Annotated in this window: 86 protein-coding genes and 3 pseudogenes (1 of these 89 running past the window's edge); 49 read left to right on the top strand and 40 right to left on the bottom strand. The window is 71.3% G+C overall.

Going from position 1 to position 115,343, the window contains the following annotated elements:
• Nucleotides 1–368 precede the first annotated feature (368 nt).
• The 4 genes from CRP55_RS44680 to CRP55_RS44695 all read left to right on the top strand — a co-directional run bounded on the left by CRP55_RS44680 (nucleotide 369) and on the right by CRP55_RS44695 (nucleotide 5,677).
• On the top strand, nucleotides 369–1,829 hold the full coding sequence (locus CRP55_RS44680) for an ATP-dependent nuclease (RefSeq protein ID WP_097328174.1): 1,461 nt from the start codon (nucleotides 369–371) through the stop codon (nucleotides 1,827–1,829).
• Nucleotides 1,830–1,949: 120 nt separating this feature from the next.
• The gene (locus tag CRP55_RS44685; protein WP_097328175.1) at nucleotides 1,950–2,402 is read left to right on the top strand and encodes a GNAT family N-acetyltransferase; all 453 of its coding nucleotides are present in this window, start codon (nucleotides 1,950–1,952) and stop codon (nucleotides 2,400–2,402) included.
• A gap of 35 nt (nucleotides 2,403–2,437) precedes the next feature.
• Nucleotides 2,438–5,143, top strand: a complete 2,706-nt coding sequence (locus tag CRP55_RS44690; RefSeq protein WP_097328176.1) for a cation-translocating P-type ATPase — start codon at nucleotides 2,438–2,440, stop codon at nucleotides 5,141–5,143.
• Nucleotides 5,144–5,341: 198 nt separating this feature from the next.
• Nucleotides 5,342–5,677, top strand: a complete 336-nt coding sequence (locus CRP55_RS44695) for an immunity protein CdiI family protein (RefSeq protein ID WP_097328177.1) — start codon at nucleotides 5,342–5,344, stop codon at nucleotides 5,675–5,677.
• 24 nt (nucleotides 5,678–5,701) lie between these two features.
• On the opposite strand, the gene CRP55_RS44700 is transcribed toward CRP55_RS44695, so the two are convergent.
• Nucleotides 5,702–6,928, bottom strand: coding sequence for a cation:proton antiporter domain-containing protein (locus CRP55_RS44700; RefSeq protein ID WP_097328252.1), 1,227 nt, complete (start codon nucleotides 6,926–6,928; stop codon nucleotides 5,702–5,704).
• Between the two features lie 104 nt (nucleotides 6,929–7,032).
• On the opposite strand from CRP55_RS44700, the gene ppk2 reads away from it, so the two are divergent.
• The 4 genes from ppk2 (at nucleotide 7,033) to CRP55_RS44720 (ending at nucleotide 12,808) form a co-directional block, all read left to right on the top strand.
• A complete protein-coding gene (gene ppk2 / locus CRP55_RS44705; RefSeq protein WP_245923755.1) occupies nucleotides 7,033–7,809 on the top strand; it encodes a polyphosphate kinase 2 in 777 nt (258 codons plus the stop codon).
• Nucleotides 7,810–7,994: 185 nt separating this feature from the next.
• Nucleotides 7,995–8,855 (top strand): sulfotransferase domain-containing protein, encoded by an 861-nt coding sequence (locus CRP55_RS44710; RefSeq protein ID WP_097328179.1) that lies wholly within the window; start codon nucleotides 7,995–7,997, stop codon nucleotides 8,853–8,855.
• A gap of 28 nt (nucleotides 8,856–8,883) precedes the next feature.
• Nucleotides 8,884–10,017, top strand: coding sequence for a molybdopterin molybdotransferase MoeA (locus tag CRP55_RS44715; protein ID WP_097328180.1), 1,134 nt, complete (start codon nucleotides 8,884–8,886; stop codon nucleotides 10,015–10,017).
• A gap of 25 nt (nucleotides 10,018–10,042) precedes the next feature.
• The gene (locus tag CRP55_RS44720) at nucleotides 10,043–12,808 is read left to right on the top strand and encodes a helix-turn-helix transcriptional regulator (RefSeq protein WP_097328181.1); all 2,766 of its coding nucleotides are present in this window, start codon (nucleotides 10,043–10,045) and stop codon (nucleotides 12,806–12,808) included.
• Here CRP55_RS44720 and CRP55_RS44725 read toward each other — a convergent pair.
• Entirely contained in the window at nucleotides 12,798–13,397 is a 600-nt protein-coding gene (locus CRP55_RS44725) for a sigma factor (protein ID WP_218855007.1), read from the bottom strand. The two genes, CRP55_RS44720 and CRP55_RS44725, sit on opposite strands and share 11 nt — an antisense overlap.
• Nucleotides 13,398–13,461: 64 nt before the next feature.
• On the opposite strand from CRP55_RS44725, the gene CRP55_RS52535 reads away from it, so the two are divergent.
• Both CRP55_RS52535 and CRP55_RS44730 read left to right on the top strand, forming a co-directional pair.
• Nucleotides 13,462–13,791 carry a hypothetical protein gene (locus tag CRP55_RS52535; RefSeq protein ID WP_143235378.1) on the top strand — a complete coding sequence of 110 codons (330 nt, stop codon included), beginning with the start codon at nucleotides 13,462–13,464 and terminating at the stop codon, nucleotides 13,789–13,791.
• Complete coding sequence (locus CRP55_RS44730) at nucleotides 13,754–14,290, top strand: sigma-70 family RNA polymerase sigma factor (RefSeq protein ID WP_245923756.1); 537 nt, start codon at nucleotides 13,754–13,756, stop codon at nucleotides 14,288–14,290. The genes CRP55_RS52535 and CRP55_RS44730 overlap by 38 nt, the downstream gene beginning before the upstream one ends.
• Before the next feature lie 6 nt (nucleotides 14,291–14,296).
• Here the strand turns inward: CRP55_RS44730 and CRP55_RS44735 are convergent, their stop codons facing one another.
• The 10 genes from CRP55_RS44735 to CRP55_RS44780 form a co-directional block, all read right to left on the bottom strand.
• Nucleotides 14,297–15,355 carry an ABC transporter substrate-binding protein gene (locus tag CRP55_RS44735; RefSeq protein WP_097328183.1) on the bottom strand — a complete coding sequence of 353 codons (1,059 nt, stop codon included), beginning with the start codon at nucleotides 15,353–15,355 and terminating at the stop codon, nucleotides 14,297–14,299.
• A gap of 2 nt (nucleotides 15,356–15,357) precedes the next feature.
• The gene (locus tag CRP55_RS44740) at nucleotides 15,358–16,074 is read right to left on the bottom strand and encodes an ABC transporter ATP-binding protein (RefSeq protein ID WP_179855617.1); all 717 of its coding nucleotides are present in this window, start codon (nucleotides 16,072–16,074) and stop codon (nucleotides 15,358–15,360) included.
• Complete coding sequence (locus CRP55_RS44745; protein WP_097328184.1) at nucleotides 16,071–16,757, bottom strand: ABC transporter ATP-binding protein; 687 nt, start codon at nucleotides 16,755–16,757, stop codon at nucleotides 16,071–16,073. Before CRP55_RS44745 ends, CRP55_RS44740 begins: the two co-directional genes overlap by 4 nt.
• A complete protein-coding gene (locus CRP55_RS44750; RefSeq protein WP_245923757.1) occupies nucleotides 16,754–17,656 on the bottom strand; it encodes a branched-chain amino acid ABC transporter permease in 903 nt (300 codons plus the stop codon). Before CRP55_RS44750 ends, CRP55_RS44745 begins: the two co-directional genes overlap by 4 nt.
• Entirely contained in the window at nucleotides 17,653–18,552 is a 900-nt protein-coding gene (locus CRP55_RS44755; protein ID WP_097328185.1) for a branched-chain amino acid ABC transporter permease, read from the bottom strand. The genes CRP55_RS44750 and CRP55_RS44755 overlap by 4 nt, the downstream gene beginning before the upstream one ends.
• A 63-nt stretch (nucleotides 18,553–18,615) precedes the next feature.
• On the bottom strand, nucleotides 18,616–19,281 hold the full coding sequence (locus tag CRP55_RS44760; RefSeq protein WP_097328186.1) for a Bax inhibitor-1/YccA family protein: 666 nt from the start codon (nucleotides 19,279–19,281) through the stop codon (nucleotides 18,616–18,618).
• A gap of 73 nt (nucleotides 19,282–19,354) precedes the next feature.
• On the bottom strand, nucleotides 19,355–20,197 hold the full coding sequence (locus tag CRP55_RS44765) for a dioxygenase family protein (protein ID WP_097328187.1): 843 nt from the start codon (nucleotides 20,195–20,197) through the stop codon (nucleotides 19,355–19,357).
• A gap of 122 nt (nucleotides 20,198–20,319) precedes the next feature.
• Entirely contained in the window at nucleotides 20,320–20,742 is a 423-nt protein-coding gene (locus CRP55_RS44770; RefSeq protein WP_097328188.1) for an amidase domain-containing protein, read from the bottom strand.
• A gap of 56 nt (nucleotides 20,743–20,798) precedes the next feature.
• Nucleotides 20,799–21,167, bottom strand: coding sequence for an SgcJ/EcaC family oxidoreductase (locus CRP55_RS44775; RefSeq protein WP_097328189.1), 369 nt, complete (start codon nucleotides 21,165–21,167; stop codon nucleotides 20,799–20,801).
• Nucleotides 21,167–21,895, bottom strand: coding sequence for an SDR family NAD(P)-dependent oxidoreductase (locus CRP55_RS44780; RefSeq protein WP_218855010.1), 729 nt, complete (start codon nucleotides 21,893–21,895; stop codon nucleotides 21,167–21,169). The genes CRP55_RS44775 and CRP55_RS44780 overlap by 1 nt, the downstream gene beginning before the upstream one ends.
• A 72-nt stretch (nucleotides 21,896–21,967) precedes the next feature.
• Here CRP55_RS44780 and CRP55_RS55900 point away from each other — a divergent pair, with 72 nt between their 5' ends.
• Nucleotides 21,968–22,882 (top strand): LysR family transcriptional regulator, encoded by a 915-nt coding sequence (locus CRP55_RS55900; protein WP_097328190.1) that lies wholly within the window; start codon nucleotides 21,968–21,970, stop codon nucleotides 22,880–22,882.
• On the opposite strand, the gene CRP55_RS44790 is transcribed toward CRP55_RS55900, so the two are convergent.
• The gene (locus CRP55_RS44790; RefSeq protein ID WP_097328191.1) at nucleotides 22,879–23,829 is read right to left on the bottom strand and encodes a sensor histidine kinase; all 951 of its coding nucleotides are present in this window, start codon (nucleotides 23,827–23,829) and stop codon (nucleotides 22,879–22,881) included. The two genes, CRP55_RS55900 and CRP55_RS44790, sit on opposite strands and share 4 nt — an antisense overlap.
• On the bottom strand, nucleotides 23,826–24,611 hold the full coding sequence (locus tag CRP55_RS44795) for an MEDS domain-containing protein (protein WP_179855618.1): 786 nt from the start codon (nucleotides 24,609–24,611) through the stop codon (nucleotides 23,826–23,828). Before CRP55_RS44795 ends, CRP55_RS44790 begins: the two co-directional genes overlap by 4 nt.
• Nucleotides 24,612–24,741: 130 nt before the next feature.
• Here CRP55_RS44795 and CRP55_RS44800 point away from each other — a divergent pair, with 130 nt between their 5' ends.
• On the top strand, nucleotides 24,742–25,575 hold the full coding sequence (locus CRP55_RS44800) for an alpha/beta hydrolase fold domain-containing protein (protein ID WP_245923758.1): 834 nt from the start codon (nucleotides 24,742–24,744) through the stop codon (nucleotides 25,573–25,575).
• Nucleotides 25,576–25,648: 73 nt separating this feature from the next.
• Nucleotides 25,649–26,932: an HNH endonuclease signature motif containing protein gene (locus CRP55_RS44805; protein WP_097328194.1), complete on the top strand. Its 1,284-nt coding sequence runs from the start codon at nucleotides 25,649–25,651 to the stop codon at nucleotides 26,930–26,932.
• 2 nt (nucleotides 26,933–26,934) lie between these two features.
• On the opposite strand, the gene CRP55_RS44810 is transcribed toward CRP55_RS44805, so the two are convergent.
• Both CRP55_RS44810 and CRP55_RS44815 read right to left on the bottom strand, forming a co-directional pair.
• Nucleotides 26,935–27,312 carry a DUF6582 domain-containing protein gene (locus CRP55_RS44810; protein ID WP_097328195.1) on the bottom strand — a complete coding sequence of 126 codons (378 nt, stop codon included), beginning with the start codon at nucleotides 27,310–27,312 and terminating at the stop codon, nucleotides 26,935–26,937.
• Nucleotides 27,313–27,319: 7 nt separating this feature from the next.
• Nucleotides 27,320–29,542, bottom strand: coding sequence for a putative bifunctional diguanylate cyclase/phosphodiesterase (locus CRP55_RS44815; RefSeq protein ID WP_097328196.1), 2,223 nt, complete (start codon nucleotides 29,540–29,542; stop codon nucleotides 27,320–27,322).
• Between the two features lie 102 nt (nucleotides 29,543–29,644).
• Here CRP55_RS44815 and CRP55_RS44820 point away from each other — a divergent pair, with 102 nt between their 5' ends.
• Nucleotides 29,645–31,954: a rhamnogalacturonan lyase family protein gene (locus CRP55_RS44820; protein ID WP_179855619.1), complete on the top strand. Its 2,310-nt coding sequence runs from the start codon at nucleotides 29,645–29,647 to the stop codon at nucleotides 31,952–31,954.
• Between the two features lie 57 nt (nucleotides 31,955–32,011).
• Here the strand turns inward: CRP55_RS44820 and CRP55_RS54180 are convergent, their stop codons facing one another.
• Nucleotides 32,012–32,164 carry a hypothetical protein gene (locus tag CRP55_RS54180; RefSeq protein ID WP_218855012.1) on the bottom strand — a complete coding sequence of 51 codons (153 nt, stop codon included), beginning with the start codon at nucleotides 32,162–32,164 and terminating at the stop codon, nucleotides 32,012–32,014.
• Between the two features lie 83 nt (nucleotides 32,165–32,247).
• Nucleotides 32,248–32,958, bottom strand: coding sequence for an ATP-binding protein (locus CRP55_RS44830; RefSeq protein WP_097328197.1), 711 nt, complete (start codon nucleotides 32,956–32,958; stop codon nucleotides 32,248–32,250).
• Nucleotides 32,959–33,161: 203 nt separating this feature from the next.
• Between CRP55_RS44830 and CRP55_RS44835 the strand changes: the two genes are divergently transcribed.
• From CRP55_RS44835 to CRP55_RS44875, 9 genes and pseudogenes are all read left to right on the top strand, one after another.
• Nucleotides 33,162–34,106: a helix-turn-helix transcriptional regulator gene (locus CRP55_RS44835; protein ID WP_097328198.1), complete on the top strand. Its 945-nt coding sequence runs from the start codon at nucleotides 33,162–33,164 to the stop codon at nucleotides 34,104–34,106.
• A gap of 65 nt (nucleotides 34,107–34,171) precedes the next feature.
• Entirely contained in the window at nucleotides 34,172–34,996 is an 825-nt protein-coding gene (locus CRP55_RS44840; protein ID WP_097328199.1) for an FAD binding domain-containing protein, read from the top strand.
• Between the two features lie 12 nt (nucleotides 34,997–35,008).
• Complete coding sequence (locus tag CRP55_RS44845) at nucleotides 35,009–35,734, top strand: CPBP family intramembrane glutamic endopeptidase (protein ID WP_097328200.1); 726 nt, start codon at nucleotides 35,009–35,011, stop codon at nucleotides 35,732–35,734.
• A gap of 80 nt (nucleotides 35,735–35,814) precedes the next feature.
• Nucleotides 35,815–36,201 (top strand): YbaB/EbfC family nucleoid-associated protein, encoded by a 387-nt coding sequence (locus CRP55_RS44850; RefSeq protein ID WP_097328201.1) that lies wholly within the window; start codon nucleotides 35,815–35,817, stop codon nucleotides 36,199–36,201.
• Nucleotides 36,191–36,523 (top strand): type VII secretion target, encoded by a 333-nt coding sequence (locus tag CRP55_RS44855; protein ID WP_097328202.1) that lies wholly within the window; start codon nucleotides 36,191–36,193, stop codon nucleotides 36,521–36,523. The genes CRP55_RS44850 and CRP55_RS44855 overlap by 11 nt, the downstream gene beginning before the upstream one ends.
• On the top strand, nucleotides 36,520–37,905 hold the full coding sequence (locus CRP55_RS44860; RefSeq protein ID WP_097328203.1) for a WXG100 family type VII secretion target: 1,386 nt from the start codon (nucleotides 36,520–36,522) through the stop codon (nucleotides 37,903–37,905). Before CRP55_RS44855 ends, CRP55_RS44860 begins: the two co-directional genes overlap by 4 nt.
• The gene (locus CRP55_RS44865) at nucleotides 37,902–38,465 is read left to right on the top strand and encodes a hypothetical protein (RefSeq protein ID WP_097328204.1); all 564 of its coding nucleotides are present in this window, start codon (nucleotides 37,902–37,904) and stop codon (nucleotides 38,463–38,465) included. Before CRP55_RS44860 ends, CRP55_RS44865 begins: the two co-directional genes overlap by 4 nt.
• 137 nt (nucleotides 38,466–38,602) lie before the next feature.
• Nucleotides 38,603–39,628, top strand: coding sequence for a hypothetical protein (locus CRP55_RS44870; RefSeq protein WP_097328205.1), 1,026 nt, complete (start codon nucleotides 38,603–38,605; stop codon nucleotides 39,626–39,628).
• 113 nt (nucleotides 39,629–39,741) lie between these two features.
• Nucleotides 39,742–41,259: pseudogene (locus CRP55_RS44875) on the top strand (glycogen debranching protein).
• 31 nt (nucleotides 41,260–41,290) lie between these two features.
• On the opposite strand, the gene CRP55_RS44880 reads toward CRP55_RS44875, so the two are convergent.
• The gene (locus CRP55_RS44880; protein ID WP_097328206.1) at nucleotides 41,291–41,947 is read right to left on the bottom strand and encodes a hypothetical protein; all 657 of its coding nucleotides are present in this window, start codon (nucleotides 41,945–41,947) and stop codon (nucleotides 41,291–41,293) included.
• 73 nt (nucleotides 41,948–42,020) lie between these two features.
• Here CRP55_RS44880 and CRP55_RS44885 point away from each other — a divergent pair, with 73 nt between their 5' ends.
• Both CRP55_RS44885 and CRP55_RS44890 read left to right on the top strand, forming a co-directional pair.
• Complete coding sequence (locus tag CRP55_RS44885) at nucleotides 42,021–42,722, top strand: GAF domain-containing protein (RefSeq protein WP_097328207.1); 702 nt, start codon at nucleotides 42,021–42,023, stop codon at nucleotides 42,720–42,722.
• 141 nt (nucleotides 42,723–42,863) lie between these two features.
• Nucleotides 42,864–47,234, top strand: a complete 4,371-nt coding sequence (locus tag CRP55_RS44890; RefSeq protein WP_097328208.1) for a S8 family serine peptidase — start codon at nucleotides 42,864–42,866, stop codon at nucleotides 47,232–47,234.
• 51 nt (nucleotides 47,235–47,285) lie between these two features.
• On the opposite strand, the gene CRP55_RS44895 is transcribed toward CRP55_RS44890, so the two are convergent.
• The 6 genes and pseudogenes from CRP55_RS44895 to CRP55_RS44915 all read right to left on the bottom strand — a co-directional run bounded on the left by CRP55_RS44895 (nucleotide 47,286) and on the right by CRP55_RS44915 (nucleotide 55,337).
• Entirely contained in the window at nucleotides 47,286–47,720 is a 435-nt protein-coding gene (locus CRP55_RS44895; RefSeq protein WP_245923759.1) for a winged helix-turn-helix domain-containing protein, read from the bottom strand.
• A 249-nt stretch (nucleotides 47,721–47,969) separates the two neighbouring features.
• The gene (locus tag CRP55_RS44900) at nucleotides 47,970–48,929 is read right to left on the bottom strand and encodes a hypothetical protein (RefSeq protein ID WP_097328210.1); all 960 of its coding nucleotides are present in this window, start codon (nucleotides 48,927–48,929) and stop codon (nucleotides 47,970–47,972) included.
• Between the two features lie 11 nt (nucleotides 48,930–48,940).
• Nucleotides 48,941–49,384, bottom strand: a complete 444-nt coding sequence (locus tag CRP55_RS56650) for an OmpL47-type beta-barrel domain-containing protein (protein WP_498368175.1) — start codon at nucleotides 49,382–49,384, stop codon at nucleotides 48,941–48,943.
• Nucleotides 49,376–50,362, bottom strand: a pseudogene (locus CRP55_RS44905) (cupredoxin domain-containing protein); the annotation flags it as partial. The pseudogene CRP55_RS44905 and the gene CRP55_RS56650, both read right to left, overlap by 9 nt.
• Nucleotides 50,363–50,403: 41 nt before the next feature.
• Complete coding sequence (locus CRP55_RS44910) at nucleotides 50,404–54,309, bottom strand: ThuA domain-containing protein (protein WP_097328212.1); 3,906 nt, start codon at nucleotides 54,307–54,309, stop codon at nucleotides 50,404–50,406.
• Nucleotides 54,306–55,337: a multicopper oxidase domain-containing protein gene (locus CRP55_RS44915; protein WP_097328213.1), complete on the bottom strand. Its 1,032-nt coding sequence runs from the start codon at nucleotides 55,335–55,337 to the stop codon at nucleotides 54,306–54,308. The genes CRP55_RS44910 and CRP55_RS44915 overlap by 4 nt, the downstream gene beginning before the upstream one ends.
• A 172-nt stretch (nucleotides 55,338–55,509) precedes the next feature.
• On the opposite strand from CRP55_RS44915, the gene CRP55_RS44920 reads away from it, so the two are divergent.
• The gene (locus tag CRP55_RS44920; RefSeq protein ID WP_097328214.1) at nucleotides 55,510–56,232 is read left to right on the top strand and encodes a hypothetical protein; all 723 of its coding nucleotides are present in this window, start codon (nucleotides 55,510–55,512) and stop codon (nucleotides 56,230–56,232) included.
• A 404-nt stretch (nucleotides 56,233–56,636) separates the two neighbouring features.
• Here CRP55_RS44920 and CRP55_RS44925 read toward each other — a convergent pair whose 3' ends face one another.
• From CRP55_RS44925 to CRP55_RS44940, 4 genes are read right to left on the bottom strand one after another with little or no spacing between them, the layout of a single operon-like run.
• Nucleotides 56,637–59,285 carry an FtsX-like permease family protein gene (locus CRP55_RS44925; protein ID WP_097328215.1) on the bottom strand — a complete coding sequence of 883 codons (2,649 nt, stop codon included), beginning with the start codon at nucleotides 59,283–59,285 and terminating at the stop codon, nucleotides 56,637–56,639.
• The gene (locus tag CRP55_RS44930) at nucleotides 59,282–62,347 is read right to left on the bottom strand and encodes an FtsX-like permease family protein (protein WP_097328216.1); all 3,066 of its coding nucleotides are present in this window, start codon (nucleotides 62,345–62,347) and stop codon (nucleotides 59,282–59,284) included. Before CRP55_RS44930 ends, CRP55_RS44925 begins: the two co-directional genes overlap by 4 nt.
• Nucleotides 62,341–63,015: an ABC transporter ATP-binding protein gene (locus CRP55_RS44935; RefSeq protein WP_097328259.1), complete on the bottom strand. Its 675-nt coding sequence runs from the start codon at nucleotides 63,013–63,015 to the stop codon at nucleotides 62,341–62,343. Before CRP55_RS44935 ends, CRP55_RS44930 begins: the two co-directional genes overlap by 7 nt.
• An 8-nt stretch (nucleotides 63,016–63,023) precedes the next feature.
• On the bottom strand, nucleotides 63,024–63,893 hold the full coding sequence (locus CRP55_RS44940) for an ABC transporter ATP-binding protein (RefSeq protein ID WP_097328217.1): 870 nt from the start codon (nucleotides 63,891–63,893) through the stop codon (nucleotides 63,024–63,026).
• Nucleotides 63,894–64,439: 546 nt separating this feature from the next.
• Here CRP55_RS44940 and CRP55_RS44950 point away from each other — a divergent pair.
• Nucleotides 64,440–64,883, top strand: coding sequence for a Fic family protein (locus tag CRP55_RS44950; protein WP_097328219.1), 444 nt, complete (start codon nucleotides 64,440–64,442; stop codon nucleotides 64,881–64,883).
• Here the strand turns inward: CRP55_RS44950 and CRP55_RS44955 are convergent.
• On the bottom strand, nucleotides 64,858–66,684 hold the full coding sequence (locus CRP55_RS44955; protein WP_097328220.1) for a WD40 repeat domain-containing protein: 1,827 nt from the start codon (nucleotides 66,682–66,684) through the stop codon (nucleotides 64,858–64,860). The two genes, CRP55_RS44950 and CRP55_RS44955, sit on opposite strands and share 26 nt — an antisense overlap.
• Nucleotides 66,685–73,554, bottom strand: coding sequence for a non-ribosomal peptide synthetase/MFS transporter (locus tag CRP55_RS44960; protein ID WP_097328221.1), 6,870 nt, complete (start codon nucleotides 73,552–73,554; stop codon nucleotides 66,685–66,687). It abuts the gene before it with no gap.
• Nucleotides 73,555–73,779: 225 nt separating this feature from the next.
• Between CRP55_RS44960 and CRP55_RS44965 the strand changes: the two are divergent.
• The 16 genes and pseudogenes from CRP55_RS44965 to CRP55_RS45035 form a co-directional block, all read left to right on the top strand.
• A pseudogene (locus CRP55_RS44965) lies at nucleotides 73,780–74,721 on the top strand (pyridoxal-phosphate dependent enzyme); the annotation flags it as partial.
• A 58-nt stretch (nucleotides 74,722–74,779) separates the two neighbouring features.
• On the top strand, nucleotides 74,780–76,033 hold the full coding sequence (locus CRP55_RS44970) for a diaminopimelate decarboxylase family protein (RefSeq protein WP_245923760.1): 1,254 nt from the start codon (nucleotides 74,780–74,782) through the stop codon (nucleotides 76,031–76,033).
• Nucleotides 76,034–76,122: 89 nt separating this feature from the next.
• Nucleotides 76,123–76,515 carry a hypothetical protein gene (locus CRP55_RS44975; protein ID WP_097328223.1) on the top strand — a complete coding sequence of 131 codons (393 nt, stop codon included), beginning with the start codon at nucleotides 76,123–76,125 and terminating at the stop codon, nucleotides 76,513–76,515.
• Nucleotides 76,512–77,267, top strand: a complete 756-nt coding sequence (locus CRP55_RS44980; RefSeq protein ID WP_097328224.1) for a vWA domain-containing protein — start codon at nucleotides 76,512–76,514, stop codon at nucleotides 77,265–77,267. Before CRP55_RS44975 ends, CRP55_RS44980 begins: the two co-directional genes overlap by 4 nt.
• Complete coding sequence (locus CRP55_RS44985) at nucleotides 77,267–78,007, top strand: PP2C family serine/threonine-protein phosphatase (protein ID WP_097328225.1); 741 nt, start codon at nucleotides 77,267–77,269, stop codon at nucleotides 78,005–78,007. The genes CRP55_RS44980 and CRP55_RS44985 overlap by 1 nt, the downstream gene beginning before the upstream one ends.
• A complete protein-coding gene (locus tag CRP55_RS44990) occupies nucleotides 78,004–79,029 on the top strand; it encodes a protein kinase domain-containing protein (RefSeq protein ID WP_143235382.1) in 1,026 nt (341 codons plus the stop codon). Before CRP55_RS44985 ends, CRP55_RS44990 begins: the two co-directional genes overlap by 4 nt.
• Nucleotides 79,026–79,658: a 4Fe-4S single cluster domain-containing protein gene (locus CRP55_RS44995; protein ID WP_097328227.1), complete on the top strand. Its 633-nt coding sequence runs from the start codon at nucleotides 79,026–79,028 to the stop codon at nucleotides 79,656–79,658. The genes CRP55_RS44990 and CRP55_RS44995 overlap by 4 nt, the downstream gene beginning before the upstream one ends.
• The gene (locus CRP55_RS45000; protein ID WP_097328228.1) at nucleotides 79,655–80,908 is read left to right on the top strand and encodes a coiled-coil domain-containing protein; all 1,254 of its coding nucleotides are present in this window, start codon (nucleotides 79,655–79,657) and stop codon (nucleotides 80,906–80,908) included. The genes CRP55_RS44995 and CRP55_RS45000 overlap by 4 nt, the downstream gene beginning before the upstream one ends.
• Entirely contained in the window at nucleotides 80,905–82,845 is a 1,941-nt protein-coding gene (locus CRP55_RS45005; RefSeq protein ID WP_097328229.1) for an AAA family ATPase, read from the top strand. The genes CRP55_RS45000 and CRP55_RS45005 overlap by 4 nt, the downstream gene beginning before the upstream one ends.
• The gene (locus CRP55_RS45010; RefSeq protein ID WP_097328230.1) at nucleotides 82,842–84,386 is read left to right on the top strand and encodes a hypothetical protein; all 1,545 of its coding nucleotides are present in this window, start codon (nucleotides 82,842–82,844) and stop codon (nucleotides 84,384–84,386) included. Before CRP55_RS45005 ends, CRP55_RS45010 begins: the two co-directional genes overlap by 4 nt.
• A gap of 26 nt (nucleotides 84,387–84,412) precedes the next feature.
• Complete coding sequence (locus tag CRP55_RS45015) at nucleotides 84,413–85,720, top strand: hypothetical protein (RefSeq protein WP_097328231.1); 1,308 nt, start codon at nucleotides 84,413–84,415, stop codon at nucleotides 85,718–85,720.
• Between the two features lie 9 nt (nucleotides 85,721–85,729).
• Complete coding sequence (locus tag CRP55_RS51785; RefSeq protein WP_101536252.1) at nucleotides 85,730–88,222, top strand: hypothetical protein; 2,493 nt, start codon at nucleotides 85,730–85,732, stop codon at nucleotides 88,220–88,222.
• Between the two features lie 14 nt (nucleotides 88,223–88,236).
• Nucleotides 88,237–89,739 carry a VWA domain-containing protein gene (locus CRP55_RS51790; RefSeq protein ID WP_101536253.1) on the top strand — a complete coding sequence of 501 codons (1,503 nt, stop codon included), beginning with the start codon at nucleotides 88,237–88,239 and terminating at the stop codon, nucleotides 89,737–89,739.
• A 103-nt stretch (nucleotides 89,740–89,842) separates the two neighbouring features.
• A complete protein-coding gene (locus tag CRP55_RS45025) occupies nucleotides 89,843–90,115 on the top strand; it encodes a hypothetical protein (protein ID WP_097328232.1) in 273 nt (90 codons plus the stop codon).
• A gap of 10 nt (nucleotides 90,116–90,125) precedes the next feature.
• Complete coding sequence (locus CRP55_RS45030; protein WP_097328233.1) at nucleotides 90,126–91,517, top strand: DUF4331 domain-containing protein; 1,392 nt, start codon at nucleotides 90,126–90,128, stop codon at nucleotides 91,515–91,517.
• Complete coding sequence (locus CRP55_RS45035; RefSeq protein ID WP_097328234.1) at nucleotides 91,514–91,867, top strand: phospholipase; 354 nt, start codon at nucleotides 91,514–91,516, stop codon at nucleotides 91,865–91,867. The genes CRP55_RS45030 and CRP55_RS45035 overlap by 4 nt, the downstream gene beginning before the upstream one ends.
• 26 nt (nucleotides 91,868–91,893) lie before the next feature.
• Here the strand turns inward: CRP55_RS45035 and CRP55_RS45040 are convergent, their stop codons facing one another.
• From CRP55_RS45040 to CRP55_RS45060, 5 genes are all read right to left on the bottom strand, one after another.
• Nucleotides 91,894–92,571 carry a hypothetical protein gene (locus CRP55_RS45040; protein WP_143235384.1) on the bottom strand — a complete coding sequence of 226 codons (678 nt, stop codon included), beginning with the start codon at nucleotides 92,569–92,571 and terminating at the stop codon, nucleotides 91,894–91,896.
• A 29-nt stretch (nucleotides 92,572–92,600) separates the two neighbouring features.
• On the bottom strand, nucleotides 92,601–93,551 hold the full coding sequence (gene pip, locus CRP55_RS45045; protein ID WP_097328236.1) for a prolyl aminopeptidase: 951 nt from the start codon (nucleotides 93,549–93,551) through the stop codon (nucleotides 92,601–92,603).
• 14 nt (nucleotides 93,552–93,565) lie between these two features.
• Nucleotides 93,566–94,033 carry a hypothetical protein gene (locus tag CRP55_RS53665; protein WP_179855620.1) on the bottom strand — a complete coding sequence of 156 codons (468 nt, stop codon included), beginning with the start codon at nucleotides 94,031–94,033 and terminating at the stop codon, nucleotides 93,566–93,568.
• Nucleotides 94,034–94,716: 683 nt separating this feature from the next.
• A complete protein-coding gene (locus CRP55_RS45055) occupies nucleotides 94,717–95,715 on the bottom strand; it encodes a hypothetical protein (RefSeq protein WP_097328238.1) in 999 nt (332 codons plus the stop codon).
• Nucleotides 95,716–95,719: 4 nt separating this feature from the next.
• Nucleotides 95,720–97,276, bottom strand: a complete 1,557-nt coding sequence (locus CRP55_RS45060) for a hypothetical protein (RefSeq protein WP_097328239.1) — start codon at nucleotides 97,274–97,276, stop codon at nucleotides 95,720–95,722.
• 208 nt (nucleotides 97,277–97,484) lie between these two features.
• On the opposite strand from CRP55_RS45060, the gene CRP55_RS45065 reads away from it, so the two are divergent.
• Nucleotides 97,485–99,323 carry a zinc metalloprotease gene (locus tag CRP55_RS45065; protein ID WP_097328240.1) on the top strand — a complete coding sequence of 613 codons (1,839 nt, stop codon included), beginning with the start codon at nucleotides 97,485–97,487 and terminating at the stop codon, nucleotides 99,321–99,323.
• On the opposite strand, the gene CRP55_RS45070 is transcribed toward CRP55_RS45065, so the two are convergent.
• Nucleotides 99,320–100,009, bottom strand: a complete 690-nt coding sequence (locus tag CRP55_RS45070; protein WP_097328241.1) for a LuxR C-terminal-related transcriptional regulator — start codon at nucleotides 100,007–100,009, stop codon at nucleotides 99,320–99,322. The two genes, CRP55_RS45065 and CRP55_RS45070, sit on opposite strands and share 4 nt — an antisense overlap.
• 35 nt (nucleotides 100,010–100,044) lie before the next feature.
• Nucleotides 100,045–102,855 carry a helix-turn-helix transcriptional regulator gene (locus CRP55_RS45075; RefSeq protein ID WP_097328242.1) on the bottom strand — a complete coding sequence of 937 codons (2,811 nt, stop codon included), beginning with the start codon at nucleotides 102,853–102,855 and terminating at the stop codon, nucleotides 100,045–100,047.
• A 162-nt stretch (nucleotides 102,856–103,017) separates the two neighbouring features.
• Here CRP55_RS45075 and CRP55_RS45080 point away from each other — a divergent pair, with 162 nt between their 5' ends.
• The 3 genes from CRP55_RS45080 to CRP55_RS45090 all read left to right on the top strand — a co-directional run bounded on the left by CRP55_RS45080 (nucleotide 103,018) and on the right by CRP55_RS45090 (nucleotide 105,291).
• Nucleotides 103,018–103,359 (top strand): hypothetical protein, encoded by a 342-nt coding sequence (locus CRP55_RS45080; protein ID WP_097328243.1) that lies wholly within the window; start codon nucleotides 103,018–103,020, stop codon nucleotides 103,357–103,359.
• Entirely contained in the window at nucleotides 103,344–104,651 is a 1,308-nt protein-coding gene (locus CRP55_RS45085) for a radical SAM/SPASM domain-containing protein (protein ID WP_097328244.1), read from the top strand. Before CRP55_RS45080 ends, CRP55_RS45085 begins: the two co-directional genes overlap by 16 nt.
• 325 nt (nucleotides 104,652–104,976) lie before the next feature.
• Nucleotides 104,977–105,291, top strand: a complete 315-nt coding sequence (locus CRP55_RS45090; protein WP_097328245.1) for a hypothetical protein — start codon at nucleotides 104,977–104,979, stop codon at nucleotides 105,289–105,291.
• 54 nt (nucleotides 105,292–105,345) lie between these two features.
• Here the strand turns inward: CRP55_RS45090 and CRP55_RS45095 are convergent, their stop codons facing one another.
• On the bottom strand, nucleotides 105,346–105,762 hold the full coding sequence (locus CRP55_RS45095; protein WP_097328246.1) for a hypothetical protein: 417 nt from the start codon (nucleotides 105,760–105,762) through the stop codon (nucleotides 105,346–105,348).
• Nucleotides 105,759–111,866 carry a polymorphic toxin-type HINT domain-containing protein gene (locus CRP55_RS45100; protein ID WP_245923761.1) on the bottom strand — a complete coding sequence of 2,036 codons (6,108 nt, stop codon included), beginning with the start codon at nucleotides 111,864–111,866 and terminating at the stop codon, nucleotides 105,759–105,761. Before CRP55_RS45100 ends, CRP55_RS45095 begins: the two co-directional genes overlap by 4 nt.
• Nucleotides 111,867–112,013: 147 nt before the next feature.
• Between CRP55_RS45100 and CRP55_RS45105 the strand changes: the two genes are divergently transcribed.
• A complete protein-coding gene (locus CRP55_RS45105) occupies nucleotides 112,014–113,702 on the top strand; it encodes an ABC transporter ATP-binding protein (RefSeq protein ID WP_245923762.1) in 1,689 nt (562 codons plus the stop codon).
• Between the two features lie 8 nt (nucleotides 113,703–113,710).
• Nucleotides 113,711–115,343, top strand: the 5' portion of a protein-coding gene (locus CRP55_RS45110; RefSeq protein WP_245923763.1) for an ABC transporter ATP-binding protein. 77 nt of this gene lie beyond the right edge of the window; only the first 1,633 of its 1,710 coding nucleotides appear in the window; it begins with the start codon at nucleotides 113,711–113,713; its stop codon lies off the right edge, out of view.

Genomic DNA, 115,343 nt, shown 5'->3' on the forward strand with positions numbered 1-115,343 from the left:
GTCAGGCAACCTGTCCCGCGCCGCCTTGACCACCCTCGTCGCCCCAGCCACGACCAGAGATCATAGACAACATTGGACTAAAGAAGCGCCATTGGCCTCAAGCGCGGTTCATCCTCTGGACACGAACCCACCGAGAACCTGCCGCTCATCATTTTCCACGACCGCGCGACAGCCAGGGTCGCAGATGTATCATCGGTCGTCCTTCGCGATCTGACCGGCTCGATGACTCTCTACCGGATAGTCGGGCCACAGCTGAATTTTCTTCAACCCCTAGCGGAGGCATGGGACAACCTGGAAAAAGCCGCGGACACCGAGCGCGCATTGACCAACTTCGCAACAGATGCACACTGGGGTGAATCCGGGTGGCTATGAGACTTGCCGAGAGAGCGGCTCGCCTTCAGAAGCTTCGCCGACGAAACTACTCAACGACGCTGACCACCGCGAAGCTCGACGTCACCATGAACGATGGCTCCATTGCGAATCTGGAGCTCGACTTCTCCCCCGGCATGAGCATCGTCTCCGGCGGCAATGGAGCCGGCAAATCCACCCTTCTCGGCGCCATTTGGCGATGCCTGTCAGCGTCCGACCCAGAGCCTGGATCCCGTATTCCAGGGTCCCCGAAGTGGCTCCACGGCATACAAATCACCGGCCAGCACAACAGCAATGAGTGGGTCGCAACCTTTGACGCGGTCACCGGCACAAAGTCGTCGTCGCTCCTCTCGACTGTGACGTTCATAGATCCGGCCGCGGAAACCGAAGAGATTCTCCGACAGTTCCGCTTGGACCAGGCCTCCGATGTCCTGGAGGGCGTCGATCCAGCATCTTTCGATCGTGCCCAACTGGAGAGCTTGTCGTATGTACTCCGTCGCAGCTACTCCGAATTTCTCGTATACGAGGTAACGGCTTTCAGTAGCGACGACTCGGCTTTGCCCTTCTTCGAGGCCACCTCGATGGGAAAGCAGTACTCCCTACTTGAGATGGGTAGGGGTGAATTGGTCGCCGCATACCTACTGTGGCGGCTTCGAGAGCAACCAGCGGGCAGCGTGGTACTGATCGAGGAACCAGAAAGCCACCTGGCTGCCTTTTCCCAGGACAACTTGGTTGATGCCATCGTGGCGATGGCCGTAGAGCGCGACTTGTGTCTCATCGTGTCGAGCCACAGTCCCGGTTTCTTCCAAAAGTTGCCACCTGAGCACGTCATGCTGGTTTCATCACTACCCAATCCCGCTATCCGGACGAATCTGTCAGCATCCGAACTGGCCTCGCACCTGGGCGTTGCGCCTCATACAGCAGCCGTGGTCCTTGTTGAGGATCCCGTTGCAGCTGAACTCCTGCACGCCGTCCTTTCGTCCGTGGACAGGGAAGCTCTACGCCATCTCGATATTCGCCCCGTCCGCAGCGGCGAATCAGGTGTTCAGAGGATAATCAAGGATGTGAACGCCGGACTCGACGACTCCGTCGAACTACTCGGGGTGTTGGACGGTGACCAGCGTCAGCCTGGCGTAACCACCCTTCAGGGGCCCATCGGATTTTTGATCGGCAATGATCCGCCAGAAGTATTGCTCCGCGATCTGCTGACCGAGTGGCGATCGGGAAAGCACAGCGATTGGCAGCCGCGACTGCCTGGCGGCGAGGAAGCGCTGCGTATGTCGCTGGAGAGGCTCGACGGCCGCGATCTGCACGATTGGATTCAGGAATTGGCCATTGACTTTGGGGGTCTTCGCGCTGTGGTTCGAGCGGCGGTGGAGCTGGCACTTCGTATCGAGCCGTACCAGGCACAAGCACAGGACCTGGTTGCATGGATTCGACGGAGCGGCCGTCTCCGGTGACCAACCTCGTTTGGTCGTCGCGACACGGGGCGTGAGAAGCTGACACGGCAAGGCCCCGTCCCGACCCACCCTGTTTCCGAGCCGGTCGTCCTGAAACCCGTCGACCGTACGCACCGGGCCGTGCTCGGCAATCTCGGCCAACTGTTCCGGCACGATCTCTCGCAGTGGTACGGGCACCTGCCCAACGACGACGGCACCTTCAACGACCGGCAGCTCGACCGCTTCCTCACCGGCCTGGAGCCCGATCGCCACGCCTTCCTGATCACGGTCGGCGGCCGCACCGGCGGGTACGTCATGACGGCACCGGCCGAGGGTGGTGGCACCTCGATCGCCGCTTTCTTCGTGGTCAGGGCCCTCCGCCGTACGGGAGTCGGCCGATCCGCCGCAATTCAGGTCATATCCCGGTTTCCGGGCCGGTGGCGGATCGGCTTCCAGCGCTACAACCCGGGCGTCGAAGCCTTCTGGTCGGCCGTGGCCACCGAGGTCGCCGGCGACAAGTGGGAGATCACCGACGGGCCGGTCCCGGAGACCCGGCCGCCGGACACGTTCATCACCTTCATCCTCGCCGGATGAGGTAGGGGCGGTGGCCGGGCGCTCAACCTAGGGCGATGACGAGCACGATCGACCATTGGTACGACCAGCGCGCCGACGAGGTGGTCGCCGCCGTCCACAGCGACCAGGAACGCGGGCTCACCAAAGCGGAGGCCGCCGACCGGCTGGCCCGCAACGGGCCGAACACGATCGCCGCCGAGAAACCGCCCTCGATCTTCGCGGTGGCGCTGGAGCAGCTGCGCGACCCGATGAACCTCATGCTGGTCGCCGTCATCGTGGTGAGCCTGCTCATCGGCGAGGTGTCGACGGCCCTCATCGTCGGCTTCCTGATCGTGCTCAACATCGTGCTCGGGGCCCGGCAGGAGCTGGCCGCCCGGGCCAGCGTCGACGCGCTGTCGCGCATGCAGGTGCCGCAGGCCCGGGTGATCCGCGACGGCGAGGTGGCGCTGGTGCCCGCGCCCGAGGTCGTGGCCGGCGACATCGTGCAGCTGGAGGCCGGCGACCTGGTGCCCGCGGACGGGCGGATCCTGCGCTCGGCCACCTGCGAGACGCAGGAGGCGGCGCTGACCGGCGAGAGCGCGCCGGTCGCCAAGAGCGCCAGCGCGCTCGACTCGGACGACGTCGGGCTCGGCGACCAGGCGAACATGCTCTTCCAGAACACGTCGGTCACCCGCGGCACCGCGACCATGGTGGTCACCGCGACCGGCATGAACACTCAGATGGGCCAGATCGCGACGATGCTGACCGCGGTCACCCGCACCCGGTCGCCGCTGCGCAAGGAGCTCGACACGCTCACCCGGGTGCTGGGGATCATCGCGTGGACCGCCGTGGCGTTCATCGTGGTGGTCGGCTGGATCCGCGGCATGGAGATCGACGACCTGCTGCTGCTGGGCACGGCCATGGCCATCTCGGCCATCCCGACCGGCATGCCGGCCTTCGTCTCGGCGCTGCTGTCGCAGGGCGCCCAGCGCCTGGCCGCGGCCAAGGCCGTCGTGAAGAACCTGACCGACGTGGAGACGCTCGGCGCGACCAGCGCCATCAACACCGACAAGACCGGCACGCTGACGATGAACGAGATGATGGTCTCGACCGTCTACTCGGCCGGAAGCTGGTTCGGCGTCACCGGCGAGGGCTACGCCAAGACCGGCCGGCTCACCTCGGTCGCCGGGGCGCCGGTGCCCGACCTCACCCGGCTCGCGCTCGGCCTGGCCCTGGACAGCGACGCCACCGTCAGCGATCACGGCGACGTCGTCGGCGACCCGACCGAGGCGGCGCTGGTCGTTCTCGCGGCCAAGCTGGGCGTCGACGCCGAGCAGACCCGGCGCGCCTATCCGCGGCTGGCCGAGGTGCCGTTCGACTCCGACTACAAGTTCATGGCCACGTTCCACCGCGTCGAGCTCGACGGCGTCACGCAGACCATCGAGCTGGTCAAGGGCGCCCCCGACGTCGTGCTGGCCCGCTGCACCCGATCGGGCAAGGCGCTGGGACCGCAACAACCGATTGAGGAGGTACGGGCCGAGCTCGCGGCCGCCAACGAGAAGATGGCCTCGGACGGGTTGCGGGTGCTGGCCTTCGCGGCCCGGGTCGTCTCACCCTCGGAGTCGCTCGACGACCCCATGGCGCTGACCACCGACCTGGTCTTCGCCGGCATGGTCGGCATCATCGACCCGCTGCGCGCCGAGGCCCGCGACGCCGTCCAGGTCGCCCTGCACGCCGGCATCGACGTCCGCATGATCACCGGCGATCACGCGGTGACCGCCCAGGCGATCGGCCGCACCCTCGGGCTCGGCCCGGGCGCGGTCAGCGGAGCCGAGCTGGCCGCCATGCCCGAGGAGGAGCTGACCCGCCGCCTGCCCGAACTGCACGTCTTCGGCCGGGTGTCGCCCGAGGACAAGCTGCGCCTGGCCCGCTCCATGCAGGCGCAGGGCCTGATCGTGGCCATGACCGGCGACGCCGTCAACGACGCGGCCGCCCTCAAACAGGCCGACATCGGCGTCGCCATGGGCAGCGGCAGCGAGGTGACCAAACAGGCGGCCCGCATGATCCTCACCGACGACAACTTCGGCACCCTCGTACGGGCCATCGAGATCGGCCGCCGCGTCTACGACAAGATCGTGGCGTACGTCCGCTACCAGATGACCCAGCTGCTCTCGCTGGTGCTGCTCTTCGTCGCGGCCACCGCCTTCAACCTCAACGAGGGCGTCGCCCTGACCCCGTCGATGGTGCTCTACCTGCTCTTCACCTGCACCGTCCCCGGCGTGGTCATCATCGCCATGGACCCCGGCGACCCGGCGGTGATGAACCGCCCGCCGCGCGACCCCAAGATGCCGATCAGCAACCGCACGGCCGTGACGTTCTGGCTTGTGTACGCCGTGACGCTGTTCCTGGCCGCCCTGGTCCCCCTGGTCTTCGGCCCCAACGTGACGATGGCCTTCGCCGTGATGGGCTTCGGCACCGTCTTCAACGCCCTGGCCAACCGCCGCGACCCGGCCAGCGGCCTGCACCCGCCCCTGCTCAAGGCACTGGGGGTGGGTTTGATCCCGGTCGCCTTCATCGTCCTGGCCACCCGGGCCGACTTCCTGCGCAGCAGCCTGGGCTCCGAGCCCCTCGACGGCTGGCAGTGGCTGGCCTGCCTGGCCCTGGCCCTCGCGCTCCCGATCGTCATCGAGCTGAGCAAACTGATCCGCCGCTCCCGAACCCACTCCACCGAGACCGACCCCAACACAGAGGTGACCCTGGCCGCCGTCCACGTCAAGGGCTGACCGCACCAAGGGCAGCGCCCGCCCTCCCAGGGGGACACCCCCGCCTTCGAGGAACATCCTCCCGGAAAACCACATGATCGTGCGCAAGCCCTGTGGACAGCCCACGGCTGTGGACAACGTGCGCCGCCTGTCGATCCGCTTGGTAGCGTCGCGGTGGATCGTCCGCCGCCGGCGACGAGGGCCTGTCATGATCACTGGGTGGAGGAGGCGTACCGCCCTCGGGCTCTTCGGGTGATGGCCGAGTACATGAGCGACGATCCCGTCTGGGATTCGGATCCCGAGAATATGGGTCCGGTCGTTCTGAGGGATCTCGGTGTCAGCGAGCAGCTCGTCCAGCGTTTGCGGGCCTGGAACGACCGCTTCGGTGCCATCGCGCTGACGGACTTCGAGTTCGCCGGCGCCGATGAGGAGCTGAGCTGGCGGCAGGACGGACTGACTCTCGCTTACGACTTGCAGAATGAGCTGCCGGACATCGAGATCAGCTATGCCCAGGACGGGGACCCGAGGCCCGTGCGCGACCGTCGCGGGCCTTGATCGCCTTCGTGGAACCCGCGCGGATCAGGGCTGCTTGAGGTAGTGGGCGCCCAACCGGGCGGCGGGGGCTGGGCCGCTCTCCGGCGACGCCGACGCCGACGCGGGCGCGGGCGCGGGCGGAGAGCCGTATCGGGCGGCCAGCGGGCCGGCTGTCAGGCCGTGGGCTATCACGCTTATCAGGACGGTCAGGACTATCACCGCGACCGCGGCGTCCGCCGATGGGCCCAGTTCCTCGATGGCCAAAAGGGCGAAGACGATCGAGGCCAGGCCCCGTGGGCCGAACCAGCCGACGAACAGCACTGTGCGGCGGCCGAAGTGGGCGCCGATCAGGCTCAGGGCGACCGGGGCCATGCGGATCACGGTCAGGCTCAGCAGCGCGTACAGCAGCATCGCCCAGGTCCACCGTGACGGGAGCAACGGCACCGCTATCGCGCCGAAGGCCGTCCACACCAGCAGGGACGCCAGGCCGGCCGTCTGCTCCACATAGAACACCTCGCGGGGGCCGCCCCGGCCGGCGACGTGGCCGAAGGCCAGGCCCGCGGCGAACGCCGCCACGAAGCCGTTGGCGTGGGCCGCCACCGACCCGGCGTACGCCAGAAGAGCGAGCGCGAGGACGGCGGGGCCGGCGAAGCTCTCACCCGCCGTACGCAGCAATCGGCCACCCACCGCGCCGGCGGCGACCCCGATGAGTGCCCCACCGGCCAGCTGGAGGAGCGCCGTCAGCAGGGGGGCGCCGGAGGCGGCGCCGGCCAGCGCGATCACCACCACCGGGGTGACTATGCCGTCGTTGACGCCGCTCTCCACGTTGAGGATGCGGCGGATCCGGGCCGGGACCGCCGGATGGGTGATGACCACGGCGCCCAGCGCGGCGTCGGTCGGTGCGAGCGCGGCGCCGACCAGCAGGGCCAGCCACAGGTCGGGCAGGTCGAGCAGCCACCAGGCCAGGACAGTTCCGGCCACCACCGTGACCGGCAGGGCGAGGCCGAGCAGCCGCCCGTACACGCCGGCGTCGCGGCGCAGCTCGCGCGGGCCGACCCGGGAGGCGTCGGAGAACAGCACCCACACCAGCGTGGCCTCGGTCAGCACGGCGACGCCCTCGGCGTGCCGGTCGACGTCGAAGGCGAGGGCCAGCAGGACGCCGACCGCGACGAACACCATGGGCGCGGTCAGGTTGAGGCGTTCCAGGCGGGTGGAGACGACGCCCCAGGCGAAGACGGCGAGCGCGACCAGCACCACGGCTCCGACGGTCATGGCCGATCCGACCATGGCGGCGTACGGCGGGAAACCACCCCGGGCGGATGAGGGGCACGCCTGCCGGGTGGGCCATCTTTCTTGTGTACGCGAGGAGGCCCACCATGAAGCGCAAGAAGTACGACCACGAGCTGCGGCGCCTGCACGGCGAGCTGGTCGCGATGCAGGAGTGGGTGAAGGACACCGGCGCGAAGGTCTGCGTGGTGTTCGAGGGCCGGGACACGGCCGGCAAGGGCGGCATGATCAAGGCGATCACCGAGCGGGTGAGCCCGCGCGTCTTCCGCGTGGTCGCGCTGCCCGCGCCGAGCGACCGTGAGCGCTCGCAGATGTACATGCAGCGCTATGTCCCGCATCTGCCCGGCGCCGGCGATGTGGTGATCTTCGATCGCAGCTGGTACAACCGCGCGGGCGTCGAGCGGGTCATGGGTTTCTGCACCGAGGACCAGGCGGACGGGTTCCTGCGGGTCGTGCCCGGTGTGGAACAGGCCATGGTCGACTCCGGCATCATCCTGATCAAGTACTGGCTCGAGGTGACGCCGGAGGAGCAGACCCGCCGCCTGGAGAGCCGGATCAACGATCCCCGCAAGGTGTGGAAGTTGTCCGATCTGGACCTGAAGTCCTACAGCCGGTGGTACGACTACTCGCGGGCGCGTGACGAGATGTTCCGCAAGACCGACACTGCGTGGGCGCCGTGGTACGTCGTGGACAACAACGACAAGAAGAGCGGCCGGCTCAACCTGATCACGCATCTGCTCGCCACCGTGCCGTACCAGCCGCTGAAGACGTCCGACGTGACGTTGCCGCGCCGGCAGAAGGCGAACGGCTACCGCGAGCCCAGCCTTCCCGTCGTGCGCATCCCGACGCCGTTCTCGGCAGCCTGAAGAGGCCGCCTGAAGAGGCCGCCTGAAGATCTACAGGAAGCACACAGGTGCCTTTCCGCACCTCTTGGGTCGACTTTGTTGTAAAGTCCGTCTACCCAACATTTACGCAGGTCACACCGCGTATTTGAAGATCAACTTGGGTTGAAACGTCTCCCCCTGCCACCGAAAAGACAAGGGCTCAGACGATGTTCAACAGTGCTGTCCTGTTCGCCAAACACCACACGCCCAACAGCGCCCGCGTGCTCGCGCGCCGGGCCATGTTGGAGGCTCACAACACCAAACTGCGGATCACCGTGCCGGTCGTGGCGCGCTCCGAGTTCACCAATGTCTACCACTGCGCGATCCGCAAGACCGCCAGCCAATGGGTCAAGGCCGTCTTCAGCGATCCGATCGTTTTCCGGCATTCGGGCCTGCTGACGTACGACCCGCGCTACTACAACTGGAGCCACCCGAACCTGTGCCCGCCCGGCCGAGTGGCGTTGTCGCTGTTCATCGCGCGCGACCGCTACGACAAGGTCGACAAGCCGGACGACCATCGCGCCTTCTACGTGCTGCGCGACCCGCGCGACCTGGTCGTCTCCAGCTACTTCTCCAACCGCGACTCCCATTCGCCGATGGGTGACGTGCTCGAGCTGCGGCGGGAGTTGCAGGCCCGGCCCAAGAAGGAAGGCCTGATCTTCCTGATCGAGGACCTGGCGGCCAAGGGGCGGTTCGACTCGCTCAAGTCGTGGGTGAACGCCCCCGAGTCCGACGAGGTGCGCCTGTTCCGGTACGAGGACCTGACCGGCGAGCACCAGGCGGAGGAGGTCGACGCCCTGATGCGCCACTGCGGCATCCACATCCCACCGGACGACATGGCCACGCTGCTGGCCCGCTACAGCTTCTCGCGGATGAACGACCGTCAGGGCACCGGCGCGGTCTCGCACTACCGCAAGGGCGAGCCGGGCGACTGGCGCAACCACTTCGACGACGACATCCAGGAGGCCTTCGCCAAGGCCGCGGGTGACCTGGTCGAGAGGTTGGGCTACCCGGCCTACCGGCGGTAGGCGGCGCAAGTAAGGTCGGTTCGTGGGGATGGGCTGGTTCGAGGCGTACGTCATCGCCACGACCACGCCGAAGCCGCTCGCGGCCGCAAGCGTCGCGGTCGAGGCGGCGGCCGGGTGTGTTTTGGCGGCGCCGGTCGAGGCCGTGCGGCCGGTTCCGGCCTTCGACACCGCGGCCATGGACGGCTATGCGGTGGCCGGCCCGGGGCCGTGGACGGTGACCGGCCAGCTTCTCGCCGGCGTCGCGGACACCGGCCCGCTGGCGGCCGGCACCGCGGTCGAGATCGCCACGGGCGCGGTCGTTCCGGAGGGCACCGGCGCGGTTCTGCCCTACGAGGACAGCGTCCTCGGCGACGGGATCGTGTCCGGCCGTCTCGGCGCCCGCGCGCACATCCGCCGGGCCGGTGACGACGTGCGTCCCGGCGACGTGCTCGTTCCGGCCGGGCGGACCGTCAACGCCACGATCGTCGCCGCGGCCGTGCAGGCCGGTGTCGAGCGGCTGTCGGCCCATCGCCGGCCGACCGTGACGCTGCTGGTCACCGGCGACGAGGTCATCGACAGCGGCGTGCCGGGGCCGGGCCAGGTGCGGGACAGCTTCACCGGCCTGGTCACGGCCGTCTCGGTCCGGGCCGGGGCGGAGCCGGTCGTACGCCGCCACGTGCGCGACGTCGCGGCCCTGCTCGAGGCCGAGCTCGCGGACGCCCGCACCGATGTCGTCGTCGTGTCCGGCTCGTCGTCGGCCGGGGCCGCCGACCACCTGCACGGGGTGCTCGGCCGGTTGGGCGCGACCTGGCACGTGCGGGGTGTCGCCTGCCGGCCCGGGCATCCGCAGGCGCTGGCCGAGCTGCCCGACGGCCGCTGGGTGGTCAGCCTGCCCGGCAACCCGTACGCCGGGCTGGTCGCCGCCCTGACCCTGCTCGAGCCGCTGCTGACCGCGCTCGGCGGCCGCCCGCCGGTTGCGCTGCCCGAGGTCGCGGTCGGCGGCAGGGCCAAACTCATGCCCGGCGGCGTACGGATCGTGCCGGTGCACCGCGACCCCGGCTGGCGGATCGCGGCCGAGACGAGCTCGGCCGGCCTGCACGCGGCCGCGGGGGCCGACGCCCTGGCCGTACTGCCGGAGACCTGGACCGACGGCGACCCGGCGCCGATCCTCGCCGTGCCCTGACCGGTATACGCTCGGCGCCGGGGTGATGACCATGGTGGGGCTGCTCGGCCGGCAGCGGGAGGGCGAGACGCTCGACCGTCTCGTGGCGACCGTGCGGTCCGGGAGCAGCTCGGTTCTCGTGCTGCGGGGCGAGGCCGGCATCGGCAAGACCGCCCTGCTGCGGCATCTGCACGACACCGCCGGCGGCGTCCGAGTCGCCCGGGCGGCCGGCGTCGAGTCGGAGATGGAGCTGGCCTTCGGCGGCCTGCACCAGCTGTGCGCGCCCTTCCTCGACCGCCTCGACCGACTGCCGGCCCCGCAGCGCGACGCCCTGGCCACCGCGTTCGGCCTGGCCGCGGGCACGCCGCCCGACCGTTTCCTGGTCGGGCTGGCCGTGCTCAGCCTGCTGGCCGAGGTGTCGGCCGAGCGGCCGCTGATCTGCCTGGTCGACGACGCGCAGTGGCTCGACCGGGTCTCCGCGCAGACCCTCACCTTCGTCGCGCGGCGCCTGCTGGCCGAGCCGATCGGCCTGGTCCTGGCCGTCCGTTCGCACAGTGCCGACGCGTCGACCGACAAGGAACTCAGCGTCCTCCCTCAGCTGGAGGTGGGCCGGTTGAGCGACGCCGACGCCCGCGCGCTGCTCGACTCGGTCATGGGGCGGATGGACCGGCGCGTCCGCGACCGGATCGTCGCCGAGTCGCAGGGCAACCCGCTCGCCCTGCTCGAACTGCCGCGCGGCCTCACCCCGGCCGAGCTGGCCGGCGGGTTCGGCCGGCCCGACGCCCGCCCGCTGGCCGGGCAGATCGAGCAGAGCTTCCTGCGCCGGGTCGGTGCGCTGCCGCCCGAGACGCAGCGGCTGCTGCTGATCGCCGCGGCCGAGCCGGTCGGCGACGTCACCCTGCTGACCCGGGCCGCCGAGCGGCTGGGCGTCGACGTGTCGGCGGCGTCAGCGGCCGAGGCGGCCGGCCTGATCACGCTCGGCACCCGTGTGCGTTTCCACCATCCGCTGGTGCGCTCGGCCGCCTACCGGGCCGCCGAACCCCGCGACCGGCAGGCCGTGCACCGCGCGCTGGCCGAGGCCACCGATCCCGGGTCGGACCCAGACCGGCGGGCGTGGCACCGGGCGCACGCCACCGTCGGCGCCGACGAGGACGTGGCGGCCGAGCTGGAGCGCTCCGCCGGCCGGGCCCAGGCCCGGGGCGGCGTCGCGGCGGCCGCGGCGTTCCTCGCACGCTCGGCGGAGCTTTCCCCCGATGCCGTACGCCGGGGCGAACGCGCCCTCGCGGCCGCGCGGGCCACCTATCGCGCCGGCGGCTTCGACGCGGCGCTCGAGCTGCTGGACGCGGCCGAGCTGAGCCCGCTCGACGACCGCGGCCTGGCCTCGTCGCATCTGCTGCGCGGCCAGATCGTCTTCGCCTCGCGCAGCGCCGGCGCCGCCCTGCCGCTGCTGCTGGAGGCGGCCCGGCGCCTGGAGCCGATCGACCCCGGCCTGGCCCGCGAGACGTACCGGGACGCGCTCTACGCCTCGTTCACCGCGGGCCGGCTGCCCACCGGCGCCCAGGTCGCCGACGTGGCCCGGGCCGCGCTGGCCGCGCCGCCCGGCCCCGCCGCCGAGCCGCCCCTGCTGCTCGACGGCGGCGCCACCATCGTCACCGAGGGCTACGCGGCCGGAGTGCCGATGCTGCGCGACGGGCTGTCGCAGCTGGGCGTTTCGGAGCTGTCGGGCGAGGCGGCCCTGGGCTGGCTGCCGTTCGCCTGCCGGATGGCCCACAACGTCTGGGAGTTCGACAGCTGGTCGGTGCTGTCGGCCCGGCTGGTCGACATGGCGCGCGAGGTGGGCGCGCTGTCGGTGCTGCCGTCGGCGCTGCTGCTGCGGCTGTCCAACCGGGTCTTCGCCGGTGAGTTCGGCGCCGCCGAGTCGCTGGTCGCCGAGTCGGCCGCGATCGGCGAGGCGACCGGCAGCCGGTTCTTCGCCCAGTACGGTGCGCTCGTGCTCGAGCCCTGGCGCGGGCGCGAGGAAGCGACCCGCGAGGTCGTCGACGCCATCACCCGCGACCGGGCGCTGCGCGGCGAGGGCAAGGTGCTCACCGCGACCCAGTGGGCCGAGGCGGTCCTCTACAACGGCCTCGGCCGCTACGAGCAGGCGTACGCGGCCGCCGAGCGCGGCGCCGGGAACCCGCAGGAGCTGGGCCTGTCCACGTGGTCCACGGCCGAGCTGGTCGAGGCCGCGGCCCGCAGCGGCCGGCCCGACCGGGCCGCGGCCGCCGCCGGGCGCCTGGACGAACTGGCCCGCGCCGCCGGCACCGACTGGGCGCTGGGCACCTCGGCCTGCGCCCGGGCCCAGATCAGCGAGGGCACGGCGGCCGAGCAGCTCTACCGGGAGGCCATCGAGCGGCTCGGCCGCACCGAGGTCCGCGTGCTGCTGGCCCGGGCCCGGCTGCTCTACGGCGAGTGGCTGCGCCGCGAGGGCCGCCGGGTGGACGCCCGGGAACAGCTGAGCGGCGCGTTCGAGGCGCTCAGCCGGATGGGTGCCGAGGCCTTCGCCGAGCGGGCCCGCCGCGAGCTCCAGGCCACCGGCGAGACGGTCCGCCCGCGCGCGGTCGCCCCCGTCGCGAGCGTGCTCACCGCGCAGGAGGCGCAGATCGCCCGGCTGGCCGGTGCCGGGCTGACCAACCCCGAGATCGGCGCCCAGCTGTTCCTCAGCCCGCACACCGTCGAGTGGCACCTGCGCAAGGTCTTCGCAAAGCTCGGCATCGCGTCGCGCAAGCAGATCCGGGCCAGCCTGCCCGAGGGCATGGCGGCTACCGCCTGAGGCCCGGCTCCGGTCCGCGGCCCGGCTCCGATTCGAGGCACCGCTCCAGCCCCGCGAGCTCACCCTCGGCGGCGGCCCGAAAGGCGCGCACGAGCCGCCGGTGCTCATTCGGGTCGACCGGTTGGCGTCGTTTGCCGGTGAGAGCCTGATGGCCGCGCCGGACGAGTTGGCGTGCATGGTCCTCCCCCAGACCCAGAACATGTGAGATGCGGCGGTACGAATAGTCGAATGCCTTGCGGAGCAGATAGGCCGCCCGTTCGGCGGGCGTCAATCTCTCCAGCAGCAGGCGTAACGCGGAGTCGACCGCTTGATGTCTTTCCGCGAGCGTTTCCGGGCCGGGCCCGCGCTCCACGGCTTCGGTCATCACGTACGTCTCGTAGCGCCACCGGGCCGACTGCTTGACGTTGATGGCGAGCCGGACGGCGGTCACGGCGAGGAACGCGTGCGGGTGGACCACGGCCGCCCGGTCGGTGCGCTCCCACCGCAGCCAGGTCTCCTGCACCACGTCCTCGGCCTCGGCCCGCTCGCCGATGACGTGCAGCGCCGCCGCCATCACGCGCGGGCGCGCGGCCTCCCACTCGCCGATCACCAGTCCGCCCCCTGTCTGACTCCCGGTGATCAGCCTTCCCCGGCGACCACGGGGCACGCACCCCGTGGACACCGTGGTCGTACCCGTGGTTGTCACGGGTGCGGCTCTTTCCCAGTCGGCATTGAGAACAATAAGATTCGGTGAACCGGCCGTTCATTACCGGGTGACGATGGCGTCACCGCCCGCGTTCAAGTGGAAAAATCGCGGCGCTGATCTGCGCTTTTTCACGGCGGCCGCGCTCGCGGCGGCTTTGTTACCCGCGAGCAACCAGTGGCAATCCATTCGGAAACAAGAAACACCGCCTTATCGTCCGATCCGCAACTCTTATCGATTCGATTTGTGCGGGCGGTTTTCTCGTGAACACCGAAACAATGGCGGGCCCTCGATTCCGTGATGCCGAGGCCCGGATGGTCGCCCTGCACGCCGCGCACTCCCGGCCGCTGCTGAGCTTTCTGCTCAACCTGTGCAACGGCGAGCGGCACGCCGCCGAGGATCTCCTCCAGGAGACGATGATCCGGGCCTGGCGCAACCTCGACACCGTGCCCACCGAGCACGAGAACGCCCGGCGCTGGCTGTTCACGGTGGCCCGGCGGGTGGCGATCGACGCGGTCCGGATGCGCAAGGCCCGGCCGGCCGAGACCGGCAGCCTGGACATGAGCCGCCTGCCGATCGGCGACGACACCACCGAGACCGTGGTGGCGGCGGACACGCTGCGGCGGGCCGTGGACGGGCTCAGCGACGCGCACCGGACGATCCTGGCCGAGCTCTACATCGAGGGCCGGTCGACGAAGGAGACGGCGAACCGGCTCGGCGTGCCGGTCGGCACCGTCAAGTCCCGGGCGCACTACGCCCTGCGTACGCTCAAGGACGCCCTTCTCCGGGTCTCAGGGTGATGGGTTTCAGGGTGACGTGAGAACCCAGCGCCCGTGGGAGAAGGTGAGGATGCCGAGGGCCTCGCTCCGCAGGCCGGAGTGGTCCTCGGCGCTGAACCGCAGCGGGCCGTTGATCCCGTCGAGCCGGGCGTTCTCGATGGCCGCCCGCAGCCGCTCCCGATCGGTGCCGCCGGTGGTGACGACCGCGCCGGCGATCAGCTGCAGGGCGTCGGCCGCGAACGCGGCGAAGCCGGAGTACGCCCCGTCGGCGCCGGCCAGCGACTTCGGGAAGGCCAGGTGCACGCCCTCGGCGGTCACGTCCGGACCGGCGCCAGCGCCCAGGTAGATCTCGCCGTCGTAGCGGGCCGCGCGCAACTCCCGTACCACGATCGGCGCCGCCGGCGAGACCGCCCAGACCACCACCGCCCGCGGCCGGGCCGCGACGATCTTCGAGACCTGGATGGTCATGTCGGCGTCGGCCTGGCCGAACTGCTCGGTCTCGGCCACGTCGATGCCGGCCGCCCGGGCCCGGCGGGTGAACTCCTGCCGGCCCTCCTGGCCGTAGACGTTGCTGACCGCGACGACGCCGACCCGGGTGACGCCGCGGCGCACGAGCTCGTCGGTGATCAGCTGGGCGTCCTGGCCCGGCGTCTGGGTGGTCTTGAAGATGTACCGGCGGTCGCGCACCGGGCTGGTGACCGCGCCGGCCGCGGCGAGCGAGACCGTGGGCACCCGGTTGTCGGTGATCGCGGGGACGGCGGCCAGCGTGCACTGGCTGCACCCGCCGGTGATGATCGCGTCGGCGTGGTCGTCCTTGATCAGGTCGTTGATGTTGGCGACCGAGGTGTTGTTGTCCGTGCGGTTGTCCTTGACGACCAGTTCGAGCCGGCGTCCGCCGAGCACGCCGCTCGCGTTGAGCTGCTTCGCCTTGAGCTCGAGCGCGTGGCGCGACGCGGTGCCGATGGAGGCGGTGGGCCCGGACAGTTCGAGGCTCACGCCGACGACGATCTCGTCGGCGGCCTTGGCGGGTGCCGCGCAGCCGGCCAGCGTCACGGCCAGCACGGCGAGGGCGATGAAGCTTCGCAAATCTAATCCTTACTGAGGTACGCCTCGCGGACGCGGGCGTTGCCCCGCAGGACCCTTGTCGGTCCCGAGGCGCTGATCCGGCCGCGTTCCAGCAGGTAGCCCCGGCGGGCCACGCGGAACGCGACCTCCGCGTTCTGCTCGACGAGCAGCACGCCGGTCTCGGCGCCGGCCAGCGCCGAGATGATCTCGGCGACCTCGGCCATGACCCGCGGCGCCAGCCCCAGCGACGGCTCGTCGAGCAGGATCAGCTCCGGCCCGGCCATCAGCGCCCGCCCGATCGCCAGCATCTGCTGCTCGCCGCCGGAGAGCGTGCCGGCCGCCTGGCGACGGCGCCCGGCCAGCCGCGGAAACCTGGTGTAGACGTCGTCGAGCGAGGCCGCGAGCATGCCGGCGGGCTGGCCGCGCCCGCCCAGCAGCAGGTTGTCGTGCACCGACAGCGGCGCGAAGACGTGCCGCCCCTCGGGCACGGTGGCCACGCCTGCCCGGGCCCGGCGCTGGACAGGCCAGCCGCCGATCTCGCGGCCGTCGAGCAGGATCTGCCCGCGGCGGGGGCGGACCAGCCCGGCGATCGACTTGAGCAGTGTGGACTTGCCGGCGCCGTTGCGGCCGATCAGGCAGACCACCTCGGAGGTGTTGACGACCAGGTCGACGCCGTGCAGCGCCTCGATGCGCCCGTATCCGGCGACCAGCCCGGTGACCCGCAACAGGGGTTCGATCATCTTCTTTGCCCGAGATAGGCCTCGTGGACGGCCGGATCGGCCGTGATCTCGCCCGGGGTGCCGTCGGCCAGCAGCGCGCCCTGGTCGAGCACGAGCACGCGGTCGCTGATCCGCAGCACGCTCGGCACGTCGTGCTCGACCAGCAGCACGGTGACGCCACGGTCGCGAACCCGGCCGAACAGCTCCAGCAGCTCGTCGCTCTCGCTGCCGGCCAGCCCGGCGAGCGGCTCGTCGAGAAGGATCACCCGCGGCCGCAGAGCCAGGGCGCGCGCCAGTTCCAGGCGCCGCTGACGCCCGTACGCAAGCTCCCCGGGTTTCTTCTCGAGATCGTCGGACAGACCGACCTCGTCGAGCAGAGGCGCGGCGTCGCGGTCGACGACCAGGACGTTGTCGAGCACGCTCAGCGAGCCGAAGAGCTGGAGGTTCTGGAACGTGCGGGCCAGGCCGGCGCGGGCGATCCGATGCGGCGGCAACGTGGTCAGCTCGCGTCCGTCGAGCAGCGCCCGACCTCTCTCCGGCCTGATCGTCCCGGACAACACGTTGATCAGGGTCGTCTTGCCCGCGCCGTTCGCGCCGATCAGCCCGACGATGCCACCGCGGTCGTGCCGCAGCGTCAGACGGTCGAGCGCGGTCACTCCCCCGAACCGCACGGTGACGTCCTGAACTTCGAGAGCGGCCTTCATCCTGCTCTCCGGAGCTTGATCCCGGCCAGCCCGCGCGGGAGAAGCAGAAGACTCAAGATCAGGGCTATTCCGTACGCCGTCAGCTCGCTCCCGCCGCCGGCCCGGTCCTTCGCGATCTGCGCGAAACTGATCACCACGAAGGCGCCGAGCGGGGCGCCCCACACCTGGTCGCGGCCGCCGACGCTCACGATGATCAGCAGCTCGACCGAGTTGAGCAGCCCGAGCATGCTCGGGTCGACGAAGCGGTACCAGTGCGCGTAACCGCTGCCCGCGATCGAGGCGAGCACGGCCGCCACCACGAAGGCGGCCCGGCGCAGCGCCCCGATGTCGATGCCGCTCGCGGCCGCGCCGATCGGGCTGTCGCCGGCCGCGGTCAGCGACCTGCCCAGCCGCGACCGGATCAGCAGGTCCACCCCGATCATGGCGGCCAGCAGCACCCCGCCGAACAGGAAGTAGGTGCCCCGATCGCCGCCGGGCAACGCCGGCAGGCCGGTGATGCCGGCGCTGCGGCCGGTGAACGGCAGCTCGTTGGCCAGTGCGGCCAGCGTGAGCCCGAACGCCAGCGTGGCCAGGGCCAGATAGTGCCCCTGCACCCGGAAGATCAGCAGCCCGAGCAGCCAGGCGGTGGCCCCCGCGAGCACGGCCCCGGCGACCATGCCCCACCAGATGTCCACGTGGTAGCGCGTCGTGAGAATGGCCGAGGTGTAGCCGCCGATGCCGTAGAAGGCGGCCTGGCCCAGCGAGACCTGCTGGGCCAGCCCGGTCAGCGGCACGAGACCGAGCGCGCCGATGGCCGGCAGCACCATGAGCACGGCGGTGGACATCGTGAAGAACGACGAGCGGGCGAAGACGACCGGCACGAGCAGGAGCAGGACGACGAACAGCGCGTACTTCCTCACACCCGCGCCGTCTTTCTGAGCGCCGTCAACCCGCCGGGACGGATCAGCAGGACGAGCACGAGAAGCCCGTACACGATGGAGTCTCGATAGCCGCTGCTGACCAGGCCGGTCACGAACGCCTCGACCACGCCCACGGCCAGGCCGCCGGCGACCGCGCCGAACGGCGACGCCAGGCCGCCGAGGACGGCGGCGGTGAAGCCCTTGAGCCCGAGCGGCACGCCGACCGTGGGGTCGGGCGGTTGCAGCGGCGCCAGCACGATCCCGCCGAGGCCGGCCAGCAGAGCGGCCACGACCATGGCCATCAGGCCCATCCGCAGCGGCGACAGGCCCATCAGGCGGGCCATCTCACGGTCGGCCGCGGTCGCACGCATCGCCCGGCCCCAGCCGGTGCGGTGCAGCAGCAGCCACACCGCGACCGCGGCCAGCAGGGTGGCGCCGGCGCACCAGAGGTACTGGCTGGACAGGAACGTGCCGAACAGCCTCAGCTCGCCGTTCTCCTGGAAGGGCTCGGCCGGATGCTGCTCGGCCCCGAACACCATCAGCGCCACCCCTTGCAGCAGGAGGGACGCCCCGATGGTGAGGATGATCAGCCGATCCGGCCCGGCCTTGCGGGCCGGCGCCAGCACGGCCACGTGCATGAGCGCGCCGACGCCGGCGGTCACCGTCAGGGCCAGCACCGCCGCGGCGATCTTCGGGGCCCCGGCGCCGGCCGTGACCGCGTAGGTGATCCCGCCCAGCATGACGAAGTCGCCCTGCGCGAAGTTGATGATGCCGGTGACCTGGTAGAGCAGCGAGATGCCGAGCCCGGCAACGGCATAGGTGCTGCCGTCGGCCAGGCCGATCAGCACATAACTCAACGCCGCGTCCACGAGCTCGCCCCGTCGCCTTTCCGACATCAACCTTCACCGGAAGCAACGGGGCGTGGCCGAAGATGTTCAGTGCTCAGCCAGTTGTCTCGATCACCTGTCGTCGCCGCGCCCGCTGAAGATGGTCAGGAAGAACAGGAACACGTTGAGGATGTCGAGGAAGATCGACGCGGCCAGCAGGGGCGCCGAGTCGATGTCCGTGTTGCGGCGCAGCCGCTGGAAGTCGACAAGCGTGAGCGCGGCGAAGATGACCAGGCCGAGGATCGAGTAGATCAGCGCGCCGTTCGGGATGTTCACGAAGATCAGCACGATGCTGAAGGCGATCAGGGCCAGCAGCGCCCAGAACGCGAACCGGGCGACCTGGCTCAGGTCACGCCGCGTCGCGTAACCGGCCGAGCCGAACCCGGCGATGAACAGCGCCGTCGCGCCGCCGGCCTGCCACAGCGCCTGCGGGTCCTGGCTGGCGTAGAAGGCCAGCGTCGGCGCCACCGCGAGCCCGATGAACAGCCCGAACAGGGCCAGCAGCCCGACCGTCCACTCGCGGGAGCGGCGGGCGGTGAACTGCATGCCGATCAGAGCACCGAACGACAGGATGTACGAGATGATGGCGGCTCCGCCGCCCAGGTCACGCCCCAGATAGGCGCCCAGGGCGAACAGAGCCGCCGTTGCCGCCACGAAGCCCATCGTGCGGGCGAACAGTGCGTGGCTCTGGTCCCGGGTAGCGACTCCCGCCGGCCCGTAGGCGATCGAGTCATTCATGACTGCACCTTCTTCCTTCGACCAGAACCACGTACCCGCGCGCCTCGTGTTCAGGGTTCGGACGAGAGTGCGGTCACACAGTGGCGCCGCCCACTGGCGGTGGCGGCGGGCCCTCGCCGGGCTCTTCCACGTTGGCGGGGTCGACGGTGATGGTCAGGCGGGCCACATAACCGCAATCGACGTCGCCGGTCACCGTGGCCATCTCGCGGGCGGCCAGGTCGTCACGGAAGACCATGTCGGTGGCCAGGCTGATCCGCTCCATGTTGGCGACGCTCTGCTCGTAGCCGGCCGCGGTCGCGTACACCGCGTCGGCCACCTGTTCGGGGAAGGCGATCTGCGACGTCTTGCGAATCGGCCCGGCCCCGCCGGTGGCGTCGGTCAGCGTCGAGTAGACCTCGAAGTGGATGTGCGGCCAGCGCCCCTGATAGCAGGCCGGGAAGATGCTGGTGAAGGTGACGCGTCCCGAGCGGTCGGTCACCTGGATGCCGCGCAGGTAGTTCTCCTCGGTCGCGCCGCTGGAGTACAGCGAGTAGCGGCCCTCGCGGTCGCAGTGCCAGGCGTAGACGGCCGCCCCCACGAGAGGCTTGCAGGTCAGGTCCTGCACGACGAGCGAGAAGGTGAGCGGCACACCACCGGCCACCCCCGTGGCCCCGCCGAACGAGGACCGGATGTCGCGGCGGACGACACCATTGATCGTACGGACGTCCGGCCCGTTGGATCCGTCGGCCGGGAACGGGCCCGCGGTCTCGGACTCGACCTCCTCGAGGCAGGCCTCGGCGGCCGCCGCTTCGGCCCCGCCGGGCCACAGGCCGGTGAGCGCGAGCGCCCCGGTGCCGCCGGCGACAGCAAGCAGCCGCCGGCGGTCGAACGTGAACCCTTTGTCGTGCACAGCCCGTACGTAGGCTTCGTTCTCCATGAGCTTCCTCCCTGATGGACGGAAGCCCGGAGCCTGACATCGAAGCCTATGAATGGCCTGTGATTGTTCTAAATCGCTTCATACCGGAAGGGTCATAACCCGCCTTCACCCGGCGAAGCGCGCTAGAACGTAGTGATATTGGTGGTATCGATATGAATCAGGTTCGCGCGTACGTTCGGGTGATCGACCTGAAGCCAGCGACCCTTCAAGTTCGACCAGGTCCAGCCCCGCGTCTGATATCCCGACCGCGGCAGTGGGCCCACGCCCCATTCGGCGACCTCGGGATACGCACCCGAGCTGATGTTCACAACCAGGGCCAGGTGATCGACGGCTCCGTCGCCCTCCCAGTCGTAGGCGACGATGTCGCCCGGTTGAGCCTCCGGCACCGCATTGGCGGTGAAGTCCATCGGAATCGCCCGGGTGAGCGGGTAACGACTGGTCAGGTAGTCCAGCAGCGGCTGAGCTGCCGTCGCCGATACGGTGCCGGGCCGCTTCCGGATTTGCCCGTGCTCCCCCTCGGCCGTCCACCCGGGATCGGACTGCATGCCTCCCGCCCACAACGCAGGACCCGGCGGGCGAGCAGGCCCGCCGGGTTCCGGAGTCAGACGCGCGGTGATACGTGGTAGTGGGCTATGCGCCAGCCCTCGGGGGTGTGCTGGGCCACGACGGTCAGGTTGAGCAGGGCGCGAATCTCGGGGCCGACCGTGAAGTCGGCCTCGGCCCAGCCCAGGACGGCGTCGGCGCCCAGACGGCGGACCTGGAGCAGGCGGTACTCGACCTTCAGGCCGGCCGGCTGGCCGGCGTAGTAGCGCTCGATGCCGGGACGGCCGACCGTGTGGGGCTGAAGGCCCTGGAAAAGGGCGTCGTCGGTGAACAGGGACGCCACGCCCTCGGCGTCGTGGGCGGCGATCGCCTTGCGCCAATCGTCCAGCAGGGGGCGCAGAACCGCCTCGTCGAGGAAGTCGCTCATCAGTGGCCCGCGCTCTGGCCGCCGTCGACGTGCAGGATCTCGCCGGTCACGAACGGCGCGTTCTCCAGGTAGAGGATGGCGTCGGTGATGTCGCTGATCGCGCCCATCCGGCCCACCGGGTGCAGGGCCGACAGGAACTCGTGCGTCTCGGCCGGGTGCATCGGCGTGGCGATGATGCCCGGGGAGACCGCGTTGAAGCGGATGCCGCTCTTGGCGTACTCAATGGCCAGGCTCTTGGTCGCCGAATTGAGGCCGCCCTTGGTGAGCGAGGCGAAGACCGAGGCGAGCGCGCTGACCGGGTGATCGGTGAGCGTGGTGGTGATGGTGACGACGTGACCGCCCTCGCCCCGCGCCAGCATGGCCTCGACCGCCTTCTGCGTGACCACGACGAAGCCGCGCAGGTTGATCGCGGTGACCGCGTCGAAGTCCTCGGCCGTGTACTCGGTGAACGGCTTGGCGATGAAGATGCCGGCGTTGTTGACGACCGTGTCGACGCGGCCGAACTCGCTCAGGGCGGTCTCGACGATGCGGGCGCCGACGGCCGGGTCGGCGATGTCGCCGGGCACGGTCAGGACGCCGGGATCGTTCGAGGACGCGATGGTGCGCGAGTTGGCGACGACGTTCCAGCCGAGCTTGCGGTACGCGGCGACGGTGGCGGCGCCGATACCCTGGGACGCTCCGGTGACGACAGCTACCTTGTTGGTTGTCAGCGCTTCGTTGTTTGTCATGACCAGAGAGTGCGTCGGGTTCGGTTCGCGCGGCACGACTGCTTTCCTCCCTCGTGAGAGGCTGCCCCTACCATGGAGCTCCGCCAGCTGCGCTACTTCGTCGCGGTCGCCGAGGAACTCAGCTACGCCCGCGCCGCCGAGCGCCTGCGCATCGCCGGGCCGTCCCTGTCGCAGCAGATCAAGGCGCTCGAGCGTGACCTCGGCACGCAGCTGTTCGACCGGGACCGCCGCACGGTGCGCCTCACCGCGGCCGGGCAGGCGCTGCTCCCCCGGACCAAGGCGCTGCTCGATCACGCCGACGACCTCCGGCGTACGGCCAAAGGCCTTTCCTTGAATCAGCCCGTACGCCTCGGCTACGTCAACTGGCGGCCGCCCGACCTGGAGCAGCGGGCCGCCGGCGTCGCCCAGCTGCTGGTCGACGCGTGGGTCCTGCCGTCGCACGCGCAGGCCGCCCGGGTCGTCGACGGCGGCCTCGACCTGGCGATCTGCTGGGTGCCGACCAGCACGATCACCGAAGACAAGCTGGAGGCGCGGCTGCTCGGCTCCGACCGGCTCTACGCGCTGAGCACCGGCACCGACGGCGAACCGGTCCGCGCCGCCGACACCGTCGTGCTGATCGACGCCGACGAGACCAGCTGGTCGTCGTGGAACCGCTGGGCGCTGGCCATGGCCGAGGAGACCGGCGCCCGGGTCGAATACGTGCCCGAGGGCGGCGTCACCGGGGCCGCGTTCTTCGACCACGTACGCCGTCTCCGGCGCCCGGTGGTCAACAACCCGAAGAGCCAGACCGCGCCGGTGCCGCCCGACCTGGTGGCCCGGCCCATCCGGCAGCCGGCGCCGTACTGGACGTGGTCACTCGTCTCCCGCATCGACGAGCCGCGGGCCGTGGTGAAGGCGGTCGTGGAGGCGCTGACCCGGTCGGTCGACCGGACCTGCCTCGACGACCCCAACGCGTGGCTGTCGCCGGAGGACCCGCACCGGCCCTAGTTCCCGGTCGTCAGCCTGATGGTGAAGCCGCCGGCGTCGCGGTACATGGCGACGTGGTCGCAGGACTGGTGGGCGATCCACAACCCCAGCCCGCCGGCCAGGCCGTCGCCGGTCGGCAGCAGGCCGGCGAACGGGTCCTTCGGGCCGGGGCCGCCGTCGGTGACGGTGACGACGATGCGGTCGGCGGAGCTCCACAGGCGCAGCCGCACCGGGGCGCGGCCGTGCCGGTAGGCGTTCGCCACCGCCTCACTGACCGCCACGATCAGGTCGTCCACGTCGTCCGGGGCCAGGCGGCCGCCGTCGGCGTCACGCACGGCCTGCCGGGCGTCACCCAGGGTGGGCTCGGCGATGTCGGCGCGCGGCGCTGCACGCTGCAGCGGGTCGGGCACAGGAAGACGGCGGTCGCTGAGGAAGGTCACCGGATCGACGTAGGTCTCGTTCGGCACGTGAGTGCCGTCGGGGCGCGCGGTGCGCGGATGTGTGCGCAGCACGTCCTCGTACACCTGCGCGGGCGCGGTGCGCATGTCGTACGCGCACATGCTCCAGAGCGGGAACTCGTCGTACGCGTGGTTGATCGCCGACTCGTAGCGGGCCCACGAGTCCCAGACCGGCCCGAACAGGTCGGCGGTCAGCTCGCCGATGATCCGGATCTGCGGCGCGCCGGCGGCCACGTGGCCGGCCAGCAATTTGCGGTACGCCCGGATGGCGCCGGCCGGGCGCGCGTACATCGCCCCGCCGGACATGAAGGTGATCGGCGCGTCGCCGGGCAGCGCCGCCCGCACCACCGAGGCGGCCCGCTCCCCCAGCGCCACGATCGTGGGCTCGCCGGCGGCGGCGCCGCCGAGCAGGAACGGCACGGCCACGGCAAGCAGATCGTCGTCGGACTCGTAACAGACGGCCTCGTGGTAGTAGCCGTGGTAGCCGGCCGCGGCCCCGGTCCTGGTCATCGGGCCGCCTCCACCCGTACGTGCGTGAGTTCGAGCAGGCCGGCGAGGCGGGCCACCGCGCCGAGCCGGGTGCGCAGCACCGCGGTCGTCGACTGCGACTCCGCGTACCGCTGAAGGGTCAGAAGGGCCCGATGGTCGATGAATCGCAACCCGGAACCGTCGACCACGACCTCGTCGCCGGCCCGGTCGAGGTCGGTGCGCCGCAGCGCGGTCGCGAAAAGCTCACCGGCCGAAGTGTCGAGCTCGCCGTCGAGCACGGCCTCGGCGCTGGTCGCGCCCGGGTGCAGCTGGAAGGTCACGCCGGCCGCGTGACTCGACTCGTGCAGGCAGGCCAGCTCGGCCACGGCGTGTTCGCCCAGCTCTCCGCGGTCGTAGGCGCAGACGGCGCTCATCGGGTGGTGCCGCATGTAGCGGCCGATCACATACTCGTACCGGGCGAAGGCGTCGCGCTGCTCGTCGGTTCGCACCAGCGGCGTGACGTCGGCGACCACCCGGAAACCGGTGAAGCCGGCCGCGAGGGCGTCCTCGGTCGCGGCCGCGTAGGCGGCCACCTGGCCGGCCGGGTCGACGACCTGGTCGCCGGCGTAGGCCTCGGCGAACCGGATGACGCGGACGGCGTCACCGCCCGGCAGCGGTGTCACCTCGGAGTTGTGGCTGGGGACATACCAGACCCGCTCCCCGGCCGCGAGGCCCGCGTCGACACATCTGCGGGCGTACGCGTCGAAGAGACCTTGATCCTCATATGACCAGCACTCGTGCCCGGCCCTGGTGGCCGGACTCATGCGCCGGACGCCATGGCACTCATCACCACGCAACAGTAGCCACCCGAGCTGCCGGCCGCGACGGCTGGAGTCCCGCTGACGGTGCATGCGGCCTTCTTGCCCCGGCGAGTGGACCTTGTAACGTGGCGGCGTGTCGGCTACCTGGCAGATGAGAGGCGTCGCGCTGTTCGTGCGGCTGGCCTATGCGCGCCGCTTCAGCAGCACGGCGGCCGGGGAGCGCACGCTCGCCCGCCCGAAGGGCCCGTCGGCGCCGCCGTTCCTCACCACCATGTCGGAAATAAACGGATTCCCGGTCCATGTCGTCGGCGAACCGTCGTCACGTCCCCCGGTGATCTACCTGCACGGCGGGGCCTACACGAACGAGATCGTGAAACAGCAGTGGGCGCTGGTCAAGGACATGGCCGAGCAGACGGGCTGCGAGGTGCACGTGCCGATCTACGGGCTGGCGCCGAGGCATCACGGCCTCGAGGCACTCGACTTCGTGACCGCCGTGATCCGTTCCCTGGGACGCCCCTGCTACCTGGTGGGCGACTCGTCCGGCGGCGGGCTGGCCCTGCTGGCGGCACAAGCGGTCCCGGCCTCGGTGGCGGGACTGACGATGATCGCGCCCTGGCTCGACCTGACGATGTCCAACCCGGAGGTCGACGCCCTGGAGCCGCACGACCCGTGGCTGGCCCGGGCGGGGTTGCGCCCCATCGCGGCGGCCTGGGCGGGCGAGCTGGCGCTGGACGATCCTCGGGTGAGCCCGCTCTACGGCGATCTGTCGCAGCTGCCACCGGCCCAGATCCTGGTCGGCACCCGCGACATCACGATGCCCGACTGCCGCCTGCTGCGCGACCGCGTGCCCGGCCTGACCTACCACGAGCAGGAGGGGGCGATTCACGCTTATCCCCTGCTTCCCGTCCCGGAGGCGGCCGCCGGGCGACGAGCGATCTACGAGCACATCCGCTCGACCTTTTCCTGATCCTTGTTCAGATGGTGGATAAGGATCTCCGCGGCTGCCATTTTTGTCGTACGCATGTTCGAATATGGCCCGCATGTTAGACGAGGTGCAGGACCTGCGACAGGACGCGGTGAAGCTCGCCGCGTCCTCACTGTGGCCGCTGCCCGACGACGAGATAACCGACATGCTGCGGATCGCCCACCACTGCTCACAGGCCCTTCAGGTCCTGCAAGCACGACTGGTGCACCAGGCCGGCACTCGTGGTCTGCCGCGGGCTCAAGGGCATCGCAGCCTGGGCGGATGGCTGCGCCAGCTGCTGCAGATCGATCCGTATCCGGCGAAGCAGCTCACCGACCGGGCCGCTCTGCTGGCCGGTCAGCCCGAGCTGGAGCAAGCCGTCCTCGACGGGCGCATCGACCTGCGCCAGGCCGCCGTGATCGCCACGACGGTCGCGGACATCCCGGACAGCCTCGCCGACTTCGACGACGTCGCCCTGGCCGACGCGGGGTTACTGGCCCGCAAGGCGCAGGACACGATGATCGAGATGGCCGGCCGGCTGCCCGCCTGGCAGCTGCGCCAGGTCGGCGACCGGATTCTCGGCCACGTCGCGCCGGAACTGGCCGACCGCGCCGAGGAGGCGGCGCTGGCCCGCCAAGAGGCTCGCGCCCTTCGCCGCCGTGGCGTCACGCTGTCACTGCCGGCGAACGGGCTGGTCCGACTCTCCGGGCTGCTCGACGCCGAAAGCGCCGCCACCCTGCAAGCCGCCCTGCATCCGCTCTGCAAGCCGATCCCGGGTGACGAGCGGACGCCGGCTCAACGCCGAGCGGACGCCCTGGTCGACATCTGCCGGCTGGCCCTGCGCACGACCGAACTGCCGGAGGACGGCGGGGAACCACCGCAGGTGGCGGTGACCATCCCGTATCAGCCGCTCACCCAAGCCTTGGGCACCGGCACTACTGACACGGGTCAGCGGCTGTCGGCCACCACAGCGCGGCGAATGGCGTGCGACGCCCGGCTCCTCCCGGTCGTCCTCGGCGGTGAAGGGCAGGTCCTGGACGTCGGGCGCACCCGGCGGATGGCCAGCGGGCCCCTGCGCCGCGCCCTGCACGTCCGCGACGGCGGGTGCGCTTTTCCGTCGTGCGACCGGCCGCCGCGATGGACCGACTGCCACCACATCGTCCACTGGAACGACGGAGGTCCGACATCGCTGAACAATCTGGTGCTGCTCTGCCGCCATCACCACCGCGTCATCCACCATCCGACCGCCGGATGGCAGATCGGCCTCGGTCCCGACGGTCTCCCCGACTTCATTCCGCCACCGACGATCGACCCTGAGCAGCGGCCCCGCCGCAACACGTTCCACTCACGGCCTCGATAGGGCTAGCCCTTCTCGAGGGCCTTCTCCAGCTCGGCCTTGGTCATCTTGGAGCGGCCCTGGATGCCGCGCCGCTGGGCCTCGGAGTACAGGGTGGCCTTCGAGCGGGGCTTGTCGGACGACTTGCGGCCCGCGCTCGGCTTGCCCAGCTCGTGCCAGCTCGACTCGGTCATCTCGATGCCGAACTTCGCCGCGGCCTTCTTGATGCGGCGGAACGCCTCGTCGCGTTCTTTGTCGGAGACGTCGCGGACCTGGTCGAAGCGGGCGATCGCGTTGCGTACGTGGTTGGCGTCGTTGAGGGGTTCCTTACGGACGCGCGGGAACGCGAACTTGCTGTCGGGCATCGCGTCGCGGTCGGCGGCGTCCAGCGTGTTGTCAGCCATGCCTGTCTTATGCCGCGATCGGGTGCTCGTAAAACGCGATGTCGGCGGCCGGCATCGGGCGGGCGAAGTAGTAGCCCTGCGCGTAGCGGTAGCCGAGGCGGTGCAGTTCGGCCGCCTGCTCGGCGGTTTCGACGCCCTCCGCGACCGCGGCCAGGCCCATGCCGTCGCAGATCTGGATGAGGGCGGCCACCACCACCGCCTCCTGGCCGTCGGAGGTGACGTCGTCGACGAACGACTTGTCGATTTTGATGACGTGGGCCGGGCAGGTGCGCAGCAACCCGAGCGACGAATGCCCGGTGCCGAAGTCGTCCAGGGCGATGTGCACCCCCAGGTCGGCGATCGCCTCGAGCTCGACCAGCGCCTGGCCGCCGTCGAAGACCGCCGTCTCGGTGACCTCCACGGTCAGCGCGCCCGCGGGCAGCCCGGTGCGCCGCAGCACCGCCGCCACCTCCTCCGCGAAGCCGGCCTCCCGCAGTTGGCGGGCCGACACGTTGACGCTGACCTTCGGCGGTGCGCCCGGCACCGAGCGCCAGCGGGCCGCCTGCTCGCAGGCCTCCTCGAGGATCCACGCCCCCAGCGGCACGATCAGCCCGGTGTGCTCGGCCGCCGGCACGAAGACCCCCGGCGGGATCGGGCCGCGCGAGGGGTGCGTCCAGCGGACCAGGGCCTCCACCGCGACCATCGAACCGTCCGGCATCGACACGATCGGCTGGTACGCCAGGTGCAGCTGGCCGGTGTCGAGGGCGACCCGCAGGTCGGCGGCGAGCCGGGCCTGTTCGGCGCTGCGCTGGTCCATGGCGTCGGTGTAGGCGACCTGGCGGCCCTTGCCCTGCGCCTTCGCCTCGTACATGGCCACGTCGGCCCGGCGCAGCAGCTCGTCGGCGGTGTCGCCGGGCCGGGCCGCGGCCAGGCCGATGGAGGCTTCGACGACCAGTTCGTGGGCGCCGGCCCGGACGGGCTCGCGCAGCCGGTCGGCGATCGCGGCCAGGGTCGCCGCCGCGTCCCCGCACAGCAGCAGCGCGTACTCGTCCCCGCCGAGCCGGGCCACCACGTCGCCGGGGCCGAGCCGGCTGCCGAGCGACCCGGCCACCGCGATGAGCAGCGCGTCGCCGACGGCGTGCCCGAGGTCGTCGTTGATCGCCTTGAAGTCGTCGAGGTCGATCATCGCGACGGAGACCTCGGAGCCGGACGCCAGCGCCGCGCCGACGGAACGGAGCAACACCGTCCGATTCGGCAGCCCGGTCAGCGCGTCGTGGCTGGCCTGGTGGTCGAGCACGTCCAGCAGCCGCGTGTTGTCGCGCAGCGCCACCATCTGCCGGGCCGCCACCAGCAGCGTCACCGTCACCGAGCCGATGGCGATCGCGAGCAGGTCGCCGGCCCGCGACGCGGCACTGAACAGCAGAAGTCCCCCGGTCGCGAGCACCGCCGCGTACGGCATGACCGAAAGCCCTCGCGGCACCGGCCGGGGCAGCGGCCGCCCACCCTGGGACGCGCGCCTCTGCCGATCCGCCGCGACGCAGAGGAACAGGCAGGTGGTCGGGAGCAGCACGTGCGCCGTGTTCATGTACGGGTGCCCGTTCAGCAGCGGCGCCAGCGCCCCGCCGCCCGCGCCGATCGCCCCGGTCAGGGCCAGCAGGTGCAGCGCCCGCCGGTCGATCGGCCCGGTCCCGGTGAAGGCCACCTTCACGAACGCGAACACGCAGATGAAACCGGACGCCACCACGACCAGGATCGCCCCGGCGCCGGTCCCGCCGTGCCCCAGCCAGTCGCTCCACCGCTCCGACATCAGATGCCAGGCGAAAGTCAGCACCGTGACGATCACGGTCGTGATGTCGAGCCCGAAGCGCGCCCATTCGATCCGTGTGCGCCGCGCCCCGGGGATGCGCAGCAGCCCCAGGATCATCGCCACCAGCCCGGAGACGTAGATCGCCGCGGTCACCCCGCTGATCTTCTGCCCCTGCTGACCGGCGCCGAAATAGTCGTACGCGTTGCCCGCCGCACCCAGCCCGATCAGGCAGATGCCGACTCCCGCATATCGCCAGTAGGTCCGCCCGAGCCGCGAGGCCCGCCAGCAGGCGGCCGCCGCCAGCGGCACCGTCACCAGCAACGGCAGCCAGCCCACGACCGGCGGCGTCCACCGCGTCAGCCCGATCGTGAACCAGATCGCCGCGATCACGACCAGCCCGCCGGCCGCCAGCAGCGTGCGCGTCGGCCGGAAGGGAGGGATCACAAGGCTCCCATCGGCCGGTCACGGCCGTTTCTAAGTTTTCTGTTGTCGCGCGCCCCGCGCCGCATCTACGGAGGCGTCCCCTGCATCCCCGAAAGGACCCTCATGAGGAAGTTGATCGCCGCGAGCGCCCTCGCGGTGGCCGTACCCTGCGGCGTGGTCGCCCTGTCGATGCTGCCCTCCGAAGCCGCCACCACCCCCGTCGGCAACGGCGTCTACACGCTGGCCTCCGCCGCCAGCGGCAAGTGCGTCGACGTCACCGGCGCCTCGGCCGACAACGCGGCCCCGCTGATCCAGGTGGCCTGCAACGCCACCGCGACCAACCAGCAGTGGAAGGCCGTCCCGCAGGCCAACGGGCAGTTCAACCTGGCCAACGGCAAGAGCGGCCGCTGCGTCGACGTGCCGAGCGCCTCCACCACCTCGGGCACCCAGCTTCAGCAGTACGGCTGCGGCGACGGCCTGAAGACCAACCAGCTCTGGACGTTCGCCGCTTCCACCGCGGCCGGCGGCAAATACCTGGTCAAGAGCGTCGCCACCGGCCTGTGCGTCAGTACCAAGGACGGCTCGACGGCCGGCAACAACCCGATCGTCGAGGAGACCTGCTCGGACGTCGCCCGCATGCAGTGGTCGTTCAATTACGTTTCGGGCCCCACTTCGCCGACGACCCCGCCGCCGGCCGGCACCGGCCGGCAGATGGAGGATCTCGACCGGGGCCTGATCAGCGTGCGCTCGGGCAACGCCAACCTGGTCTCGTGGCGGCTGCTCGGCACCGAGGCGTACTCGACCGGCTTCAACGTCTACCGCGCCGGCACGAAACTCAACGCCACCCCGATCACGAACTCGACGAACTATCTCGACTCCTCGGGTGCGGCGAACGCCTCGTACACCGTCAAAGCAGTTGTCAATGGTGTCGAGCAAGCCGCGTCGGAGTCGTCGCTGACCTTCGCGAACGGCTATCTCGACGTGAAGCTCCAGGTGCCGCCGGCCGGCGACGGCTACACCTACTCGGCCAACGACGCCTCGGTCGGTGACGCCGACGGGGACGGGCGCTACGAGATCTTCGTGAAGTGGGATCCGTCCAACTCCAAGGACAACTCGCAGTCCGGAGTCACCGGGAACGTCTTCGTCGACGCGTACAAACTCGATGGAACTCGCCTGTGGCGCATCGACCTGGGGCGCAACATCCGGGCGGGCGCGCACTACACCCAATTCCAGGTGTACGACTACGACGGCGACGGCCGGGCCGAGATCGCGATGAAGACCGCCGACGGCACGAAGTCCGGCACCGGCGTGGTCATCGGCTCCTCGACGGCCGACTACCGCAACTCGTCCGGCTACGTGCTCTCCGGCCCCGAATACCTGACCATGTTCAACGGCCTGACCGGCGCCGCCATGTCGACCGTCAACTACGTTCCGGCCCGCGGCACGGTCAGCAGCTGGGGCGACAGCTACGGCAACCGGGTCGACCGCTTCCTGGCCGGCACGGCCTACCTCGACGGGCAGCGGCCCAGCCTGATCATGGCGCGCGGCTACTACACGCGGGCCGTCGTCGCCGCCTGGGACTTCCGCAACGGCACCCTGACCAGCCGCTGGACCTACGATTCGGGCAACAGCAACACCGGGGCGTACGGCCAGGGCAACCACCAGCTGTCGATCGCCGACGCCGACGGTGACGGCAAGGACGAGATCATGTACGGCGCGGCGGCCATCGACGACAACGGCACGCTGATGTGGCGCAGCGGCCTCGGCCACGGCGACGCCCTGCACGTGGGCGACTTCATCCCGTCCCGGGCCGGCCTGGAGGTGTACCGCCCGTCGGAGAGCACCTCCCAGCCGACCGACGCCATGCTCGACGCCCGCACCGGCGCCGTCATCTGGTCGCACCCGTCCTGCGGCTGCGACAACGGCCGCGGCGTGGCCGGCGACGTCTACGCCGGCAGCGCGGGCGCCGAGGCCTGGTCGTCGTCGGTCGACGGCCTGTCGAACACCAGCGGCCAGAACGTGGGCCGCAAGCCGTCCTCGACCAACTTTCTGGCCTGGTGGGACGCCGACCCGGTCCGCGAGCTGGTCGACGCCACCCGCATCGACAAGTACGGCACGGGTGGCGACACCCGTCTGCTCACCGCCTCCGGTGTGGCCTCGAACAACAGCACCAAGCAGACCCCGGCCGTCTCCGGCGACCTGCTGGGCGACTGGCGCGAGGAGGTGGTCTGGCGCCTGTCCGACTCGTCGGCCCTGCGCATCTACAGCACCCCGGCCGCCACCGACCGCCGCCTCACCACGCTGATGCACGACTCGCAGTACCGGGTGGCCGTCGCCTGGCAGAACACGGCCTACAACCAGCCCCCGCACCCGAGCTTCTTCCTCGGCAACGGCATGAGCACCCCACCCCAGCCGACCATCTACGTCCGCTGACCCGCCCGAAAGCAGCGGCGCGCCCCGGATGCGAACAGGCCGGGGCGCGCCGCCCGTTCAGCAGTCGTCCTGGTGCCAGTCGCCGCCCTCGCGGGTCCAGGGCTCGGACTCCTGGTTGATCGCCTTGACCGAATAGGTGTAGGTGACTCGGGCAAGATCGCCGGTGACCTTCGCGGAGTAGGTCTCCATCGGCAGGGCACTGCCGTACATCTGCTTCGCCGCGTCGGTGATCGCGGTGAACTCGGCCTGCGAGGTCCGCTTGCGGCATCGTTCGGAGAGGATTTTGTACGCGGTCAGCGGTCCGTTCTCAGCAAGGCCCAGACGATTTTTCCGCCGCGGATGCGGGTGGCTCCCACGTGGGTGCTGACGGCGTTTATCAGGTGGAGGCCGCGGCCGTGCTCGATGCCGGGCACGACGGTCCGGGGCATGGCGGTGCTGGCGTCCTGGACGGCCACGCGCAGGTAGCGGCCGGGGCAGGAGACGACGACCTCGAAGTCGGAGACGGCGTGCAGGATGGCGTTGGCCGCCAGCTCGGTGACGACGAGGCGGGCGTCCTCCCGCACGGCGTGCAGGCCCCAGGCGATGCATGCCTGGTCGACCAGGGCGCGGGCGGCGCGGGCGTTGGACGAGACCGGGGTCAGGCAGCGGCGCATCCAGCGGGGCACGTGCGCGCGTACGGCCGCCAGGGCCTGGTCCCGGTCTTCGAAGAGGGCGACGAAGCTGCGGTACGCGCCGAGGTCGCGGGCGATGCCGGGGTCGGCGCCGTAGAGGAGCACGGGCACGCCCCAGGTCTCCCGCGCCTGGTAGGAGGCGCTGGCCAAGGTCGTGAGGTGGCCCGCGGTGGTCTGGCGCAGACCCTCGAGGTCGACGAGCACGGCGGCGGGGCACTCGGCGGCGGCCTTGTCGATGGCCGCGCGGACGGTCGTCTGCGTGGTGGGAGAGAGCACGCCGGACAGCCGGACCGTGATGGATCCGGTCTTGTCTCGGACCGTCGTCGTCTTCACCGATAAATCGACACATCCCCATAAATCCGGCAGACTACGACAGGTGCCACCGTTCGGGCCACACCTTCACCCTGACGGCAGGCGCTCCGAACGGACTACGCCGATAACGAACGGCCCCGATCCCGATCTGTCGTATCCGCGAAGCAGGATTGATCCCCGGGCTCGACAGGAGCACTGTGGGTCGCGTCGAGAGGTGACCGGCGATGATCAGCGTTTTCGAGACCGATGATCTCGACATGGCGTACGAGATGCTCAATCGCACCTACTCGCGGACGCGGATCACCGTGACCGAGGGGCGGATCGGGATGCGGATCGCCCGGTTGGGTCTCGGCCCGGTGTCCCTGGACCACGTCACCTTCACGATGAGTCACCGCGCCGACCTGGCGCCGATGGGTCACATCGCGATCGGCCGGGCCCTGGCCGGGCGCACCCGGTGCCGCACCGGCCCGGACGCCGTCGAGAGTGTGGCCGGCGACCTGTTCCTGGGCAACCAGCCGGACATTCCCCTGCACACCGAGAGCGAGAACCACGACGGCGAGTACGCGATGTTCCCGCCCGAGCTGTTCGCGCGGGTCGCCGACGCGGCGCCCGGCCGGGCCGCGCAGCCGATCCGCTTCACCGGATATCGGCCGGTCTCCGAGCGGGCGGCGTCGTTCTGGACCCGGACCCACGAACACGTCCGCGACTACGTGGCCGGCCTGTCGGTGGACGACGAGCCGTTGCTGGTCGGCTCCGCCGTACAGATGCTGGCCTCGGTGACCTTGTCGGCCTTTCCGAACACCGCGCTGCGCGATCCCACCATCGAGGACCGCCACGACGCCCACCCGGCGACCGTGCGGCGCGCGGTCAGGTTCATCGAGGACTACGCCCACCAGGACATCACGCCGGCCGACATCGCGGCCACGGCTCGCGTGACGATCCGGGCGCTGCAACTCGCGTTCCGCCGCCACCTCGGTACGACCCCCACGGCCCTGCTCCGCCGGGTCCGCCTGGAGCACGCCCACCGCCAGCTGCTCGAGGCCGACCCCGCCACCACGACTGTCTCGGCCGTGGCCATGCAGTGGGGATTCGCCAGCCACAGCACCTTCACGGCCCACTACCGGGCCGCCTACGGCGTCCTGCCCTCGGCGACCCTGCGCCGCCGCTGACATCCCGGTCTCGTTCGGGTGAATGCTTGTCCAGTAACAACCAGTTTCCGGCATCATGAGGTGCCGTGGACTACATCCCCGCCACCAGCGCCGCCGAGGTCCTGGACACTCTCGCCGACGGGCAGACCCAGGTGCTCGCCGGTGGGCAGAGCCTTTTCTTCACCACCCCGCCCCGCCGGGTGGTCGACATCAACGGGGTCGCCGAGTTCGACGTGCTGACCGAGGTGGACGGCGCGCTGCGGGTCGGCCCGACCGTGCGGCACCGGGCGTTCGAGACGGACGCCGTCGGCGGCGCCCTCGGCGACCTGCTGCGCCTCGTCGTACGCCACATCGGCCACCCGCCGGTCCGCGCCCGCGGCACGATGATCGGCAGCCTGGCCTACGCCCACCCCGCCGCGGAATGGACAGTCGTGGCGATGATCCTCGACGCCTCAGTGGAACTGATCGGCCCGGGCGGATGCCGGACCATCCCTGCCGCACGGTTCTTCACCGGCGCCGGCACGACCGCCCGCCGCCCGGACGAGCTGCTCGCCGGCGTACGGCTGCCGCAGCTGCCGGCCGGCACCGGGGCCGGCTACGCCGAGGACCGCCGAGGACCCGGAATCTGGGCGTACGCGGCCACGATGGCCGCCGTCACGATGGCCGACGACGTGGTCACCGCCGCGGCCATCGGCCTGGTCAACGCCGGCCCCTGCCCGGTGCGGGCCCGCCAGGCCGAACGGGCGCTGATCGGCACGACGTTCTCCGACACGGCGATCATCGCCGCCGCCAACGCCGCCGCGGCCGAGGTCGCCGACGGCGACCGGCGAACCGTCCAGGTGCTCACCCGGAGAGCATTGACACAGGCCCGGAAGGGCAGCTACCAGGGATCTTGGCTTTCCACGCGGTAGCCTGAGGCGCCTATGTCTGTCGTCATCCCCTCACGGCGCCGCCTGGCCCTGCTCCTCGGCGCCGTCCTCGTCATCCTGGCCGCGGTCAACGTCGCGGACAAGTTCGGCCCGCGCCACACCGGCCTGGTGGCCGGCCCCACGGTCGCGCTCGGACTGCTCCTGCTGGCCCGCCGCGTCGGCCTGACCTGGCACGATCTGGGCCTGTCCCGCCGCACCCTGCTGCCCGGCCTGAAATACGCGGTGGGCGCCGTCCTGGCGGTGGCCGCCGTCTACGCGATCGGCGCCGCCCTGCCGCTGACCCGATCGGCCTTCCTGGACGCTCGCTATCACCTGCATCCGGGCGCGGCTCTGCTCACGGCCTTCATCGTGGTCCCCCTGGGCACGGTCCTGCTGGAGGAGATCGCCTTCCGCGGCGTCCTGCTCGGCCTGATCAACCGCCACCGCGGCGCCGTCCTGGCCAGCGTCACGTCGTCCGTCCTGTTCGGCTTCTGGCACATCCTCCCGAGCCTGCGCCTCAACGAGGCCAACCAGGCCGTACGGGCCGCGGTCGGCGCCAGCATGACGGGCCAGGTGCTGGCCGTGCTGGGCGCCATCACGTTCACCGCCGTGGCCGGCCTGCTGCTGTGCGAGCTGCGCCGCCGAAGCGGCAGCCTGCTGGCCGCGGCCGCGCTGCATTGGGCCACCAACGGCCTGGGGGTCCTGGTCGGCACGGCCCTGGCCGCCCTGCGCCTGGCCTGACGATCGGCCCGGCCGCCACGGCGGTTTGACAGGAGAGTTCACTATTGCCCGGAACCACCGTGCGATAGGGAGGCCGGCCTGTGAGCGATGTCGATGCCGCCGAGGAGTGGCTGGACTCCTGGGTCGCCAGTGTCGACGAGAGAGCCGCGACTGCCGTCGAGCTGTCTCGCCGGGTCGCCGCGCTGACGGGCGAGTCGAGAAGTCGGGACGGCCTTCTGGGCGTGACGGTCGGGTCCGCCGGGCAGCTCACCGCGCTCCACATCGACGATCGCGCACGGCAGCGAACCGGCTCGGAACTCAGCCGGGAGATCATGGCTCTCGTTCGGCGCGCTCAGGAGCGGCTCTCGTCCCAGGTCGCCGACCAGGTACGGGAGACCGTCGGCGCCGACACCGAGACCGGCCGCGCGGTGATCCATTCGTACGCCGAGCGCTTCCCGGAAACCGGTGAGGACGACCATGCCCGGTGACCAGGTCCGGTTCCCCGCCCCGGCCGTTCACCGGCACGCCGGCACTGTCGACGGCGTCGCCGACGCCCTCCGGACGGCTCGGTCCGCTGTGCACGAGGTCAGCATGGACACGCAGGCGTACGGACAGCTCTGCCAATTCCTGCCCGGCCTGCTCAGCCCGATCTTCTCGCTGGCGGTCGGTGCCCTCGGCGACGCCGGCGAAGCGCTCCGAGAGACCGCGGACAACCTTCGGGCCGCCGCCGCCGACACCGCGGCCACCGACGGTTCCGCCGCCCGGACCATCAAGGCAGCGACCGGCCCGCTTCCCGAACTGCCGCTGTGAGCACCAATCCGCTCGTAGCGCCGAGCCATGACTCGACGACCTGGTACACCGGCCTCGGTCTCGTCGAGGACGCGGCCGGCATCGCCAACGGTATTCGCGACAACAGCTGGGTCGACGGCACGCTGGGCGGTGTGGGCGCCTCGCTCGACATGCTGTCCATGGCGGTCGATCCGTTGGGAACCCTGGTGTCCTGGGGTGTCTCCTGGCTCATGGAGCATGTCAAGCCGCTCAAAGAGGCCTTGGACTGGCTCGCGGGCAACGCCGACGAGGTCGCCGCGCACGCCACGACCTGGTCCAACGTCTCCGCTTTCACCGACCAGGCCCGGCAGCAGTACGCCGACCGTCTGGGCATGGAGGTCTCGGGGTGGTTCGGCTCCTCGGGCGACGCCTACCGTGAGCATGCCCAATCGCACATCCAGGTGCTGGACGGCCTGGCCACTGCGGCGCGGGGTATCTCGTACGCCGTCGAGGGCGCCGGCCTGCTGGTGGCTCTCGTCCGCGGCATCGTCCGTGACCTGATCGCGGAGTTCATCGGAACCCTCGCGGCGCGCCTTCCGCAATGGCTGGCCGAGGAGGGCCTGACTCTCGGCCTGGCCACGCCGGTGGTCATCGGCCAGGTCTCCGCCCTCGTGGCCAAGTGGGTCAACAAGATCCAGCATTTCGTCCGCGGTCTGCTGAACAGCCTGCGCCGGCTCCATCCGATGCTCGATGACCTGGCCGAGATCTTCACCAAGCTGAGCGGCCGCAGTGATGCCCTCGCCCGCACGGACCCGGCAGCGCCCTCCGGCGGCAGTGAGTTCCGTTCCGGCTTCCCCCGGGGCTCCGACTTCATCGACGGCGGCGAGGGATACAGCGAGAGGGCGGCGGAGGCCTACCGCCGCATCCGCGAGAGCCCGGACGACGTACCGAGAGCCGCCGCGAACACCGGCCTCGACCCGGCGGTCCTGGAAAGAATGCGGCAGAACCTTTTCGTGCAGCAGCACGACATCTCCCTCGGTCCCAACGAGGTGGAACGCGGTTACTTCACACCGGACGACGGCATCGCCGACCTGTGGGACGGTGCGGCCAACGGCACCTTGGACGCGAACGGCCTGAGCCGGTTCCGCAACCTCGCCGCGCACGAATACGTCGAGAACAAGCTGATGGAGGCCGGTTTGCCTTACCGCCCCTCGCATCCCGACGCGTTCGACGCCGACGGCATGCGCATTCTCAGCCGTGAGCACCCCGGCGCGCACGATCTGGCCCCCAACGAGTGGCGGCCGGACGCGCCCTTCCAGCACTGGGCACGGTTCGGCATCGACGGTTCCGGACTTCGCATGGCCGACGACCTCTCGAACCTGGATGAGGTCGTCGAGGCGGCTCTGAGAGGATTGGAGCGATGACACCCGAGGAATCCGTCCAGGCGATGGCTGAGCGGCTGCGGGCCGTGGACTACGCGCGTCGTGGTGACAAGGCCTGGTCCAAGGCGGCGCTGCTGCGTGAATATTTTCGGCGGGCGGCGCGCTGGGCCGATGCGTACGGATGTGAGACGCGCACGCCCTTCTTCGACATCGCCCAGTGTGTGGATCCGGGGGTTCGGGCCGAGCAGGCGGTGATCGACGGGCTCGTGCGGGATGTCGATGACGGGACGCGCAACGCCATCCGGCAGGTGGCGCCGTTCATGCTGCACTGGGCGGCGTTGCGGGCGGCGCCCGGAGGGGTGATGCCCGAAGGGCTGGAGGATCCGTTCGAGCCGCTGATCCTGCTGTTCGAGCGTGGAGGTGGCTTCCACACCGAGAACGGTGAGGTGAACCTCGAATACCTCGCGGCGCCTCTGCGCGGGTGGCGGGAACGGGCCTCGGCGCCGCCGATGGCGAGCTTCGCGGGTGAGGCGCTGGACGAGATCGACCGGGCCGGGTCGGTGGCGCAGTTCGGGCATGTGATCGGCCCGGACGGGGTCTGACGATCCGATGGGGGGGCGCCGCGGCGACCTCGTTCGGGTTCGGGTGGACGTTTGGAAGTTCGCACCCTTTACGCCGCTATCTTCCGGCCGTGACAGTCACATAGCGTCACGGCGTCAGAGCGGAAAGGGAGAATTTCATGCGAGTACGGCGATGGGGTGCGGCCCTGGTCAGCGGGCTCATGGTCACCGGTGGTGCCGTCCTGGCCGGACCGGCGGCGGCGCGGGCGCGGTGCGAGGGCCCGCAGCCGAGCTGGCAGCCGGGCGGTGGCGCGCTGACGGCCGAGTTCGTGCCGTCGAGCCCGCGGCACACGTTCAACGAGTTCATCGCGGTGACCACGTTCCGGTTCACCGAGGCGCAGGTCGACGCGCTGCGATGCTCCGGGTCGTCGGCGTTCGAGGTGGACGCCCAGGCGTACGGCGGCGTGCCGCGCAGCGGCTTGAAGGGCTGGAGCTCCAACCTGCCGGACGCGTACATCGACACCGAGTTCAGTGACAATGGGCCGCGGGTTCTGACCGTGGGCTCGCGGTCGGCCGGGAAGATCAAGGCCGGCACCGAGTACTACACCCGGGTGCGGCTGCGGGAGATCGGCACGTCGGCGGACCCGGCGCGGTTGCAGCTGACCTTCCAGCGAGGGCACTGGGCGAGCAAGCGCAGCCCCAAGGAGCAGACGTCGTGCCTGGCCCACGGCGGCCGGGATCCGGCGTGGTGCGTGTTCGCCGACCAGTCGCTGCCGATGAGCGGCGTGACCGGCGGGCCGGCCCAGGTGTCGCTGCGGTCGCGCTACCAGGACACGTCGACGGTGTTCTGGGGCTCCTACCGCGGGACGCAGCTGTCGCCCGGTCAGCAGCTGGGCCCGGGCGACCGCCGCTACTCGCCGAACGGGCTCAACGTGCTCCACATGCGCTCGGACGGCACGCTGCTCGAGTACATCCCGGGCGGCCGCGTGGTGTGGGGCGTCAAGACCGGCCGGGCGCGGACGGTCTTCCGGGCCCAGTCCGACGGCAACATGGTGCTCATCGCGCCGGGCAACCAGGCCGTGTGGTCGACGAAGACGAGCCGCCATCCGGGTTCGGTGTTGCAGTTGCAGGACGACCGCAACCTGGTCGTCTACGCGCCGGGTCACCGGGCCGTCTGGTCCAACGCGATCGCCGGGCGCCCTTAGGGAGGGCCGGTCCCCACCGGGTCAACGGCGCCATCTCGACGTTTGAGCAGGTCATGCGTGATCGGGGCGGATGGGGGTAGCCAGGGCGGGTCCGTCGGCGAAAGAGGAGAGCGATGAAGATCTGGCCCGGCAACCCCTATCCGCTGGGGGCCACCTATGACGGTGGTGGCACGAACTTCGCGGTCTTCTCCGAGGTGGCGGAGCGTGTGGAGCTGTGTCTCTTCTCCGACGACGGGCAGGAGACCCGGGTCGACCTGCCCGAGCGGGAAGCCTTCGTCTGGCACGGATATCTGCCCCGGGTCGTGCCGGGGCAGCGGTACGGCTATCGGGTGCACGGGCCGTACGAGCCGGGGAGTGGGCTGCGCTGCAATCCCGGCAAACTGCTGCTCGATCCGTACGCCAAAGCCATCGAGGGTGACGTGAAATGGGACGAGGCGCTCTTCTCGTACCGTTTCGGTGATCCGGCGAGCTTCAACGACATTGACTCGGCGCCCCACGCGCAGCGGTCGGGTTCAAGTCGATGGTGAAGGCGCTGCACCAGGCCGGCATCGAGGTCATCCTCGACGTGGTCTACAACCACACGGCCGAGGGCAACCACCTCGGGCCGACCCTGTCGTTCCGGGGCATCGACAACCCGGCCTACTACCGGCTGGTCGACGAGGACCGGCAGTACTACTACGACACCACGGGCACGGGGAACAGCCTCAACGTCCGGCGGCTATCAGGTCGGCGGGTTCCCGCCCAACTGGACCGAGTGGAACGGCAAGTACCGCGACTCGATCCGCGACTTCTGGCGGGCTGAGCCGGCCAGCCTGGGCGAGTTCGCGTCGCGGTTCACCGGCAGCTCGGACCTGTACGAGATCGACGGGCGACGGCCGATCGCGTCCATCAACTTCGTCACGGCGCATGACGGCTTCACGCTGCACGACCTGGTGTCGTACAACGAGAAGCACAACGACGCCAACGGTGAGGGCAACCGCGACGGGGAGAGTCACAACCGGTCGTGGAACTGCGGGGCCGAGGGCCCGGCGGACGACGCCGCCGTGACCACCCTGCGAGAGCGTCAGAAGCGCAACTTCCTGGCCACGCTGCTGCTCAGCCAGGGTGTGCCGATGGTCGTGCACGGTGACGAGCTGGGCCGCACCCAGGGCGGCAACAACAACGTGTACGCGCAGAACAACGAGATCAGCTGGATCGACTGGGCGCGGGCCCGCAACTACGACGTGCTGACCGTCTTCACCCGGCGGCTGACCCGGTTGCGGGCCGACCATCCGCTGTTCCGCCGGCGCCGCTTCGTCACCGGTGAGCCGGCCGGCGAGTCGAAGCCGCCCGGCATCGCCTGGCTGCGCTGCGACGGCGACCCGATGGGCGATCCGGACTGGAGCGCCGAGGCGGCCCGGACCATCATCGTCTTCCTCAACGGCGAGGCCATTCCCGAGTCGGACGCGCTCGGCGACCGCATCGTCGACGACTCGTTCCCGCTGCTGTTGAACGCCTCCCCCGAGGACGTCGAGTTCACCCTGCCGGACGCGGCGTACGGCCAGAGCTGGCAGACGGTCGTCGACACCGCCGACCCGCTGCTCGCCGCCTCGGCCGGCGCGAGCGTCAAGGCGGGGGCGCGGTGCCGATGACCGCGCACAGCCTGGTGGTTCTGCGAAGGTGTTACTGAAAGCTCAGGTACGCGTCCGAGAGCACCGTGTCGTGGCCCGGCTCGAGGTGTCCGTCCTCCGATCCGGGGAGGGCCAGGCCGAGCTCGGGCCATCTGCCGCCCACCGCGCCGTCCAGCGAGGTGCCGGTCTGCCGCGCGTAGTCGTCGAGGGCCGCGAGATTCTGGCGGTAGTGCACGTTTGCGCGGCCCGGCGCGGTGATGCTGAAGTGCAGACAGTCCGGGCCGGGCGGGGCGTGGACGCGGCCGGTGGCGCCCGGTCCCGGCACCGCCAGGTCCCGGGGCCAGAACGGCATCGTCAGGGCCGCGTGCGGTCTCAGCGCCGTCGTCACGTGCAGCGGGCTGTCCGGGCCGGGCAGGTCGATCTCGGCGTGGAAGACGCCGATGGCCGACTCGATCAGCAGCCGGGCGCCGGCGCCGGCTCGGCCGGGCGCCGCGACCCGGGGGTGGCCGTGCGGGCAGTGCGCCACCCGGACGGCGACCCGCGCCCGGCCAGGCAGCCGGGCCACGACCCAGACCGAGCCGGCGGTGACCACGGCCGAGAAGTCGGCACCCTGCGCGACAGCGCTCCAGCAGGGTGTTCCGCCGCCGCTGCCGGGGAGCATCCACGGTGAGACGGCCGTCGTGCGGCGCTCCTGGGACTCCTCACTCATCGTCACGGCGTACCCCGCATAGATCATGGCAAACCGGGCGAATATCGGACGGCTGTGCGGGTATGCGGGCGGGGTGAACGGCCCCCTGGCCACGGCGCTGACTGCCCTGGCGGCGACACCGGAGCACGCGCCGAGCGTGCCGGGGCAGCTGACGTCCATCGCCCGGCTCACCACCGAGCGGGTCGCCGCCGCCCACTACTCCTCGATCACCACCCTGCGCGGCCGGGAATACACGACCGTGGCGGTGAGCGACGAGCTGATCCGCGCGGTCGACGACGCCCAGTACCGCGACGAGGCCGGGCCGTGCGTCGACGCCCTGGACGGCAACGCGCCGGTCGGCGTGCCCGACATCGACCTGACCGTGCAATGGCCCCGCTTCCACGAGGAGGCGCCCGGCCTGGGCCTGCGCGCGTCGGTGTCGGTGCCGTTGTTCGCCGGGCGCGGGGACGCCGTGGCCGTGCTCAACGTCTACAGCCGGGACCGGGTCGCGATGGCCCCGCTGATCGCCGGGATCTGCCTGGTGCACGGCCGTCTCACCGAGGCCGAGGTGGCCGAGGCGCAGGTCGCCGCGCTCGACCCCGGCGGGCGGGAGCTGGTCGAGGGTTACGCCGAGGCTCTGGACGTCCGCGCCACGATCCGGCTGGCCATCCAGCTCATCCGGGCCGCCGCCGACTGCGGCGGCGACGAGGCGTATCTGGCCCTGTGCACCCGGGCCGGCGAGGCCGGCACCGACCTCGCGGAGGCCGCGGCCAAGCTGGTCGGCGAGGGCCTCTGAACGGCTCGACGCAGTTTGCTGATCGGGTGATCACCGATTGCTCACCACGCGTCTTGAGCATCGATGTTTGTTGATCTTAGCGTGCTGTTCAGGTGGCCGGCGTGATCCGTCCGGCGCCCGAGACTCCATGAGGGAGACAGCATGGCGAGAGGTAGACACCTCGAACGTACGGCGGGAGCCCTGGCGATCATCGTCGCCGCGGCCGGATTCGTCGCGGTCGGCGGCAGCGCCCAGGCCACGGGCCCCAAGGACGAGGACAAGGTGAGGCCCGAGCTCGCCGCGCAGATGGCGGCGCGCGGCGGCGGCGACTTCTGGATCCGGTTCGGCGGCAAGGCGGATCTGAGCGCGGCTAGCAAGATCAAGGACTGGAGCGAGCGGGGTACGGCGGTGGCCGCCGCCCTGAAGAAGGTCGCAGCCGGCAGTCAGGGCGCGGTGAAGGCCGAGCTCGACCGGGACGGCACGGCGTACGAGTCGTTCTGGGCCACGAACGCCATCAAGGTGAGCGGCGGCTCGGCCGGCCTGGTGCAGAAGCTGGCCGCGCGCGCCGAGGTCGAGGGCCTCTACGCGCCCGTGTCGGTCGAGGTGCCGAAGGTCAGCGAGGGCGTGGCCAAGAAGGCTGTCAACGCCGTCGAGTGGGGCATCGCCAACATCAACGCCGACAAGGTCTGGGACCAGTACGGGGTCACCGGCGAGGGCATCACGGTGGCCAGCATCGACACCGGTGTGCAGTTCGACCACCCGCAGCTCGTCGGCTCCTACCGGGGCAACAACGGCGACGGAACCTTCACCCACGACTACAACTGGTACGACGCCGCCGGCTCCTGCGGCGGCGGCGCGCCCTGTGACACCAACGGCCACGGCACCCACACGATGGGCACGATGGCCGGCGCCACCGACATCGGCGTCGCCCCCGGCGTCCGGTGGATCGCGGCCAACGGCTGCTGCCCGTCCGACACCGCGCTGATCAACTCGGGGCAGTGGCTGCTGGAGCCGACCGACCACACCGGTGCCAACCCGGATGCCGGCAAGCGGCCCAACATCATCAACAACTCGTGGGGCACGACGCAGCCGTCGTTCGATCCGTTCTTCGACGACATCACGAACGCGTGGGCGGCGTCGGGCATCTTCGGCGTCTGGTCGAACGGCAACAACGGGTCGGGCTGCCAGAGCAGCGGTTCGCCGGGCAGCCTGCCCGGCAACTACTCGGTCGGCGCCTACGACGCGAGCGACGTGATCGCCGACTTCTCGTCCCGCGGCGCGGGGCAGAACGGCGACATCAAGCCGAACATCGCCGCGCCCGGCGTCAACGTCCGCTCGAGCTGGCCCGGCGGCGGGTACAACACGATCAGCGGCACGTCGATGGCGGCGCCGCACCTCGTCGGCGCGATCGCGCTGCTGTGGTCGGGCGCGCCGGCCCTGGCCGGTGACATCGCGGGCACGAAGGCGCTGCTCGACGACACCGCGACCGACACCGAGGCCTCGCAGTGCGGCGGCACCGCCGACGACAACAACGTCTTCGGCGAGGGCCGGCTCGACGTCCTGAAGCTGCTGGCCGCCGCCCCGATCGGCGACACCGGGACGCTGGCCGGCAAGGTCACCGACGCGGCGACCGGCGCGCCGATCACCAACGCCACGCTCGCGCTCACCGGCGCGGCCGCCCGGCAGGTGGTCACCGGCACCGACGGCGCCTACTCGACGAGGCTCCCGGCCGGCGACTACCAGGTGGCCGTCACGGCGTACGGCTTCGGCTCGAAGAACGTGACCGCGACCGTGGCGGCCGACCAGACCGTCGCGCTCGACGTGGCCCTGACCGCCGTGCCCACGGTGACGGTCGGCGGCACGGTGACGGACGGCTCGGGTCACGGCTGGCCCCTGTACGCCAAGGTGACCGTGGGCGGAGCGGGCGGCGTCTCGGACTACACCACGCCCACCAACGGCCGCTACAGCCTGAAGCTGCCGACCGGCGCCACGTACAAGCTCACCTTCGCCTCGCAGTACCCGGGCTACGCGCCGGTGACCAAGGACGTCGTGGTCGGCACGAAGAACGTCACGCAGAACGTGGCCGTGCCCGCCTCGGCCGACGACTGCACGGCCGCGCCCGGCTACGAGTTCGCCTCCGACGGCGAGTACCAGACCTTCGACACCACCGCCGCGCCCACCGGCTGGACGGTCGCCGACCACGCCGGCAACGGCCAGGTCTGGAAGTTCACCGACGACGGCAACCGGGGCAACAACACCGGCGGTGCCGGCCCCTTCGCCATCATCGACAGCGACCACTACGGCGCCGGCGGCAAGCAGAACACGTCGCTGGTCAGCCCCGTGGTCGACCTCTCCGGCGTCACCGCTCCGGTGATCCGGTTCGACCAGGAGTTCCGGCAGTACGCCACGGAGCGCACCGACGTCGAGCTCAGCGTCGACGGCGGCACCACCTGGGAGACCGTCCTGTCGCAGACGACCGGCGTGACCCCGAGCAAGACCGAGATCGCGATCCCGCAGGCCGCGGGCAAGTCGCAGGTGCGGGTCCGCTTCCACTACGTCGACGGCTCGTACGCCTGGTGGTGGCAGGTCGACAATGTGCTGATCGGCAGCGAGGTCCGCTGCGACCCGATCGACAGCGGCCTGGTCGTCGGTCACGTCAAGGACGGCAACACCGGCGGCTACGTCAACGGCGCCACGGTCACCAGCAAGGACGCGCCGGCCGAGAAGGCCACCACGGCCGCCACCCCGGACGACACCGGCCTGGCCGACGGCTTCTTCTGGATGCTGTCGACAAAGACCGGCTCGCATTCCTTCGACGCGAAGGCCGCCGGTTACGCCGGTGGCAGCGCGACGGTCGACGTCGAGGCGGACTGGGTCTCCTCGGCCTCGTTCGAGCTCGGCGCGGGCCGGCTCGAGGTCGCCCCGGCCTCGCTCAGCGCCGACCTGCGGATGCCGGACGGCACCGCCACCAAGAAGTTCACCGTCACCAACACCGGCACCCAGCCGGTCGCGGTGGAGTTCGGCGAGCGGGACAAGGGCTTCGAGCTGTTGAAGGCCGATGGGTCCCGGATGACCCGCGAGGCGGTTCTGCAGAGCCCGGGCGCACCGGCCCAGCGGCTGAGCGTGGCCACGTCGTTCTCGGCCAAGCCCTCGGGCAAGACGGCCACCGCGGCCACCGCCCAGGACGGCCCGCAGGCCGAGCCGTGGACGACCATCGCCGAGTACCCGGCCAAGGTCATGGACAACCGGGTGGTGAGCCTGGAGGGCAAGGTCTACTCGATCGGCGGCACGGACGGTACGGCAGCGACCAAGCAGAACTACGTGTACGACCCGGTCGCGCAGGCCTGGTCGGCCATCGCGGACCTGCCCGAGGCGCGCTCGGCGATGACGGTCGCGGCCATCGACGGCCACATCATCGCCACCGGCGGCTGGGGCGCTTCCGGCACCGAGGCCGCCACCTGGTCGTACGACCCGGGCGCGAACGCCTGGACCCGCAAGGCGGACAACCCGGCGCCGCGGTCGGCCGCCGGCCAGGCGGTGGCCGACAGCAAGCTGTACGCCGTCGGCGGCTGCACCACCTCGGGCTGCCTGCCGATGTCGAACAGCGTGGTCCGGTACGACGCGTCGGCCGACACCTGGGAGACGCTGGCGAACTACCCGAAGTCGCTGGCCTTCGCCTCCTGCGGTGGCATCGACGGCACCGTCTACTGCTCCGGCGGCAACGACGGTAACGCGTCGCAGAAGGCCTCGTACGCCTTCGACCCGGCCGCCGGCACGTGGAGCCCGATCGCCGACGCGCCGTCCGACCACTGGGCCGCCTCGTTCGCGGTGGCCAACGGCAAGCTGCTGGTCGTGGGTGGCTCGCAGGCCAACGCGGTCACCAACGCCGGTTTCGCGTACGACCCGGCCGCCGGCGCCTGGGCCGCGCTGCCCAACGCCAACACGGCCCGCTACCGCGGCGCCGCGGCATGCGGCTTCTACAAGGTCGGCGGCTCCTCGGGCGGGTTCACCGCCACCACGAGCAGTGAGGCGCTGCCCGGTCTCGAGGAGTGCGCCGAGGGCGGCGACGTCAGCTGGATGACGATCGACAAGCCGTCGGTCACGCTGGCGCCCGGCAAGAAGGTCACGGTCACCGTCGGCTTCACCGCCGCCGTGGACCAGCCGGGCACCTACTCCGGGCTGGTCGCCCTCAAGGAGAACACCCCGTACACGGTGGTACCGGTCGACGTCACCCTGAACGCCGCTCCCCCGAAGACGTGGGCGAAGCTGATGGGCACCGTCACCGGCGCCGCCTGCGCCGGCGGCACCAGCGCTCCGCTGGCCGGCGCGACCGTCCAAGTCGACTCGTGGGCGTCGTCGTACACATTCGCCACCGACGCGCAGGGCGAGTACGCGTACTGGCTCGACAAGCGCAACAACCCGCTCACGCTGATCGCCGCCAAGGACGGCTGGAAGCCTCAGGCCCGCACCTCGAAGGTCAACCCCGCCGCGCCGAAGGTGGAGGACTTCGCCCTCCTGCCCGTGCGCTGCTGATTCCATTGCTCACACCCGGCCCGCCTGCGTTCTCGGAGGCGGGCCGGCCCGTCACTGGAGAGAGAAACGAATGCCGACCCCGCGGATCGCGTGGATGGTCGCGGCCACCCCGAGCCGGGCCAGCTTCCCGCGGACCCGGCGCACCATGGAGTGAATGTCGGAACCGCGCCCGACGTGCTCGTTGCCCCAGACCTCGAGATGCAGTCTCTCGTACGTCAGCACGCGCCCCGGAGCGCCGACCAGGCACCGCAGGAAGTCGTGCTCCAACGGCGTCAGCGCGACCTCGCGGTCGAGCCAGCAGAGCACCCGCCGGTCGGAGTCGATGCGCAGCCCGCTCTCACTGGACTCCGGGGGCGGTGGCGCCACCACGTCGAGGAACTGCCGTGCCTGGTCCACCGTGGACACGATGACGACGGTGCCCGCGCCGTCGAGCAATTGAGCAAGCTTCTTCCGGCCGTCCGGCGATGATGCGATGCCGATGGCCAACGATGGGACCGCATTTTCCGCCATGCCCCCGCCTTCCGACAGCGATGCCGTCATCGATGGGTGACGATAAATCCGGTTTGTCACGGTCTTGTTAACCCCGCGGCTCCCACATCGAGACAAGGCTATGTGGCTTGCCCTGACCCCCGAGTGGCGTTCATGCGCCATGTCATATCTCCGCCACCACCGGTCCTCGGGAAGGACCGGCCCCGGACGCGAGAAACGTCCGGGGCCGGTTGGTGCGGCAAGGAATCAGAGATCCGCCGGGCCGGCGGCGGTGGCCTCCTGGACGGCGTCGACACGCCGCTGTTCGGCCTTGCCGGTGTCGTCCTGCCGCGGGGCGGCCGCACGAGCCGCCGAGCGGGCCGCGGAGGCGGCGGGCGGGTCGGTGACCACGCCGCGGCGGATCCGGTTGTTGGCGGCGATCTGGGCCACCGGCGTGTTGCCGGTGGCGGTCAGCACGCCGTCGATGATGTTGTCGTCGACGGTGACGCCGCCCGTCGTGCTGGTGACGCTGACGTCCTTGCCCCAGTAGCCGCCCGAGGCGCAGGAGTCGAGCGGGCCGTTCGGGCCGAGCTGCACGCCGCCGAGGTTGCCGGCGAACGTGGCCTTGCCGCGCACCGAGCTGCCGCAGACGACGCTACCGGTCGCGCTGTTGAGCACCGAGAGCGTGCCGTCGACGAACGAGTCGTGCAGGTCGGTGTAGTACGTCCCGGTGCTGCTGACACTGCCGGTGATCTCGGTGCCGTCGTCGAGGCGTACCTCTCCGGCCTGGACGTTGACACTGCCGGTGACCGAGGTGCCCTCGGCGAACAGGAAGCTGTCGACCGTCGTGGTTCCCTTGGGGCGCACGGTGATCGCACCGCTCGTGGCGTCCTTGAGGAAGACCCCGTAGCCGCCGGCGGCCAGCACGACCGGGCCGGCGACCGTGGTGTCCGAGGCGTCGAAGTAGCCGTTGCCGGCGATCCGCACGTCACCGGCGAGCCGGCCGCCGGTGACGACCAGGTTGCCGCCGGCGGCGACGCTGACGTTGCCGGTGACGATGGTCCCGGTCAGCGAGCAGGACTCGCCGGCCGGCACGTAGAGGTCGTTCGGGACGGTGACCGCCCCGCCGGTGCCGATGCAGTAGGTGACCAGCGCGGCGTCGGCCGGAGCGGCGGCGACCAGAGAAAGTGTGAGACCGGTGGTGAGAGCAGCCAGATAGCGTTTCACGGGGTTTCCCTTCATGATCCGATGTCCGAACGGGCGGCCGCGCGGACGATCGTGCCCTGCTGCCGTTTGGTGAGGGTGCCGCCGGTGACGAGCGCGGCGGTGACGGTCTCGACGTGCCGCACGAAGGCGGCGTGGTCGGGGTAATCGCCGTGCTCGGCGATCAGATCGTTGACGGTGCAGCCGTTCCCGGTGTCAGCGTTGGGAACTCCGGTGTCGTCGCCGTCGATGACCACGGTGGCTCGGGTGTCCGGCACCGGGCACTCGCCCGTCCCCGATCCGACGACCGTGAACGTCTCCGACTCCTCGGACGAGGTGTTGCCGGCCTCGTCGGTGGCCTTCGCCCGTACGGTGTGCTCGCCGAGCCCGGTGATCCTGAGCGGCGCCGTGTAGGCCGTCCAGGCGCCGGCGTCGAGCTGGTACTGGATCGTTCCCGGCTCCGAGGAACTCACCGTCACCGTGGCGGCGCCCGGCTGGTTGTCCACGTCGAGGGTCACCGTGGGCGGGATGGTGTCGGGTTCCTCCGGCTCGACGACCGTGAAGTGCGACATCTGCTCGGCCGAGGTGTTGCCCGCGTTGTCGGTCGCCCGGAAGTGCAGCATGTGCATGCCGGGCGTGTTGATGACAAGCGGTTGGGTGTACGCCGTGAAGGCCGCACCGTCCAGCGAATACTCGATCCGGGCCACGCCCGAACCCGCGTCGGTCGCCGTGAGCGTGGCCGTCACCGTGCCGACGTAGTTGCCGTCGCCGTCGCGGTCGCCCGCCAGCTGGGCGGTGACCGTGGGCGGCGTCGTGTCCTGCTGTTGAGGCGCCACGACGGTGAAGGCGAGCGACCCGACCGTCGAAACGTTGCCGGACTTGTCGGTGGCCCGGTACCGCAGCGTGTGGGCGCCGACCGCGGTCACCGCTACCGGTGCGGTGTAGGCCTGGAAGGCGGCGTTGTCGAGCGCGTACTCGACGGTGTCCACGCCCGAGCCGCTGTCGGACGCGGTGACCGTGACGGTCGCCGTGCCGATGTAGTTGCCGTCGCCGTCCCGGTTCCCGGCGGCCTGGGCCGCCACGGTCGGCGGCGTGGTGTCGGGCTCGCTGCCGCCGTCGGTCACCACGAGCTCGCCCACCATCGAGCTGTGCCCGGGGATCGAGCAGAAGTAGCGGTAGCGCCCCGGGGTCAGGGTCACGGTCGCCTCGTGGCGGCCGTTCTCGGCGTCGAACGGGTTGGCCAGGATGTTGAGGGTCACGTCGTGGTTGTAGCCCTCGGTGGACGTGTCGAAGGTCAGCGTGTGCGGCATACCGGTCGTGTTTCCGGTGGCCGCGCTGTTCTCGAACACGATGGTGGTCTGGCCGGCGGCGGCCTGGGCCGGCGCCGACCGGTAGGCGGTGATGCTGTCGCCGGCCGTCCACGTCAGCGTCTGGGCCGCGGCCGCCGGAGCGGCCGGGGTCAGCAGCATCAGCGCGGCCAGGATCAGAAGAAGCCGTTTCATAGAGCACGCACCCGGATGTCGCGGAAGTCGACCAGGTCGGTGTCGCTGTGGTTCTGCAGGCCGATCAGGCCCTCGGCGAACTGCCGGAGGTCGGTCGGCGGGTCACCGGCGCGCGAGGACTGCTTGCCGGGGGTGTTGTCGAACTCGTTGATGACCTTGCCGTTGCGGATGATCGTGTAGTGCTGGCCGACCACCTTGATCTCGTAGCGGTTCCACACGTTCTTCGCCGTCACACCGGCCGCGGCCAGAGGGTTGACGTCGAAGTTGTAGATGGAGCCGGTCTTCTGCGGCTCGCCGGTCTCGCCGTCGTAGATCTGCACCTCGTGGCCGCAGTAGATGGCCACCCAGGCCTGCGACGTGCGGGCCGAGCCGACCGTGCCGCAACTGCCGGCCGGTCGCTGATCGAGCGGGATCCGCGGGTCGGGGAACCTCGTGAAGACACCGCTGTTGCCGCGGGCGTCGCCGGGTGCGACGTCACGGAACTGCAGCGTCAGCGAGAAGTCCTTCAGCGGCTTGGTGTAGTACAGCATTCCGAGCCCGCCGCTGGGCCGCAGCGACCCGTCCGGCTGGATCGCGAACTGCCCGGTCGGCGCCTGCGCCCAGTCGGTCAGCGACTCCGGCGTGCCGTTGTAGAGGGAGACGTAGCCGGTGTGACCCTCGCGGCCGATCGGTGACGACGCGGCCGCCTTGGTCAGCGCGCCCGCCTCCCGGCCGTTGATGACCTTGTCGTCGGTCAGGCGCGAGGTCACCTCGGTGACGTGCCGGACGAAGGCGTCGTGCGAGGCCCACGTGCTCTCGTCGTCGATGAGGTCGTCGATGGTGCAGCCCTGGCCGACGACGCGGTTCGGCACACCCGAGTCAACAGCGTCCAGTCGTACGGTCGTAGCCGGATCCGCCACCGCGCATCCCACCGTGACTGTCGTCTTGACGGTCGCGGTCTGCCCGCCGGCGTAGGTGATGGTCAGCGTCGCCTCGTAGGTGCCGACCCGGGCGTACGTGTGCCGGGGGTTGGCCTCGGTCGAGGTGCCGCCGTCACCGAACGTCCACTTGTAGGAGAGACCGCCCGAACGGGAACCGCTGAAGGCGTACGTGAGCGGTTTGTCCTGCACGGCCACCGCGGTCGCGGTCGGCGCGGGCGTCGGCGCCCCACCCTGATAGGTGATCCGGATGAGCTTCTGGTTGGGGTGCAGGCTGAAGAAGCCGCCCGCGTAGTCGAGCATGTAGAGCGCGCCGTCGGGGCCGAACTTGGCGTCCATCCAGGACTGAAGCTGGTTCGCGCCGCCGCCGGCCGGGATGATGGCCCGCAGCGACTCACCGAACGCCGGTGGCGCCTGCTGGGGCACGCCGGCCGGGTCGACCGTGACCGCCACGCGGTTGGCCGAGTTCGACTGGTCGCCGATGAGCCACTTGTCGTTCCAGTACGCCGGCCACGCGACCGTGGAAGAAGCGTCGACCAGATCGCGGTGGTACGTCGGGCCCGACATCACGGCCTGGCCGCCGCCACGCAGATACGGCTGGGTGTACGTGGCCTCGGCCGCCTTGTAGCTCGGCACGCCACTCGCGTCGCGGGCCGGGAAGACCGGGCCGCCACCGTCCGGGGAGTACCAGATCATGTTGTTCTTGATCGGCGGCAGGTCGGTCAGGCCGGTGTTGCGCGGCGACTCGTTCTTCGGGCTGTCGCAGTCGTACCAGCCGGTCAGGATCTTGGCGTCGGTGTTGCTGCGATCGCGGTACGGCTGCTTGTTGCCCATGCAGTACGGCCAGCCGTGGTTGCCCGCCTCGGTGATGATCGTGGCGGTCTCGTACTTGGCCGGGCCCAGCTCCGGGCTCGGCGCCGACGCGTCCGGCCCGACCCAGCCGGCGGTCAGCCACTGCTTCTTCGGGTCGATCTGGAGACGGGCGATGTTGCGTACGCCCATCACGTAGATCTCGGGCCGGGTCTTCTCGGTGCCGGGCGGGAAGAGATTGCCCTGCGGGATCGTGTACGTGCCGTCCGCCTCCGGGTGGATGCGGATGATCTTGCCGTTCAGGTCGTTCGTGTTGCCGGCGGTGCGCCGGGCGTCCTGGAAGGACAGACCCTCGTACGCCTGGGTCCAGTTGTTGCCCGAGTAACCGTCCGAGCCGCCCGACGAGTTGCTGTCGCCGGAGCCGACGTAGAGGTTGCCCTTGGCGTCGAAGGCCATGCCGCCGCCCGCGTGACAGCAGCTGTGGATCTGCACCGGCCACTGGATCAGGTCCTTGCGGGTGCCCTGGTCGATGGTCTGCGCGGCCTTGTCGTAGGTGAAGCGCGAGACCGTCCGCTGACCGACCCGCTTCTGGCGGTCGATCGAGGCGTGCGGCATCCAGTACACGTACAGCCAGCCGTTCTCGGCGAACTTCGGGTCGGGCACGATGCCGAGCAGGCCCTCCTCGTTCTTGACCAGCTCGTCGCCGCTGCCCCGGTTGCCCATCACCGGCAACGTGGTCAGCAGCTTCACCTGCTTCGTGCCGGGATCGTAGGAGTGGATGGTGCCGCAGCCCAGGCCGACCTTCGGGTCGTCCCAGCTGACGATCGGGCCGCTCGGGCAGGCCGCCTTGCCGACGTAGAACACCGTGCCGTCGGGCGTGATGGTCAGCCCGTGCGGCTCGCCGATCTGGTCGAGCTCGCCGGTCTTGTTGGCCGCGGTCAGCCGCTCCACCTTGTAGTTGGAGGCGATCGTGGCCTGGCAGTCGCCGCGGACGATGCCGCTGGTCCAGCCGAGCGCGCCGGTCAGGTGCTTGCGGAAGGCCTCTTCGCCGTACGAGCCGTCGGTGTGGCCCATGCCGGTGTAGAAGGAGCGGCCGCCGTCGTAGTCACGGCACCAGGAGATCGGGTGGAACGGGCCGTTCGCGCCCAGGCCCGGGTCGTAGTGCCGCTCCTCGACCTGCGCGAGGGTGTGCACCTTGCCGATCGGGTTCTGATCCCAGTTGTTCCACCGGTCCTCGCGGGTGATGGTCAGCCCGAGGTCCTTGGTGGCCGGATGCTGCCGGTCGAGGATGTCGACCACGGCCCGGTTCACGGCCGGCGGGGGCGGCGCCTCGGTGGTGCCGGTGAACAGCCGCAGGTCGGCCAGCTGGATCAGCGGCTCACCGCTGTTGGCGGTGATGTTGAGGCGGTAGAACTTGAAGTCGGCCGGGTTGGCGATGTCGAAGCGCCGGATCTGGAAGCGCTCCGGGAAACTCTGCCCGGTGCGGCGGTCCAGGTCGGTCCAGGCCTCACCGTTGGCCGAGCCCTGCAACGTCCAGTCCTTGGGGTCGCGCCCGTCGAAGTCGTTGGCCGAGGTCAGCGCGTACCCGGTGATCTTGGTGGGCGACGCCAGCTCGTACCGGACCCAGCCGGTCGCCGTCCGGGTCAGCCACTTGGTGTTGGGGTCGCCGTCGGTGAGCTTCGAGCTGATCTCGTTGGGCGGGTTCTCGCCGCTCGCGGTGACCGCCTGGACCGGATGCGACACCGGGATGGCGCCGGCCGGACGGGTGCCGATCAGGCCGGTGAACCAGCTCGAGTCGAGCTGGGCGCGGGCCGCGTCGCCGATGCCGAGGAAGCCGCCGCCGGCGTTGACGAAGCCCTTCAGGGCCGCTTCCTGGCCGGCGTTCAGGGTGACGCCGTCGGCCGACAGGAAGACCACCGCGCGGTACGCCGCCAGGTCGCCCGCGTTGAAGTCCGCCGCGTCGGTGCTCGCGTCGACCTGGAGGCCCTGCGCGGCGCCGAGCTCCTTGATGGTCGCGGTCGCCTTGACGACCGGGTCCTGCTGCGCGGCGGCCGCGCCTGAGAAGACGAGGACCTTGGGTTTCGCCGGTTCCGCGGCCGCCGCCGCTGCTTCTCGCGGCGGTGCTCCCCCGATGGTTAGTAGCGCGGCCATCGCCACCGCTACGGCCTTTCTCATGAGCCGCTCCCTTCATGGACGTGGGTGGCCGCCGCCTTGTGCTGGTGGCCCTGGAACCGGTCGATCGCCTCCTGAGCGCCCGGCGGCATGCTGCCGTCGGCGTTGCGGACCAGGAAGATCCCGGCCATGCCGGTGTCCGAATGGGACTGCACGTGGCAGTGGTACATCCACGCCCCCGGCCCCACCGCCTCGCCGGCCAGCACCTGGAACCCGAACGAGCTGCCCGGGTTGAGGTCCTTGTTGTCGATCACCTGACTCGGGTCGGACGGGCCCTCGAGCATGCCGGTGCGGTTGTCGGCCCACCGGTGCGCGTGCAGGTGGAACGTGTGGAAGAAGTTGCCGTGCCCGATGGCGATCCACTCGACCCGCTGGCCGAGGTTCGCCTCGAACATCGGCGTGTTGGGCGCGGTCTTGTTGTTGATCTGCATGTCGTTGAAGACGACCGTCACCTGCTTGTCGGGCAGGATGTCGCCGCGCCGCCGCACGATCAGCGCGCCGTACAGGCCCTTGATGAGCCCGCCGGTGCCGTGGTCGGTACCCATCGCGTGATCGTGGTAGTGCCAGTAGCCGGCGCTGCCCGGCATGAACCGCCGCCCGCTGGTCGCGGTCATCTCGTGCGAGCGCCACACGTAGGTGCGGGTCTGACCGGGCTCGTTGTACGAGGCGTTGAACGGCGCCCCGTCCGAGTCGGTGCTGTAGTCGACGCCGTGCGGATGAATGCTCAGCCGCTGGTTGGTCGTGTTGACCAGGGTGATCTCGAGCGTGTCCCCTTCGTACATCTCGAGGATCGGCCCGGGGATCGTCGCCCCGCCCGGCGTCAGGCCGTAGCCGAACTGGTTGCCGGGCAGGGCCTCCGCGTAGATCGTGATCTTCCGGGTCACCCCGGCCGCGGCCTTCGCGGGCTCGCCCCGGGTCGTGGTCGCGACCGCGACCGCACCGCCCGTCAGGCCCAGAACCCCGGCCGCCGCCAGCAGCGACCGGCGCCGCAGCTGGGGTTGCTCGTCTAGATTGACAACGTTGTCTTCCATGCGCGTCCTCCGCCGTATCCCGGCCGGGCCGGGATTCCCACGAGTCGAGAGAGGTGTGCGAGTTACGGACTTTTTTCAAAAAGGTCAAAACTTTGGTCCGTTCCGAGCAACCTATGACTCATATCGACGAAAGTAAAGGTCTGCGATTGACCGGCGTCGCTACCTTGTCCGCATGGCCACCGTCGCCGCCCTCGTGATGTTCGTCGGCGTGGGCATGGTCGCCGTGTCCGGCCTCTTCGCCCTGTTCAGCGTGGGCGACCTGCGGCTACGGCGCCTGCTGCGCCAGACCCCGCGCACCCCGATCGGCTCGTGGCGCCCCGGACGGGTCGCGGCCGAGGGCGTCATCGAGTGCGGGCCGGCCGGGCGCCAGACGGCCCTCCTCAGCGGATCCGAGTGCGCGTGGTACGACGTGACGGCCACCTGCTACCGGGCGGGCGACAGCGACGGCGACCTGACCTGGCGTACGGACGTGGGCCGCACCCCCGCAGGTCCGGCCCTGGCCGACGCCACCGCCCGCGTCCCCGTCGACCCCGGCGTCTTCGCCGGCACGGCGACAACCGAGACCACGACGATGGAGTACGTCCACAAACGTCACTCCGTGCCGCCCGCGTGGATCCCGGCGACCATGGCTTCCCGCCTGAAAAGGGGCGACAGCGTGACCGTACGCGAGACCCGCCTGCCGCTGGGCGGCCCGGTCTTCGCCTTGGGCCACCTGGAGAACGGCGCGCTGGTCCGCCGGGGCCGCACGGTCTTCGCTGCCGGCCGCTACAGCGACGCGGTCGAGGCCAACGACGGCGACCTGAGCCTGATGACCGTCACCATCCCCGTCTTCTTCCTGGGCGGCCTGATCGTGGCCGGCGGCGCCCTCGCCGTCCTGGTGGCAGTCACCGACTGACGGCCCTCGTCGAGCACCGGCATACCTTCCACCGACGGCGGCGCCTCGGCTTCCCGCAGCGCCACGTCCTCCCGCGTCGCGCCGGCCTCCCCCGGCCCGACTTCCCGCACCGGCCTGCCGTTGGCCCGGCACCGCGTCAGCTTCCCGCCAGCGCCGGCCGAACCCCACCGCATCCGCGAACGGGAAGTAGCCGGGCGGTTGCGGCTCCCTGGGTCAGTGAGGCTTGCTCGTCGGCTTCCCTCCGCTCAGGGCTCGCCCGTCGGCTCCCACCCCGAGGCTCACCCAGGCAGCCCACCCACGTGAGGCTTCACCCCGTCAGCTCCCACCCCCGTGAGGCTTCACCCAGAGAGCTCGCGTGAGGCTTCACCCCGTGAACCCACCCCACCCGCGCGAGGCGAGCCCTGTCAGCTTCCGCCCGCGCGCAGGACCTCGCCCAAACGGTGGCGGCGGCGCAAGGTCGCCTCGACGGTGACGACCGCTGTCAGGGCCGCGAGCAACACAGCCGCCGCTATGACGGCGACCGGCCATGGGGTCGCCACGACGGGGTTGCCGGCCTGGGCGGTGAGCAGGTTCAGCGCGAGCGGGCCCAGAGTGACGCGGGCCAGCACGATGCCGAGCGCCGGGCCGCAGATCGCGGCGAAGAGCACCAGCGGCAGCAACTCGCCCGCGGCCACGCGGCGGGTGTCGCGGGCGCGCAGGCCGAGTGTGCGCAGGCGGGCCAGGGTCTCCCAGCGGGCCGGGGCGTTCGCGGCGGCGCCCAGCGCGAAACCGAGGACCGCGAGCGCCAGCAGCGCCGCCGCCGAGGCGTAGGCCAGCCGGGTCAGACCGGATGTCAGCGGCGCGGCGGCGCGGTCGCGCAGCAGGTCGGCCCGGACCACCGCCGTCCCGTCGGCGCCGGCTTCCCGGACCGCCCGCGCCGCTCCCGGCCCGAGCGCCCACACCGTCGTGGGTGCGGCGTCCAGGCCGGCGGCGGTTGCGGTGGCCGTGTCGATCACGATCACGTCGGTGGCGTCGCCGACGGCCGGCGCCGTGCCGACCGCGGTGAGGGTCAGGGCGGAAGTGCCGTCCCGTCTCAGGTTCACCGTCGTGCCGGCCCGGATGCTGTCGTCCCTCGTGCGGACCAGCGCCGGAATGGCGCCGCCACCACCACCGCCGGTGAGCCGCGCCAAGTCGGGCGCGTCGGGCAGCGGCGTGCTCGCGAGGAGCCGCTGGTACGCCGCGGCGTCGACGACGACCAGGCGCGGGCTGAACGCGAGCCCGTCCGCGACCACCTGAACGTCGGTGATGCGTGCGGCCACGACCTGCTTCACGCCGGGCGCGGCCGCGAACTCTTGAGCAGACCCGGCGCCGCCGGGGGCGATGTCGAAGCGGGCGTCGGCTCCCACGCTCCGCCAGGCGCCGTCGGCCAGGCCGCTGGTGACGGTGGCGGAGAGCACGAGGGCGAACGCGGCGAGGCCCACAGCCGTCACCAGCGCCAGCCCCGGCAGCAGCCGGGCCGAGGAGGCCGCCGCCCGCGCGGCACCGAAGACGGGCAGCGCCCGGCACCCGCGCAACGTCACCCCGAGCAGCCCGCGGGTCGCCAGCGGCAGCAGGCGGAGCAGCAGCAGGGCCCCTCCCAGCACGCCGAGCACGGGCGCCGAGGCCGGCAACACCGGGTCGCCGCCGATCCCCCGCTGGTGCAGGGCGACGAGCGCGCCGGCCGCGGCCGTCAGCACCGCCACGTCGACCGCGGCCCGCCGCAACTGGCTCGTGCGGCGCAGCCAGAGCCGTGCCGACCGGTTGGCCGGGACACGGCGGTCGCGGGTCGCCCGGGCCGCCGCGAGCGTGCCCAGGGCCGGCCCGGCGACGATCGCCGCCAGCGCCACCGGCAGCGCCCAGAGCACCGCCGCCCCGCCGGCCACGACGTACGCGAGCAGCACCCCGATCCCCGCCGCGGGCACCGCCACCGCGAGCGACTCGACCGTCAGCTCGGCCGCGAGGACGGGCAGCGCGCCGCCCCGTTCCCGGTACGCCGTCAAGGCCGTCAGCCGGCGGCGTGTCAGCAGTTCCGCGGTCAGCGACAGCACCAGGGCCGCCCCGGCCAGCACGGCCAGGAGCAGCACCGTCGCCTGCGCGGTGGCGGCCGTGATCCGCGCCTGCACCTCGTTCACCTCGGTGTCGAGGGTCGAGTCCCACCGCAGGGAGTCGTCGCGCACGCCGCTCGCGGCCGAGGTCGCCTTCAGGGTGGCCACGGCCGCGGCCAGCGACCGGGCCGAGTCGCGGTCGAGCTTGGCCGTGGTGGGGCTGAAGGTCACCGTACGGTCGAGTCTGTCCGCCGGAAGCAGGATCCGCGCGTCCGGCAGCGAGTCGGCCGAGAGCAGTCCCCCGAAGGAGTTGCCGCTCGGGGCGAGCAGCCAGGGAGCCATCCGCCAGCCGGGATCGCCCGCGTCGACGGGACGGAACACGCCGCTCACCCGTACATGAAAGCGATTGCCCTGCTCGTCCTTGACTTTGATCTGATCGCCGGGCGCGGCGCCGATCGTCCGGGCCGACACCTCCGACAGTCCGATCTGGACCAACCACGGCGTTCCGGGCCGCACCACCACCTCGCCCGGCGCCGTGGCGCGGGGCGGCCCGCCCGACACCCAGGTCGTGGCCGGGCCGTCGCTCTCGTCGTCGCGGACGAAGCCGAGGCGCAGGTTGCGTGGCGCGTCGCCGGTGATGAAAGCGAGAGGGCCGCTGGTGACCGTGGTGACCGGCGGGTCGAGGACGGCGAGTTGCTCCGGGCCGAGCTGTTCCTTGGCCGACCGGGGCAGGAAGGCGAGGTACTGCGCGAGGGCGGGTTCGCGCTGGTAGCCGTCCCCCATCGCGTAATTGCTGTCCCAGGGCGCGTGCACCCGCACCGTGGCATGAACAGAGTCGCGGAAGGTGTCGTCCTCGGTGGCGCGCTGCAGCGGCGGCACGACCGCGGCCAGCAGGCTGACCGCGATGACGACGGCCGCCATCAGCAGCAGCGGGGCGAGGTCGGCCCGGGCGCGTCCCCGGATCGAGGGCCAGTGCAGCGACGGCCTCACGACGCCACCCGCAGGTGGGCGGCGTCAGCCCGGCGGGCCTGCACGGAAACCGTTACGGTGACGATGATTCCGGCCGCGAGGATCAGGACCCCCAGGAGTACGGCCTCACCCGCCCACGGCCAGTGGGCGCCGACCGCGGGCACCGGCTGGGCGCCCGTGTCGGAGCGGATCATCAGCGGCGCCACGCCCCACGTCGCTAGCGCGCCGACCGCGGCCCCGGCCACCAGCAACGGCAGGATCACTCCGGCGTGTTCGCCGAACAGCGCCGCCCGGATCTCCCGGCGAGACACGCCCAGGCCGCGCAGGCGCGCCACTTCCAGGGCCCGGTCGCGCAGGTCGGAGGCGACGTGCAGCAGCACTCCGCCGAGCAGGAGCACGACCGCGGCGGCCACGAGCAGCCGCATGGCCGCCGGCTGGGCCGCCCGCACCGGGCTTCCGGTGAGGCGCGCGGCCTCACCGGCCCGAGAGGTGACCGGGCCCAGGCCCAGCGCTTCGAGAGCGCCGGTCTTCTGTGACCCGCCGACCCACCAGGCATTGACGGGCGTGTCGAGGTCGCCGTGGCTGATGAGGGCCTGGGACAGCAGGTCGAGGTCGGCGAGGACGGCAGGGGCGCCCGGCGCGGACGGCACGGTGGGGATCACCTCGGTGACTCGGGCCTGGACGGGCGTGTTGCCGTAACTCAGGCTCAGCGTGGCGCCACGGCCGGCGCCGAGGTCGTCGGCGAGTCGCCGCGAGATGGCCACGGGAACGGCTTTCGGATCGGGGAAGGACGAGGCGACCAGGAGCCGGCTTCCGTCGTACGGGTCGACGAACTGCACAACCGCATGCAGCCGCACCCGGTCTCCGGTCACGGTGACCGTCTGACCGCCGAGCTGGCCGGCCGGGTGCGCCGTCCACGACGAGGGCCCGGTGGCACCCGGAACGGTGAGCGTGGCGTCGAGAGCGGCCGCGGCGTCGTTCGCCACCCCCACCGGTTGCAGGGAGACGGCAACCAGCCGGAGTCCGCCCGCCGGCGCCGCGCAGACAGGGAGGGGATGGGCGCGGCCGTCGAGTGGGATTTCCGGTCCGGTGCAGGCCGTTCGCAGCCCCGCGCTGTCCTGCGAGACCAGCCGGGGAACCACGGGAACCGGCCCGCGGCCCGCCAGCGTGGGCACGGCCCTCGCCGGCAGGGCCAGCCCGTCCACGGCCGAGCCGGCCGGCGCGAGATCCGGGCCGACCGTCGCCCGGCCCCGGAGCAGCTCCCGCGCGTGGCGCAGGTCGACGGCGACGATCCGGGGCGTGGGGCCGGTGCCGCCCACCGACTGGCCGACGACGACCGGCCCGTGTGCGACCGGGCTGACCGTCCCGCCGGTGGCCGCTGCGATCACCGCGCCCTGCCCAGCGACCGGCGGAGCGTCGAGCTCGAGGGCGATGTCGGTGCCGACCGCCAGGTCGGCCTGGTCGTGCTGGGAGGCGCGCCAGGTGGCGTCGTAGGCGAGGCCGAAGGTGGCTGCCCCGCAGCCCAGCGCGATCAGCAGGCCGGCCGCGAACGCCTGCCGGCGCCGGGCCGCCTGCACGGCGGCCAGGGGCAGGACGAGCCCGCGGGCCCGGTCGGCGAGACGTTCGGCGAGTCGAAGCAGCGGCGGCAGCAGCCGCAGGGCGAGCGCGGCGCCCGCGGTGAGCAGCAGCGCGGGCGCGAGGACGCGGACGGCGTCGGCGCGCGTGCCGGCGTCCGGCGGCTGGGACCGCAGCTGCCACCAGCCGACCGCCGCGAGGGCGGCCAGCAGGAGGTCGGCGCCGGAACGGGCCAGCAGCTCGCGCCGCCCCCGCCGGTCACCGGCCCCGGCGGCCGGGCGGACCGCCAGGACCACCAGCAGACCGGCGAGCAGCAGCACGCCCGCACCGACCGCGAGAAGCTGCGGGAGAGCCACGCCGGGTTCGGTCGACAGCCCGGCTCCGGACAACGGCGGCACGCGGGTGAGGAGGGCGTGCAGGGCCGACGACGCCGGCACCGACAGGACGGCGGCCACCACGGCCAGCGCGACCGCCTCGGCGGCGGCGACGACCGCGAACTGGCCGCGGCCGGTGCCCATGGCCGACAGGAGCGAGGATTCCTCCGTACGAGCGGAAACCGCGAGCCGGCCGGCCAGAGTGAGTGCGATGGTCGTCAGCATGACGCCGATCAGCGTCAGCGCGAGCACCGCGGCCGTCGTGAGCCGTTGCTGGGCCCGGGCGTTGGCCAGGGTCTGCGGCAGCGGCGACGACACCCGCTCGATCTGCACCCGGTCGGCCAGCGCCCCCGAGAGCCGCCGGTCGGCCTCGCCCAGCGTCGACGCGATGGCGTTGAGGTCGCGGCTGTTCGGGGCGGACAGGTCGGGGTGGGCGGTGATCTCCAGGCGCTCGATGGCCGAGCCGCCGGTGAGCAACGCGGTCAGGTCGACGATGAACGGCCCGTACGCCTGCACCTGGCGGGCCGAGGTGGCGTTCGGCGGATCGGCGCTGAACCCCTTGCCCTGCAACGGGTCGCGGTCCCAGCCGCCTTGCGGCAGCGGCCGGACGATCCCGGACACGGTCACCGTCACGGGCGGCGCCCCGTCGATCCCCAGCTCCTGGCCGAGCGTGACCCGGCTGCCGGGACTGAGCCCGAGCAGCCGCGCCGTGCTCTCCAGCACGGCCGCCTGGCCTTTCCGCGGCCAGCTGCCCGTCACGAGCGTGGCCCGAGAGGCAAGGTCTTCGATTCCGGAGAGGTACGCCTCCCGGTCGCTCCCGCCGGGCAGCGCCCGCATCACCGACGACGCGCGGGCGGCGGTCGACACCTCGAACGGGGCGACCGCCGAAACCAGCACCCGCCGGGTGTCGGCGGCCACGGAGGCGGCGTCGCCGGCGGCGATGGTGGCCGTGTAGGCGACGACCTCGGCCGCCGCCGGGTCGTCGCGAATGGCCACTTCGAAGGCCCGGTCCGACGTACGGGTGACGAGCAGCGCACAGGTGCCCAGGAAGGTCGCGCCGATCGTGAGGACGGCCAGCAACGACAGCAGAAGGGACCACTGGGCGCGGGCCCGGCGAAGGAGCAGGGTCAGCAAGGATCGGCCTCGACCCGGCCGTCGGCGATCCGGATGACCCGGTCGGCCAGCTCCATCATCACCGGGTCGTGGGTGGAGACCAGCGCCGTGACGCCTTCGGACTCCACCACACCGCGCAGCAGCGCCATGACCGACAGCCCGGTCTCGGCGTCGAGCTGCCCGGTCGGCTCGTCGGCGATGAGCAGCCGCGGCGAGGCGGCCAGCGCCCGGGCGATGGCGACCCGCTGCTGCTGCCCGCCGGACAGCTCGCCCGGCCGCTGCTTGGCGTGCCCGGCCAGGCCGACCAGGTCGAGCAGCAGGGCGACGCGGCGCTCCCGTTCCGCCCGCTCGGCGCCGGCCAGCCGCAACGGCACGGCCACGTTCTCGGCGGCGGAGAGGACCGGAATCAAACCGAAGGTCTGGAAGACGTACGAGACCCGCTCGCGCCGCAACCGCGACAGCCCGTCCTCGTCGAGCGAGCTGACGTCCACCCCGTCCACGGCGACCGACCCGGCGTCGGCCCGGTCGAGCCCGCCGATCACGTTGAGCAGCGTGGTCTTGCCCGACCCGGACCGGCCGACCAGCGCCACCATGGTCCCCGGCTCGACCGCGAACGACACGTCGCGCAGCGCGTGGACCGCACCCGCGCCCTTGCCGAAGGTCCGCCGCACCCCTTCGACCCGCAGCATCGGCGCGCTCACGCGTCGGGCCGGATCGTCACGTGGTCCGGTTCGAGGGCCAGCCGCACCCGTCGGGTCAGCGCCAGCGCCTCCCGATAGTCCCGCGGCACCTGAATGCGCCCCGCCCGGTCCATCACCGCGTACTCCTCAGCGATCACATGGGTGCCACCGTCGGCCGCGGTGGCGGTCCGCCGCAGCACCTCACTGCTGGTCCGCCCGTCCCGGATGGCCACGGTCCGCTCGACCTGCCCACTGACGGCCGCGTCGTGGGTGACCACTACAACGGTCACGCCCAGCTCCCGGTTCACATCACGCAGAGCCCCGAACACCTCGGCCGACGTCGCGGTGTCGAGCTCACCGGTCGGCTCGTCCGCGAACAGCACCCGCGGCTCATTGGCGAGTGCGGCCGCGATGGCCACCCGCTGCTGCTGCCCACCGGACAGCTGCCCCGGCCGCCGCCCCGCACAGTCGGCGATGCCGAGCATGCGGAGCAGCTCAGCGCCGCGCTTGCGCCGCACGGCTTTGGGCGTACGGGCGGCCGTCATCGGAAGGTCGACCATCTGCTCAGCCGTCAGATAGGGCACCAGGTTGCTGGCCGTCTGCTGCCGCACGAACCCGACGGTGTGCCGCCGGTACCGCACCCGATCGGCCCGCGACATGGAGAGCAGATCCCACTCCCCCACCCGGGCGCTGCCGGCGGTAGGCGCGTCGATCCCGGCCAGGATCGACAGAAGCGTCGACTTCCCCGACCCCGAGGCCCCCACCACCGCGATCATCTCGCCGCTGTTCACCGCGAGATCGAGCCCTTGGAGCGCCTGCACTTCGATGGGCCCGCTCTGGTAGATGCGAACCAGACTTTCGCACACGATCAGCTCAGCAGCTGACATCGTTGTCGGCGACACAGCCCCGCCCTCCCCGTGAAACACGAGCGGCACGTTACCCCTGACCGTCCACCCTCGGACTGACAGCCCTCAAAACCTGGTTTCACCAGCCCCAACACGGATCATTTGCGTGCTCAAGAAGCGACCACCGCGTCATCCAGGAAATCAACGAGCTCCGCCACCAGCTCCGCATCTACTTGCACGAACCGCGGCGGTGGAAGGGACAACTACGGCGCAACCTGAAGGCCCGGGCAGTGCGCGGGTCGAACAGCATCGAGGGCTACGACGTCAGCCTCGACGAGTCTCTGATCCGCAGCCTGCACTTCATGATGCTGGGCCACGACCTGGCGAAGGGCCCGGGCCACTACCGGCCGGGGCAGATCTTCGTGCACGACGAGGAGAACAACCGGAAGGTGTACGAGGGTCCCGAGCCCGAGGCGGTGGCGGCCCTGATGCAGGAACTGGTGACCGACCTCAAGAACGGCGCCGACGACTGCCCCGTCTTCGTTCGAGCCGCCATGGCTCGGCCGGAACACCCAGGACTACTACGCGGTGCTGGCCGACGTCGGAGCCGGGTCCTGGCAGCCCGAGCGCGACGCGACCAACTGGGTCCGTCTCAACTTGGTCGCCCATCACATGCAGGCCCAGACGGTCCTGCGGCGGGTGGACGACGTGAGCAAGACCTGGCTCGAGCTCGAAGGCATCGTCAAGCAGCACCGGCTCCCGGAGCGGGCTCTGTTCGCGCTCTACACGGCCTCCCTGGGCCTGAAGGTGCGTCGGACGGTGTACGAGAAGGACGCGGAGATCGAGGTCGGCACGGCGAACCGCGACCTCCGCCTCTTGGTGAGCGCCGGCCTCCTCGCACCGCAGGGCGAGACCAAGGGCCGCTACTACGTGGGAACACCGGAGCTGCGGGACATCCGGAAGGGAGTGGTCGGCGAGCGCCCCCAGCCGCGGAATCCCTACGGGACTAGTCGGCCGCGCCGAACGGTGTGATGGTCAGGCTGCCGTCCATGTGACCGACCGCCAGGGCGGAGCGGCCCCCTGGAACCTCCACCACGACGGCAGACCGCGCTTGTTCGACGTCGGCGAGGTGACTGCCGGTGAGGGCGTCCCAGCACCGGACCGTGTCCTCGTGGGCGACGGCGACGACTCGCTCGGGGACGGCGCCGCTGAGGCTTCCCGTGGTTCGTTCCGAGAGGAGCGCCTCGCCGGTCAGCGCGTTCCAGCGGAAGACTTCACCGGCGTCGTCCACGGCGACCAGCAAGGTGCGGCCGCCTGACAGCGACCGGACAACGAGCCGTGTCACAAACGATGCGGCGACCGGCAGCGGCGAACCGATCCGCTCGCCGGTGGCGGCGTCATAGCGCACGACCGTCCGGTCCTCACCACCCGCGGCGAGCAGGACCCTTCCGTCCGAAAGTGTTGCCACGGCGACGGCCAGGATCGGGGATTTCGAGGCGGGAAGCGGCGGCCGGAGCGCTTCGCCGGTCTCCGCGTCTACCAGGTGCACGTGACCGTCGGCCGCGCCTCCGGCGAAGAACACCCGCCCGTCCGGCCAGGCCCCCGCCGCGACGTCCCAGACGGTCTCCCCGACCGGGTCCACCTCCGGGTCGGCCTCGTTCAGGGCGTCGACCCGCAGGATGCCGTCCTCGACGCCGGTGGCCACGACGAGCCGACCGGACGGTGACCACGCCGCGGCCAGACCGTTCCCGGCCCGCGCCACGAGGGGCGGGTTGCCGGCGACCGCGTTCCAGCACCGAATGCCGTCCCGGCCGGCTGACACCAGGACCGCCGGCTCCCCCACTGCCGCGGTCAGCTGGTCCACCGCGGAGGGATGACCGTCGAAGTCCTCACCGGCCGGGCCACCGGACTCGTCCCACCGGCGCAACCGGCCCCTCTCCTCGCCGGTGACGCACAGCGGACCCTGTTCGGACGGCACGACCGCGATCGCTGTCACCGGCCCTGGCAGCATCGTGGCGACCGGGTCCGGATGGGACAGATCCCATCGCCACGGTGTGCCGCTCTGGTCGACCGAGAAGAGGATCGGCCCGTCCGGGGCCATCGCCAGACCGCCCTGGTTCAGCCCGCTCGACCGGTGTGGCAGCGATCGGAGCACCTCGCCGCTGTTCGCGTCCCAGAAGTGGAGCGGGCCCTCGAATTCCTGGCCGATGAGCAGATCCCGCCCGTCCGGCGCGGTGGTCCAGCCCAGAGCGGTGACCGGCCGGCCGTGCCCGGCCAGCGGAGGTCCCACCGGCTCCCCGGTCGTGGCGTCCCACAGCCGGAGCGCACCGCCGTTGCCGCTCGTCGCCACCAGCACCCGGCCGTCGCGCAGACGGCTCACCGCGATCGCCAGCAGCTGTCCCGCGTTCGCGGTCCACCGCCGGCCGACCGCCTCACCGGTCATCGCGTCCCATCGGCACACCGTTCCCGCCGCCGATCCGGCGACCAGCAGAGCGGAGCCCTCCTCGGCGAGCATGGCCACCGGCCCCAGACCCCCGATCGGCAGCCACTCGGAGCCCGGCGCGCGGAGCCGCTCACCGATCTCGTCACCCGACGCGAGGTCGAAGCGGCGTATGGCAGTGCCGTCGGCCCAGATTACGAGCCCGGACCCCACGGCCCCGGCCAGACCGAGGAAGGCGGCCCGGCCGTTCACAGCCACACGGAAGTCCCCGGCCGCCCCGGTGTCCACGTCCCACGATCGGATCGTGCCGTCACCGCCGGCGCTGAGCACGACCGAACGGCCTCCGGCGACCGCGTGGACCGGCGCCCGATGAGCGATCCGAACGCCTCTCATTCACACCTCCGAAGATTGCTTCTCGAGAAGCTCGTCGGCCTGGCGTTGCAGGGTGTCACGGTCGCCGACCTCGGCCGGGGGCAGGGCGTCGGGCAGGGAGTCCTCGACGAAGTGCACGCGGCGGTCGTACCAGCCGCGCACGCACCACGCGATCTGGAGCAGGCCGCTGACGAAGACCAGCAGGGCCAGGCTACGGCCCTCGCCGGTGCCGAAGACGGAGCCGACGGTGCCGGCGAGCGCGCCGCCCGGTGCGAGCAGCGGCTCGACGTAGCGCTCGGCCAGCGGGCCGACGATCAGGTAACCGACCGGCATCGTCAGCATCATCAGCGTCAGGAAGACCGCCAGGACGCGGCCCTGCAGGTCGAAGCCGACCTTGTTCTGCACGACCGCGATCCAGTGCGACTCGGCCAGCACCTCGCCGAACGTCAGCAGGAACATGCCGGCCACGGCCGTGACGACGCCGCTCCCGGCCCCGATGACCGTCATGCCCAGGCTGGACACCCCCATGAAGACGATCATGCCGCTGGCCCGGCGGGCGGTGCCGCCCCAGAGCGTCATCACCAGCGCGCCGGCCAGGCCGCCGATGCCGCCCGCGCTGAGCACGGCGCCCAGCGCCAGCGGCGAGTGCTCGATGAGCAGCAGCGGGGTGATGACGGCGAAGCCGAGCGTGTAGAGGACGTGGTCGACGACGAAGTAGCGCAGGACCGCCCGCAGGCCGAGGCGGCGGCTGAGGTAGCGCCAGCCGGCCGCCATCTCCGTACGGAAGGACTCCTCCCGCCGCCGCCACAAGCGATCGGGGAAGCGCACCCAGAGCAGGGTGAGCACGCCGGTGAGGAACGAGGCCACGTCGACGAGCAGGACGCCGGTCAGCCCGACCACGCCGAACAGCGCCGCGCCGATCATCGGGGCGAACGTCGTGCCGGCCGCCACGCCGAGCTGGGTGATGCCGACGGCGTGGCCCAGATAGCGCTTGGGCACCAGTTGCGCGACGGCGGCGAGGTAGGCCGGGCGCTGAAAGGCGCCGGCCAGGGAGGTGACGGAGACGGCCAGATAAAGATGCCATTCGTGTACGGTGCCGGCGAGCATCACGGCGACGACGGCGGCCATGGCCAGGGCCGCGGTCAGGTCGCCGGCCAGCATGACGCGGCGCCGGTCCCACCGGTCGGCCACGGCCCCGGCGAGCGGGCCGGCCAGGATGCCGGGCAGCAGGCCGATCGCGCTCAGCACGGCGAACTGGGTCAGCGACCCGGTGCGCTGGTAGACCCAGATGCTCAGGACGAGCGAGCTGAGCCCGCTGCCGACCAGCGACACGAACTGCCCGAGCGCGACGACACCGAACCGCTTCACGCTCGGCTCGGCGGCCTTCGTCGCCGGTGGCGCTTTGTCCCGCCCGCGGGAGGGCCCGCCGAGGCCGGTCAGGACGGCGGCCAGCTCCTCCGCGTGCGACTTGATGAAGAAGTGCCCGGCGTTCGGAAGCACCTTCAGGTCCACATCGGATGCGAAGTGCTCCCATTCGCGATAGCGCTCCCGGTAATGGTCGGTGACCCGGTCGCGCTCGCCGATCACGCTGACCACCGGCGCCTTCAGCAGGGGCGCGGGCGTGCCGCGATAGGCCGCCGTGAAGTACTCCTCGGCGTCGCGCTCGTCGTGCTTGACGTTGCGTACGACGAAAGCCTGTTCCGCCGGATCGTCGACGTCGGTGAAACCGCCGCGCCCGCGCAGATATTCGATGTACTCCCGTTTCGAGCCCATGCGCTGGATCCGGGTGAACCAGTCGAGGATCGGCCCCGTGAGCCGGGCCGTCGGCAGGCCGGCGCCGAGTCCCACGCCGGCCAGGTCGAGGCCGGCCGCCTCGGCCTGCCGGGCGATCTCGACGGTGATGGCCACGCTGAGGCAGTGGCCGTAGAGCACGAGCGGCCCGGTCAGGTTCTTCATCTCGGTCACCACCCGCTCGGCCACCCGCGCCGCCGGTTCGAGCGGCTCGAACGGCCGGTTGCGGTCGTGGCCGGGCAGTTCCACGGCGTGCAGCGCCCAATCCTCGGGCAGCGCGTCCGCCAACGGCTGATATGCGATGGCGCTGCCACCCGAGTACGGCACGGCCACCACGGTCCGGCCGCCAGGGGAGACGTCGTGTCCCGTCAGCCGATAGAGCAGCGGTCGCCGGTCCGCTTCGGCCACCGCCGAGCCGTGCCGCTCGTCGAGGAGCGCGGCCAGACTTCGTACCGTCGGATGTTGATAGAGGTCGACGAGAGCCGGCGCCGGATCGATGCGCCGCACCAGCTTGACCGCCGCGAAGGAGTCACCGCCGACCGCGAAGAAGTTGTCGTCGATGCCGAGCTCGTCCAGGCCGAGCGTCTCCCGCCAGGCCGCGACGAGCCGCTTCTCGGTGGGCGTCCGGGCCGCCGCGGGCCGGCGCGCGGGATCCTCGGCCGGCACCGGCAGCCGCTTCCGGTCGATCTTCCCGTTCGGGCTGAGCGGCAGGGCGTCGAGGAAGACGATCCGCGCCGGCACCATGTGCGTGGGCAGCACCTTGGCCAGCGCGTCCCGCACATCCTGCTCGCCGGCGCCGGCCGCCCTCTGCACCACGTAGCCGGCGAGCTGCGTCAGGCCGGAGGCGCCCGGGTGCACGGCGGCGGCACACGAGGCCACCTCCGGCAGGGCGCCGAGCGCGGCCTCCACCTCACCGAGCTCCACCCGGTAGCCGTTGATCTTGACCTGGTCGTCCAGGCGGCCGAGGAAGTCGATCAAGCCGTCGCGGTGGTAGCGGGCGGCGTCGCCGGATTTGTACATGCGCGCGCCGCCGCCCGCGAACGGGTCGGCCACGAAGCGCTCGGCGGTCAGCTCGGGCCGGTCGAAGTAGCCGCCGGCCACGGCGAGCCCGCCCAGATACAGCTCCCCCACGACCCCGGGCGGCACCGGCTGGCGGTGCTCGTCCAACACGTACACCCGGCAGTTGGGAAAGGGCCGTCCGATCGGCAGCGGCGCTTCGGCCGGCAACCGGGAGACGTCACCCTCGAAGAAGGTGCTGTCGGCCGTCGCCTCGGTGACGCCGTACGCGTTGACGACCCGCCCGGCGAGCGCCCGCGCCCGCCGGAACTCGCCCACGTGCCACTTCTCGCCACCGCAGATGAGCAGGCGGACGAAGCTCAGGTCGGCCCCGGTGTCCTCGACGTGGTCGAGAAGCATGCGCAGGACGGCCGGCACGATCTCGGTGCACTCGACCCGCTCGGTGCGCATGAGGTCGTAGAACGCGGCCGGGTCGAGCAGTGTCTCCCGCGGGACGACCACGAGCCGCCCGCCGGTGCACAGGGCCCGGAACGTCTCGCAGACGAACATGTCGAACGAGAAACTGGCCTGCTGCTGATAGGTCCAGTCCGGGCTCAGATCGTAGGCGCGCTGCCACATCCGTACGGCGTGGACGAGGTTGCCGTGACTGACGACGACACCTTTCGCCCGGCCGGTCGAACCCGAGGTGTACATGACATACGCCGGGTCGCCGGCGACGGTGACGAGAGGTGGGTCGGTCTCGGGGAATTCGTTCGTACGGCGGGGATCCAGCACCTCGACGCCATCGAGAACCCCGTCGTCCCGCGTCACCAGCATCCGGGATCGGCTGTCGGCCAGCATGTACCGCAGCCGGTCCGGCGGATACGCCGGGTCGAGCGGCACGTAGGCCGCTCCGGCCTTCAGCACGCCCCACATGGCGGCGAACAACTCGATGCCCCGGTCGAGGCAGATGGCCACACGGTCGCCCGGCTGCACCTCGTGCGAGCGGAGCGCCCAGGCGATCCGGTTCGCGCGGGCGTTGAGCTCCCGGTAGTCGATGGTCTCGCCGAGGTGGGTCAGCGCCGGCGCGCCCGGCGTGGTGGCCGCGATGTGCTCGAGGAACTGCTGAACGGCGACCTCACCGGTCAGCTCGAAAGCCGTGTCGTTCCACTGCCGCAGGATGAGGTCGCGCTCGTCCTCGCCCAGCATCGGCAGGTGGGAGACGGCCGTCTCCTCGTCCCGCGTGCCGGCCGCGACGAGGGCGAGCAGATGCCGGGTCAGCGCCTCGATCCGCTCACGGTCGTAGAGCTCGGTGGCGTAGTCGACGTTCAGCGTGGCGCCGTCCGCCGACAGATCCAGCCCGATCGTCAGGTGGTCCATCGTCGCGCTCGGCCCGGCATCGCCGGCATAGCGCAGCACCCCCGAGTCACCCGGCGGCGTGTTGTGCACGATGAGCACCACGGGCCCGAGCCCGTTGCCCCCGTTGAGATCGCGCCGTCCCGCCGCGGCCAGGATGTCGGGGAACGCGACGTCCTGATGCTCGAGGTCGGCGGTGACGGCCTCTCCCGTACGGGCGATCAGCTTCCCGAAGCTCAAGTCGCCTTCCACCGCGCCCCGCACCGGGATCACGTTGATGGCCATGCCGATGTGGCTCTCCAGCCCCGGCCGGGTCCGCCCGGCCACGGTCGCCAGCACCGTGACGTCCTGCTTGCCGGTGTAGCGGTACAGCAACGTCTGGAGCCCCGCGAGCAGCACCACGAACAGACTCGACCGCTGTTCCCCGGCGAAGCGCCGCCAGCCTTGCACCTCAGCCGGCTCGATCGTCAGAGAGTGCCGCGCCGCCGTGTAGACGGGCGCCGGCGGCCGCGCCCGGTCGGTGGGCAGCTCGGCACCCAGGTCCACCCCGTCGAGCCGCTCACGCCAGTAGCCACTCTCCGCGTGCCGCTCGGGTGGCGCCGGCAGCGGCGCCCGCTTCCCGGCCGGGCCGTTCCCCCGATAGATCTCGGCGAGCTCGGCGCCGAACAGCCCGGCCGACCAACCATCGAAGACAAGGTGGTGCACGGCCACCAGCAGCTCCCGGCCTCGCAGATGCGCCCGGATCAGCGGCGCCACACCCAGATCGAACGCCTCACCGGTCGCCGCTTCGCCTTCGGTCACCGCGATGGTGACGGCGTCCTCGAAGACGAAATGCGGGTCGTCGCCGATGGTCGTCACCCGGGCCCGCAGCATCGGATGCCGCCGGGCCATTTCGCCGAGCGCCCGCCGCAACCGGGCCGGCTCCACCGGCCCGTCGAAGCGGTAGCGGATGCCGAGCGTGTGCACGGGGCGGTCGGCGCTGATCTGCTCGGCGACCCAGAACTCGCGCTGCAGCGGCGTCAGCGGCAACGGCCGGCCCACGTCCCAGGCCTCGGGCTCGGCTTCCGGAGCGTCCCGCCCGCCGTCGACCACGGCGGTCAGCGCCGGCAGGGTGAGCGCGGCGTAGAGGTCGGTGAGCGTCAGGGCGACACCGAACTCCCGCCGCAGCGCGCTGAGCAGCCGCACGGCCACCAGCGAGTCGCCGCCCGCCGCGAAGAAGTCGTCGGCGTCGCCCGGCAGCAACCGTCGCCACAGCCCGGCCACGCCGGTCGCGTTCGAGACGGGCCGCGGCGGGCCGGCGGCGGTCAGGGCCTCGCGGTCCGTCTTGCCCTGAGGCGTGCGGGGAAACGACGTGTGCGCGATGAAGGCTGCGGGGATGAGGTGCGGGGGAAGCTCGGCGATCAGCATTTCCCGTACGGAGGAGACGTCCTCGCCATTCGTCAGAAGGTGGGCCACGAGGCGGTCGCCGTCACCCAGCACCACGGCGTCGATCACCTCGGGGTGGCGGCGCAGGGCGGCCTCGACCTCGCCCGGCTCCACACGGAAGCCCCGGATCTTCAGCTGCTGGTCGAGGCGGCCCAGGTATTCCAGTTGGCCGTCGGGAAGCTGCCGGACGCGGTCGCCGGTGCGGTATTCCCCGTTCGGGAAGCGCTCGGCCGTCAGTTCCGGCCGGTGCAGATATCCCGTGGCCACGAACGGGCCGCCGATGTGCAGTTCGCCTTCTTCCGCCGGGGCGCCGCCGGGGTCGAGCACCCGGCACCGGACTCCCGCCAGCGGATGGCCGATCGGCACCGGCCCGTCGCCGGTCCAGGTGGTCAGGTCGGCCACGGTCACCACCACGGTGGTCTCGGTCGGGCCGTAGGTGTTGAGCAGCCGCACCCGGTCGCCGGCGGCACGCTGCCATGCGTGCACCGCCGAGGACGGGACCGCCTCACCACCGATGATGACCGTGCGGACCGTCGACGGCAGTTCCGCCTCTCCGCTCCTCAGAGCGCCGAGCACTTCCAGCCAGTACGAGGTGGGCAGGTCGAGCACGGTCACACCCAGGTCGGCGCAGCGCCGCAGGAACAGATCGGCCCGGCTGATCATCTCGTCGTCGCGGATCACCACTGTCGCACCGGCGACGAGCGGCACGAAGATCTCCTCGACGCTGGCATCGAAGCTGATCGGCGCGAAATGCAGCCACCGATCGTCGGCGCCGACCCCATACCGCTCGGCCGCCGCCACACAGAAACTGGCCAGCGCCCTCCGCGGCACCAGCACAGCCTTGGGCCGCCCGGTCGATCCCGACGTGAAAATCGCATAGGCCGCCGCTTCCGCGGCACCCGCGCCAAGCGATACCTCTCCCGCCCCGGGGTCATCGGGGAACGGCACTGTGGGTGGGCCGGCGGCCGGCAGGACCGGGTTGCCCAGGATCAGGCGCGGGGCCGCGTCCTCGACCATCGCGGCCAAGCGGGACCGCGGGTAGGACGGGTCCAGCGGGACGTAGGCGGCGCCGGCGCTCAGGATGCCGAGCATGGCCACGACGGCGTTCCGGCCCCGGGGCAGGGACAAGCCGACCAGGTCGCCCTCGACCACGCCCGACTCGCGCAACAGGCCGGCCACGCCGAACGCCCGGGACACCAGGTCGGCGTAGCTGAGGGAGCCCTCGCCGTCGGTCAGGGCGGGCGCATCAGGACGGCGGTGGGCCTGGGCGGCGATGAGCGTGAGCGGATCCGGGGTGGGGCCCGCCGGGGCGACGAAAGGCATGCGCGCCACCCTCGGGAACAAAGTGGACGATCGCACCAACGGCGGATGATCGCGTCTTGAATTCGCCTGACCTGGGACCGTTTCGGGCGCGCACCACGAATTGGCTGCTCACCTTCGGCGTAATACCTATGGGTAATGGGCGGTTCCTAATTTGATTAGTGAACACATGGCGAAGTGTCAATGGGATTCCCGGCCGACGCGAAAAGACGTGTGACGATGCACCGCATGCGTTTTGCCTCCTCGATCGTCGAACTCATCGGAAACACGCCGCTGGTGCGGGTGCAGCGGGTCGCCGCGCACGTGGCGCCCACGGTGCTGGCCAAGGTCGAATATCTGAACCCGGGCGGGTCGGTGAAGGACCGGGTCGCGATCCGGATGATCGAGGCGGCCGAGCGGGACGGCCGGCTGCGGCCGGGCGGCACGATCGTCGAGCCGACCTCCGGCAACACCGGGGCCGGGCTGGCTCTCGCCGCGCACGGCAAGGGGTACCGCTGCGTCTTCGTCTGCCCGGACCGGGTCAGCCAGGACAAGCGTGACGTCCTCCGGGCGTACGGCGCCGAGGTTGTCATCTGCCCTTCGACCGTCCCCCGTGACCACCCCGACTCGTACCACTCCGTCAGCGACCGCCTGGTCGCCGAGATCGACGGGGCCTGGAAGCCCGACCAGTACACGAATCCGGACGGGCCGGCCAGCCACGCCGCCACGACCGGACCGGAGATCTGGCGCGACACCGACGGGCGGGTGACCCATTTCGTCACCGGGCTGGGCACCGGCGGGACGCTCAACGGCACCGGCCGCTTCCTCAAGCGGATGGGGCCCGTACGGGTGATCGGCGCCGCCCCGGAGGGCTCCGTCTACGCCGGCGGGAACGGGCAGGGCTATCTGGTCGAGGGCATCGGCCAGGACTTCTTCCCGCTCACCCACGACCCGGCGGTGCCCGACGAGATCGTCGCGGTGCCCGACGACGAGACGTTCGCGATGACCCGGCGGCTCGCCCGTGACGAGGGGCTGCTGGTCGGCGGGTCGAGCGGCGCCGCCATGGTGGCCGCCCTGCGGGTCGCCGAGCGGCTGGGGCCCTCCGATGTCGTGGTCGTGCTGCTGCCCGACGGCGGCCGGGGCTATCTCACCAAGATCTTCAACGACGACTGGATGACCGTCCACGGGTTCGACGTGCCCGCGCACGCCGTCACCGCGGCCTGAGAACCGGAGACACCGCACCATGCCGATGAGTGACGACTTCGACCGGCGCCTGCGCGCCGTGCTGCCGCACGTGGCCGAACGGTTCGGGACGCCGTTCTACCTCTACGACGCGGCGGGCATCGACCAGACCGCGGCGGCCTTCAACGAGGCGTTCGCGGGACTGGACTGCCGCGAATACTTCGCGGTCAAGGCGCTGCCCAATCCCGCCGTTCTGGGCCGGCTGGCCGCACACGGCTTCGGTTTCGACTGCAGTTCACTGCCGGAGATCGAGCTGGCCCGGCGCACGGCGGGCGAGCTGTTCTTCACGTCCAACAACACCACCACGGCCGAGCTGCTGACGGCGCTGGAGGCCGGCGCTTTCGTCACGGTCGACGACGAGGCCGTCCTGGACAAGCTGATCGCCGCGAACGCCGTGCCGGCCACGCTCGGCTTCCGGATCAATCCGGGCCCGCTCGCTCCCGACTTCGACGCCGCGCTCTTCGGTCATCCGCAGGCGGCGAAGTTCGGCATCCCCGTCGAACGGCTGACCTCGGTCGTCGCCAAAGCCACACACCATGGTGTACGGGCGGTCGGCCTGCACATGATGATCGCGGCCAACTTCCGTACGCCGGAACCCACGCTCTTCGCCCTCGATCTGTTGACCGCGCAGGCGTTGCGGCTCGGTGTCGAGGTCGCGCTCCTCAACGTCGGCGGCGGCATGGGCATCCCCTACCGGCCCGGCGAGACGCCGCTGGATCTCACCGCCCTGGCCGCGGCCGTCCGCGATCGGGCCGGCGCCTGGCCCGCCGGCTTCCGGCCCCGCATCTGCTTCGAGAACGGCCGCTACATGACCGGGCCGCACGGCGTGCTGGTGACCCGGGTCGTCAACCGCATGTCGAAGTACCGCGAAGTGGTCGGCGTCGACAGTACCGTCAACGCGCTGCTGCGCTCGGTCGTCTACGACGGCGTCTACCACCACGTGACCGCCCCGTTCGCCGGCCAGGGCCCGGCCGAAACGGTCGACGTCGCCGGCTCGCTGTGCACGAACATCGACCGTTTGGCTGTCCAACGTGTACTGCCGCCCGTGGCAGAGGGCGACCTGCTGATCGTCCACGACACGGGCGCCCACGCGCACGCCATGGCGTCGGTCTACAACGGCCGTCTGCGGCCGAAAGAGCTGCTCCTGCACGCCGACGGGACGGTCGAGCTGATCCGCCGGGCCGAGACCGACGACGACTATTTCGCGACGCTGCGCTTCGAGCCGGAGACGCTGAGCCCGGCGGTTCACGCCATGAGGTGACACCCGAACGGGTGACGGTCTCGACGGGGACGACCGCTTGCTGTCCGTCAGTACTGGGGCGACAAGCAGTCCGACCTGGAGGCACCTCCATGCAGACCGTATCCGCGCCGGCGTTGCTGGCCGGCACCCTGCTGCCGGTCGCCGGGGCCCTCGCGGCCGGCGCCGCGCTCGGCGGCGACGACGACTTCAACCCGGCGGCCGGCGTGGCCGCCGGGCTCGTCCTAGCCGCCTGCGCCGTGGTCGTCCTCCTTCCGCGTCCGGCGGCCGAGGAGGATCCGGAGGTCGCGGCGTTCGGTGGCGCCCGGCCGGAGCCCGGGGCCACCGTCCGGGTCCGGGCCCACTTCGGGCCGGCCGGCGGTTATGTCGAGCATGACGGCCTGCTCCTGTGGGCCACGCCCGCGCCGGGCACCGACGGCCTCGCGCCGGGCGCCCTCTGCCGGGTGCGGACGGCCGGCGGCGAGCTGACGGTGACCCGGGCATGACCTCCCCCGCCGTCGGCTTCCCGCCCGTGCAGAGCAGCAAGAGCCGGCTGCTCATCACCCTCGTCGTCGACACGTCGTCGTCGATGGCCCGCGACGACGCCATCGGCCAGCTCAACGAGGCGCTGCGGTCCTGGCGCGAGAGCGTGCACGCGGACAACCACCTGCGGCACATCAGCGAGATCGCCGTCGTCACCTTCGGCGCGGGTGGCGTACGCGTCGTCGACCCCACCGGGCACGAGCGGGGCGGGGAGCCCTTCGCGCCGATCACCCGGTTCCAGCCGCCGACGCTGCGGGCGGGCGGCTTCTCGCCGATGGTGGCCGGCATCAAGCAGGGCCTGCAGGTGATGGACCAGCGGCGGCAGGCTCTCGCCCGTGAGGGCATCCAGATGGCGTACACACCCCTGGTCTTCCTGCTGACCGACGGCGCGCCCTCCGACGAGCGGGGCAAGCCGTGCGAGCTGTGGCGCAATCTCGCCCCGGAGCTGCGCCGGCAGGAGCAGGAGCAGGGCCTGATGTTCTTCGCCTTCGGGGTGCGCGGCGCCGACGCCAAGGTGTTGCAGGCGCTCGCCCCGGACAAGAACTACCAGGCCGACGGCACCGATTTCGCGTCGGTGCTGGGCGCCGTGCGGCAGAGCATCGACAGGGTCGTGCGCAGCACCGAGGGCGTGCGGACCGAGGAGATGACGGCCCGGCTCAAGAAGCGCAAGTCGGCCATGGACTGGATCACCGACCACGCGCGGGGAGACGCGTGATGGCCGGCTGGCGGGTGGTGCCGGTGTCGGTGACCGGTCCGGAGCATGTGCGGCGGGGCGCCGGCAACCAGGACGCGTTCGCCTGGCGCGCGGACGGCGACCGGCTGGTGCTCGCGGTGGCGGACGGGGCCGGTTCGGCCGTACGGTCGGCGACCGGCGCCCGCCTCGCCGTCGACGCCGCCTGCGACGCCACCGCCGTCCTGGACGAGTTCGGGGCGGAACCGGCGAGGCGATATGCGGGAAGGGTTCTCGGCCTGTTCGACCGCCGCCTGGCCCGGCTCGGTGGCGAGCGCGGTGACTACGCCACGACCCTCATAGCGGTCGTCGCGCGCCCTCCGGCGTACGTCTTCCTGGCCGTCGGCGACAGCTTCCTCGTCGTCGAGCATCGCGACGGCGGCGCGCATCTGGTCGTGCCTCCCGACAACGGACCCTCCCTCGGCAGCACGGTCTTCCTGACCTCGCGGGGCCGCGCGACTGCGGTGCGCTGCGGAGTGATCGAGGATCCGGAGATCACCGGGCTCGCGCTGTGCAGCGACGGGGTGCTCGACGCCGTGCTGGCCGCCGGGCGCGACGCCGACGGCGAGCCGGCGCTGCTCGCGCCGGCCGACTTCACCGCCTATCTGCGCATGTTCGCCGATCCGGCGGCCCGGCCGTCCGACCTGGCCGAGCGCCTCCGGTCGCCCGACTTCACCGCCAGTTCGGCCGACGACAAGACGATGGTGCTGGCGGTGCGCGCGTGACCCTCTACATCGAACCCGGCCGCCCGATCAACCTCGGCCCGCTGGTGCCCCTGGGCGAGGGCGGCCAGGGCGTGGTGCTCGGCCTGCTCGACGAGCCCGGTGTCTGCTTCAAGTTCTTCCTCGAGCCGTCCGAGGACCTCGACCGCCGGGTCAACGGCCTGCTCAAGCAGCGGCCCACCGAGTGGCCGGACGGCGGCGAGCAGGTCATCGCCTGGCCGAAGTGGCCGCTGCGCGACGAGACCGGCCGGATCCGCTCGGTGGTGCTCCCCCGCTTCGACGGCGCCTCCCTCTACGCGCTGTTCGACGCCGACCAGCGCCTGGAGTTCCTGGACCACCCGACCTGGGCCACCTGCCTGCAGGCGGCGATCCGGATCAGCTCGATCTACCGGCAGCTGCACCGGGTCGACGTGGTGATCGGCGACGTCAGCCCGAACAACCTCATCGTCGACCGGTCGGGCCGGGTCGCGCTGATCGACTGCGACAGCGTGCAGTTCGTCGACGACTGGTCCCGCGAGGTCTTCCCGGCCGACATGGCCACCCGCGAGTACTGCTCGCCCGAGGCGCTGGGCAGCCCGGCCCGGCACCTGGCGCCGTCGCACGACCTGTTCGGCATGGCGATCCTGCTCTGCCAACTGCTGATGGACGGCGACCACCCGTTCGAGGGCCGGCCGTTGCGGGGCCCCGACCACGGCGTCGAGGGCAACATCCGGGAGGGCACCAGCGCCCTGTTCACCCCGGAGCGGCTGGTCCCGGTGGCCGGCCGGCTCGACCTGCGGGTGCTGCCCAGGGTCGTACAGCAGCTGGCCTTTCGCGCGCTTTCCCAAGGGCACACCCATCCGCACGTACGCCCGAGCGCCGCCGAGTGGGAACGGGTGCTGCGCGGTGTGCTCAACGACCTGCTCGGCTGCCCCCGCAACGCCAATCACTTCTTCCCGGCCGCGCTCGGGCCGTGCCCGTGGTGCGCGCGCTACGACGCCGGCATCGCCGACCACTTCCCCTCGGGTTCCCGGGGGCTCCGATGACGACCCTCGACGTGGCCGAGACCCATCCGGCCTGCACGGTCCTCGGCCCCGGTAGCCGCTACGTGGTGTGGGTGCAGGGCTGCGGCATCGGCTGCGCGGAATGCGTGAGCCCGCAATGGATCCCGTTCGACCACACCCGCGCCCGCGACGTCGCCGAGCTGGCAGCCGACATCGCCGAGCACGCCACCGACGGGCTGACCATCAGCGGCGGCGAGCCGTTCGCCCAGGCCGGTGCGGTGGCCGCTCTGGTCGCCGCGGTCCGCGAGCGCCGCGACCTGTCGGTGATGAGCTACACCGGCTACACGATCGAGCATCTGCGCGCCCATGGCACGCCCGGGCAGCACCGGCTGCTGGCCGAGCTCGACCTGCTGGTCGACGGGCCGTTCCTGGCACACCGGCAGGCGGCGCTGCGCTGGCGCGGCTCGGCCAACCAGCGCCTGCACTTCCTCACCGGCCGGCACGCCGCCCTGCGCGACGCGCCCGATCTCAGCGCCGGCCTGCAGATCGAGGTCGCCGCCGACGAGAGCGTGCGCTGGCTCGGCGTCCCGCCCGTGGCGGGCTTCCGGCAATGGATCGAGAACCGGCTCGAGCTCGAGCCCCTTGAACAGAAGCAGGAGCGGAACCCATGAGCGGATCCCCGAAGTACCAGACCGTGTCCAGCGGCGAAATCCGCCGGCGGCAGGCCGAACAGGCCCGCAAGCGCCGAGAGGAGCAGCGCAAGGAGAAGGAGCGGCAGCGGCTGGCGGCGGCCCTGGAACGGGCCCGGGCGCTGGCCCTGAGCCGGGCCGAGGACGTGGCCGAGCGGGTGGCCGCGCTGAGCCGCGAGGCCGCCACGGCCGGGCTGGCCGGCGACCAGGCCGCCGAGAACCGGCTCGAGCAGGCCCGCGAGCGGATCCGCTCGGCCACCGACCGGGCCGCCGTCGGCGCCGCCGCGGGCATCGCCGAGGAGGTCGAGCGCTCGCTCGTCGGCCTGCGCCAGCGGATCGACGACCACCAGCGGGAGCAGGCGCAGGAGCGGGTGGAGGCGGTGGCCGCTCAGCTCACCGAGATTCCGGCCGACGTCCGGGCCCGCTACGACCGCGGCGGCGCCGAAGAGTGCGAGGAACTGCTCGACACGGCCCGCCGCTACGCCGGCAAGGCACCCGCGAAGTCAGACGCCCGGGCCGAGACCGCGGCCCAGGCCGTGCGCGAGCACCTCGACAAGGTCCTCGCCCGCCGGGCCGAGGAGCAGGCGCGCACCACGGCCGCGCGGGAGGCCGCCGAGGAGGTCTACCACCGCTTCGCCGAGCTGCGCGCCGACGCCGAGCAGGCCCGGGTGCCGCTGCCGGACTCCGACGGCATCAACGCGCGGCTCAGCGACATGGCCACGGCCGTGCGGCAGGGTGACGCGGGCCGGGTGCTGGCCGCCCTGCCCGAGCTGACCGGCCTGGTCGACCGGGCCGAGGCCGCGCTCGACGGGCACATCGACCGGGTGATCGAGCGCCGCGAGCTGCTCAACTCGATCATCCAGGCGCTGCCCGAGGCCGGCTTCTCGGTCGACCGCAACAGCTTCGTGCAGCGCGAGGACGGTGCGATGGAGCTGCGGGCCGGAAGCACGGACGGGCAGCAGTTCGCCGTGCTGCTGCGCGACGGCGCCGGCAACGCCACCGAGGTGCTCTACAGCACCGACACGATGCACGAGGCGGTCGCCGCCGGCACCGGCAAGGCCGGCGAGTGCGGATCGCTGCTGTCGGTCATCAACCGGCTCAGCGAGCGGACCCGCAGCGAGGGCTTCGAGCCCGGGACGGTCCAGTGGGACGACGAGGACGGCGACCAGCCGCCGCCCGCCGCCCACGCCCACAGCGCCCGGCCGGGCGTGCGGGGGCGGACGGCCGGATGAGAAGCGACACTCCCCGGGTGGCGGCCTGGCTGGTCCGGGCCTTCCACGAGCTCCAGCGTGGCCGGCACCTGCTGGTGCACGGCCACGTCGACGAGCTGGTCCGCTGGGATCACGAGTACCTGCCGCTGGCCGAGGTGCTGGCCGAGTTCCTGGCCGGCGCCGGCTTCGAGGTGGTCGGCCGGCACAGCCTGGTCGACGGCCTCACCTATCACGACGACAACGCCCGCATGCTGGCCGAGCGGGCGGGCCGCACCGCGCCGTCCGCGCTGCCGGCCCAGCAGGAGCGCCCGAACGGGAACTGGGCCCCGTTCAGCAACCGGACGGGCCGGCTCGCGCAGTCCGAGGCCAACACGCGCGAGGCGCTCGGCAACGCCCCGCCGGCACGCCCCCGCACCACCACCGAGGCCCTGATCACCATCCGCCAGCTGATGACCCAGCGGCGCACGCCCAGCGCCGTCATCATGGACGCGGCCGACCTGGTCGTCGGCGACGAGGCGCAGGCGGACGAGCGCCGGGCGGTCAACGTCGCTCACGTCCGCCGGATGCTCGGCGACGCCGCCCGCACCGACGTGCTCACCGGCGGCCAGCCGCTGCGCAACACGCTGGTCTTCGTCTGCCGCGAGATCGGCTCGCTGCCCGAGTGGCTGCGCGAGAGTCCCGACGTGGCCACCGTGCTGGCCGAGCTGCCCAGCGCCCAGGAGCGCGAGGACCTGCTCCAGCGCCAGATCAACGATTTCCACGGCGCCGCCGGGGCCGGGCCCGACTCGCTGCGCCACGCGGTCACGACGCTGGTCACGCTGACCGACGGCATGGGCGTACGGGACATCCAGGCCCTCCAGGTGACCTCCCGGATCACCGAGATCGGCCCCAACTCGCCGCGCAAGCTCGTGGCCCGGCACCGGTTCGGCGTCCGCGACGACCCGTGGGAGCACCTGGACATGGACCGGGTCCGCGACGCCGAGCGTGCCCTCAACGCCCGGGTCATGGGCCAGCCCACCGCCGTCCGGGCCGTCTCCGACGCCCTGGTCAACGCCCGGGTCGGCATCGACTTCGTGGCCGGCGACGCCGACGTCGGCAGCCGGCCCAAGGGCGTGTTCTTCTTCGTCGGCCCGACCGGCGTCGGCAAGACCGAGCTGGCCAAGGCCGTGGCCGAGCTGGTCTTCGACGACGAGACGGCGCTGCGCCGCTTCGACATGAGCGAGTTCAGCCAGGAGCACACCAGCGAGCGGCTCACCGGCGCCCCGCCCGGCTTCATCGGCCATGAGCAGGGCGGCGTGCTGACCAACTGGATGCTGGAGCGCCCGTTCAGCGTGATCCTGTTCGACGAGATCGAGAAGGCGCACCCGAAGATCTTCGACAAGTTCCTGCAGATCATCGACGACGGCCGGCTCACCGACGGGCAGGGCCGCACCGCGTACTTCTCGCACTCGATCGTCATCTTCACCTCCAATGTGGGTGCTTCCACGCTCCAGCCGGCCCACCCCGGCGCCCCGCCCAGCTACGAGTTCATCCGGCGGCACTTCACCGACGAGGTCAGCCGGTTCTTCACCTCCGAGCTGGGCCGCCCGGAGCTGCTGGGCCGTCTCGGCAGCGGGGTCGTCGTCTTCGACATCCTGCGCGAGCAGGTGATCCGCAGCATCGCCGGCAAGTTCCTCGAGCAGATCATCGTGTCGGCCCGGGCCCGCGGCTTCGAGCTGATCCTCGACCGGGAGGCGATCGACCGGGCCGTCGTCGAACAGGTGATGGTCACCGGAGCCGACCTGGGCGCCCGCCCGATCCGCGATCCGTTGCTGGAGCAGTGGATCCGGGTGCCGCTCAACCGCTGGATCATGGCGAACCAGCCGCCGCCGGGCACCCGGATCCTGATCCACCGCACGGCCTCCTCGCCGCCGTTCGGCGTCATGACCTATCCCGAGGACGGCGGTGAGGCCGGATGAGCACCGACGCCGCGCCGCGGTCGATGGACGAGCTGCTCGAAGAGGTCACCGCCCTGGAGACCCTCGACGAGCTTTCCCGGGAGCAGTTCGAGAGGTACGTCGAGGCGGAGGCGACCCTGGAGCAGGGGCTGCTGGCCGAGGCGACGAGGCTGCTGCTGGCCGTCGAGCACGACCGGTCGGTGCAGGTGCTCGACATGGTCACCGAGCTCAACCGGACCCTGCGCCGGATCGCCGCCCGGGAGGCCTCGCGCGAGGGCCGGACGCCCGAGGAGGCCGAGTTCTACGGGTGGTGGCGCTCGGCCGCCGACGGCCTGCTGCTGATGATCGAGGGCCAGCGGCACATGACCACGGCCGAGCAGTTCCGCATCCAGGGCGACCTGGAGTCGGCCGCCGAGGAGCTCCGCCAGGGCTACGAGCTGTTCGACGAGCTCTCCGAGAGCGACCACCCGCAGGCGCCGGTCGGCGAGATCCGCAAGCGGGTCGCGGTGGCCACGGCCCAGCTGTACGAGTCGATCGGCCAGTCCCGCATCGGCAACTACCGGGGCGCGCACGACCTGCTCGACAGCGTCCGGGCCGGTTTCGACGAGCTGCTGGCCGAGATCGCCGAGGTGGACACCGACGACCTGCCGCCGCTGCGCGCCGTGCTGGCCGAGCTGGTCCGCGACCTGAACGGCTCGATGGTCGACATCGCGGCCCTGCAGGGCGTGGTCGAGATGATGATGGCCGGGCACGCGGGCCGGTTCCGCGACATGATCGTGACCGGCACGGCCGCCCTCGAGTCGTACCAGATCTCGCTGAACGCGGCGAGCGCCTCGGCCGCCGGCCGGCACGTGCTCGCCCTGCGCCGGCTCGAGATGGGCACGATCTCGTTCTGGATCAACTACGCCGAGTCCGAGATCGCCGTCGACGACGGGAACTGGGAGCGGGCCGGCGAGTTCATCCGCAAGGCCCGCCGGCACCTCATGGACATCAACCGGCTCGGGGTCCGCAACCAGGAGGTCGGCCTGACCGCCCAGCGGCCGGACATCTCGACGCTGGAGTTCATGCTGGCCGGCCTCGACCGCCGGTCCGAGCGGGAGCGCCGGCTCCGCGAGGACAACAAGGACCTGCGGGCGTCTCTGCACCGCGCTCAGCTCAGCAACATCAACGTCTACAACAGCGCCGAGGCGCGGCAAGGAGCAACCACCATGGGCGACTCGTTCCAGTTCAACGCCCCGGTGCAGAACACCGGGAACATGGGCGGGAGCAACAACCAGGCCACCACCCACCAGGCCGCGCAGGACGCGGGCGGCTCGGCCGAGCTGCGCCGCCTGGCCGACCAGCTGGCCCAGTTGCGCGCGGTCCTGGAGACCGGCCCGCGCACGCCGGTCGAGCAGGAGTCCATCGAGCAGGTGCGCCAGGCCGAGGCGGCGGCCCGGGCCGGCGACGAGAACACCGTCCGCAGCCACCTGGCCGGGGTCGGCCGATGGGTGCTCGGCGTCGCCGAGCGGATCGGCGTGGAGCTGGCCACCACCGCGCTGCGGGCGAGCATCGGCGCCTGAGCCGAGACACACGACAAGGAGCCGACATGACCATCTGGACCTCGGGCAACAACAACCACGCGGACGACGCGGACGACGGCCTGGTCGACGACCCGATGCCGCCCGCGAACAACAGCCGGCCGCCGCGCCAGTCCGACCGCGGCTCCGGCCCGGCCGACCCGCCGCCGGGCACCCGCCCGTCCGCCCCGGCCAACCCGTTCGCCATGTTCGACGACACCACGGCGGCGCCCAGCCGACCGCAGCCCGCTCCTCCCGAGCCCGCCCCGTCGCCGCTCGGCATCAACGTGCCGCCGATCCCGATGGACACCCCGCCCACGCCGCCGCCGAGCAACAGCAACCGCACGATGACCGAGCCGGCGCCGCTGCCGATCCCGGGCGGCATGCGCCCCGGCCAGGTGCAGGACTCGACCGTACGGATCGGGCTGTGGGGCTCCACCCGGTCCGGCAAGAGCACCTATCTGGCCGCGCTGCCGATCGCCGCCATGCAGGGCGGCCACGGCTCGTGGGTGGTGGCCGGCACCGACGACCTGGCCGCCGACTATCTCAACCAGAGCGTCAACCGGCTGGTCGTGCAACGGCGCTTCCCGCGGCCCAACCGGGTCATCGAGCCGATCAGCTGGACGTTCCACGGCACGCCACCACCGGCCGGCTGGGGCCGCAACTTCTTCTCGAAGCGCAAGCCGGTGCCGGACTCGGTGGACTTCCGGCTGGAGCTGCACGACCCGCCCGGCTCCTTCTACGAGAACGGCCGCATCAGCGAGGAGGCGATCGAGCACCTGGCCAACGCCAACGGCCTCATCTACCTGATGAACCCGGTGCTCAACCGCAACGAGGTCCAGATGAACTTCGAGGCGTTCTTCAGCGCCCTCCAGCGGCTGACCACCCGCATGTCGGCCTCGGGCCAGATGGACCACGGCAAGCTGCCGCACTACGTCGCGGTCTGCGTGACGAAGTTCGACGACGAGCACCTGTTCCGGCACGTCGTCAGCAACACCAACTTCGTCCGGCAGGACCAGGACGGGCAGCGCCTGCCCCGCATCCCCGAGGAGCGCTCGGCCGAATATTTCGCCTGGGTCTGCGAGCGGCTGCTCGGCGGCAACACCGAGCTGGTGCGCTCGGCGCTGAGCACGCACTTCCACCCCGACCGGATCAACTACTTCGCGACCTCGGCCATCGGGTTCCGGCTGAACAGCAACAACATCTTCGACTTCCGCGACTTCCGCAACACCGAGCAGATCGACGGCGACACCGGCCTGCGCGGCATGCCGAGGCCGGTGAACGTCCTGGAGCCGCTGATCTTCCTCGAGCGGCGCATCCGCGCCGCTCGGCGGTAGGGAAGCGGCATGTACCCGAGCACGGCGGCCGGTGACCCGGCCGCGGCGGCGGCCACCCCGGTGCGGGCCGGGTGGGCGCTGTTCGGCAAGCACGCCGGGCAGACGATGGACTACACCATCCTCGACGGCAGCATCAGCCCGGTCATGGCCGAGCAGTACATCCGCATGGGCCTGACCGCGCACGCCGACGACGAGGGGCTGGGCCGGGCCGAGGCGCTGCCCTGGCTCAGCTTCGTCGGCACGGCCGGCGAACCGGCCACGGCGGCCTGCGTCATGCGGGTCGACTGGAGCGACCGGCGCGACGGCACCGGCCAGGTCGTCACGCCGACCCGGCTGCTGCTGATCCCGTGGGAGGAGGCGGCGCGTACCCGCACCACCTTCTTCGACCAGGCCCGCGCCATGAAGCTGGGCTGGGAGGAGGTGAACGGCGCGCCGGTGGGGGCCGACGCCGACGGCGTCTCGCTGCCCCTGCACCCCGACCACGCCGAGGTGTCGGAGACGGCCATCGAGCAGGTCGGCCCGGAGTGGGCGGCCGGGGTGGCGGCGCTGCTGCTCGAGGGACGGCAGGTGGTGATCGCCATCGACCGGGCCCCGATGTCGCTGGGCCAGCGGCTGCGCTGTCTGGACGCGGTGTTCGCCCTGCTGCCCTACGCCTACCGGGCCCGGCTGAGCGCCGCCACATGGGCCAGCTACCGGGTCAAGCACACGATGCGGCTCTCGGTCGCCGAGCGGGCGGTGGCCGGGCAGATCGAGGTGAGCCCGGACCAGCCGCCGGCCGAGCCGCAGGGTCCGGAGGCGATCGAATACCTGCGGATCCTGCGCGCCTTGACGAGCAAGGGGCTGACCTGGCGCCAGATCGTGGGCCACCTGGCCCAGCAGAGCGATCCCGCGCGCTGCCGGAGCGCGCCGGAGGCGGTCGACCTGCTGGCCGCGATGGACCTGTCGGCCTCGGTGTACCGGGAGATCGTCAACGAGCGCGGGTCGGCGGTCCGCGTGGCACAGGTGCTCGACACGTTCGGCTGGGAAGGTTTCGAGACCCCGGAACGGCAGACCGTGGTGGCCCGGTTCCTGACCGGCGCCGCCGCCGGAGGCGACGGGGAGGCCCAGGCCGTGGTGGCCGCGCAGTGGTCGGCCCCGCCGGTGTCGGACGAGGTGCACCGGCGCATCCAGGCCGACCTCACGGCCAACCGGGTCGACGCGCTGCGGGTCTGGTTCGTGCTCGCCCACCGCTTCGGCCCGGGCTGGCCGCAGCAGCTGCTGGTCAAGGTGACCGAGATGGTCACCAAGCAGCCGACCGGCGCGACCGTGACCGGCTGGCGCAAGCTGCTGTCCGATCCGCCGGCCGGCACCGAGTTCGCCGACCCGGACATCCACCGGTTGTTCCTCGCCCACGCCGGAGCGACCGCGACGCTGCTGTCCACGTTCCGGTTCGACGCGGCCGGGATGCGCGGGCTCGACGCGCTGAGCGACCTCTGGCTGGCCACCGTGCCGAGCCTGCTGCGCTGGGTCAGCCCGGTGATCGCGGCGGTGAAGGGCAATTCGCGGTTCATCTCGCCCGCGCTGGTCGACATGATGCAGACCCAGTGGCCGGGCGGCGTGCCGTACGTCCTGGAAGCCGCGGTGACCGCCGGGCACTTCGACACGGTGATCGTGCCGATGGTCCCGGCGCTGGCCGGGGCCATGGTGCAGTCGACGGACCACGAGGCGAGCATCCTGTCCGCCCTGCGCCGGCTCCTCGAGCTCCGGACGATGCCGTCGGCGCAGTCGCAGGGCTACATCGACGCGCTGATGCTGGTCGGCGAGCACAACGCGCCGTTCCTCAACCGCACCCGTGGGCGGCCGTCGGACGCCTACGCGACCGCGCTGTGCCAGGTCATCGGGCTGCACACGGTCCAGCGCCGGCGCGCGGCCATCGTGGACGGCCTGATGAACGTCCTGAACACCGACACGGCCACGGCCGAGGGCACACGCCGGGCCGTGGCGATGGCGAACCATGTGGGACCCGAGCTGATCGACCGGGTCGCGCCGCACGTGAGCGCGTACTGCTACAACCACCCCGAGGAGATCGCGTCGCTCCAGCTGGGCCCGCAGTGGAGGGCCCGGCTGGACGAGTCCCTCCTGCGATACAACGAGTTCGCCGAGCACTGCCGGGCCGGCGCCCGCGGCGATCGGATCGCCAACGACCTGCTGGGGCTGCTGCGCAACATCCCGCCACAGCTGCTGGTCGCGCCGTTCCAGGCGTGGCTCACGCCGGAACGGCCGATCCACGACGTGTGGCTGGCGCGCCGGATCGTCTTCGCGAACAGCACGGTCGACGACCGGTTCGAGGAGTTCGCCGACTACATGCTGGGCCTGGTCTACCAGGGGCCGCTGCGGGAGCCGTACGCGAACCATGTCCGAATGCTCGCGGAGGCTTCCCGCAGCGAGCAGGACCAGCTCAAGAGGGCCGAGCGGCAGTGGGGAAACCAGCGCGGCCGGTCCTGGAACCCCTTCCGCTGGTGATTGAAGGAGCAACGATGAAACAGCTCATCCGGTGCGCCGCGGCGCTGGGCGCCGCGGTGCTGGCGCTGGCCGTGCCACTGTCGGCGCCGGCGATGGCCGACGACAGCCGGGAGGACGTCTTCCGCCGGCTCCAGGTCGACCAGGTGCCGGCCGACTACGTGATCCTCGTGGACACCTCGGGCTCGATGGACGACCTGTTCGGCGGTGTCCGCTCGACGCTCGGCACGTTCCTGACCGGGCTCTCCCCCACCGACCACGTCGCGTTGTTCACCTTCGACGCGGGCGCCGTCCCGCGCTACATCGGGCCGGCCGGCGACACGGCGCGGATGATGGCCGATCTGCCCGTCGTACCCGACGGCAGCAGCACCGACATCGGCCGGGCGATCGAGCAGGCCGTCTCCGAGCTCGAGCGCCCCGGCGCCGCGGCCGTGGCCTCGGTCGTGCTGATCAGCGACGGCGGGCACTACCCGGGCGCCGGCACCGACTATCCGAAGACCACCGGCCCGGCCTGGGACGCCCTGAAGGCCCGGGCCGCGAAGCTGAAGACCACCTCGGTCAGGGGCTACGCGCTGCCGCTGAGCGGCGAGAGCGGGGCGCCGCTGCTCGGCTCGGTCATCAAGAACACGACCGTGCTCGACCCGAAGGCGGTCGCCCAACTCGGCGAATATCTGGACCGCAGCAAGGAGGGCGCCCGCCTGGAGAAGGCCCGCCTCATGCTCGCGCCCGACCAGGGCAAGGGCGTGACCGCGGCCTGGGAGGCGCCGGCCACGGCCGACCTGAGCGGCCGGGACGTGCCGGTGACGCTGACGCTGACCTCGGACACCACGCACACCCCGGTGACCGTGACCGGCTTGAAGGCCACCATGGACGGCGGGCCTCAGCTGACCGGCGACATCCCCCAGCAGGTCGATCTGGCCCCCGGCGAGTCCCGGTCCTTCCCGCTCACCCTCGAGTGGGACCGCGATCCGTGGCCCGTCCCGTTCCACGACGAGCGCACGTCCAGCGGCCCGCTGACGGTGAGCGGCCAGGTCACCGTCCCCTGGGCGGCCGCGCTCGCCCCCGACATCGACCTGAGGACGCCGGCCGGCCCGGCCGGGAACCCGCCCGGTCTCACCGTCTCCTCGACCGTCGGCACCTGGACGGCCCAGGCCGTCGCCGGCGCCGTCGCGCTGGTCCTGGCACTGCTGATCGCCCTGATCATCTATCTGCGCAAACGGGCGCCGCAGTCCGGCACGCTGGTCGCGGTCTCGCCGATGACCGGCCAGGAGGTGGCCCGTTTCCCGTTGCGCGGCCGGGTCACCCGCATCGGCGGTCAGGGCCTGACCGGTGAGGGCACCGTCGTGGCCCGGCGGGTACCCCGCCAGGCCACCAACACCGACGGCGTCGAGTACGAGATCACGTTCCGCGGCCTCGACCGCACCGACACCACCACCCTGCCCTCCCGGGGATCGGTGCTGGTCGGCGGCGTGGCGTTCGAGCATCAGCCGCCGCCGGAGCCGATCCCGGTCGGGCGCTGATTTTTTGGGAGCGCTCCTATTGAACCGTGCGCGGGGTGGATCACGTACTGACCGGCGTCGACATGCATCGCCTGGAGATTGCCGGTCCTACGAAAGGTCAAGCATGAGCCGCTCCCGCTACCGCGCACCGGGACGCACCTGGCTGTCCCGCCGCCGAGTCCTCGCCCTCGCCGCCACCGGCGTCGGCGTCTCGGCGGTCTCGGTCGCCGGGCTGAGCCTCGCCGGGGAGAACGAGCCCACGAGTGACGGATCCCCGCTGGTCATCTCGATCCGGGACGCCCAGAAGGGCACGATCGACGTCTTCTCCGGCCAGAAGCGGAAGACGATCACGGACAAGAAGCTCGTCGCCAGCCTGCTCAAAGCCGCTTCTCGCTAAGGGGATCCTCATGTCGTCACATCGCGAAGCCCCGGAGATCAGCAAGGATCCGGTGGCCGACAGCTCCGACCTGTACGCGTTCGTCAGCCCCGACGACCCCGACACGGTCACCCTGATCGCCAACTACGTGCCGCTCCAGCTCCCGGCCAGCGGCCCGAACTTCTTCGAGTTCGGCGACGACGTCGTCTACGCCATCCACATCGACACCGACGGCGACGCCCGGGCCGAGATCACGTACGAGTTCCGCTTCCGCACCGAGCTGCGCAACGACAAGACGTTCCTCTACAACACGGGACCGATCGAGTCGCTGGACAGCGAGAACTGGAACCGGCGCCAGTTCTACTCGGTGACCAAGGTCGACAAGCATGGCAAGAGCACGGTGCTGGCCAGCAAGCTGCCGTGCCCGCCCTGCAACGTCGGCAAGGTCTCCATCGCCGATTACGAGTCCCTGGCCGCGGACGCGGTGAAGAAGCTCAAGACGGGCGAGAAGGTCTTCGCCGGCCAGCGCGCCGACGCCTTCTTCGTCGACCTGGGCGCCATCTTCGACCTGGGCACGCTGCGCCCCTTCCAGGACAAGCACCTGGTCGGCCAGCAGCTGTTCAACTACGCCGGCAAGGCGGTCAACGCCACCGACAAGACGAACGTGCACAGCATCGCCCTGCAGATCCCGGTCCACCAAGTACGCCGCGACGGCAAGAAGAAGGTCCGCGGCCGCGACGCCGGCGCCGTCATCGGCGTGTGGACGTCGGCCAGTCGCCAGCAGGTCCAGGTCCGCGACGGCAACTCCTCGGGCGACGTGGCGGTGGGCCCGCAGGTGCAGGTCTCCCGCCTCGGCAACCCGCTGTTCAACGAGGTCATCGTCCCGATGGCCCAGAAGGACAAGTGGAACAGCCTGCCGCCGAGCGAGGACAAGCGCTTCGCCGAGTTCGTGGCGACACCGGAGCTGGGCGCGCTGCTGCCGGTGCTCTACCCCGGCCTGTTCGACAACCTGGCCGCCCTGAACAAGAAGAAGGAGCCCCGGGCCGACCTGCTGGCCATCCTCCTGACCGGCGTCCCCGACGGCTTGATCGACGGCTTCCAGAACAACACGGGCGACCTGCAGGCCGACATGCTGCGCCTGAACACGGCGATCCCGCCGGCCAAGGCGGAGAACAAATTCGGCGTCCTGGGCGGCGACGTGGCCGGCTTCCCCAACGGCCGCCGCATAGCCGACGACGTGGTCTCCATCTCCCTGCGAGCCATAGCCGGCGCGACCATCCCGCTGGTGAACGCCGACTTCAAGCCGGACGCGGCGGCGGCACTGGTCGAACAGGGCCTGAGCATCAAGAACTCCAGCGCGAAACCGCTGAAGAAGTTCCCGTACCTGGGAACCCCCTTCGACGGCTTCAGCACCCCGTCATGACCCACACCCACCACACCCTGGCCCCGTCGGGCCAGGGCACGGTCATGCTCGACATCGGCGGCGACATCGGCGCCCTGATCATCCACACCGACCCGAGATGGCACGGCCACGAGATCGAGGTGAGCCCGGCCGACAACCCGTCCCACCGCACACACGCCGCGGTCCGGGCCCGCCACACAAGCGGCGGCGTGACCTATTGCGCCGTCATCGATGCCCTGCCCTCAGGCTCGTATTTGATCTGGCAGGCTTCAGTCAACCCCTTGACCCACTTGGCCGTACGAGGCGGCGCCGTCACCGAATACACCTGGCCCACCCAGGCCGTTCCGGGCCGGGGCCTGGTTTCCCCCTGACGGCGCCACCGACCAGAGCGCCGTGCCTAAGCCACCCACCACCAGCCGTCGCCTACTTCTCGTTGGGGCCGACCGTTGTCGCCCTCGGCGGTCGTGATCCAGGTTGCGGCGGTGGGTGGCTGGGGGAAGTACGCGAGGCCGGTTCCCGACTCGGCGCGCCAGTTCTGCCACATCTGCACGAAGAGCACGGTGGGGGCGGCGTAGGCGAAGCCGGACGGGCACAGGGAGCGCAGGCCGGAGGGCAGCGTCAGGTCGCTGTCGAGGTGGCCGGCCCGGTAGTCCTCGGCCAGGTCGGCCAGCTCGGCGCGATGGGCCCGGTACTGGTGGTCGACGGTGCCGATCTGCGGATTCTGCTGGACGGTGACGACGATCGCGGTGGCGGACAGGGCCAGGCACACCAACGCGATCACCCACGAACGTCGCAGGCAGGCGATCAGGATCACCGAGATCGACAGCACCGTGCCGAGGAACAGGCTCAGCCAGGTGAGCGACAGGCCCACGATCGACCCGGCCAGGAAGGGCGTCCGGCCGAGCCACAGGAGCGGTACCAGCAGCAGCCAGCCGGCGACGCCGAAGGCCACGAGCACCAGCCCGCGTCGGCCCCGGGGCTTGACGGGCGTCTCGGGGGCTTCTTCTTCCGCGTCCCACCAGAACGTCATCCGGCGATCCTGGGCCACCGCCTCCCCGCGGGGAAGGCCCGTCACGAATCCTCCACATGATCTCCCGGGTGTGCTCACCGGGAGAGGTCGTCGGCGAAGCGGTCCGTGCTGCGGATCAGGTGCTCGGTGATGCCGGGCTCGAGCGATGAATGACCGGCGCCGGGTACGATGTGCAGGGTCGCTTCCGGCCAGCGTTTGGCCAGGTCGTACGCGGTCACGGGTGGGCAGCACAGGTCGTAGCGGCCCTGGATGATGGTGGCGGGCAGGTGCCGGATGCGGTCCACGCCGTCGAGAAGCTGGGTCTCCGAGGCGAAGAAGCCGCCGTTGATGACGTAGTGGGCGAGGATCCGGGCCGCCGGCAGCACGGTGTCGTCCGCGGTCAGCGAGGCGATCAGCCCCGGATCGGGTGTCAGCGAGGAGTTGACCGCCTCCCAGCGCATCCACGCGTCGGCGCAGCGCCGTGCAACCTCACCGTCGTCGCCGGTGAGGCGCCGGTAGTAGGCGGCGAGGATGTCGTCGCGCTCAGCGGCCGGGATCGGCGCGATGAAACGCTCCCACTCCTCGGGTTGCAGGTGGTGCAGGCCGCCCTGGTAGATCCAGGCCCGCTCGCTGCGGCGGACCAGATAGATGCCGCGCAGGATCAGCCCGGTCACCCGATCCGGATGGGCCTGCGAGTAGGCGAGCCCCAGCGTCGACCCCCACGAGCCGCCGAACACGAGCCAGGCCCGCACCCCGAGCCGCTCCCGGATCATCTCCAGGTCGTCGACGAGATGCCAGGTGGTGTTGTCCCGCAGCTCGCCTCGCGGCGTGCTGCGCCCGGCGCCCCTCTGCTCGGGAAGGATGATCCGGTAACGCGCGGGGTCGAAGAAGCGCCGCATGACCGGGGCGAGCCCACTCCCCGGCCCGCCGTGCACGAAGACCACCGGAATACCGCCCGGATCTCCGGCCTCCTCCACGTAGAGCCGATGACCACCACCCGCGTCGAGGCGGTGAACGGCGTAGGGCTCGATCGGCGGGTAGAGCATCCGGCGATCGTAGGTCAGAGGATGAAGAACGTGCCGCCGATGCCGCGTTCGCCGGAGCCGGCCAGGGCTCGCGACAACGCCAGGAGCTGGGCGTCGGTCAGGGAGGCGACATAGTCGAGGACGGCCCGCTGCTTCTCGGCCGGGGAGCCGGCCAAGCCGTCCTCGTATTCGCGGAGTGTCCTCGGCAGACGTGACGGGTCGTGCTCGGACCAGTCGACGAGGCGGGCCACCGTGTCGCGCAGGACGCGGGTCTGGCCCAGCTGGCTCAGAGCCAGTTCGGCCCGGTCGATGACGAACTTGCGGGTCAGCCATTTGAGCACCTGCACCTCGTGCCAGTGATCGGCCTGAAGCCGGGCGGTGACCGCCTGGTTCTCGCCGCGGGCCTCAGCTGTCACCCCGCGTACGTAGGAGTTGGTGCGGCTGGCGAAAGCGGACCGGATCGTCGCGTAGGCGGTGCGCGAGCCGTCGAAGTTGCGGAGCATCGTGTAGTCGATGAGGACGCGGACCTTCTCCGCCGGACCCCGAGAAAGTCGCGCAGGACGGCGACGATCTGGTTGCGGGGAAACGATCCGGCGCAGTAGAAGTCCTCGAGATCGTGCAATGCGTACGTGATGTCGTCGGCCGTGTCCATGATCGAGGCTTCCAGGGTCTGCGCTCCCGGCGGGACGCGGACGCTCTCCCGCACTTTGTCGAAGGTGCCCTTGTCGACCGAGTAGGCGTTGAACTTCTTCCATGCCAGTTCGCCGGGCTGGTTGGCGCGCAGCCACGGATATTTCACCACCGCGGCCAGGGTCGCGGCGGTGAGGTTGAGGCCGGCGTGGTGCTGGAAGCGGTGCTCCAGCCGGGTGAGGATGCGGAAGCTGCAGCGCGTACGAGTGCAGGACCCGGTCGCAGTCGAGGCGGGCCTCGCTGCGGAAGTCGCCGGAGCGTTTCTCCACCGACACCCGGAAGTCGCGGCCGGTCTGCTCGGGCCGACGTTCGCCGTTCTCCTGCACGGTGACGCAGCCCTCGCCGACCAGGCGGAGGCGGCCCCAGTGGATGAGGTCCCAGAGTTCGGCGGCGACCTTCAGCTTGCTGACGCCGGCCTCCGCGCCGGCCCGGCGCAGCAGGTCCTCGATGCTGATCTCGCCGGCTTCGCGTACGGCGTCGAGGATCTTCTCGGGTTTCATGACGTCTTCGCCTCCGGGTGGGATTCCTTGCTGGGGAGGTGGTCGAGGATCTGCTGGGCCCGGTCGTCGGCGACCCGGGTCACCAACTGCTGGGCGATGCCGAGCAGAAGCGCGTACGCGAGAATCTGCCGTTGATTGTCGAGGTTCGTCAGGCCGGGGACGAAGCCGCCGGAGAGCAGCAGGATGCCGATGATGGCGCTCAGCGCGCCGGCCGGCACCTTCAGAACCGCGAGAGCTGTCGAGACCGAGTACGGGGTCGAGGTGCCCCGCAGGTTGCGGATGGCGATGAGCGCGCCCAGGAAACCGCCGACCGCGCCCAGGGCGGCGACGATGAGGATGTCGCCGCCGGTGGGCTGCTGATGCTCGCCGCTCGGGCACACGCTCGGCTGTGGTGGCTGGTTGGGGACGGCCGTTGTCACGCCGGGCTCGAAGCACATGGGTATCGCGTTCGGGAACAGCGCGACCACGGCCACCAGCAGGCCGGTGGTGAGCAGGATAGCTATCGCCGTGAGCAGGATGATGTTCCGGAAGTCACGCAGGCGTACGTACTCCTCGTCCCTGGCGTCGTAGGCCGTCTCCATCACCTGCTTCAGGGCCGCCCGCCGCCTCTCCGGATGGCTGTTGTTCAGGACCCGCTCGGCTTCCACCCGGCGCGGGTCGTCGGGGCTCAGCACCATCGCGATGCGGGCCGTCGCCTCCGGCACCACCGCCTCGAACTCGGCGTCGGGCAGCAGGTCGACCAGGAAGATCTTCGCGGCGTGCAGGTGCATGTAGGCGAGCTCGATGGAGGTGCCGCGCTTGCGCTTGGTGCCGCGCCGGCAGGCCTCGCGCGCGTTGACCACGTGCGACTCGACCGCCTCCCGGCTGACCTGCTGCGCCTCGGTCAGCGTGCCGGCCGTCGCGGCCCGCATGCGGTGCTGGATGCGGTCGGCCTCGACGAAGGCCTGCACGGCCCACGGCTCGGGCCAGGGCAGCTGGGCGGGGTCGGTAGTCATGGCCTTAGAAAGGGACGGCCGTGCGGATCAGGTCGAGGGTCTCGTCGGCCCAGCCGAACACCGACAGAGCCGAGTTGATGTTCTGCGGTGGGCGGGTGACGAGGGTGTCGCGGCGCAGCAGGCGGGTGAAGTCGACGCCGACCGGCTCGCTGCGCGGGGCGCCGTTGGGGGTGCGGAACTGCACGCCGGCCCGCCGCATCACCTGGACGATCTCCTGGGCCAGGATGCCGGCGCCGGTCGCGGTCGGATGCACGCCGTCGAGGGAGAACAGGCCGCCGGTGGCCCGGCCCCCGTTGCCGTCGGCGGTGAGGAACTCCGAGGTGTACGGCGGGTTCAGCGTGGCCAGCGGCGCGGGCATCGGATAGGGCCGCCACCAGTCCGGGCGGGCCGTCACGTCGTCCATGTAGCGGCGGCTGGCCGCCCGGTCGAGCACGCCGGCCAGGTCGAGCAGGTACCAGTCCTCGCCGCCGTTGCGGGCGTCGCGGACGACGTCGGTGATGGCGTCGTTGTACTGGTCGATCGCGCTGTCCACGGCGCGGGCCTCGTCGGCGGTGATGTGCGGGTCACGGCCGGGGTCGAAGTCGCGGTCGCTGATCCAGGGCCGGGTGTAGTACGGGAAGTAGCGCGACCCGGGCTCGATCTTGCCGCCGGTGCCGCGGCAGATCGGGGCGATGGTGACGTGCGGGACCGTGCACCAGATGACGTGCTGGGCCCGGATGCCGCGCACGCGCAGGGCGACCTCGGCCAGCTCCTCCACGAAATGCGTGGGCCGCCACACCGTGTACTCGCCCTTGCGGTCGAGGTCGCGGTAGCCGTCGCCGCTCCACACGACCTTCAGGTCGGTGACCGCGCCGAGCGCGTTGTTGGCGCCGAGGAAGACGACCAGGGTCTCGATGCCGTGCCGGTCGCCGTCCTTGCCGAGCTCGGCGGCCAGGTCGAAGACGGTGCGGTCGCGGCCGGAGACCGGCTGGGTGGGATAGATGCGCAGGGCGGCCCGCTCCGAGTCGTTCTCGATCCGCTGGTTGATCAGGGCGTCGGAGGGGCTGCGCAGCCGCGACAGCATCCGGCCCGCGGTCTGGCTGAGGGCGTCGCGCAGGTCCCATCCGTACATCGCGAGGTTGTGGGGAATGCTCGTGGTGGTGGGAACGGCCGAGCCCGGGCCGCGCTCCCAGTAGTCCTCGCCGCCGTCCATCCACTGCCGCGCCGTGAACAGGGCCAGCGGCAGCTCCCACCAGTCGACCTTGTCGCCGTAGCGGTCCTGCAGTTCGCGCAGGAACAACTCGATGTTCAGCGGCAGGCCGCCGGGACCGCCGTAGGTCGGGAAACGGAACTGGTCGAGCCAGCCCAGCTCGTACGCGACGATGGCCGGCGCCGAGAGCTCGGTCTGATAGACGGCGCCGCTGCGCATGCCGTGCGTCAGCGAGTCGCCGATGGTGACCAGGCGGTGCGGCGGCGGCGTGGCGCCGTTCTCGACGGTCACGGTGATCCCGAGCGTGGGGTCCTCGACCGGGGTGCGCGCCTGATCGGTGATCTCCACGTCGGGCGGGATGACTGCGGACATGACGGGTGGTCCTTTCCTTCGCGGAAGCCGGATTTCCATCGTTGATTTCCGGCGTCGTTTCCGCGTCGGCCGATTGCCGTCACCGGGTACGTCGTCCGGCATAGGCGAACGGACGTGGAGATTCCGGCGCGTACGTCTGTGATCCGACACCGGAAATCGGGCGTGCGGCCGACGAATGGCGGACCGGTCCCATTGAAGAATGTGATTCATGAACGAAGGAAGGTATGAGGGAACCAACGATCTCGGAATTCGTCTCGAGTTCCGTCAGGACGACACCGGAGCGATGAGCGGCGATCTCTTCCTGGACGGGCCGGGCGGTGGCTATCTGGCATCGTTCCGGCTCGCACCGGGCATCCGCGGTCCGAGCGACGACGGCTCCTGGCCGGTGATCTGCCAGTCGTCCGACGGACGGGTCACCCAAGGCCGATTGACCGTACGCCCGCAGGACGCGCCGCCGGATGCCGCGACCGTCGAGCTGACGCTCGACCAGCAGCTCAACGGCCTGTCCGCGGTCACTCCGGTGGTCGTCGAGGTGCGGCGGACCGGTAGCCGGCTCCGCAAGCTGGACGTCGAGATCGAGGTCGAGGAGAACGTCGTCGTCCGCGACGAGGCCCGCCTGACCCTGCGGACGGCCCTCGAAGGCGCCGGGTTCGAGGTGAACGAGATCGACGGGGGCGCCCCGATCCGGCGGCACACCGCCTGGGACTGGCACGACGGGAACGTCTACACCGTGCTCGACATCGCCATGAAGAAGGCGGCCGCCCGCGACGCCGACCTGACCGTGCCGAAGTGGCGGGTCCAGCTGATGCTGCTGTCCCGGGCCACCCGCGACGGGCTGTACGGGGTGATGTTCGACGTCAAGCTGTTCCCGCGGCAGGGCTGCGCCGTCTTCGTCGACGAGATCCGCGAGCGTTTCCCCCAGAACACGGACCGCCAGATCGAGTACACGATGGTGCACGAGGTCGGGCACGCGCTCAACCTGGCCCACCGCTTCGAGCGGGCGGTCGGCTTCACCGACTCGACGTCGGTCATGAACTACCCGGACAAGTTCGGGGGCGGCGGCCAGGTGGACGCCTTCTGGGACGGCTTCCGCAACGGGTTCGACCCGGACGAGCTGGCCTTCGTGCGGCACGGCGCGCTGAACTCCGTGATGCCCGGAGCATCGCTGTTCGGGGCCTTCGACTACTGGAGCGGCGCGGCCGGCGCCCGGCCGTCCTTCGTGCCGTCGACGCCCGGCACCGACCTGCGGCTCAGCCTGCGGCCGCCGCCGCGGGGCACCAAATTCGCGTACGGCCAGCCGCTCTACCTCGAAGTGAGGCTGGAGAACAAGAGCGACACCCCGGTCGAGCTGCCCGTCGACGTCCTGGACATCAAGGCGGGATATCTGGAGATCCTCGTCGAGCGCAACCCCGCGCCGGGACCCGCCCGGATCGACATCGCGCAGACCTTCTCGCCGGCCGTGCGGCGCTGTCTGGCCGACATCGACGGCCGGCGGGACGTGCTGTCGAAGGGTGACCAGCCGAAGAAGCGCAACCTCTACCTCAGCTTCGGCGCTGGAGGCTATCTGGTCGCCGAGCCCGGCCGATATCGCCTGACGCCGCTGGTGACCATCCCCGACCGCAAGAACCGGCCCCACACGCTGGTGATCCTGGGCGAGTCGCTCGACGTGCAGGTGGCCTTCCCGACCAGCAAGCGGGACGAGAGGCACGGCGACGCGCTGCTCGACGCCGACGCGCAGGCCTGGCTCTCGGTCGGCGGCACGAACGGGCTCCCCGGGGTCGGCGGCGCCCTCCGGGAGGTCCACGCGGAGCGGCTGGCGAAGAAGGGCCTGGCTGATCCGCTCGCCGCCTCCCTCACCCGCGCCCTCGGCATCTACTACAGCCGCGCCTACGTGGACGATGCGCTGCGTACTAGCGAGGCCCGGCCCGCGGAGTCCCTCAAGCTGCTGAACGACCTCCTCGGCGACGAGACGGCCCTGCGCGTCTTCGACCGGGAGACGGTCGCGGGCACCCGAGCCTTGCGGGCGGAGATGGCCAAGCAGGCCTAGGCGGCCGCGGCGCCCGTCTGGACCAGCCCGGAGCGGTACGCGACGACGACCGCCCGGGTGCGGTCCGGGCACTCCAGCTTCATCAGGATCCGGCCGATGTGGGTGCGGACGGTGCCCGGGCTCAGGAACAGCCGTTTCGCGATCTCGGGGCTGCCCAGCCCGTACGCCAGCAGCATCAGCACCTCACGCTCGCGGACGGTGAGCCGGGCGACCAGCCGGGACGGGCTGCGGCCGCCGGCCGGTCGCCAGGCCAGCTCGGTCAGCATGTCGCGCAGCACCACCGGGTCGAGCCAGACGCCGGCCTCGGCCACCGTCCGTACGGCGCCGATGAGGGTCTCCGGCGGGCGCGACTTGAGCAGGAAGCCGGCGGCACCGGCCCGCATCGCCTGCCAGGCACGCTCAGGGCTGTAGTCGGCGGTCATCGGCAGCACCCGGACCGGATGCCCGGCCTGGTGGCAGGCGGGGTCGGTGACGAGCCGGCCGATCAGGTCGATCTTGTCGTCGGCCGCGGGCGGCAGGTCGAGAAGGAGCACGTCCGGGCGGTGCCGGGCGGCGGCTTCGGCGGCGCCGGGCCCGGCGTCCGCGGTGGCGGCCACGACGAGACCCGGCTGGGCGGCGAGCAGAGCCGCGATCCCGGCGCGGACCAGCGGCTGATCGTCGGCGATGAGGATACGGATGGTCTGCATGACAGCATCCTCGGCTTCGGTGACGCACGCGGGCGTCAGGGTAGCGACCCTGAGAATTGCGTCAGGTGCTCGCGCCCCGGCACGGCGAGCTTGCGGTAGACGGCGTTCAGGTGGGTCTCGACGGTCTTGATGGTGATGTAGAGGTGCTCGGCGATCTCCCGGTTGGTGCAGCCGCCGGCCGCGAGCTTTGCGACGGCGGCCTGACCGGCGGTGAGCGAGGCGACGCCGGTGACCCGGGTGCGGCGGGGCCGGCCGCCGGCGGCGCGGATCTCGTCGGCCAGGTGGCCCGCGAGCCGGTCCATGCCGACCTGGACGGCCAGGTCGAGGGCGGCCGCCAGCTCGGCGCGGGCCTCGCGCAGGCGGCCGGCCCGGCGCAGGGCGGCGCCGTGACTGGCCCGGACCCGGGCCAGGACGGGCAGCCGAGGGGTGCCGGCGCAGACGGTCACGGCCTCGGCCAGCAGCTCGACGGCCTCGCGGGCGGGCGCGAAGGAGGACCGTCGCCGCAGGGCCAGGGCGAGCCGGTAGGACGGGCCGTGCCGGCGCCGGATCAGCAGCTCACGGTCGGCCTCGCGGAGTGCCCGCACGCGGTCGCCGAGCCGTTCGTAGGCATGGCTGGCGACGAGATGAGCCTCATGCGTGATCTCGGCCTCGGTGACCGGTGCGCCCGGCGCCTCGGGCAGGCCGAGCCGGGCGAGCGCCTCCGCCGGGCGGCCGCACAGCAACTCGCCGAGCGCACCCACGAACGGAACGTCGGTGTTCCCGTTCAGCAGGTGCAGCGCCGCCTCCGGATAGTCGCCCCGCTCCAGCTCGGTGCAGCCGCGGGCGTAACTCGCCAGCGACGCGTACATCGGAAGGCCGTGCCGGGCGGCGAACGCCTCGGCTTCGCTCAGCCGGGTGAGAGCCTCCTCGAAGCGGCCGCAGCGCAGGCTGTTGAGGATGGTGCGGTGCGACCACTCGGCCTGCAGCTCGGGTGAGACGCGGCGCAGACGGGCCACCTCGGGTTGCAGCCGGGTCAGGATGGCCTCGGCTTCCCCCATGGCCTCGGCCGAGGCCAGGAAGGCGGTCGCCTCGAGCGCGGCCAGCACCTCGCAGTAGGTGAGCGGCCGGTTCGACGGCAGGTCCTCGACGACGCGCGACAGGTGACGGACGAACTCCTCGGGTGAGCACCGCCCGGTGGACCGGTGGTGGATCGCGGCGCACAGCAGCAGGCGGCGCTCCTCGCCGCTGCCGATCGGCAGCGCGGCCACGTCGACGCCGACGAGCCGGTCCGGCGCCTGCTCGGCGTGCCCGTTCGCGACGTGCAGCAGGAGGGCGGCGCGCACCCGGACCTCGGCCGCCGTGTCGCCGTACGGCTCGGCGTCGAACGCCCGCCGGTGCAGCTTGACGGCCGCCTCGTGGTCGCCCAGGTCGTACAGCAGCTCCAGCAGGTCGGCCAGGGCGCCCAGCGCCACCTCCCGGCCCCCGGTGTCGACCACCTCGGTCAGATGGCTGAGGGCCTCGGCCGTCGCCCCGGTGGCCCGCTCGGCCGTGGCCAGGGCGGCCAGGACCTCGGGACGGAGGGCCGGGGCCGGCGGCTCGGCGATCGCCCGCACCAGCAGCCGGCGAGCGGCGCCGACCGAGCCGGCGTCCAGGTCGCGCCGGGCCTCGTCGAGCAGCAGCCCGACGACCTCCGGGGCGCCGGTGGGCGGCGCGTGGAGAAGATGTTCCGCTATCCGGCTCGCGGGCGCTCCGGCCGCCGTCAGCAGCGCGGCGGCCCGGGCGTGCAGGCGGCCCAGCCGTTCCGGGCCGGTGGTCTGCTCGACGGCCGCCCGCAGCAGGGGATGCAGGAACGCGACCGGGTCCGTACGGGCCAGGATCGACGACACGCGCAAGGCGGCCGCGGCGTCGCCGGCCGGAGCCGCCGCCACCCCGGCCAGGGCGGCGACATCGGCCAGCGGCACGTCCTCGCCGAGAACGGCGGCGGCCTGGGCCACGACCGTGGCGACCGGCCCGAGCTCGCCCAGCCGCCAGCGCATGGTGTGCGCCAGCGCGGCGGGCCCGGTCGCGGACAGGTCGGCCGGGGTGAGGGCATCGGGTGACAGGCCCGCGGCTTTCAGAGGGCGGACGAGCTCGCGCAGGTAGAAGACGTTGCCGCCGCTGGCCTGGGCGCAGGCGGCGGTGAAGGCGGCATCGGTGTCGTGGCCGAAGGTGTAGCGCAGCAGGGTGGCGACGCCGGCCTCGGACAGCGGCGCCGGATGGACGACGCTGGCCCAGTCGAGGGTGGCCAGCCGGGCCAGCAACGGCTCGGCCACCGTGCCCGTCTCGGGGCGGGCGGTGACGATGATCGCGATCGGGGCCTGTTGCAGGTCTTCGGCGGCGTCGACGACGACTCGCAGGGAATCGGCGTCGGCCCAGTGGGCGTCGTCGATCACGAGCAGCAGCGGCCCCTGGTCGGCGAGCCCGGCGAGCAGCCACTGGCAGCCGTAGTCGACGCCGGCCGCGACCGTGGCGCCCGGTGTGAACAGCGGGGCCGCGAAGGCCGCGGCCCCGGACAGCGCGGTGGGCCCGCCGAGGCGGTCCACCTCGGGGCCGAGAAGACGGCGCAGCAATTCGTACGGCGCGGCGGTGCTCAGGTGAGGCACCCGGGTGGCGAGGACGCGGAGCCCGTCGTCGAGGGCCCGGTCGCGCGCCGCCTGCAGCAGCGCGGTCTTGCCGATGCCGGCGGCGCCCTCGACGACCACGACCCGGGCCGCGCCCTCACCGGCCTCGCGCAGGCATGCTCGCAGCGCGGCGAGCTCGCGCACCCGTTCCACCATGACGGCCGGCTGGGGCCACGCCGCGGCGACGACTCTCGGTCGCCTGGCCATGGGCTGATGCTAGGCACGCGGAATCGCAGACTGCATCTGATTATCGGCTGCCGCGTCTGACTGATCCGCGTATTGACTTTGCCTTCACCTGAGGCGAGTGTGCGGATTAGATGGGCATTTCTCGATCATTTAATTGATCCTTTGCTCAGGGGGCGACCGCCAATGTCTGACAATTTCGGCGACACCGGTTTCAACCTCTTTCGGCTCGACGGCCGCCTCTTCGCGGCCTATCCGCCGGAGATCCAGCGCGCCATCGAGACGCTGACGACCTACGTCGACGACGTGGTCGCCGGCCGCCAGCCGGCGCCATCGCCCGGGGACGTGCGTTCGAGGACCGAGCAGACCGCCGAAGAGGCGGAGGAGAACGCGGCGCCGCTGCCGACGGGCGTCGCCTGCAGTTCGGTGTCCGGCACCGAGACCGAGCGGTCCGACCGGGGCCGCCAGATCGTGCTCCTCTGCGGCCCGGCCGCCGAGGCCATCATCCTCGAATGCCTCAGCCCGTGAGGGAGTCCCGCTACAACATCTGGGTTGACGACGGCCCGCGGTCCTACGTGTACAACGGCGTCTCCGGGCGCATCGTCGAAGTCCCCACGGACCAGCGGGAGCCGATCGCCCGCTTCCTGGCCGGCGACGACGACGCCCCGGTGAACGAGGCGCTTCTGCAATCCCTGGCCGCCCACCAGATGATCATCAGGGACACCCTGGACGAGCTGGCGCTGCTGCGCGACCGCTACGCGAAGTCGCGCCACGACGACCGCGCCTTCCGCCTGACCATCGTCACGAGCCTGGGCTGCAACTTCGACTGTCCGTACTGCTTCGAGGCCAAACACCCGTCGCTGCTGGACGACGACGTCCAGCAGCGCCTGCTCCAGCTGGTGGACAAACGGCTTTCGGCCGTACGGAGTCTGTCCGTCCTCTGGTACGGCGGCGAGCCCCTGGTGGGCCTGCCCGCCCTGCTGAGCCTCTCCGACAGCCTGCTGTCCAGGGCCGCCGCGGCCGGCGCCGCCTACACCGCCCAGATCATCACGAACGGCTACCTGCTCACGGCCTCGGTCGCGCGGCAGCTCCGCGACCGAGCCGTCACCAGTTGCCAGATCACCCTCGACGGCCCACCGGAGAAGCACAACAGCCGCCGCCCCTTGGCCGGCGGCCGAGGCACCTTCGACCAGATCCTTGCCAACATCATCACCGCCGCCGACGTCCTGAACGTGACAGTTCGCGTCAACCTGGACGAGGACAACGTCGCCGACTACCCCCGCCTCCTGCACCTGCTGGCCGCCGCCGGCCTGCCCGGCCGGGTGAGCGTCCACCCCGGCCACGTCCTGCCGGCCCCGGTGAACCCGTTGGCCCCCAGCGCCACCTACTCCACGGGTTGCCTGACCCGCCCCGCCTTCGCCGAGGCCGAACAGCGCTTCACCGCCTTGGCCACCAGCCTGGGCTTCAGCACACCGGCCCCGGCCCGCCCGCTCGGCGCCCCGTGCACGGCGGTCCGGGCCAACGAACTCATCGTCGGGAGCCGGGGCGAGCTCTACAAGTGCACCGAGACCGTAGGCGACCCTCGCGAGGTGATCGGCAACCTGCGCGACTGGCCGAAGGAGAACGACCGCCTCTCCAAGTGGCTGACCTACGACCCCTTCACCGACCCGGACTGCCGTTCGTGCATAGCCTTGCCGGTCTGCATGGGCGGCTGCGCCTACCACAGCATGAACCCCAGCCTGGCCGACTCCCGCTGCTCCACTTTCCGCTTCCGCCACCGCGAACAGGTGAACCGCCTGATCGCCGCCCGCACGCGTTAGGTGTCTCCCATGAGCCTTTGGCCCCCTCACGCCGTGGTGGACGTATCCAGCGCGGCCGAGCTCATGAAGTTTCTGGTGCAGGGAAAGCTGGACCGCTATCCGACCATGACATGGCGCGGCGTGGCCGACGTCGAGTGGCCGATCGATTGCGGCCTCGCCCGCAAACTGATCAAGACTCAATGCGACGGCGACCGGAGGAAGCTGACCGAGGAGATGATGGCGACCGCGGAGACGGAGTTGCTGAGAGACGCTCGACGACTTCGCTTGGACGCCGGCGACCATCGAAAGCTGACAGACCTGGAACTCCTGGCACGACTGCAACACCATGGCGCCGCCGCCCATAGACGACCGAATCCTCATCCAGCAGGGGTCGTTCATCTTCAGCGCAGTGCCGGGACCCGATGCCGCGGCGGACCGATCTCAGACGTCGCTGGCCCTCGAGATAACGCGTCACCAGGTCAGCCGGCTCTTCGTCGACACGCCGGGACGAGGGCGCTACGCCAAGAGCCCGGTCATCATTTTCAAGATTCCGTCGCGCGTGAAGCCCGAGTTGCGCAATTTCCTGGCCGGCCGACTCGGCTACACCATGGAACTGATGTTTCCCGACCTGGCGGGATTCGCCCGGGCTCGCAGAGCCTGATCAGCCGAGCAGAGCGGCCCAGCCGAAGCTGGGCCGCTCTGCTGTCGGTTTCCTCTAGAACGGTGGGGCGTCGGAGCCCGGTGTCAGCGGGATCCGTTCGCGGTTACCGTTTCGCTTCTCCGCGGGCCAGCGGTCGTCGATGATCTCTGCCGCCTTTCTGCAGTCTGGGCAGGTGTTCTGCCGGGTGGGGATCCACGGGTACTCCGAGGCGGTGATGGCGTCGCTGTAGCGACCGCACAGTGTCGCGCCGAAGTAGCCGGCGGCGTGGGACTCGTCCGGTGGCAGGTCGTCCCCCTCCGCCTCCTCCCAGCGGGTGGTGGCCGGCTCGTACTGCGGCCGGGTCACGTCGCCGGAGCGGGCCCACACCGTGGAGCGTGCGTAGCACCAGGTGCACGCCCACTCCTGGTCCGGGTCGGGGGACGGCAGTTGCCGCATCTCGTGCCCGCACACGTCACAGCGCAAGTCGATCACGTTCCGTCCCAGAAGTTCATGTTCACCATTGTTCGCCATTTCGTCCGGCCCGGCCCGGCTATGCCCTGGCCGATCGTCGTTCCCCGCATGCCCGGTATGCCGTCCAGCACGCCGAAGCAGCGGGTGCAGATGCGCCCACTCGACGCTATGCCCAGCAGGTCGTAATTGTCGCCCAGGGCGGCCGCGATCGTCTCCTCGGCGTCGCCCTTGCCGAACTTGTACACGGCGCCGTTCAGGTTGTTCTTGATCTCGGCCGGCAGGTCTTCGAGGTGGGTGGCCACCCATTCCTCGTACCGGCTCTCGGCCCGGTTCCAGACCTTGGCCACCGCGACCGTCGCCTTGTCCTTCGGGTAGGACCCGTACAGGTCCCGGGATCGCTGGTGCAGGTTGCTGATGTCGCTCGACGAGACCGACGGGCAGGTGTTGTTGTGTACCAGGACCGAGGTGGTCCCGGCGCCCACGTAATAGGTGTGGAGACCGTCGACCGTCAGGTCGTACGTGCGTTCACCGTCGGCGTAGGACCGGACCACCGAGAGCTGGACGTACGTGCCGGCCGACGTCCGCAGCCATTCGCCCTGGCGCAGTTCACCGGCCTCGACCCATTCCCCTCGGGTCTGCGACCAGAACGGGTGGGTGTCGGTGGTGGTGATGGTGTCGGACGAGCCGTCGGCGCCGGTGACCGTGACGTCGACGAACTTCTTGTCATTGTCCGTACGGATGGCGTGCGTGACCTGCCGTGGCCCGGACTCACCGGTCTCGGGGTCGGTCGCCTGGACGGTGTCGCCCGGCTCGACCTCTTCGATCGGCTTGCTGGTGCCGTCGGCCAGGAGCACCGTGGTGCCGGCGACGAAGCTGTGCGAGATGGGGCAGGCCCCGCCGTCGCCGGCCGCCTTCTTCGTCTTGGCCTTCGCCTTGGCGGCCAGGGCTTTCGCCTTGGCCTGGGCTTCGGCCGCGGCTTTCTTCGCCGCCGCTTCCGCCGCCTGCTTGGCCTTGGCCGCCTTCTCCGCGGCCGCCTTGGCCGCGGCGGCGGCCGCCTCCTTGGCCGCCTTGGCCGCGTCTTCGGCGCCCTTCAGGATCGCCCGGGCCCACTTCAGCTCGGAGAAGAAGGTGACCACGGCCTTGCCGGCCCGGTAGATCGCCTCGGCGATCTTCTTGGCCTTGAAGATCTTGCCCCAGGGCAGGGCTCCGATGATCATCGAGGCGCAGGCGACCAGGTCGCCCTTGAGGCAGTTGATGATGTCGTTGATCCCGAGGAACTCCATCAGGATCTGGCCGCCGGCCTCCAGGATCACGTCGAGCGTGCTCTTGGACTGCAGCTGGTTGGCCTTGGCCACGTCCTCGGGCGACGGGCCGGTGGTGGTCGCCGCGGGGGCGGTGGTGGTCGGCCCGGCGTCCGGCACGGCGCCGGTCGGGTCGGTGAACGCCACCGGGTTGTTGGAGGCGTACGTGTAGGCCGACGTGGCGCCGGTGGAGGTGGGCATCGGGTCGCGGCTGGCGAACCGGCCGGTGCCCGGGTCGTAGTTGCGGGCCCTCAGGTAGTAGTTGCCGTCACCGGACGTGGAGTCCTGGTACTGCCCGGTGTACTGCATCGGGTTCTCGAGGCTCTGCTCGGGCAGCTGCTGCGCGGCCAGGGTCGTGCCGACGCGCGGGTTGCCGAACGGGTCGTAGTCGTAGCCCTCCTCGACGGTGCCGTTGGGCGCCAGCATGTTCGCCGTGCCGCCGAGCCAGTCGTGGGTGTACGCGTGGACCCCGCTCGCCGGGTCGAGCAGCGCCAGCGGCTCGTCGTCCGGCCCGTACGTGAAGCCCCGTTTCTCGGTGACCGCGCCGCCCTGCTCGACGGTGTCGATCCCGATCTGCGGCAGCGTCCCGGCCACGTCCCACGACCAGCGCTGGGTCGAGGTCTGCGCCTTGAACGCCGAGGTGGACGCCACCCGCAGGCCGGAGGCGTCGTAGTTGAAGGTCGTGCTCTGCCCGGAGGCCAGCGTCGCCTTGGCCAGGGTGTTGTCGAGGTTGTACTCGAGCCGGTCACCGCCGGCCTTGATCTGGTTGCCGCGCTCGTCGTACTTGTACTCGGTCTCCCGCTCGTGGCCGGGACCCTCGACCTCCTCCTCGGTGAGCTGGTCGGCGTCGTCGTACTCGTACTCCGTCTCGTCGTTGCCGGCCGTGCCGCTCCGCACCTGCTTGGTCCGGTTGCCGTTGAGGTCGTACTTGTAGTCGATCCGGCCGGCCGGCTTGGCATTCTTGTCCGTGCAGGACGCGACCGCGTAGCAGGCCGACGTGATCTGGTCCGCCTCGTCGTAGGCGTAGGCGACCGACTCGGCGACACCGCCGCGGGTGGTGACCACCCGGCTCGGGTTGCCGACCGGGTCCAGGGTCAGGTCGTACTTGGAGACCGGGTCCTGTACGCCCGCGACCGGCTCGCCGGTGCGCTCGGTGCCGACCGACGTGAGCCGGCCCGCCTCGTCGTACACCCTCTTCTCGGTCAGGCCGGTCGCGGCCGGCAGCGTCGTCGTGGTCCGGCGCCCGGCCTCGTCGTAGCCGAAGCCCCAGGTGGCGCCGGCCGCGGTCAGCGACGTGATCCGGCTGGCCTTGTCGTAGCCGTAGGACACCGCGGTGCCGTCCGGGTACTGCCGGTTGGTGACGTTGCCGCGCGTGTCGTAGTCGTACGAGTAGGTCTCGTCGGCCCGGCCCGCCTCTTTACGGGTGACCGACTTGATCTGGTCCTCGTCGTCGTAGACGACCTCACGGACGCCCAGCGGGTCCCCGTACGAGGTCATCCGGTCCTTGCCGTCGTAACCCCACTTGTAGAGCGGCCCGGTGCTGCCGGTCTGGCGCTGGGTGAGACGGCCGACGATGTCGTACGTGTCGACGATCGTGCGCTTGGCCCGCTCGGCCGCGCTGAGGTCGTCCATCTCCTCGTCGTCGCCGAGGACGATGGTCTGGATCCGGTTGCTGTCCGCGTCGTACTTGGCGTACGTGCTGCGCTCTTCCGGATCGGTGCTGCGGATCAGCCGCCCGGCCTCGTCGTAGTAGACCGTGGTCGTGTTGCCCTTGGGGTCGGTGACCGAGGAGAGGGCCCCGTCCTCGCCGTACTTGTAAAGGGTCGAGTCTTCTTCCGGATCGTCGGAGTCGAACTCGGCGTTCGGCTCGGTGACGGTCCGCGTCTGGTCGTCCTCGGTGTAGGTGTAGTACGTCGTGTGCTTGTTGGCGTCGGTGCTCGACACCGTCCGGTTCAGGCCGTCGTACCTGGCCGAGGTGACGTTGTCCAGGGCATCGATGCTGCGCAGCTGGTTGCCGGCCAGGTCGTACTCGAAATGCGAGGTGAAGCGTTCCTTGTCGGCCCCGGCCAGGTTGCCGCGGGGTTCGGTGACCGAGCTCATCAGCCCGTCGTCGGTGTACTCGTAGGTGGTGACGCCACCCGTGGCCGAGATCTGCTTGATCTTGTTGCCGGCCGCGTCGTACTCCGTCTTGGTCTCGACCCCGCCCGCGTCGGTGATCCCGGTCTGCCGGCCGTTCTTGTCGTACGACATCGCGGTCGTCCGGCCGAGCGTGTCCTTCGTGCCCTTGACCTGGCCGCTGTTGGTGCGCTCGAAGGTCGAGGACTTGCCGTTCTCGTCGACCGTCTCGACGCTGCGGTCCAGGTCGTCGACCTTGTAGTCGCGGACCACGACCTGGCCGTTCGGGTACGGCCGGCGCAGCTGGACGATGTTGTCGTTGTGGTCGTAGACGTACGTGGTGGTGAAGTCGGCCTTGTTCGCCCCCGGCAGGTTGCCCCGCGGCGACGTGGTCGACTGGACCAGGCCCTTGGCGTTGTAGGCCCAGCTGGTGACCAGGTCCGCCTCGTGCTTCATGTCGACGGCGGAGGTCAGCCGGCGGCCGGCGGCGGTGTACGTGTAGAGCAGCGTCCGGCGCGGCTCGTACGTGGCCTTGATCAGGCCGTTGTCCTGGTAGGCGTACGAGGTGGTCACGCCGCCCGGGGTGACCGTCTTCTGGAGCCGGCCGACCGTGTTGTAGACGCTGACGCTCGCGTTCTTCTTGCCGGGCTGCCAGATCGCGACCGGCCGGTCGAGATCGTCGTAGACCGTGCGGGTGGTGTAGTTCTCCCGCTTCGCCCCGGCGACGGTGCCGCGCGGGTCGGTCACCGTGGTCTGCCGGCCGACCTTGTCGTAGCCGTACTCGGTGCGCCGGCCCTCGGGCGAGACCTGGGCCGCGGTGAGGCCCGCGTTGGCCTGGCCGTCCGGGATGTTCTCGGCCCGGGTGACCTTGCCGCGCTGGTCGGTGACGGTCAGCAGCAGGCCGCGGCCGTCGTAGGTGTAGGTGATCGAGTGGTTCTCGGGATCGGTGCTCTTGACCAGCTCGTCGAACTCGTTGTACTCGTCCTTCCACGTCTGCCCCTCGGCGTCGACGTGGGTGGTCGGGTTGTTGCGCGCGTCGTAGGTGATCTTCTCGGAGAACCGCTTGCCCGGCGCGAACCGCTCGACCAGGTTGCCGGCCGGGTCGTACGACGACTCGTGCTGGTTCTGGTTGCCGTTGACGACCAGGCTGCGGTTGAGCGAGCCGTCGTAGCGGTGGTTGTTGGTGTCGCCGTTGCCGCGCTGCGAGTAGAGCAGCACGTTGCCCTTGTAGCCGTCCCAGACCACCACGTTGTCGGCGTCGGTGGTCTTGGCCTCCTGCTTGGCGGCGTCCCACTCGAACGTGGTGAGCGCGCCGACCGCGTCCCGCTGGCGCACCACGCGGCCGGCGGCGTACTCGTTGGTCAGCGCGACGACCTTGTCCGGCTGGATCACCTGGGTGAGCAGCCGGTTGGCGTCGTACTTGTACTGCCAGTACTCGCCGGTCGCGTCACGGAACTTGGTCAGCAGGCCGTCGGTGTAGAAGTACTGGGTCGTGCGCCCGTCCGGCAGCGTGACCGACTGGATCAGGCCGCCGGCCAGCTTCACCGTCGCCTTGCGGGCGGACGCGTCGGTCACGGTCACCGCGGTGGCGGTGTGCGCGAACCGCAGGCCCACCTGGCGCGGGTTGAGGATCGAGGTGAGCAGGCCCTGCGCGTCGAAGGTGAACACGGTGTGGTCGCGGGTGACCAGCTCCCAGCCGGTGCCGGCCTTGCGCAGCGTCGACCGCACACCCGGCGGCCGTACGTAGCCGTCGCCGTCGGCCTTGAACAGCGTGTCCGATCCGTCCTCGGCGCGGACCAGGACGCCACCCTCGACCGGGGTGACCTTCAGGTCGTACACCCAGGCCCATCCCGGTCCGAAGGCCGAGGCCCCGGTGTTCAGCGACGAGTAGGTGCGGCTGGACAGGAACGGCGCGCCGAACGAGACCATCGAGAGGTCGCTCTCGGTGCGGCTGAAGCCACCCGTGCCGGTGTTCACGCCGATGGCCCGGGTCGCCTGGCTGGCGCCGGTCATGCCGAGCGCGACGCTGCACCCGCAGCCGGCGGCCTGCCGGTCCGGGATCGCCGGCGGGTCGATCGTGGTTCGCGGCTGGGCGTTGTCCGACTTGGCCGACGGCACCTCGCCGTCCGGGTAGAGCCCGGTGATCGTGACGAAGTAGGTCTTCGTGGCGTCCAGCTGCCAGCCCTGCTCGGCGCCGAGCGACTTGCAATAGTCGCGCAGCGTGCCGCAGCCGCTGTTGGCCAGCTGGTCCTTGCCCAGCACGGCCGACTCCTGCACGGTCTCCGACTCGGTGTCGAAGAGATCCACCCGCCAGGATCCGAAGCCCTGGTCCTTCAGGTTGAAGTAGGTGACCAGCGAGGTGTCGCCGACCACGAAGCCGGGCCGCAGCACCACGTCGGTGAAGGCCTCACCCGGCGCGGCCTGCGCGGCCCGGGCCAGGGCCTTCGCTCCGACCTTCTGGGCCTCGCCGCCGGCCTCGACCAGTGGCGGCACGACCGGAGGCCGCTGGGCCGGGTCGACGGCCGCGTCGGGCGCCGCGCCGGCCGGAAGGCCCCGCTGCTGCGGTGCCGCGCCGGCCGTGACGCCGGGCGCCGGACCCGGTTCGGCGGCCCGCGCCGGCACGTCGGCCGGCGGTGCGAGCGTCGCCACCAGCAGCACCGCACAGAAGGCGGCCAGCCGGCGCGCGGGCGCGCGTGTATAGACAAACATGATTGCTTACTCCCCCCGTAGAGTTGGCGTGGGGAGTCAAACATGTAAGTTTCTCGATGTAAGTTGATCTGTCGTTGATCTGCCACCGGCATCAGGTTTAAAGCACAGGCTAGCCTTACTTGATCTTTGAGTGAGGGAGCTCGGCGGTTGTCCAAAGAACCGATGTTCCGCCAGACGAGGCAAGGCACGGCGATCCTGCGCAGAGCCGTCGCCCGCAACGGCAAACATCTCTGGACCGGGACCGCTTTAGCCGGTTTGTACCAGTTGTGCGCGGCGCTGGTGCCGGTGCTGATCGGGGTGATCGTCGACCGGGCGGTCGGCCGCGGCGACTGGGGCGCGCTGGCCACCTGGATCGGGGTGCTCGTCCTGGTCTACCTGGTGCTGGCCCTGTCCTACCGCTTCGGCGCCCGCCACCTGCAGCGGGCCATCGCCGAGGAAGGCCACCAGCTCCGGGTCGAGGTGGCAGCCAAGATCCTGCACCCGCGCGGGCTGCGAACCGACCAGCGCTCCGGTGACCTGCTCACCGTCACCACCACCGACGCCGAGTACACGTCCTACTTCCTCGACCACATCCCGCGGATCACCAGCTCCTTCATCGCCGCCTCGGTCAGCGCGGTCACCCTGCTGGTGATCTCGCGGCCGCTCGGGCTGATCGTGCTCATCGCGACGCCGATCGTGCTGGCCACCCTCAACCTCACCGCGCCGCTGATCGCGCGCCGGGTCGCCGAGCAGCAGAACCAGGCCGGCAAGGCCACTTCACTCGCCACCGACCTGGTCACCGGACTGCGGCCGCTGCGCGGCATCGAGGGCCAGGACGCCGCCGCCGAGCGTTACCGGACGGTCAGCCGCCGGTCCCTGGCCGCCACGGTGCGCGCCTCCCGCACCCAGAACGCCTACCAGGGCGTCTCCTCGATGCTCAGCATGCTGCTGGCCGGCGGCATCGCGATCACGGCGGGCTGGTTCGCGCTGACCGGCCGGATCACCATCGGCCAGTTCATCACGGTGATCGGGTCGGCCCAGTTCCTGATCGAGCCGTTCGGGGTGCTGGCCGTCGTGCCGAGCTGGGTCGCCACGGCGCGGGCCTCGGCCGACCGGGTCGCTGCGGTCACCCAGGCCGGGCATCTTCTGGGCAAAGGCACAAAGACCTTTTCCAGTACGGCGTACGAGCTGCGCCTGGACGCCGTGTCACACGGGCCGCTCCGAGGTCTCGACCTGCACGTGCGGCCGGGCGAATTCGTCGGGGTGGTCGCGCACCGGCCCGCCGACGCGGAGGCGCTGGTGCGCCTGCTGGCCGTTCCCGAGACGTACGACGGCGAAATTCTCCTGAATGGTGAACGCCTCGAAACGGTGGACCGGGACGAGGCGCGGCGCCGGCTGCACGTCGAACCGCACCAGACGGACCTGTTCACGGGCACGCTGGCCGCCAACATCGACCTGCGCGGCGGCGATCGGCTCGACGACGCGCTGCGGGCGGCCGCGGTCGACTTCCACGAAGAAGGACTCGGCGCTCTCGTGACCGAACGCGGAACGAACCTGTCCGGCGGCCAGCGGCAGCGCCTCGCCCTGGCCCGCGCCCTGCACGCCCGGCCGCCGCTGCTGGTCCTGCACCATCCGACGACCGCGGTGGACGCGGTGACCGAGCAGAGCATCGCCGACGGCATCCGCGAGCTGAGGCGCGGGCCGTCCTACGCCACGGTCGTGATCACCAGCAGTCCGGCCCTGCTGGCCGCGGCCGACCGGGTCGTCGTCATCGGCGACGGCGCGGTCACCGCCGAGGGACGGCACGCCGACCTCAGCGAGAACGACGAGACCTACCGGCGGGCGGTACTTCGATGATCCTCCCCGTGGCCACGCCCCGCGCGACCAGGGCCTGGGTCGGCCGTGACCTGCGCGGCCGCCGTCTCGAGACGGCGCTCGCCCTGCTGACCGGAATGATCGCCGCGGCCGCCTCGATCGCCCCCGCCTACGCGCTGGGCCTGCTCGTCGACCGGATCAGCGCGGGCGGCGACACCGGCGCGATCGTACCGATCGCCGTGGTCATCGTGATCGCCGCGGCGGTCGGTGGCGCCGCGACCGGGCTGGCCGGCTTCCTGATCGGCCGGCTCGGCTCCCGCATCCTGGCCGACCTGCGGGAAAGCACCGTCGCCACCGCGCTGCGGCTGCCCCCGCTGGTGCTCGACCGGGCCGGCCGCGGCGACCTGCTGTCGCGGGTCAGCGCCGACATCGCCGCCATCGACCGGGCCGTCAAGGAGGTCCTGCCCGGCATGATCTCGGCGATCCTGCTGGCCGGGCTCACCCTGATCGCGATGGCCGGCATCGACTGGCGCCTCGGCCTGGCCGGCGCGGTCGCCGTCCCGCTCTACGTGATCGCGCTGCGCTGGTACCTGCCCCGCGCCGCACCGTCCTACGCCGAGGAGCGGGTCGCCGTCGCCGCCCGCTCGCAGCTGTTCGTCGAGGGCATGCAGGGCCTGCCCACGGTGCACGCCTACCGCCTGGAGGACCGCCAGCTCGACGGCATCACGGCCGCCTCGGGACGGGCCCGCGACATCTCGATCAACGTCTTCGGCTTCTACACCCGCTTCGTGGGCCGGATCAACCGGGCCGAGCTGGCGGGGCTGGGCGCGGTGCTGGTGGCGGGCTTCCTGCTCGTACGGGGAAATCTGGTGTCCGTCGGTGAAGTCTCGGCCGCCGCCCTGCTGTTCCATCGCCTGTTCGGCCCGGTCACGCTGCTCATGGCCACCTTCGACCGGGCCCAGGACGCGGGCGCGAGCCTGGCCCGGCTGGTCGGCGTGCTCGGCATGGACATCGAGCGCCGCACAACGGTGACGGCGCCGGCCGGGCGCGACCTCGCCCTGGACGACGTCACCTTCGCCTACGGTTCCGAGCCCGTCCTGAGCGGCGTCTCGCTGCGGGTCGGCCCGGGCGAGCGGGTCGCGCTGGTCGGCTCCACCGGCGCCGGCAAGACGACGGCGGCGTCGCTGGCCGCGGGAATCCTCAAACCTTCCCAGGGGTACGTCACGGTGGGCGGCGTCCCCGTCGCCGAGCTCCCGCCACAGACGATCGCGATCGTCAGCCAGGAGACCCACGTGTTCGCGGGGCCGCTCGCGGAGGACCTTCGCCTGGCCCGCCCCACGGCCTCGGACGACGAGGTCGCCGAGGCTCTGAAGCGGGTGGGCGCGCTCGGCTGGGCCCTTGCCCTGCCCGACGGCATCGGCACGGTGGTCGGCGACGGCGGCCACCAGCTGACAGCCTCACAGGCGCAGCAGCTGGCCCTGGCCCGCGTGGTGTTGCAGGACCCGCCGGTCGTGGTGCTGGACGAGGCGACAGCCGAGGCGGGCAGCGAAGGCGCCCGCGATCTGGAGCACGCGGCCACGGCCGCCCTGGAGGGGCGGACCGCGCTGCTGGTCGCCCACCGCCTGACCCAAGCCGCCTCGGCCGACCGGGTCATCGTCATGGAACACGGCAAAATCGTCGAGG

The sequence above is a fragment of the Paractinoplanes atraurantiacus genome, assembly GCF_900215205.1.
GTDB classification, from domain to species: Bacteria; Actinomycetota; Actinomycetes; order Mycobacteriales; family Micromonosporaceae; genus Actinoplanes; species Actinoplanes atraurantiacus.

Excerpts from the sequence above, each read along its gene's own strand:
- CRP55_RS44680 (WP_097328174.1), top strand. The coding sequence starts at position 369 with ATGAGACTTGCCGAGAGAGCGGCTCGCCTTCAGAAGCTTCGCCGACGA.
- CRP55_RS44690 (WP_097328176.1), top strand. The coding sequence starts at position 2,438 with ATGACGAGCACGATCGACCATTGGTACGACCAGCGCGCCGACGAGGTG.
- CRP55_RS44700 (WP_097328252.1), bottom strand. The coding sequence starts at position 6,928 with ATGACCGTCGGAGCCGTGGTGCTGGTCGCGCTCGCCGTCTTCGCCTGG.
- ppk2 (WP_245923755.1), top strand. The coding sequence starts at position 7,033 with ATGAAGCGCAAGAAGTACGACCACGAGCTGCGGCGCCTGCACGGCGAG.
- CRP55_RS44710 (WP_097328179.1), top strand. The coding sequence starts at position 7,995 with ATGTTCAACAGTGCTGTCCTGTTCGCCAAACACCACACGCCCAACAGC.
- CRP55_RS44715 (WP_097328180.1), top strand. The coding sequence starts at position 8,884 with ATGGGCTGGTTCGAGGCGTACGTCATCGCCACGACCACGCCGAAGCCG.
- CRP55_RS44720 (WP_097328181.1), top strand. The coding sequence starts at position 10,043 with ATGACCATGGTGGGGCTGCTCGGCCGGCAGCGGGAGGGCGAGACGCTC.
- CRP55_RS44740 (WP_179855617.1), bottom strand. The coding sequence starts at position 16,074 with ATGATCGAACCCCTGTTGCGGGTCACCGGGCTGGTCGCCGGATACGGG.
- CRP55_RS44745 (WP_097328184.1), bottom strand. The coding sequence starts at position 16,757 with ATGAAGGCCGCTCTCGAAGTTCAGGACGTCACCGTGCGGTTCGGGGGA.
- CRP55_RS44755 (WP_097328185.1), bottom strand. The coding sequence starts at position 18,552 with ATGTCGGAAAGGCGACGGGGCGAGCTCGTGGACGCGGCGTTGAGTTAT.
- CRP55_RS44760 (WP_097328186.1), bottom strand. The coding sequence starts at position 19,281 with ATGAATGACTCGATCGCCTACGGGCCGGCGGGAGTCGCTACCCGGGAC.
- CRP55_RS44765 (WP_097328187.1), bottom strand. The coding sequence starts at position 20,197 with ATGGAGAACGAAGCCTACGTACGGGCTGTGCACGACAAAGGGTTCACG.
- CRP55_RS44770 (WP_097328188.1), bottom strand. The coding sequence starts at position 20,742 with ATGCAGTCCGATCCCGGGTGGACGGCCGAGGGGGAGCACGGGCAAATC.
- CRP55_RS44775 (WP_097328189.1), bottom strand. The coding sequence starts at position 21,167 with ATGAGCGACTTCCTCGACGAGGCGGTTCTGCGCCCCCTGCTGGACGAT.
- CRP55_RS44780 (WP_218855010.1), bottom strand. The coding sequence starts at position 21,895 with ATGACAAACAACGAAGCGCTGACAACCAACAAGGTAGCTGTCGTCACC.
- CRP55_RS55900 (WP_097328190.1), top strand. The coding sequence starts at position 21,968 with ATGGAGCTCCGCCAGCTGCGCTACTTCGTCGCGGTCGCCGAGGAACTC.
- CRP55_RS44790 (WP_097328191.1), bottom strand. The coding sequence starts at position 23,829 with ATGACCAGGACCGGGGCCGCGGCCGGCTACCACGGCTACTACCACGAG.
- CRP55_RS44795 (WP_179855618.1), bottom strand. The coding sequence starts at position 24,611 with ATGAGTCCGGCCACCAGGGCCGGGCACGAGTGCTGGTCATATGAGGAT.
- CRP55_RS44805 (WP_097328194.1), top strand. The coding sequence starts at position 25,649 with ATGTTAGACGAGGTGCAGGACCTGCGACAGGACGCGGTGAAGCTCGCC.
- CRP55_RS44810 (WP_097328195.1), bottom strand. The coding sequence starts at position 27,312 with ATGGCTGACAACACGCTGGACGCCGCCGACCGCGACGCGATGCCCGAC.
- CRP55_RS44820 (WP_179855619.1), top strand. The coding sequence starts at position 29,645 with ATGAGGAAGTTGATCGCCGCGAGCGCCCTCGCGGTGGCCGTACCCTGC.
- CRP55_RS54180 (WP_218855012.1), bottom strand. The coding sequence starts at position 32,164 with ATGTACGGCAGTGCCCTGCCGATGGAGACCTACTCCGCGAAGGTCACC.
- CRP55_RS44835 (WP_097328198.1), top strand. The coding sequence starts at position 33,162 with ATGATCAGCGTTTTCGAGACCGATGATCTCGACATGGCGTACGAGATG.
- CRP55_RS44845 (WP_097328200.1), top strand. The coding sequence starts at position 35,009 with ATGTCTGTCGTCATCCCCTCACGGCGCCGCCTGGCCCTGCTCCTCGGC.
- CRP55_RS44855 (WP_097328202.1), top strand. The coding sequence starts at position 36,191 with ATGCCCGGTGACCAGGTCCGGTTCCCCGCCCCGGCCGTTCACCGGCAC.
- CRP55_RS44865 (WP_097328204.1), top strand. The coding sequence starts at position 37,902 with ATGACACCCGAGGAATCCGTCCAGGCGATGGCTGAGCGGCTGCGGGCC.
- CRP55_RS44870 (WP_097328205.1), top strand. The coding sequence starts at position 38,603 with ATGCGAGTACGGCGATGGGGTGCGGCCCTGGTCAGCGGGCTCATGGTC.
- CRP55_RS44880 (WP_097328206.1), bottom strand. The coding sequence starts at position 41,947 with ATGAGTGAGGAGTCCCAGGAGCGCCGCACGACGGCCGTCTCACCGTGG.
- CRP55_RS44890 (WP_097328208.1), top strand. The coding sequence starts at position 42,864 with ATGGCGAGAGGTAGACACCTCGAACGTACGGCGGGAGCCCTGGCGATC.
- CRP55_RS44910 (WP_097328212.1), bottom strand. The coding sequence starts at position 54,309 with ATGAGAAAGGCCGTAGCGGTGGCGATGGCCGCGCTACTAACCATCGGG.
- CRP55_RS44915 (WP_097328213.1), bottom strand. The coding sequence starts at position 55,337 with ATGGAAGACAACGTTGTCAATCTAGACGAGCAACCCCAGCTGCGGCGC.
- CRP55_RS44920 (WP_097328214.1), top strand. The coding sequence starts at position 55,510 with ATGGCCACCGTCGCCGCCCTCGTGATGTTCGTCGGCGTGGGCATGGTC.
- CRP55_RS44935 (WP_097328259.1), bottom strand. The coding sequence starts at position 63,015 with ATGCTGCGGGTCGAAGGGGTGCGGCGGACCTTCGGCAAGGGCGCGGGT.
- CRP55_RS44940 (WP_097328217.1), bottom strand. The coding sequence starts at position 63,893 with ATGTCAGCTGCTGAGCTGATCGTGTGCGAAAGTCTGGTTCGCATCTAC.
- CRP55_RS44955 (WP_097328220.1), bottom strand. The coding sequence starts at position 66,684 with ATGAGAGGCGTTCGGATCGCTCATCGGGCGCCGGTCCACGCGGTCGCC.
- CRP55_RS44960 (WP_097328221.1), bottom strand. The coding sequence starts at position 73,554 with ATGCCTTTCGTCGCCCCGGCGGGCCCCACCCCGGATCCGCTCACGCTC.
- CRP55_RS44970 (WP_245923760.1), top strand. The coding sequence starts at position 74,780 with ATGAGTGACGACTTCGACCGGCGCCTGCGCGCCGTGCTGCCGCACGTG.
- CRP55_RS44975 (WP_097328223.1), top strand. The coding sequence starts at position 76,123 with ATGCAGACCGTATCCGCGCCGGCGTTGCTGGCCGGCACCCTGCTGCCG.
- CRP55_RS44980 (WP_097328224.1), top strand. The coding sequence starts at position 76,512 with ATGACCTCCCCCGCCGTCGGCTTCCCGCCCGTGCAGAGCAGCAAGAGC.
- CRP55_RS44985 (WP_097328225.1), top strand. The coding sequence starts at position 77,267 with ATGGCCGGCTGGCGGGTGGTGCCGGTGTCGGTGACCGGTCCGGAGCAT.
- CRP55_RS44995 (WP_097328227.1), top strand. The coding sequence starts at position 79,026 with ATGACGACCCTCGACGTGGCCGAGACCCATCCGGCCTGCACGGTCCTC.
- CRP55_RS45000 (WP_097328228.1), top strand. The coding sequence starts at position 79,655 with ATGAGCGGATCCCCGAAGTACCAGACCGTGTCCAGCGGCGAAATCCGC.
- CRP55_RS45005 (WP_097328229.1), top strand. The coding sequence starts at position 80,905 with ATGAGAAGCGACACTCCCCGGGTGGCGGCCTGGCTGGTCCGGGCCTTC.
- CRP55_RS45010 (WP_097328230.1), top strand. The coding sequence starts at position 82,842 with ATGAGCACCGACGCCGCGCCGCGGTCGATGGACGAGCTGCTCGAAGAG.
- CRP55_RS45015 (WP_097328231.1), top strand. The coding sequence starts at position 84,413 with ATGACCATCTGGACCTCGGGCAACAACAACCACGCGGACGACGCGGAC.
- CRP55_RS51785 (WP_101536252.1), top strand. The coding sequence starts at position 85,730 with ATGTACCCGAGCACGGCGGCCGGTGACCCGGCCGCGGCGGCGGCCACC.
- CRP55_RS51790 (WP_101536253.1), top strand. The coding sequence starts at position 88,237 with ATGAAACAGCTCATCCGGTGCGCCGCGGCGCTGGGCGCCGCGGTGCTG.
- CRP55_RS45025 (WP_097328232.1), top strand. The coding sequence starts at position 89,843 with ATGAGCCGCTCCCGCTACCGCGCACCGGGACGCACCTGGCTGTCCCGC.
- CRP55_RS45030 (WP_097328233.1), top strand. The coding sequence starts at position 90,126 with ATGTCGTCACATCGCGAAGCCCCGGAGATCAGCAAGGATCCGGTGGCC.
- CRP55_RS45035 (WP_097328234.1), top strand. The coding sequence starts at position 91,514 with ATGACCCACACCCACCACACCCTGGCCCCGTCGGGCCAGGGCACGGTC.
- pip (WP_097328236.1), bottom strand. The coding sequence starts at position 93,551 with ATGCTCTACCCGCCGATCGAGCCCTACGCCGTTCACCGCCTCGACGCG.
- CRP55_RS53665 (WP_179855620.1), bottom strand. The coding sequence starts at position 94,033 with ATGCTCCGCAACTTCGACGGCTCGCGCACCGCCTACGCGACGATCCGG.
- CRP55_RS45055 (WP_097328238.1), bottom strand. The coding sequence starts at position 95,715 with ATGACTACCGACCCCGCCCAGCTGCCCTGGCCCGAGCCGTGGGCCGTG.
- CRP55_RS45060 (WP_097328239.1), bottom strand. The coding sequence starts at position 97,276 with ATGTCCGCAGTCATCCCGCCCGACGTGGAGATCACCGATCAGGCGCGC.
- CRP55_RS45065 (WP_097328240.1), top strand. The coding sequence starts at position 97,485 with ATGAACGAAGGAAGGTATGAGGGAACCAACGATCTCGGAATTCGTCTC.
- CRP55_RS45070 (WP_097328241.1), bottom strand. The coding sequence starts at position 100,009 with ATGCAGACCATCCGTATCCTCATCGCCGACGATCAGCCGCTGGTCCGC.
- CRP55_RS45075 (WP_097328242.1), bottom strand. The coding sequence starts at position 102,855 with ATGGCCAGGCGACCGAGAGTCGTCGCCGCGGCGTGGCCCCAGCCGGCC.
- CRP55_RS45080 (WP_097328243.1), top strand. The coding sequence starts at position 103,018 with ATGTCTGACAATTTCGGCGACACCGGTTTCAACCTCTTTCGGCTCGAC.
- CRP55_RS45085 (WP_097328244.1), top strand. The coding sequence starts at position 103,344 with ATGCCTCAGCCCGTGAGGGAGTCCCGCTACAACATCTGGGTTGACGAC.
- CRP55_RS45090 (WP_097328245.1), top strand. The coding sequence starts at position 104,977 with ATGGCGCCGCCGCCCATAGACGACCGAATCCTCATCCAGCAGGGGTCG.
- CRP55_RS45100 (WP_245923761.1), bottom strand. The coding sequence starts at position 111,866 with ATGTTTGTCTATACACGCGCGCCCGCGCGCCGGCTGGCCGCCTTCTGT.